110 protein-coding genes, 1 tRNA gene and 2 pseudogenes (2 of these 113 running past the window's edge) are annotated in these 110,633 nt (G+C 64.8%); 41 read left to right on the forward strand and 72 right to left on the reverse strand.

Going from position 1 to position 110,633, the window contains the following annotated elements:
* A protein-coding gene (gene truA / locus FJ424_RS11495) for a tRNA pseudouridine(38-40) synthase TruA (protein WP_140654538.1) crosses the window boundary here: on the forward strand, positions 1 to 786 show its 3' portion. It extends 6 nt beyond the left edge of the window; only the last 786 of its 792 coding nucleotides appear in the window; its start codon lies beyond the left edge, outside the window; the stop codon is at positions 784 to 786.
* On the opposite strand, the gene FJ424_RS11500 is transcribed toward truA, so the two are convergent.
* Both FJ424_RS11500 and dapE read right to left on the reverse strand, forming a co-directional pair.
* Positions 783 to 1,388: a transporter gene (locus FJ424_RS11500; RefSeq protein ID WP_140642079.1), complete on the reverse strand. Its 606-nt coding sequence runs from the start codon at positions 1,386 to 1,388 to the stop codon at positions 783 to 785. The two genes, truA and FJ424_RS11500, sit on opposite strands and share 4 nt — an antisense overlap.
* A gap of 2 nt (positions 1,389 to 1,390) precedes the next feature.
* The gene (dapE, locus tag FJ424_RS11505) at positions 1,391 to 2,590 is read right to left on the reverse strand and encodes a succinyl-diaminopimelate desuccinylase (protein WP_140654536.1); all 1,200 of its coding nucleotides are present in this window, start codon (positions 2,588 to 2,590) and stop codon (positions 1,391 to 1,393) included.
* A 176-nt stretch (positions 2,591 to 2,766) separates the two neighbouring features.
* On the opposite strand from dapE, the gene FJ424_RS11510 reads away from it, so the two are divergent.
* On the forward strand, positions 2,767 to 3,801 hold the full coding sequence (locus FJ424_RS11510; protein ID WP_246677221.1) for a 2-dehydropantoate 2-reductase: 1,035 nt from the start codon (positions 2,767 to 2,769) through the stop codon (positions 3,799 to 3,801).
* Here FJ424_RS11510 and FJ424_RS11515 read toward each other — a convergent pair.
* Genes FJ424_RS11515 through dapD form a run of 3 tightly spaced genes read right to left on the reverse strand, consistent with a single transcriptional unit; the run spans position 3,776 to position 5,735 of the window.
* The gene (locus FJ424_RS11515) at positions 3,776 to 4,477 is read right to left on the reverse strand and encodes a hypothetical protein (RefSeq protein ID WP_140641944.1); all 702 of its coding nucleotides are present in this window, start codon (positions 4,475 to 4,477) and stop codon (positions 3,776 to 3,778) included. The two genes, FJ424_RS11510 and FJ424_RS11515, sit on opposite strands and share 26 nt — an antisense overlap.
* Positions 4,478 to 4,484: 7 nt before the next feature.
* Positions 4,485 to 4,856 (reverse strand): DUF805 domain-containing protein, encoded by a 372-nt coding sequence (locus FJ424_RS11520; protein WP_140641942.1) that lies wholly within the window; start codon positions 4,854 to 4,856, stop codon positions 4,485 to 4,487.
* Between the two features lie 24 nt (positions 4,857 to 4,880).
* Positions 4,881 to 5,735, reverse strand: coding sequence for a 2,3,4,5-tetrahydropyridine-2,6-dicarboxylate N-succinyltransferase (gene dapD, locus FJ424_RS11525; protein WP_140654533.1), 855 nt, complete (start codon positions 5,733 to 5,735; stop codon positions 4,881 to 4,883).
* Positions 5,736 to 5,879: 144 nt separating this feature from the next.
* Between dapD and FJ424_RS11530 the strand changes: the two genes are divergently transcribed.
* A complete protein-coding gene (locus FJ424_RS11530) occupies positions 5,880 to 6,719 on the forward strand; it encodes an LOG family protein (RefSeq protein WP_140641938.1) in 840 nt (279 codons plus the stop codon).
* 35 nt (positions 6,720 to 6,754) lie between these two features.
* On the opposite strand, the gene FJ424_RS11535 is transcribed toward FJ424_RS11530, so the two are convergent.
* Positions 6,755 to 7,378 carry a response regulator transcription factor gene (locus FJ424_RS11535; protein WP_246677222.1) on the reverse strand — a complete coding sequence of 208 codons (624 nt, stop codon included), beginning with the start codon at positions 7,376 to 7,378 and terminating at the stop codon, positions 6,755 to 6,757.
* 297 nt (positions 7,379 to 7,675) lie between these two features.
* Entirely contained in the window at positions 7,676 to 8,407 is a 732-nt protein-coding gene (locus FJ424_RS11540; protein WP_181182060.1) for a sensor histidine kinase, read from the reverse strand.
* A gap of 221 nt (positions 8,408 to 8,628) precedes the next feature.
* Here FJ424_RS11540 and FJ424_RS11545 point away from each other — a divergent pair, with 221 nt between their 5' ends.
* The 3 genes from FJ424_RS11545 (at position 8,629) to FJ424_RS33600 (ending at position 10,140) form a co-directional block, all read left to right on the forward strand.
* Positions 8,629 to 9,045: a hypothetical protein gene (locus tag FJ424_RS11545; protein WP_181182059.1), complete on the forward strand. Its 417-nt coding sequence runs from the start codon at positions 8,629 to 8,631 to the stop codon at positions 9,043 to 9,045.
* A 175-nt stretch (positions 9,046 to 9,220) separates the two neighbouring features.
* Positions 9,221 to 9,673 (forward strand): hypothetical protein, encoded by a 453-nt coding sequence (locus tag FJ424_RS11550; RefSeq protein WP_140654530.1) that lies wholly within the window; start codon positions 9,221 to 9,223, stop codon positions 9,671 to 9,673.
* Positions 9,673 to 10,140: a hypothetical protein gene (locus FJ424_RS33600; protein WP_181182058.1), complete on the forward strand. Its 468-nt coding sequence runs from the start codon at positions 9,673 to 9,675 to the stop codon at positions 10,138 to 10,140. The genes FJ424_RS11550 and FJ424_RS33600 overlap by 1 nt, the downstream gene beginning before the upstream one ends.
* A 335-nt stretch (positions 10,141 to 10,475) precedes the next feature.
* Here FJ424_RS33600 and FJ424_RS11560 read toward each other — a convergent pair whose 3' ends face one another.
* On the reverse strand, positions 10,476 to 11,183 hold the full coding sequence (locus FJ424_RS11560) for a pyrimidine 5'-nucleotidase (protein WP_140641931.1): 708 nt from the start codon (positions 11,181 to 11,183) through the stop codon (positions 10,476 to 10,478).
* A gap of 150 nt (positions 11,184 to 11,333) precedes the next feature.
* Between FJ424_RS11560 and FJ424_RS11565 the strand changes: the two genes are divergently transcribed.
* The 3 genes from FJ424_RS11565 (at position 11,334) to FJ424_RS11570 (ending at position 13,858) form a co-directional block, all read left to right on the forward strand.
* On the forward strand, positions 11,334 to 12,095 hold the full coding sequence (locus FJ424_RS11565) for a GGDEF domain-containing protein (protein WP_140641929.1): 762 nt from the start codon (positions 11,334 to 11,336) through the stop codon (positions 12,093 to 12,095).
* A 168-nt stretch (positions 12,096 to 12,263) separates the two neighbouring features.
* Positions 12,264 to 12,422 carry a hypothetical protein gene (locus FJ424_RS33605; RefSeq protein WP_181182057.1) on the forward strand — a complete coding sequence of 53 codons (159 nt, stop codon included), beginning with the start codon at positions 12,264 to 12,266 and terminating at the stop codon, positions 12,420 to 12,422.
* Positions 12,419 to 13,858, forward strand: coding sequence for a GMC family oxidoreductase (locus tag FJ424_RS11570; protein ID WP_140654529.1), 1,440 nt, complete (start codon positions 12,419 to 12,421; stop codon positions 13,856 to 13,858). The genes FJ424_RS33605 and FJ424_RS11570 overlap by 4 nt, the downstream gene beginning before the upstream one ends.
* A gap of 93 nt (positions 13,859 to 13,951) precedes the next feature.
* Here FJ424_RS11570 and phhA read toward each other — a convergent pair whose 3' ends face one another.
* Positions 13,952 to 14,788 carry a phenylalanine 4-monooxygenase gene (gene phhA / locus FJ424_RS11575; protein ID WP_140654527.1) on the reverse strand — a complete coding sequence of 279 codons (837 nt, stop codon included), beginning with the start codon at positions 14,786 to 14,788 and terminating at the stop codon, positions 13,952 to 13,954.
* A 134-nt stretch (positions 14,789 to 14,922) separates the two neighbouring features.
* Here phhA and FJ424_RS11580 point away from each other — a divergent pair, with 134 nt between their 5' ends.
* On the forward strand, positions 14,923 to 15,399 hold the full coding sequence (locus FJ424_RS11580) for an Lrp/AsnC family transcriptional regulator (RefSeq protein WP_127883232.1): 477 nt from the start codon (positions 14,923 to 14,925) through the stop codon (positions 15,397 to 15,399).
* Positions 15,400 to 15,689: 290 nt separating this feature from the next.
* The gene (gene bchE / locus FJ424_RS11585; RefSeq protein WP_140654526.1) at positions 15,690 to 17,243 is read left to right on the forward strand and encodes a magnesium-protoporphyrin IX monomethyl ester anaerobic oxidative cyclase; all 1,554 of its coding nucleotides are present in this window, start codon (positions 15,690 to 15,692) and stop codon (positions 17,241 to 17,243) included.
* A 43-nt stretch (positions 17,244 to 17,286) separates the two neighbouring features.
* On the opposite strand, the gene argB is transcribed toward bchE, so the two are convergent.
* A complete protein-coding gene (gene argB, locus FJ424_RS11590; protein ID WP_140654524.1) occupies positions 17,287 to 18,180 on the reverse strand; it encodes an acetylglutamate kinase in 894 nt (297 codons plus the stop codon).
* A gap of 451 nt (positions 18,181 to 18,631) precedes the next feature.
* Complete coding sequence (locus FJ424_RS11595; RefSeq protein WP_140654522.1) at positions 18,632 to 20,146, reverse strand: amidase; 1,515 nt, start codon at positions 20,144 to 20,146, stop codon at positions 18,632 to 18,634.
* 143 nt (positions 20,147 to 20,289) lie between these two features.
* On the opposite strand from FJ424_RS11595, the gene FJ424_RS11600 reads away from it, so the two are divergent.
* From FJ424_RS11600 to msrB, 4 genes are all read left to right on the forward strand, one after another.
* Positions 20,290 to 20,829: a sigma-70 family RNA polymerase sigma factor gene (locus FJ424_RS11600; RefSeq protein ID WP_140654520.1), complete on the forward strand. Its 540-nt coding sequence runs from the start codon at positions 20,290 to 20,292 to the stop codon at positions 20,827 to 20,829.
* The gene (locus FJ424_RS11605) at positions 20,826 to 21,548 is read left to right on the forward strand and encodes an anti-sigma factor (RefSeq protein WP_140654518.1); all 723 of its coding nucleotides are present in this window, start codon (positions 20,826 to 20,828) and stop codon (positions 21,546 to 21,548) included. Before FJ424_RS11600 ends, FJ424_RS11605 begins: the two co-directional genes overlap by 4 nt.
* Positions 21,549 to 21,753: 205 nt before the next feature.
* Entirely contained in the window at positions 21,754 to 22,311 is a 558-nt protein-coding gene (locus tag FJ424_RS11610; protein WP_140654516.1) for a fasciclin domain-containing protein, read from the forward strand.
* A gap of 234 nt (positions 22,312 to 22,545) precedes the next feature.
* Positions 22,546 to 23,049, forward strand: a complete 504-nt coding sequence (gene msrB / locus FJ424_RS11615) for a peptide-methionine (R)-S-oxide reductase MsrB (protein ID WP_140654515.1) — start codon at positions 22,546 to 22,548, stop codon at positions 23,047 to 23,049.
* 93 nt (positions 23,050 to 23,142) lie between these two features.
* Here msrB and FJ424_RS11620 read toward each other — a convergent pair whose 3' ends face one another.
* Positions 23,143 to 24,756: a DHA2 family efflux MFS transporter permease subunit gene (locus FJ424_RS11620; protein WP_140654514.1), complete on the reverse strand. Its 1,614-nt coding sequence runs from the start codon at positions 24,754 to 24,756 to the stop codon at positions 23,143 to 23,145.
* Positions 24,757 to 24,875: 119 nt separating this feature from the next.
* Positions 24,876 to 26,069, reverse strand: coding sequence for an HlyD family secretion protein (locus tag FJ424_RS11625; protein WP_140654513.1), 1,194 nt, complete (start codon positions 26,067 to 26,069; stop codon positions 24,876 to 24,878).
* 133 nt (positions 26,070 to 26,202) lie between these two features.
* On the opposite strand from FJ424_RS11625, the gene FJ424_RS11630 reads away from it, so the two are divergent.
* Positions 26,203 to 26,901: a TetR/AcrR family transcriptional regulator gene (locus FJ424_RS11630; RefSeq protein WP_140641901.1), complete on the forward strand. Its 699-nt coding sequence runs from the start codon at positions 26,203 to 26,205 to the stop codon at positions 26,899 to 26,901.
* 218 nt (positions 26,902 to 27,119) lie between these two features.
* The gene (locus FJ424_RS11635; protein WP_140654512.1) at positions 27,120 to 29,594 is read left to right on the forward strand and encodes a DNA translocase FtsK; all 2,475 of its coding nucleotides are present in this window, start codon (positions 27,120 to 27,122) and stop codon (positions 29,592 to 29,594) included.
* 12 nt (positions 29,595 to 29,606) lie between these two features.
* Here FJ424_RS11635 and yihA read toward each other — a convergent pair whose 3' ends face one another.
* The 3 genes from yihA to FJ424_RS11650 form a co-directional block, all read right to left on the reverse strand.
* Complete coding sequence (yihA, locus tag FJ424_RS11640) at positions 29,607 to 30,275, reverse strand: ribosome biogenesis GTP-binding protein YihA/YsxC (RefSeq protein ID WP_140654511.1); 669 nt, start codon at positions 30,273 to 30,275, stop codon at positions 29,607 to 29,609.
* Between the two features lie 14 nt (positions 30,276 to 30,289).
* Positions 30,290 to 30,928, reverse strand: a complete 639-nt coding sequence (locus FJ424_RS11645; protein ID WP_140641895.1) for a CatB-related O-acetyltransferase — start codon at positions 30,926 to 30,928, stop codon at positions 30,290 to 30,292.
* Between the two features lie 85 nt (positions 30,929 to 31,013).
* Positions 31,014 to 31,328 (reverse strand): hypothetical protein, encoded by a 315-nt coding sequence (locus FJ424_RS11650; RefSeq protein WP_140654510.1) that lies wholly within the window; start codon positions 31,326 to 31,328, stop codon positions 31,014 to 31,016.
* Between the two features lie 166 nt (positions 31,329 to 31,494).
* Here FJ424_RS11650 and FJ424_RS11655 point away from each other — a divergent pair, with 166 nt between their 5' ends.
* The 3 genes from FJ424_RS11655 to FJ424_RS11665 are packed head-to-tail and all read left to right on the forward strand — an operon-like array spanning position 31,495 to position 34,782.
* A complete protein-coding gene (locus FJ424_RS11655; protein WP_140654509.1) occupies positions 31,495 to 31,959 on the forward strand; it encodes a MarR family transcriptional regulator in 465 nt (154 codons plus the stop codon).
* Complete coding sequence (locus tag FJ424_RS11660) at positions 31,952 to 33,241, forward strand: HlyD family secretion protein (RefSeq protein ID WP_140654508.1); 1,290 nt, start codon at positions 31,952 to 31,954, stop codon at positions 33,239 to 33,241. Before FJ424_RS11655 ends, FJ424_RS11660 begins: the two co-directional genes overlap by 8 nt.
* Positions 33,238 to 34,782, forward strand: coding sequence for a DHA2 family efflux MFS transporter permease subunit (locus FJ424_RS11665; protein WP_140654507.1), 1,545 nt, complete (start codon positions 33,238 to 33,240; stop codon positions 34,780 to 34,782). The genes FJ424_RS11660 and FJ424_RS11665 overlap by 4 nt, the downstream gene beginning before the upstream one ends.
* Before the next feature lie 548 nt (positions 34,783 to 35,330).
* On the opposite strand, the gene yidC is transcribed toward FJ424_RS11665, so the two are convergent.
* From yidC to rpmH, 3 genes are read right to left on the reverse strand one after another with little or no spacing between them, the layout of a single operon-like run.
* Positions 35,331 to 37,151 (reverse strand): membrane protein insertase YidC, encoded by a 1,821-nt coding sequence (gene yidC, locus FJ424_RS11670; protein WP_140641885.1) that lies wholly within the window; start codon positions 37,149 to 37,151, stop codon positions 35,331 to 35,333.
* A gap of 14 nt (positions 37,152 to 37,165) precedes the next feature.
* Complete coding sequence (rnpA, locus tag FJ424_RS11675) at positions 37,166 to 37,519, reverse strand: ribonuclease P protein component (RefSeq protein WP_140641883.1); 354 nt, start codon at positions 37,517 to 37,519, stop codon at positions 37,166 to 37,168.
* Positions 37,520 to 37,535: 16 nt separating this feature from the next.
* On the reverse strand, positions 37,536 to 37,670 hold the full coding sequence (gene rpmH, locus FJ424_RS11680) for a 50S ribosomal protein L34 (RefSeq protein WP_008833937.1): 135 nt from the start codon (positions 37,668 to 37,670) through the stop codon (positions 37,536 to 37,538).
* A gap of 254 nt (positions 37,671 to 37,924) precedes the next feature.
* On the opposite strand from rpmH, the gene FJ424_RS11685 reads away from it, so the two are divergent.
* Positions 37,925 to 39,415: a HAMP domain-containing sensor histidine kinase gene (locus FJ424_RS11685; protein WP_140654506.1), complete on the forward strand. Its 1,491-nt coding sequence runs from the start codon at positions 37,925 to 37,927 to the stop codon at positions 39,413 to 39,415.
* 188 nt (positions 39,416 to 39,603) lie between these two features.
* Positions 39,604 to 39,680, forward strand: a tRNA-Arg gene (locus tag FJ424_RS11690).
* A gap of 247 nt (positions 39,681 to 39,927) precedes the next feature.
* Here FJ424_RS11690 and FJ424_RS11695 read toward each other — a convergent pair.
* Together FJ424_RS11695 and FJ424_RS11700 are read right to left on the reverse strand one after the other, a co-directional pair.
* The gene (locus FJ424_RS11695) at positions 39,928 to 40,125 is read right to left on the reverse strand and encodes a hypothetical protein (RefSeq protein ID WP_140654505.1); all 198 of its coding nucleotides are present in this window, start codon (positions 40,123 to 40,125) and stop codon (positions 39,928 to 39,930) included.
* 164 nt (positions 40,126 to 40,289) lie between these two features.
* Entirely contained in the window at positions 40,290 to 41,183 is an 894-nt protein-coding gene (locus tag FJ424_RS11700) for a LysR family transcriptional regulator (protein WP_140654504.1), read from the reverse strand.
* Positions 41,184 to 41,337: 154 nt separating this feature from the next.
* On the opposite strand from FJ424_RS11700, the gene FJ424_RS11705 reads away from it, so the two are divergent.
* A complete protein-coding gene (locus tag FJ424_RS11705; RefSeq protein WP_140654503.1) occupies positions 41,338 to 41,982 on the forward strand; it encodes a hydrolase in 645 nt (214 codons plus the stop codon).
* A gap of 486 nt (positions 41,983 to 42,468) precedes the next feature.
* Here the strand turns inward: FJ424_RS11705 and FJ424_RS11710 are convergent, their stop codons facing one another.
* Positions 42,469 to 43,422 (reverse strand): aldo/keto reductase, encoded by a 954-nt coding sequence (locus tag FJ424_RS11710; RefSeq protein WP_140654501.1) that lies wholly within the window; start codon positions 43,420 to 43,422, stop codon positions 42,469 to 42,471.
* A gap of 172 nt (positions 43,423 to 43,594) precedes the next feature.
* On the opposite strand from FJ424_RS11710, the gene FJ424_RS11715 reads away from it, so the two are divergent.
* Positions 43,595 to 44,494: an AraC family transcriptional regulator gene (locus FJ424_RS11715; RefSeq protein WP_140654500.1), complete on the forward strand. Its 900-nt coding sequence runs from the start codon at positions 43,595 to 43,597 to the stop codon at positions 44,492 to 44,494.
* A gap of 137 nt (positions 44,495 to 44,631) precedes the next feature.
* A complete protein-coding gene (locus FJ424_RS11720; RefSeq protein WP_140654498.1) occupies positions 44,632 to 45,162 on the forward strand; it encodes a dihydrofolate reductase family protein in 531 nt (176 codons plus the stop codon).
* A 47-nt stretch (positions 45,163 to 45,209) separates the two neighbouring features.
* Here the strand turns inward: FJ424_RS11720 and FJ424_RS11725 are convergent, their stop codons facing one another.
* The 15 genes and pseudogenes from FJ424_RS11725 to FJ424_RS11795 all read right to left on the reverse strand — a co-directional run bounded on the left by FJ424_RS11725 (position 45,210) and on the right by FJ424_RS11795 (position 61,111).
* The gene (locus tag FJ424_RS11725; protein WP_246677223.1) at positions 45,210 to 46,520 is read right to left on the reverse strand and encodes an MFS transporter; all 1,311 of its coding nucleotides are present in this window, start codon (positions 46,518 to 46,520) and stop codon (positions 45,210 to 45,212) included.
* Between the two features lie 175 nt (positions 46,521 to 46,695).
* Positions 46,696 to 47,232 (reverse strand): NADH-quinone oxidoreductase subunit B family protein, encoded by a 537-nt coding sequence (locus tag FJ424_RS11730; RefSeq protein WP_140654496.1) that lies wholly within the window; start codon positions 47,230 to 47,232, stop codon positions 46,696 to 46,698.
* 21 nt (positions 47,233 to 47,253) lie between these two features.
* Positions 47,254 to 48,795, reverse strand: coding sequence for an NADH-quinone oxidoreductase subunit C (locus FJ424_RS11735; RefSeq protein ID WP_140654494.1), 1,542 nt, complete (start codon positions 48,793 to 48,795; stop codon positions 47,254 to 47,256).
* Between the two features lie 5 nt (positions 48,796 to 48,800).
* Positions 48,801 to 50,252 carry a hydrogenase 4 subunit F gene (locus tag FJ424_RS11740; protein WP_140654493.1) on the reverse strand — a complete coding sequence of 484 codons (1,452 nt, stop codon included), beginning with the start codon at positions 50,250 to 50,252 and terminating at the stop codon, positions 48,801 to 48,803.
* Positions 50,249 to 50,911 (reverse strand): hydrogenase-4 component E, encoded by a 663-nt coding sequence (locus tag FJ424_RS11745; protein WP_112098328.1) that lies wholly within the window; start codon positions 50,909 to 50,911, stop codon positions 50,249 to 50,251. Before FJ424_RS11745 ends, FJ424_RS11740 begins: the two co-directional genes overlap by 4 nt.
* Entirely contained in the window at positions 50,911 to 51,867 is a 957-nt protein-coding gene (locus FJ424_RS11750; protein WP_140654491.1) for an NADH-quinone oxidoreductase subunit H, read from the reverse strand. The genes FJ424_RS11745 and FJ424_RS11750 overlap by 1 nt, the downstream gene beginning before the upstream one ends.
* Positions 51,858 to 53,870 (reverse strand): hydrogenase 4 subunit B, encoded by a 2,013-nt coding sequence (gene hyfB, locus FJ424_RS11755; RefSeq protein ID WP_181182069.1) that lies wholly within the window; start codon positions 53,868 to 53,870, stop codon positions 51,858 to 51,860. The genes FJ424_RS11750 and hyfB overlap by 10 nt, the downstream gene beginning before the upstream one ends.
* Entirely contained in the window at positions 53,870 to 54,175 is a 306-nt protein-coding gene (locus FJ424_RS11760) for a helix-turn-helix transcriptional regulator (protein WP_140654487.1), read from the reverse strand. Before FJ424_RS11760 ends, hyfB begins: the two co-directional genes overlap by 1 nt.
* 182 nt (positions 54,176 to 54,357) lie before the next feature.
* Positions 54,358 to 55,254 carry an RNA polymerase sigma factor gene (locus FJ424_RS11765; RefSeq protein ID WP_140654485.1) on the reverse strand — a complete coding sequence of 299 codons (897 nt, stop codon included), beginning with the start codon at positions 55,252 to 55,254 and terminating at the stop codon, positions 54,358 to 54,360.
* A gap of 41 nt (positions 55,255 to 55,295) precedes the next feature.
* The gene (locus FJ424_RS11770; protein ID WP_246677224.1) at positions 55,296 to 55,616 is read right to left on the reverse strand and encodes a hypothetical protein; all 321 of its coding nucleotides are present in this window, start codon (positions 55,614 to 55,616) and stop codon (positions 55,296 to 55,298) included.
* 96 nt (positions 55,617 to 55,712) lie between these two features.
* Positions 55,713 to 56,678 carry a 2-dehydropantoate 2-reductase N-terminal domain-containing protein gene (locus tag FJ424_RS11775; RefSeq protein WP_140654483.1) on the reverse strand — a complete coding sequence of 322 codons (966 nt, stop codon included), beginning with the start codon at positions 56,676 to 56,678 and terminating at the stop codon, positions 55,713 to 55,715.
* Between the two features lie 101 nt (positions 56,679 to 56,779).
* The gene (locus FJ424_RS11780; RefSeq protein WP_140654481.1) at positions 56,780 to 58,435 is read right to left on the reverse strand and encodes an FAD-binding dehydrogenase; all 1,656 of its coding nucleotides are present in this window, start codon (positions 58,433 to 58,435) and stop codon (positions 56,780 to 56,782) included.
* 72 nt (positions 58,436 to 58,507) lie between these two features.
* Complete coding sequence (locus FJ424_RS11785; protein WP_140641812.1) at positions 58,508 to 59,494, reverse strand: Gfo/Idh/MocA family oxidoreductase; 987 nt, start codon at positions 59,492 to 59,494, stop codon at positions 58,508 to 58,510.
* A gap of 271 nt (positions 59,495 to 59,765) precedes the next feature.
* Positions 59,766 to 60,051 (reverse strand): annotated as a pseudogene (locus FJ424_RS11790) (YceI family protein); the annotation flags it as partial.
* A 169-nt stretch (positions 60,052 to 60,220) separates the two neighbouring features.
* Positions 60,221 to 61,111, reverse strand: a complete 891-nt coding sequence (locus FJ424_RS11795; protein ID WP_140654479.1) for a LysR family transcriptional regulator — start codon at positions 61,109 to 61,111, stop codon at positions 60,221 to 60,223.
* A 96-nt stretch (positions 61,112 to 61,207) separates the two neighbouring features.
* Between FJ424_RS11795 and FJ424_RS11800 the strand changes: the two genes are divergently transcribed.
* A complete protein-coding gene (locus tag FJ424_RS11800) occupies positions 61,208 to 62,203 on the forward strand; it encodes an aldo/keto reductase (protein WP_140654477.1) in 996 nt (331 codons plus the stop codon).
* Positions 62,204 to 62,442: 239 nt separating this feature from the next.
* Here the strand turns inward: FJ424_RS11800 and FJ424_RS11805 are convergent.
* The 8 genes and pseudogenes from FJ424_RS11805 to infC form a co-directional block, all read right to left on the reverse strand.
* Positions 62,443 to 63,044, reverse strand: a pseudogene (locus FJ424_RS11805) (nucleotidyltransferase family protein).
* A 46-nt stretch (positions 63,045 to 63,090) separates the two neighbouring features.
* A complete protein-coding gene (gene pheT / locus FJ424_RS11810) occupies positions 63,091 to 65,499 on the reverse strand; it encodes a phenylalanine--tRNA ligase subunit beta (RefSeq protein WP_140658709.1) in 2,409 nt (802 codons plus the stop codon).
* Positions 65,496 to 65,948: a GFA family protein gene (locus tag FJ424_RS11815; RefSeq protein ID WP_140658710.1), complete on the reverse strand. Its 453-nt coding sequence runs from the start codon at positions 65,946 to 65,948 to the stop codon at positions 65,496 to 65,498. Before FJ424_RS11815 ends, pheT begins: the two co-directional genes overlap by 4 nt.
* Positions 65,945 to 67,042 (reverse strand): phenylalanine--tRNA ligase subunit alpha, encoded by a 1,098-nt coding sequence (pheS, locus tag FJ424_RS11820; RefSeq protein WP_140658711.1) that lies wholly within the window; start codon positions 67,040 to 67,042, stop codon positions 65,945 to 65,947. The genes FJ424_RS11815 and pheS overlap by 4 nt, the downstream gene beginning before the upstream one ends.
* Before the next feature lie 145 nt (positions 67,043 to 67,187).
* Positions 67,188 to 67,589, reverse strand: a complete 402-nt coding sequence (gene rplT, locus FJ424_RS11825; protein ID WP_042637600.1) for a 50S ribosomal protein L20 — start codon at positions 67,587 to 67,589, stop codon at positions 67,188 to 67,190.
* Positions 67,590 to 67,628: 39 nt separating this feature from the next.
* Positions 67,629 to 67,832, reverse strand: coding sequence for a 50S ribosomal protein L35 (gene rpmI, locus FJ424_RS11830; RefSeq protein WP_027166935.1), 204 nt, complete (start codon positions 67,830 to 67,832; stop codon positions 67,629 to 67,631).
* Between the two features lie 195 nt (positions 67,833 to 68,027).
* On the reverse strand, positions 68,028 to 68,675 hold the full coding sequence (locus FJ424_RS11835; protein WP_140641798.1) for an isoprenylcysteine carboxylmethyltransferase family protein: 648 nt from the start codon (positions 68,673 to 68,675) through the stop codon (positions 68,028 to 68,030).
* A 231-nt stretch (positions 68,676 to 68,906) separates the two neighbouring features.
* The gene (infC, locus tag FJ424_RS11840; RefSeq protein WP_095767981.1) at positions 68,907 to 69,443 is read right to left on the reverse strand and encodes a translation initiation factor IF-3; all 537 of its coding nucleotides are present in this window, start codon (positions 69,441 to 69,443) and stop codon (positions 68,907 to 68,909) included.
* A 214-nt stretch (positions 69,444 to 69,657) separates the two neighbouring features.
* On the opposite strand from infC, the gene FJ424_RS11845 reads away from it, so the two are divergent.
* The 4 genes from FJ424_RS11845 (at position 69,658) to FJ424_RS11860 (ending at position 73,048) form a co-directional block, all read left to right on the forward strand.
* Positions 69,658 to 70,431, forward strand: a complete 774-nt coding sequence (locus FJ424_RS11845) for an alpha/beta hydrolase (protein ID WP_140658712.1) — start codon at positions 69,658 to 69,660, stop codon at positions 70,429 to 70,431.
* A complete protein-coding gene (locus FJ424_RS11850; protein WP_140658713.1) occupies positions 70,431 to 71,573 on the forward strand; it encodes a benzoate/H(+) symporter BenE family transporter in 1,143 nt (380 codons plus the stop codon). The genes FJ424_RS11845 and FJ424_RS11850 overlap by 1 nt, the downstream gene beginning before the upstream one ends.
* A gap of 116 nt (positions 71,574 to 71,689) precedes the next feature.
* A complete protein-coding gene (locus tag FJ424_RS11855; RefSeq protein ID WP_140658714.1) occupies positions 71,690 to 72,169 on the forward strand; it encodes a DUF2852 domain-containing protein in 480 nt (159 codons plus the stop codon).
* A gap of 120 nt (positions 72,170 to 72,289) precedes the next feature.
* A complete protein-coding gene (locus FJ424_RS11860; protein ID WP_140641790.1) occupies positions 72,290 to 73,048 on the forward strand; it encodes a M48 family metallopeptidase in 759 nt (252 codons plus the stop codon).
* Positions 73,049 to 73,302: 254 nt separating this feature from the next.
* Here FJ424_RS11860 and FJ424_RS11865 read toward each other — a convergent pair whose 3' ends face one another.
* On the reverse strand, positions 73,303 to 73,518 hold the full coding sequence (locus tag FJ424_RS11865; protein ID WP_140658715.1) for a hypothetical protein: 216 nt from the start codon (positions 73,516 to 73,518) through the stop codon (positions 73,303 to 73,305).
* Between the two features lie 110 nt (positions 73,519 to 73,628).
* On the opposite strand from FJ424_RS11865, the gene FJ424_RS11870 reads away from it, so the two are divergent.
* From FJ424_RS11870 to FJ424_RS11895, 6 genes are all read left to right on the forward strand, one after another.
* Positions 73,629 to 74,288 (forward strand): phosphoribosylanthranilate isomerase, encoded by a 660-nt coding sequence (locus tag FJ424_RS11870; RefSeq protein ID WP_140658716.1) that lies wholly within the window; start codon positions 73,629 to 73,631, stop codon positions 74,286 to 74,288.
* Positions 74,289 to 74,315: 27 nt separating this feature from the next.
* Positions 74,316 to 75,536, forward strand: a complete 1,221-nt coding sequence (trpB, locus tag FJ424_RS11875; RefSeq protein WP_140641786.1) for a tryptophan synthase subunit beta — start codon at positions 74,316 to 74,318, stop codon at positions 75,534 to 75,536.
* A gap of 2 nt (positions 75,537 to 75,538) precedes the next feature.
* Positions 75,539 to 76,378 carry a tryptophan synthase subunit alpha gene (gene trpA / locus FJ424_RS11880; RefSeq protein WP_140658717.1) on the forward strand — a complete coding sequence of 280 codons (840 nt, stop codon included), beginning with the start codon at positions 75,539 to 75,541 and terminating at the stop codon, positions 76,376 to 76,378.
* A 94-nt stretch (positions 76,379 to 76,472) separates the two neighbouring features.
* Positions 76,473 to 77,399, forward strand: a complete 927-nt coding sequence (accD, locus tag FJ424_RS11885; protein ID WP_140658718.1) for an acetyl-CoA carboxylase, carboxyltransferase subunit beta — start codon at positions 76,473 to 76,475, stop codon at positions 77,397 to 77,399.
* A gap of 137 nt (positions 77,400 to 77,536) precedes the next feature.
* Positions 77,537 to 78,862, forward strand: coding sequence for a folylpolyglutamate synthase/dihydrofolate synthase family protein (locus tag FJ424_RS11890; RefSeq protein ID WP_140658719.1), 1,326 nt, complete (start codon positions 77,537 to 77,539; stop codon positions 78,860 to 78,862).
* Between the two features lie 51 nt (positions 78,863 to 78,913).
* Complete coding sequence (locus FJ424_RS11895; protein WP_140641778.1) at positions 78,914 to 79,333, forward strand: VOC family protein; 420 nt, start codon at positions 78,914 to 78,916, stop codon at positions 79,331 to 79,333.
* A 34-nt stretch (positions 79,334 to 79,367) separates the two neighbouring features.
* Here the strand turns inward: FJ424_RS11895 and FJ424_RS11900 are convergent, their stop codons facing one another.
* The 14 genes from FJ424_RS11900 to FJ424_RS11970 all read right to left on the reverse strand — a co-directional run bounded on the left by FJ424_RS11900 (position 79,368) and on the right by FJ424_RS11970 (position 98,445).
* Complete coding sequence (locus FJ424_RS11900; RefSeq protein ID WP_140658720.1) at positions 79,368 to 80,132, reverse strand: sulfite exporter TauE/SafE family protein; 765 nt, start codon at positions 80,130 to 80,132, stop codon at positions 79,368 to 79,370.
* Positions 80,133 to 80,186: 54 nt separating this feature from the next.
* Positions 80,187 to 80,468, reverse strand: a complete 282-nt coding sequence (locus FJ424_RS11905) for a cupin domain-containing protein (protein WP_027166948.1) — start codon at positions 80,466 to 80,468, stop codon at positions 80,187 to 80,189.
* A gap of 132 nt (positions 80,469 to 80,600) precedes the next feature.
* Positions 80,601 to 80,924, reverse strand: coding sequence for a thioredoxin (gene trxA, locus FJ424_RS11910; protein ID WP_140641774.1), 324 nt, complete (start codon positions 80,922 to 80,924; stop codon positions 80,601 to 80,603).
* Between the two features lie 74 nt (positions 80,925 to 80,998).
* Positions 80,999 to 84,511, reverse strand: a complete 3,513-nt coding sequence (addA, locus tag FJ424_RS11915; protein ID WP_140658721.1) for a double-strand break repair helicase AddA — start codon at positions 84,509 to 84,511, stop codon at positions 80,999 to 81,001.
* Positions 84,508 to 87,642, reverse strand: a complete 3,135-nt coding sequence (gene addB / locus FJ424_RS11920) for a double-strand break repair protein AddB (protein WP_140658722.1) — start codon at positions 87,640 to 87,642, stop codon at positions 84,508 to 84,510. Before addB ends, addA begins: the two co-directional genes overlap by 4 nt.
* Before the next feature lie 60 nt (positions 87,643 to 87,702).
* Positions 87,703 to 88,464 (reverse strand): nucleotidyltransferase family protein, encoded by a 762-nt coding sequence (locus FJ424_RS11925; protein WP_140658723.1) that lies wholly within the window; start codon positions 88,462 to 88,464, stop codon positions 87,703 to 87,705.
* Positions 88,461 to 89,972 carry a tRNA (adenosine(37)-N6)-threonylcarbamoyltransferase complex ATPase subunit type 1 TsaE gene (tsaE, locus tag FJ424_RS11930; RefSeq protein ID WP_140658724.1) on the reverse strand — a complete coding sequence of 504 codons (1,512 nt, stop codon included), beginning with the start codon at positions 89,970 to 89,972 and terminating at the stop codon, positions 88,461 to 88,463. Before tsaE ends, FJ424_RS11925 begins: the two co-directional genes overlap by 4 nt.
* A gap of 10 nt (positions 89,973 to 89,982) precedes the next feature.
* Entirely contained in the window at positions 89,983 to 92,562 is a 2,580-nt protein-coding gene (locus FJ424_RS11935; protein ID WP_140658725.1) for a PAS domain-containing sensor histidine kinase, read from the reverse strand.
* A gap of 190 nt (positions 92,563 to 92,752) precedes the next feature.
* Complete coding sequence (ahcY, locus tag FJ424_RS11940) at positions 92,753 to 94,153, reverse strand: adenosylhomocysteinase (protein WP_140641747.1); 1,401 nt, start codon at positions 94,151 to 94,153, stop codon at positions 92,753 to 92,755.
* 323 nt (positions 94,154 to 94,476) lie between these two features.
* Positions 94,477 to 94,773 carry an HPr family phosphocarrier protein gene (locus tag FJ424_RS11945; protein WP_140658726.1) on the reverse strand — a complete coding sequence of 99 codons (297 nt, stop codon included), beginning with the start codon at positions 94,771 to 94,773 and terminating at the stop codon, positions 94,477 to 94,479.
* Positions 94,770 to 95,171 (reverse strand): PTS sugar transporter subunit IIA, encoded by a 402-nt coding sequence (locus FJ424_RS11950; RefSeq protein WP_027166957.1) that lies wholly within the window; start codon positions 95,169 to 95,171, stop codon positions 94,770 to 94,772. The genes FJ424_RS11945 and FJ424_RS11950 overlap by 4 nt, the downstream gene beginning before the upstream one ends.
* 164 nt (positions 95,172 to 95,335) lie before the next feature.
* Positions 95,336 to 95,797: an HPr kinase/phosphorylase gene (locus FJ424_RS11960; RefSeq protein ID WP_140658728.1), complete on the reverse strand. Its 462-nt coding sequence runs from the start codon at positions 95,795 to 95,797 to the stop codon at positions 95,336 to 95,338.
* A gap of 14 nt (positions 95,798 to 95,811) precedes the next feature.
* A complete protein-coding gene (locus FJ424_RS11965) occupies positions 95,812 to 97,596 on the reverse strand; it encodes a sensor histidine kinase (RefSeq protein ID WP_140641738.1) in 1,785 nt (594 codons plus the stop codon).
* A 147-nt stretch (positions 97,597 to 97,743) separates the two neighbouring features.
* Positions 97,744 to 98,445: a response regulator transcription factor gene (locus tag FJ424_RS11970; RefSeq protein ID WP_006201274.1), complete on the reverse strand. Its 702-nt coding sequence runs from the start codon at positions 98,443 to 98,445 to the stop codon at positions 97,744 to 97,746.
* A gap of 341 nt (positions 98,446 to 98,786) precedes the next feature.
* Here FJ424_RS11970 and FJ424_RS11975 point away from each other — a divergent pair, with 341 nt between their 5' ends.
* The 4 genes from FJ424_RS11975 to FJ424_RS11995 all read left to right on the forward strand — a co-directional run bounded on the left by FJ424_RS11975 (position 98,787) and on the right by FJ424_RS11995 (position 102,295).
* The gene (locus FJ424_RS11975) at positions 98,787 to 100,397 is read left to right on the forward strand and encodes a phosphoenolpyruvate carboxykinase (RefSeq protein WP_140658729.1); all 1,611 of its coding nucleotides are present in this window, start codon (positions 98,787 to 98,789) and stop codon (positions 100,395 to 100,397) included.
* 83 nt (positions 100,398 to 100,480) lie between these two features.
* On the forward strand, positions 100,481 to 100,918 hold the full coding sequence (gene arfB, locus FJ424_RS11980; protein ID WP_140641734.1) for an alternative ribosome rescue aminoacyl-tRNA hydrolase ArfB: 438 nt from the start codon (positions 100,481 to 100,483) through the stop codon (positions 100,916 to 100,918).
* 78 nt (positions 100,919 to 100,996) lie between these two features.
* Positions 100,997 to 101,473, forward strand: coding sequence for a peptidoglycan-binding protein LysM (lysM, locus tag FJ424_RS11985; RefSeq protein ID WP_140658730.1), 477 nt, complete (start codon positions 100,997 to 100,999; stop codon positions 101,471 to 101,473).
* A gap of 204 nt (positions 101,474 to 101,677) precedes the next feature.
* Positions 101,678 to 102,295: an alpha-ketoglutarate-dependent dioxygenase AlkB gene (locus FJ424_RS11995; RefSeq protein WP_140658731.1), complete on the forward strand. Its 618-nt coding sequence runs from the start codon at positions 101,678 to 101,680 to the stop codon at positions 102,293 to 102,295.
* Here the strand turns inward: FJ424_RS11995 and FJ424_RS12000 are convergent.
* A complete protein-coding gene (locus FJ424_RS12000; RefSeq protein ID WP_140658732.1) occupies positions 102,258 to 103,670 on the reverse strand; it encodes a hypothetical protein in 1,413 nt (470 codons plus the stop codon). The two genes, FJ424_RS11995 and FJ424_RS12000, sit on opposite strands and share 38 nt — an antisense overlap.
* Here FJ424_RS12000 and FJ424_RS12005 point away from each other — a divergent pair.
* Positions 103,669 to 103,878: a hypothetical protein gene (locus FJ424_RS12005; RefSeq protein WP_140658733.1), complete on the forward strand. Its 210-nt coding sequence runs from the start codon at positions 103,669 to 103,671 to the stop codon at positions 103,876 to 103,878. The genes FJ424_RS12000 and FJ424_RS12005 overlap by 2 nt on opposite strands.
* On the opposite strand, the gene FJ424_RS12010 is transcribed toward FJ424_RS12005, so the two are convergent.
* The 11 genes from FJ424_RS12010 to hisB all read right to left on the reverse strand — a co-directional run.
* Entirely contained in the window at positions 103,859 to 104,257 is a 399-nt protein-coding gene (locus FJ424_RS12010; RefSeq protein ID WP_140641724.1) for a GtrA family protein, read from the reverse strand. The two genes, FJ424_RS12005 and FJ424_RS12010, sit on opposite strands and share 20 nt — an antisense overlap.
* Before the next feature lie 80 nt (positions 104,258 to 104,337).
* Complete coding sequence (locus FJ424_RS12015) at positions 104,338 to 105,372, reverse strand: glycosyltransferase family 2 protein (RefSeq protein WP_246677225.1); 1,035 nt, start codon at positions 105,370 to 105,372, stop codon at positions 104,338 to 104,340.
* A gap of 73 nt (positions 105,373 to 105,445) precedes the next feature.
* Entirely contained in the window at positions 105,446 to 106,405 is a 960-nt protein-coding gene (coaA, locus tag FJ424_RS12020; protein WP_140641722.1) for a type I pantothenate kinase, read from the reverse strand.
* Positions 106,406 to 106,442: 37 nt separating this feature from the next.
* On the reverse strand, positions 106,443 to 106,766 hold the full coding sequence (locus FJ424_RS12025; protein ID WP_140658734.1) for a phosphoribosyl-ATP diphosphatase: 324 nt from the start codon (positions 106,764 to 106,766) through the stop codon (positions 106,443 to 106,445).
* A gap of 9 nt (positions 106,767 to 106,775) precedes the next feature.
* Positions 106,776 to 107,570 (reverse strand): imidazole glycerol phosphate synthase subunit HisF, encoded by a 795-nt coding sequence (gene hisF / locus FJ424_RS12030; RefSeq protein WP_181182164.1) that lies wholly within the window; start codon positions 107,568 to 107,570, stop codon positions 106,776 to 106,778.
* Entirely contained in the window at positions 107,567 to 108,406 is an 840-nt protein-coding gene (locus tag FJ424_RS12035; protein ID WP_140658736.1) for an arginase family protein, read from the reverse strand. Before FJ424_RS12035 ends, hisF begins: the two co-directional genes overlap by 4 nt.
* Positions 108,403 to 109,149 (reverse strand): 1-(5-phosphoribosyl)-5-[(5-phosphoribosylamino)methylideneamino]imidazole-4-carboxamide isomerase, encoded by a 747-nt coding sequence (gene hisA, locus FJ424_RS12040; protein ID WP_140658737.1) that lies wholly within the window; start codon positions 109,147 to 109,149, stop codon positions 108,403 to 108,405. The genes FJ424_RS12035 and hisA overlap by 4 nt, the downstream gene beginning before the upstream one ends.
* A gap of 3 nt (positions 109,150 to 109,152) precedes the next feature.
* The gene (locus FJ424_RS12045) at positions 109,153 to 109,443 is read right to left on the reverse strand and encodes a DUF1330 domain-containing protein (RefSeq protein WP_140641712.1); all 291 of its coding nucleotides are present in this window, start codon (positions 109,441 to 109,443) and stop codon (positions 109,153 to 109,155) included.
* A 2-nt stretch (positions 109,444 to 109,445) separates the two neighbouring features.
* On the reverse strand, positions 109,446 to 110,096 hold the full coding sequence (gene hisH / locus FJ424_RS12050; protein ID WP_140658738.1) for an imidazole glycerol phosphate synthase subunit HisH: 651 nt from the start codon (positions 110,094 to 110,096) through the stop codon (positions 109,446 to 109,448).
* Between the two features lies 1 nt (position 110,097).
* Positions 110,098 to 110,574 carry a DUF2628 domain-containing protein gene (locus tag FJ424_RS12055; RefSeq protein ID WP_140658739.1) on the reverse strand — a complete coding sequence of 159 codons (477 nt, stop codon included), beginning with the start codon at positions 110,572 to 110,574 and terminating at the stop codon, positions 110,098 to 110,100.
* Positions 110,575 to 110,578: 4 nt separating this feature from the next.
* Positions 110,579 to 110,633, reverse strand: the end of a protein-coding gene (hisB, locus tag FJ424_RS12060; protein WP_140658740.1) for an imidazoleglycerol-phosphate dehydratase HisB. It continues 542 nt past the right edge of the window; only the last 55 of its 597 coding nucleotides appear in the window; its start codon lies beyond the right edge, outside the window — the gene reads right to left on this strand; it ends in the stop codon at positions 110,579 to 110,581.

The raw sequence follows: 110,633 nt of genomic DNA on the forward strand, positions 1-110,633 counted from the left end.
CGTTTTCGGCTCGATATCGAATATGACGGCAGCCAGTTCGCCGGCTGGCAGCATCAGGCCGACCAGCCCTCGGTGCAGCAGGCGATCGAGCAGGCGATCGAAAAGTTCTGCGGCGAGGCCGTAAGAATACGTGCCGCCGGCCGCACCGATGCCGGCGTGCACGCCACTGCCCAGGTGGCGCATGTCGACCTGGCCAAAGCGTGGTCGGGCGACAAGGTGCGCGATGCGGTGAACGCCCATCTGCAGGCGGCCGGCGCGCGCGTCGCCGTCCTGAATGCGGCCGTTGTCGCCGACGGTTTCGACGCGCGCTTTTCCGCCACCGGCCGCCACTATCTCTATCGCATCCTCAATCGCCGGGCGCCGGCGGCGCTGGAAAAGGGCAAGATCTGGTGGGTGCCGAAGCGCCTCGACGCCGAGGCCATGCATGAGGCTGCCAAGGTGCTCCTCGGCCGGCATGATTTCACCACCTTCCGCTCCACCCAGTGCCAGGCCGAAAGCCCGGTCCGCACGCTTGACCGCCTCGACGTCAGCCGCGATGGCGACTTCATCGAGGTGCGCAGTTCGGCCCGCTCTTTTCTGCACAACCAGGTTCGCTCGATGGTCGGCTCGCTGAAGCGCGTCGGCGACGGCTCCTGGGGCGCCGCCGATCTCAAGGCGGCGCTCGAAGCATGCGACCGCGCCGCCTGCGGCCAGGTAGCGCCGCCGGACGGGCTGTTTCTCGTCGGGGTGGATTATGCGGCGGCAACCCAAGAGCCAAACGCCGCAGCCGAGGATACGGTGACCTAACCCGTCGTGCCGTCCGGTATGTCGATGCCGAGCAGTGCCTGCAAGCCAAACAGGACGAGCAGCGAGGCAATGAACATGCCGACGAACACGGTGGTGCCTACGGCGGCGCCCCTGCCGATCGATGCATTGGTCATGCGCCATGTCAGCACCATCGAGAGCGCGAACAGGAACAGCGACACGAGGCTGTTCACGTCGCTGGTCGAAGGCAGGAAGAGCCTGAGCAGCGCCGAGGGCAGCATCAGCCAGGCGATGATCGCCGACGTCCAGTTGGAAGCGACGACATAGTGGACGAAGCGGCCGCCGATGCCGGCGCGCGGCGCGACCAGCGCGAGCGCCACCAGCGGCAGCACCCAGGAGCCGATATCGACGGTCGCCAGCCGTATCAGCATGCCGAGGCGTCCGGCGAAGGCGTCCGGATCGCCGATCTCATTGGCGATGCCGACCCAGCCGACGATCAGCGCCGGCGCCGCCACGACAATGGCGAAGAAGGAATTCCAGAAACCGTCGGCAGAAAGGTCGAGCAGGCGCAGGCCGTCGGCCTTGCCGAACATCAGCCGCCAGGCGCCGGCCAGCGAAGCATAGGTTTCGTCCGCCGAAAGCATGGTCACGAAAGGCCTTGTCCGAACCAGTCTTCGATGAAGCGTTCGTAGATTTGCGTCAGCGTCTCGAGGTCGGCAAGCGCGACGCGCTCGTCCACCATATGCATGGTCTTGCCGACCAGGCCGAACTCGACCACCGGGCAATAATCCTTGATGAAGCGCGCGTCCGACGTACCGCCGGAGGTGGAGAGCGCCGGCGTCTTGCCGACCACCGCCTTGACCGAGCTGCCCAGCGTATCGATCAGCTTTTCGTCACGCGTGAGGAAGACATGGCTCGGCCGATCGCGCCAGACAAGCTCGTACTCGACCGGCGCCTTCTTGCCCGGCCGGTATTTCTTGCGCCCGGCGGCCTGGTCGAGCCGGTTGTGGATATCGGCCTGGACGGTCTCCGCATCCCAGGTGTCGTTGAAGCGGATGTTGAAAATGGCCGTCGCCTTGGCCGGGATGACGTTGGTCGCCGGATTGCCGACATCGATCGACGTCACTTCGAGGTTGGTCGGCTGGAAATCCTTGGTTCCGTTGTCGAACACCGGATGGAGCAGCGCGTCGACCAGGCTGATGAGCCCGCGCACCGGGTTGTCGGCAAGCTGCGGATAGGCGGCATGGCCCTGGCGTCCATTGACGGTCACACTGCCCGACAGCGAACCGCGCCGGCCGATCTTGATCATGTCGCCGAGCGCATCCGGATTGGTCGGTTCGCCGACGATCGAGGCGTCCCATTTCTCGCCCTTGGCCGCCGCCCAGTCGAGCAGCTTCGTCGTGCCGTTGATGGCCGGTCCTTCCTCGTCGCCGGTGATCAGCAGCGACACCGAGCCTTTCGGCCCGCCATTCTTCGCGACATGGCGCGCCACCGCGGCAATGAAGCAGGCAATGCCGCCCTTCATGTCGACGGCGCCGCGGCCATACATCTCGCCATTGGCGATTTCGGCGGCGAAGGGCGGATGCGTCCAGGCCGCCTCGTCGCCCACCGGAACCACATCGGTATGGCCGGCAAACATCAGATGCGGGCCGTTGCCCGAGCGCCGCGCATAGAGGTTTTCGATGTCCGGCGTGCCGTCTTCCGAGAAGACCGGTCGCTCGATCGAGAAGCCGAGCGGCTTCAGCATACCCTCCAGCGCGGCAAGCGCCCCGCCTTCGGCGGGCGTCACGGAAGGGCAACGGATCAGGGCGGCAAGATTCGCGGCGGGATCGGTCGGCAATGTCATGGGCAAAGCGATAGTCGAAAGCGTTTGTCGTGTCACGATGGCAGATCATCGCCGGTCATGCCGCCGACAATATGGTTTTCGTGGCGTATAAATGCATGTCGCCCGGAAGGGTGGGCAGCGTTTCCGGGAAAACGACATGCATAATAGCAAGTTGCGGGCCAAGCGAGGACGAATGCGTGGCCAGTGAAACAAGCACCATCGCGATAGCCGGCGCCGGCAGCATCGGCTGCTATGTCGGCGGCTGCCTGGTGCTCGCCGGACGCAAGGTCGTCTTCCTCGGCCGCGGCCGCGTCGTCGAGGCCATGCGCGAAAGCGGGCTGCGCGCCAGCGATCTTGACGGCCGCGACCGCCGCGTCGAAGCGCGAGCGATTTCGGCCACGGACGATCCGGCGGAAGCACTCCCCGATGCGGACGTCATCCTGGTGACGGTGAAGAGCGGCGCAACCGCGGAGATGGCCGGGCTGATCGCCGCCCACGGGCGCCCGGATGCCGTGGTGGTCAGCCTGCAGAACGGCGTCGACAATGCGGACAGGTTGCGCGCCGCGCTCCCTGGACGGCGGGTGCTGACCGGCATGGTCATGTTCAACGTCGTCCAGTCGCCCGACGGCGAGGCGCCGTTGCGTGCGCATCGCGCCAGCCAGGGCGAGGTGATGATCGACGATGGCGTCGATGGCCTTGCCGGTCTGCTCGACGTCGACGGGCTTGCCGTCGAAGCGCGCGCCGACATGAAGGCGGTGCAGTGGAGCAAATTGCTGATGAACCTCAACAATGCCCTGGTGGCGCTCTCCGACCTGCCGCTGGCGAGGCAACTGGCCGACCGAAGCTGGCGAGTCATCCTCGCCGCCGAGATCGACGAGGCGCTCGCCGCGATGAGGGCGGCGGGCATAGCGCCGGCGCGCATCACCGGCCTGCCGCCGGCGCTGCTGCCGAAAGTGCTGCGGTTGCCCGACTGGCTGTTCGGGCTTCTGGCGCGCCGCATGCTGGCGATCGATCCTCGGGCGCGCTCGTCGATGTGGGACGACCTCAAACGCGGCCGCCCGACCGAGATCGACGAATTGCAGGGCGCGGTCATTCGCCTGGCCAGGCGATCGGGCGCCCCGACGCCGGTCAACGAACGCGTCACTGCGCTGGTGCGTCAGGCGGAAGCGGCAAAGCGCGGTCCGCCTGGTCTTAGGCCGGAAATGGTCAGCGGCGGTCCTCGATCAGCGTGATCTTCTGCCAGATCTTGCGCGACAGGTTGGAGGACAGGTTCTCGATGTCGTTGACCGCGTTGACGACGACATCGTCATTGACCGACTGCGCGAACAGCGCCGCGATCTTGCCGGTGATCGACAGCATCTCCGAGCAATAGTCGAGATAGCGCGCCAGGTCGGCGGGGTTGGTGATGCGGGCGGGCGAGTGCGAGGTCGGCTTGAAGTCGGCCGACAGCGTCGCCGGATCCTTGGTCAACTGGTGCATGTCGATGACATGGATCAGCGAGCGCAGCCCGTGCAGCTGCCGGAACACTTTCTTGCGCTTGATCCGCTCCTCGGCGCGGATCAGCGCCAGCAGGCCGAGCACCGCCAGGATCACGGTGTTGATCGTCGCCTCGATGCCCTGCATCGACTGCACGGCATCGTCGGCGCCCGAAATGCGGTCGAGCGGCAGGATGGTACCGACGAACAGGAACATCGCCACGCCGGCGATGAAGGCCGCGACGATGACGCCGCGCAGCCACCAGATCGGCGCTTCCAGCTGCTTGGCGGCCTTGGCGAGGTCCCGCGACAGCGACACCAGTTCGGCGGCGACGGCGCGCAGGCCCCTTTCCGGGAACCGCTCGGCGACACGCTCCTCCAGCCTTTGGGCGGTCTCGATGATCCGCGTCGGATCGAGCGTGCGGTAGCGCATGGCGACCTCAGCTATCGCCCGGCGCGTTGGTGCGCCTGCCGTAGCGGTTCGGTCCGGGATCGCTGCGGAAACAGGCAAGGATGATGAGCAGGATGGGACCGATGATCAGCGAGATCAGCGCAAAATAGGTCGGCTTGCCGAAATCATGGAAGCGCTTCGCCGTCACCGCGAACGTTGCCCAGGCCGAGATGAGCAGCACGCCCCAGCATATCATGGCCCAGTTCTGGCTGGCGCTTGTGTTCAGCTCCACCCGCGCGAACTGGTAGAACGGGAAAAACTGGACAAGCACCAGCAAAATCCCGGCCAGCGCATAGGCGACCGGGCTCAGCCGCCCCGAAAGGCTGAAGAACAGCCAGAGGAATTGCGATCTTTCAGACACTAGCGTCCGCTCCGTGATGGAGGATCAGTCGCGCAGCAATTCGTTGATCGAGGTCTTGGAACGGGTCTTGGCGTCGACGCGCTTGACGATGACGGCGCAGTAGAGACTGGGACCTGGCTCGCCATTGGGCAGCGGCTTGCCCGGCAACGATCCGGCGACCACCACCGAATTCGGCGGCACTTCGCCGTAAAAGATCTCGCCGGTGGCGCGGTCGACGATCTTGGTCGACTGGCCGATGAACACGCCCATGCCGAGCACCGAGCCTTCGCGCACGATGCAGCCTTCGACCACTTCGGAGCGCGCGCCGATGAAGCAATTGTCCTCGATGATGGTCGGGCCGGCCTGCATCGGCTCCAGCACGCCGCCGATGCCGACGCCGCCGGAAAGATGCACGTTCTTGCCGATCTGGGCGCAGGAGCCGACCGAGGCCCAGGTGTCGACCATGGTGCCCGAATCGACATAGGCGCCGACATTGACGAAGGACGGCATCAGCACCGCGCCCGGCGCGACATAGGCCGAGCGGCGCACGACCGAGGACGGCACGGCGCGGAAGCCGGCCTTCTCGAAGTCGACTTCGCTCCAGCCGTCGAACTTGGATGGCACCTTGTCCCACCACACCGCCTGGCCGGGACCGCCCTTGATGATCTCCATCGGGTTCAGCCGGAAGGAGAGCAGCACTGCCTTCTTCAGCCATTGGTTGACGTGCCACTTGCCGTCGTCCCGCCGCTCGGCGACGCGGGCGACGCCGCGGTCGAGCAGGTCGAGCGCCGCCTGGATGGCGTCGCGCGTCTCGCCGCGCGTCGCGGTCGAAATCGTGTCGCGCTCCTCGAAGGCCTTTTCGATGGTCTTTTCGAGGCTCGCCAGATCGGGCTTCGACATGATTTCGCTCCATTACCAAGCTGTTAAGGGGCTGCGCCTTAATCTGTTTAAAAGTCGCGCGGACCCTATGTTAAGGCTCAATGGGGGTCAATCGCGCCTGCGTCACGGGACGGCGCAAGTAAGGGAATTGGACGGGTGGATTCGATGACTCCCATGGAAAAGGCGGGATGGACGCCGCTGCCGCATTCGGACGAGGATCTGGAACGCTCGAAAGGCGTGCCGGATACCCCGCAGACACGCGCCGAGACCTACCGGCTGGCGTGGAACGATCCCGAGTTCATGACGCGTCGCGAATTGCGCGCCGTACGGCTGCAGCTCGAGCTGCTCAAGCCGGAAATGATCCTGGCCGAACGCGGCATTCGCTCGACCGTCATCCTGTTCGGCGGCGCCCGCCTGCCCGAACCGGGTGGCGAGGCTTGGGCGGCGAAGAACGAGACGCAGAAGAAGAACCTCGAGGCGAACAGCAAATATTACGAGGAAGCGCGCAAATTCGCCCGCCTGTGCTCGCAGCAGTCGGCCACCTCCTATTATCGTGAATATGTCGTGGTGACCGGTGGCGGGCCTGGCGTCATGGAGGCCGGCAACCGCGGCGCCGACGATGTCGGCGCGCCGTCGATCGGCTTGAACATCGTTTTGCCGCACGAGCAGGCGCCCAACGCCTATGTCACGCCGGAGCTCTGCTTCAACTTCCACTACTTCGCCATCCGCAAGATGCATTTCGTCATGCGCGCCAAGGCGGTCGCGGTGTTTCCGGGCGGCTTCGGCACGATGGACGAGTTCTTCGAGACGCTGACGCTCATCCAGACGGGACGCATGGAGCGCGTCCCGGTCATCCTGTTCGGCAAGGCGTTCTGGCAAAGGGCGATCGATCTCGATTTCCTCGCCGAGCAGGGCACGATCTCGCCCGGCGATCAGGACATCATCGATTTCGTCGACACGGCCGACGAAGCCTGGGACATCATCCGCCGCTTCTACAAGCTCTGAAAGCGCGGCCCCGGAAGCGCAACCTGCCGGTTCGCCTACACCGGCAGTTCGATCAGCCAGCCATTCGAGTGCGCGAAGCGCACGATGGCGGCGCGGGAGTGAAGTTCGAGCTTGTCGGTTGCCCTGGTGCGATAGGTTTCGATCGTCTTTATGCTGAGGCTGAGCCGCGACGAGATTTCCTTGTTGCTGTAACCGAGCGCCACCAACTGGATGACCGACCGCTCCCGTTCGCTGAGATTGCCCGGATCGCCCTGCGCGGCGCCGCGTGGGCTCAATATGCGCGCCGCAAGCGCCGGATCGACATAGTTGTCGCCGGCCAACACGCATCGGATGGCCTGCAGCAGGTCCGTCGCGGTCGACCGCTTGACCACGAAGCCGCGCCCGCCCGCCGCCAGCACCTGGCGCAGGCAGCCCGGATCCTCATGCGCCGTCAGCGCTATGCAGCTGACCTCGGGAAAGCGTTCGCCAAGCCGTTCGATCAGCGTGACCCCGTTGATGCCCGGAAGCGATATGTCGACCACCGCGACATCGGGCAGCGACTTGCCGATCCCCTCGAGGGCATCGTCGGCATTGCCGGCCAGTCCGACGATCGTCAGGTCGTCCTGGCTGTTGATCATAGCCCCGACCCCCGACAGGATGATCGGGTGGTCATCGACCACAAATATCCGTCTGCAGCACACCTTTAACCTCCATCAGTCGATGAAAGAGCCTCTCGCCTGGAGCGGGCCCTCTTGTTCTTGATGGTCTAGGCAACTGCCCCGCCTGGCGCGGGACGCCCGTCTGTCCTGGCAGGCCTGAACGGCCGCAACGGGTAAGCCATCCCCCGCCTAACCCAATGATGCCGCACTGTAAGCCGCGGCTAATGTCCGGGATGTGCAGCGCTTCACGTAATCCCACCTGACGCCGAAGATGCCGTTTCAGACCCGATCGCATCGTTGCCGGCTCGAAGCTGCCGGTCAGCCGGCGAGGGGCACATCGGCGTAAATGGTGGTCCCCTTGCCCCAGGCGGTCTCAACCGACAATTTGCCGCCGACCAGCGCCAGCCGCTCCCGCATCCCGGCAAGTCCCAAATGGCCCGGACCAGGTTCGGCGCTGCCGTCAAAGCCGCGGCCGTCATCCTCGATCGTCAGGCGCATCCGATCGTCCTGGATGTGCGCCGTGACGCTCACGCGGCTCGGCGCGGCATGCTTGCCGATATTGGTGAGCGCTTCCTGGGCAATGCGGTACAGCGTGAGCGCGATCTCGGCAGGCGGCGGGCTCGACAGGGCTTCAAGGTCCATCTCGCATGCAATGCCGAGTTGACCGCAAAGCATGGTTGTCAGGTCCTCGACCGAAGCCTTGAAGCCGAGGCGATCGAGGTCCGCGGGTCGCAGGCTCCAGGCGGCGTCATGCACCCTGGCGCTCAGCTGGTCGATAAGCATCGCGGCGCGCTCGAGGCGGGCGTCCATCTCCGGCGAGCCGGCGCGAACGATGTGCAATTCGAGCGCGACGCTGGCGAGCATCTGGCCCAGATCGTCATGCAGCTCGCGCGACAGGCGCAGGCGCTGCTCTTCCTGCACGGCAACCAGATGCCGCGCCAGGCCACGGCGCTTTCTCGAGCTATCGTCTTTGCCGGTGTCGATGCCACCCTCCATCGACTTCTTTTCCGTCAACGCCGCGAAGTGCCGGCCCCGCGAGAAGAGGCACAAGGGGTTGATCTCCGCGCAATATACACCCGGCATATGCCTTTATGCCTGTCAGTTTTTTCCCGATTACTTCAACTTTCCCTGACACGGGGATCAGCAGAAAAACCGACGGCACCTGCCGATTAGCCCGAATTCATGGGCGCTATTTCTGCGTGCATCCTTGGAGCGTCCTCTCGGTCATCTTGAACTGGCCGGGAAGCTCAACACAAACCAAGGAGAACGTCATGAAAAAGATCATCCTGGCCGCGGCTGTCCTGTCGGCTCTGACTGGTTCGGCATCCGCATTTTCGGTCGGTAGCGGCAACGGCAACGGCAACGGCAATGTCGGCGTCGGCAACGGCAACGGCAATGGCAACGCCAACACCGGCGCCTTCAACGGCAACTTCAACGGCAACGGCAATTTCGGCGCTGGCAACGGCAACGGAAACGGAAACGCCAACATGGGTGCCTTCAGCGGCAACTATAACGGCAACCTCAATGCCGGCGCCGCCAACGGCAACGGCAACGGCAACGGGAACTTCGGCCTCGGCAACGGCAACGTGAACGGCAACGGCAACTTCGGCCTCGGCAACGGCAATGCCAACGGCAACGGCAACTGGGGCGCCGGTAGCGGCAACGGAAACGGCAACGCCAACCACTAGCGTCGCCAACTTCAGCGTCGCCAAGCTTTAACTTGGAAAGACGCAGACGTCTCTGGGATCGCCGAGCCACGCGCCCGTCCCCCGCGCAAGGCTATCGCGACATGTCGCCGGCGGTCCCAGTCCTTTTCGAAACAGGTGCAATTTCAAAAAGCTAAGCCATGGAAGGAGCTCGCAGATGAAACGCTACGTCATATCGGCGCTATGCCTGGGGTTGTCGAGTGCAACCGCGGCGAAGGCTGACACCGCGACGGGCAGCCAGGCCTTCGGCATGTCGGCTGTCCAGGGGGCGGTCGGCAAATACGGCCAAGCCATCGGTTCGAACGTCAGGAGCATGAACCCACTCGGCAACTTCGGCGGCAATGTCGGCTACAAGAACAGCGGTGCCGGTAATGTCGGCGCCTTCAACAGCGGCACCGGCAATGTCGGCGCCTTCAACGGCAACAGCAACACCTCGCCGACAAGCGGCAACAGCAACATTGGCGCCTTCAACGGCAACTCCAACACCGGCCAATACAACGGCAACAGCAACATCGGTGCCGGCAACGGCAACTTCAACGGCGGCAACTTCAACGGCAACGGCAATGTCGGCGGCTTCAACGGCAACTCCAACGGCCGGGGGAACCGCTGATGACCAGTTTGAGATCAGCCGCGTCCGTTCGGCGTCGCCAGCGCGGCGTGGCGCCGAGGCTGCTTGACGGAAACGGCCTCGCGCTCGGCACGCTGCTTGCCGCTATCCTGGCTGCCGACGCCTCGACCCTGGTCAGGATTGCCGACCTTCCGATCGGCGTCGGCGTGACCAACGCTCTCGGCAACACCGGCAATTTCAACGGCAACGGCAATGCCGGAAGTTTCAGCGGTAATGGCAACAGCGGCAACTTCAACGGCAACGGCAATGCGGGAAGTTTCAGCGGCAACTTCAATGGCGGCAGCTTCAACGGCAACGCCAATTGCGGCAACGGCCACGGCAACGGCTACTCGTCCGACGGCAATGGCAACGGCAGGGGAGCCGGAAGCACGCCGGACTTGTGCCGGTTTTTGAAGGAGCTGAACGGCCGATTGGGGCTGCCGCCCGGCACGATTCCGGATTTCGATTAGGTCCTCGATACAAGATTGCAGGCCCATCGATAGGCCAGATATTCACCGCTCATTCGATGAAATCAGGGCAAACGCTGGGGATTGGCCGAAGCCTCCCAGCCTCGTCATTCTAGGGCGGAGCAGCCGCGAAGCGGCGTCGCGCAGACCCTGGAATCCATTCCGTGACCTGGGCCGTGGAATGCAGCAGAGCAGAATTCTGCACCGCGGCAACGCTCGAAAGCCACGGAATGGATCCTCGGGTCTACGCGCGTCGCTTCGCTCCTTGCTCCGCCCGTGGATGACGATCGCGATGGGCGTTTCGGCAACCTCCCAGGCTTGCCCTATGCAAACATCGTTCAGGCCACGACCTCGACGATCGCGGTCAGGAAGCTGGCGAGATCGTCGGTGACGAAATCGACGTCGTCCTCGTTTGCAGGGTCGCGTTCCCAGATCTCCGAAAAGGTCGGCTCGAAATTGCGCGGCACCACCAGCACGGTCGTCATGCCGAGCGTTTTCGGCACGGCCAGATTGCGCGCCAGATCCTCGAACATCACCGCATTATGTCCGGTCACCGAGTGCAGTTCGGCAAAACGCTCATAGGTCTGGCGCTCCGGCTTGGGATTGAGCCCCGCCGCGACGATGTCGAAGATGGCGTCGAAATGTTCCAGTATGCCGAGCTGGCGCGCGGTGCGCTCGGCATGCCTGCGGTCGCCATTGGTGAAGATGAATTTGCGTCCTGGAAGCTGGCGGATCGCCGCGCCCAGCACCGGATCCGGCACCAGCCGCGAATAGTCGATGTCGTGCACCTTCTCGAGGAAATCGTCGGGATCGATGCCGTGCCGCTTCATCAGCCCGTTCAGCGTCGTGCCGTATTCCAGGTAGAGCTCCTTCTGCAGCTTGCGCGCCTCGTCGCGCGAAAGCGTCAGCAACTCGCCGACATAGGCGGTCATCTTGACGTCGATCTGCGCGAACAGGTTCGAGTGATGCGGATAGAGCGTGTTGTCGAGGTCGAACACCCAGTCCGTGACATGGGCAAAGCGGGCAGGATCGGGTGTCATCGTCATACGCTTCTTATGGCACGCCGGCGCGGAGGTTATCCACAACTTATGCGCGTCACGAAGTGTGAAAATGGCGTCTCACTTCAAATTTTAAAAGTCTCGGAAAGGTCGCCTTCAGCGCTTGCTGGCACAGAGGCTATCCGTTGGGAGCAAGTGATGAGTCGCATATTTTTGAGGGCCGCTGCCGTGGCGTTCGCTTCGGTCGCTGCCTCGCTGTTGTTGACGCTGATTGTGGTTCCGGCAATGGGCTTTCCGATGAGCCGCACCGTCTGGCTGGCGTCGACGGTTTGCCCGCTCGTGCTCGCCTGGGCCGCCAGCGCCAGCAGCTTCTGGCAGAGCGACCGGTTGCAGAACGCCCATCGCGAGCTTGCCCGCGCCCATGCGCAGCTTGCGGCGGCGCACAGGCGCCTGTCGGAAAAGGCAAGCCGCGACGACATGACCGGCATGCTCAACCGCGAAACCTTCTTTGCCGCGCTCGACGGGTCGCGGCGCAAGAGCGATCGCGGCGCGCTGCTCATCATCGACGCCGATCACTTCAAGAGGATCAATGACAGCTACGGTCATCTGACGGGAGACGAAGCGCTGCTTCTGATTGCCGGCGCCATCGAACGCGGCATTCGCAGCGGCGACATGCTCGGCCGCATCGGCGGCGAGGAATTCGCGGCTTTCCTGGTCGGCGCCAGCGAACCGGAAGCCAAGCATATCGCCGAGCGTATCCGCCGCGAGGTCGAGCTGATCCGCTTCCGCCCCGTCGACGAGCGGACCGTGCCGCTCACGGTCTCGATCGGCGGCATAAGCTGCGGCGAGAGCGCTACCGTTTCCGATCTGATGCGCGCCGCCGATCGCAGGCTTTACGAGGCGAAGAACCGCGGTCGCAATCTTTCGATCCTCGACCGCGAACTCCCCGAGGCGGCATGAAGCCGCGGGCGTTAGGAAAACCCTAACCATGTCCATATTCAACCGCGCTGAACTTCCGGGTGTAACCCCGTTTTCACCTAGGTTTGGCACGGAATTGGCCTCCTCTGCGGCGTGTGTGCCGTTCAGGAACGGCATGCGTGGATCGACGCCCCTATCGAGAGACGTGTCATGAGCAGGTTCATAAGAAAAATGTCGCGCCGCGCGATCGTGCAGGCGCTGATCGCGCTGCCCGCGCTGTCGCTGTTCCGCAACCAGCCGGCCGTGGCCGACCCCGATGAAATCATCGAGATCAATGGCTGGATCCTGCGGCGGAGCGATCTCGCATGATCTTCGACAGCTACGAAGCCTACAAGCAGGCCGGCTTCAAACCCAAGGCCTGCATCCTCGGCTCCGGTCCGGCCGGCACGACGATCGCCAGGAAGCTCGGCGCAGCCGGCATCCCGGTCGTCGTCCTGGAGGCGGGTTCGCGCGAATTCAGCGACGAGTCGCAGGATTTCTATCGCGGCAGGACGGTCGGCGATTTCTATTTCGACCTCGACATCACCAGGCTGCGCTTCATGGGCGGCTCATCCAACCACTGGGCCGGCTGGTGCCGCGTGCTCGACAGCCAAGATTTCGAGCCCAAGGCCTGGGCGCCGGACACCGGCTGGCCGATCAGTCGCGCCGACATCGAGCCCTATCTCGGCGAAGTCCACGACATCCTCGAGCTTCCCGACTTCCGCCCCGATGTGCCGGTTTCGGACGACATCCGCTGGGTGCAGTTGATCAAGAGCCCGGCGGTGCGCTTCGGCGAGAAGTTCGCCGACGAACTCGACAAGAGCAAGAACATCGCCGTCGTGCTCAACACCTACGCGACCGAGCTTGCCGGCGACGGCAAGCGCGTCACCGGCGCGAAGCTCTGGTCGAACGGGCAGGACGCCGGCACCTTCGGCGCGGACTATTTCGTCACCTGCACCGGCGGGCTGGAAAACTCGCGGCTGCTGTTATGGTCGAATGAGCGCTCGAATGGCGGCGTGGTGCCGAACGCGACGGCGCTCGGCCGCTACTGGATGGAGCATCCGACCTTCGAGGGCGGCAATGCCATCCTCGCCAGTTACTCGGAGTTCGAGGTCGACGCCTCGAACGAAGCCTTCTTCTCGCCGACCCTTGCCGCGATGGAGCGGCTGCAGATCATGAATTTCGGCATCCGGCTGATCGAGTCGCCTTATCCCAATGTCAAGAAGCTGATCGCCGATCTCGCCTGCACCGCGCCCAACATGGCGGAGTGGATGTCGTCCCAGCTGGACCAAAGGCTGCACTGCGCGGCCCAGCTTTACGTCGCCTGGGAACAGGCGCCGCTTGCCTCCAACCAGATCGAGCTGTCGAAGGTCGATGTCGACCACGCCGGCGTGCCGCGCATCGAATTGCATTGGAAGAAGTCGCCGCTCGAGCGCCGCACGCTGCTCGAAGGCCTGAAGCTTTTCGGCACGACCATGGCGCAGAAGAATCTCGGCCGCGTCCGCATCGACGACTGGATCAGCAATGGCGACGATTACCCGACCAATGAGGAAACGGCCGGCCACCACCACATGGGCGGCACCCGCATGGGCACCGATGTCTTGAAAAGCGTCGTCGACGCCAATTGCAAGGTGCACGGCATGGACAATCTCTATGTCGGCGGCTCCTCGGTGTTCTGCACCTCCGGCCAGTGCAACCCGACGACGACCATCACCGCGCTCGCTTGCCGCCTGGGCGAGCACCTCGGCAAGGTGATCGTCGTCTGATCCACCGAAAAGACCGGCTTGGCCGACGCAAGGCGGCCCAGCCGCCTGTCAGCGGCTGAACCGCCCTGAATGTCGGTTGGGCGAAAACCGACCTCAGACCGTGGCCGGGTCGAGCGCCGGCTGACCCTTGAACCGCGCCACGATGCCGGCGAGGTCGCCATGGGCGAAAGCATCGCGCAGCGCATCGAAGGACGGCAGCACGAAATAGGCGCGCTGGAACTTGTCGATCTCATAGCCGGTGCGCATCACCGTCTCGAGGTCGAACGGCACGTGGTGGGCATCCTTGCTCTCGACCGCGAATTGCAGCTCGGTGAAGGACGACATCAGCCCGGCGCCGAAGGCCTTCAGCGGCTGCCCGGCTTCCTGGATGAGGCCGTATTCGGCGCTGTACCAGTAGAGCCTTGTGATCATCTCGTCGCCGCCCAGCGCAATGACGTCCTCGGCCTTCTCGCCATACATCTGCATGAAATCGGCGAACACCGGCTGGGTCAGGATCGGCACATGGCCGAAGAAATCGTGGAACATGTCCGGCTCGACGATATAGTCGAGCTCTTTTTTCGTCCGCAGCCAGTTGGTCACCGGGAAGCGCCGGTTGGCGAGATGATCGAAGAACGGGCCGGCTGGGATCAGGCCGGGCACGGCGACGATCTCCCAGCCCGTCAGTCTGGTGAGCTTTTCGCTGACCTCGTCGAAATCCGGAATCCTGTCGAGCAGGCCGAGCGCGGCGACACCATCCAGATAGGACCGGTGCGCGAGCCTCTGGGTCAGCTTCGTCTGGCGGTCGCACAGCGTGCGCCACACCGCCTGTTCCTCGGCTGAATAGTCGTAGCCCTGCGCAACGGTGAAATCGCCGCGGCAGACCGAATAGTCGCCGCGAAGGCCCTGCGCCGCGCATTCGGCGGCGTAATCGGCAACGCTGATCGTCATCATATCCTCCTCGAGATCGTGATCCGCGGATCGTGGAGGGAGTCTAGGAGCGAACGCTGAGGTAAATCCGCCTTGTTTGTAGATCGTCAGCTGATTTCGAGGTAAAAGAACTCAGATAGACGTGAGATCGACAAAACATGCCTCAATTCGACGATTTCGAGATAAGGATGCTCGATATCCTGCAACGCGATGGCCGCAAGCCCGTCTCGGAGCTCGCGCAGGAGATCGGGCTATCGACCACGCCCTGCGCGCGCCGCTTCGAGGCGCTGCAGGAAACCGGCATCATCAAGGGTTTTGCCGCCGTGCTCAGCCGCCGCGCCGTCGGGCTCACGGTCGAGGTGTTCATCCAGGTGCGGCTGGTCAGCCACAGCGACGGCTCGCCCGAAAGCTTCATCGCCGCCGTGCAGCGCATGGACGAAGTCTCGTCCTGCTGGACGATGACCGGCGACCACGATTTCCTGCTGCATGTCATGGTGCCGTCGGTGGACGATCTGAATGCCTTCGTCATGCACCGGCTGATGCGCCTGCCCGGCGTGCGCGACGTCCACACGCAACTGGTGCTGCAGAACATCAAGGGCCCGGGCCACGTGCCGCTCAGCCACCTGCGGCGCTGACGCAATTCCAGGAAAAGTGCAACGCTGTTTTCCGTCCGAAATTGCGTCCAAGCAAAAAGCAATTTCAAGAAAAGTGCAACGCGGTTTTCCGTCCGGAATTGCGTCCACGCAAAAAGCAATTCCAGGAAAAGTGTGAGGCGTTTAGGCTCGGCAACTTCGCCGTAGCCCTCCGCCCGGACTTGCTTCAGAACAAAACTTCTCCCGAAAAGCTGCGTGGAAACTGCTGAACCGCGCCAAGGCGACTTCGACATCGGCGACTAGCACAAGCGGACCAACGCAAGAGGTCCGCCATGAACATCGTGCTGATCAATCCGCCGCACACGGCCATCGGCAGCCGCGTGCCCGACGATCATTTGCCGCCGCTCGGGCTGCTGGCGATCGGCGGCCCGCTGATCGATTCCGGCCATCAGGTCCGGCTGGTCGATGCCGAGTTCGGGCCGATGCCGCTTGCCGTGCTGGTCGACGAGGCCTTGCGCGGCGAACCGGATTTCATCCTGATCGGCCATTCCGGCTCGACCTCGGCGCATCCGACCGCCTTGAAGATCGCCGAAATGATCAAGGGCCGCGCACCGGGCGTCATCGTCATCTATGGCGGCGTCTTTCCGACCTATCATTGGCGCGACATCCTGGCGGCGACGGACGTCTTCGATTTCATCGTGCGCGGCGAAGGCGAGGCGACCGCGACGGCGCTGGTCGAGGCGATCGAGATGCGCCAGCCGGTGGCGAGCGTCGCCGGCATCGCCTATCGCGACGACCTCGGCCATCCGGTCGCCACGCAGCCGGCAATGACCATTGCCGATCTCGACGCCTGGCGCGTCGGCTGGGAGCTGATCGATCATCGCCGCTACTCCTATTGGGGCGGCAAGCGGGCCGTGGTCATGCAGTTCTCGCGCGGCTGCCCGCATCTGTGCAACTATTGCGGCCAGCGCGGCTTCTGGACCCGCTGGCGCCACCGCGACCCCGTCAAATTCGCCAGGGAGATCGCCTGGCTCCATCGCGAGCACGGCGTCGAGCTGATCAACCTGGCGGACGAGAACCCGACCTCCTCGAAGAAAGCCTGGCGCGCCTTTCTCGATGCCATGATCGCCGAGAATGTGCCGGTGCTGATCGTCGGCTCGACCCGCGCCGACGACATCGTGCGCGATGCCGATATCCTCGATCTCTACCGCAACGCCGGAATCATCCGCTGGCTGCTCGGCATGGAGAACACCGACGAGGAGACGCTGTCGCTGATCCGCAAGGGTGGCAGCACCAAATCCGACCGCGAGGCGATCCGGCTGCTCAGGCGACACGGCATCCTGTCGATGGCGACCTGGGTCGCCGGCTTCGAGGACGAGACCTTGCGCGATCTCTGGCGCGGCTTCCGCCAGCTCATCGCTTACGATCCGGACCAGATCCAGGCGCTCTATGTCACGCCACATCGCTGGACGCCGTTCTTCCGCATCGCCAGCGACCGAAAGGTGATCCAGAAGGACGTGCGCCTCTGGGACTACAAGCACCAGGTTCTGCACATGACCCGGCTGAAACCCTGGATGCTGTTCTTCGCCGTCAAGCTGATCGAGGTCGCGGTGCAGTCGCGGCCGAAGGCGCTGGCGCGCATCCTCTTCCACCCCGATCCCGAGCAGCGTCATTCGATGCGCTGGTACACGAAGATGGGGCGCCGCGTCTGGTTCCGCGAGGTCTGGGGTTTTCTCGCCCGCGACGGCCGCGTCACGGACGGCCCGACGCTCGCTGAGTTCTGGGGCGCGCCGCAGGACGCCGAGGAGGAATCGATGATCGTTCGGCGTCGAGCGCGAAAGCCGGCCATGCCCGCTCTTGAAGGCGAAAGAAGATTAGCCGGCTGACTATGGTAATTCACCGCTTCACGGAAACGGTTTACTTGCCTTCCTACGGAACGATCAGCGTGCCGGCGCCGTGCTCGGTGAAGAGCTCCAGCAGAACGGAGTGCGGCGTCTTGCCGTTGAGGATAACGACGCCCTCGACGCCGCGCTCGATCGCTTCGATGCAGGTCTCGACTTTCGGGATCATGCCGCCCGACACGGTGCCGTCCTTGATCAGCGCCCTGGCTTCGGCGACCGTCAGCTCGTCGATCAGCTTCTTGTTCTTGTCGAGCACGCCGGGCACGTCGGTGAGGAAGAGCAGGCGCGAGGCGCGGCATGCGCCCGCGATTGCGCCCGCAAACGTGTCGGCATTGATGTTGTAGGTGTGGCCGTCGCGGCCCGGCGCGACCGGCGCCAGCACCGGGATCATTTCAGAGCGCGCCAGAAGATCGAGCAGCGTGCGGTCGACCTCGACCGGCTCGCCGACGAAACCCAGATCGAGCACCCGCTCGATGTTGGAATCCGGATCGATCATTGTCTTGCGCGCCTTTTCGGCGAACACCATGTTGCCGTCCTTGCCGCAGAGCCCGATCGCCCACTCGCCCTCGGCGTTGATCAGCGCCACGATCTCCTTGTTGATCGAGCCGGCCAGCACCATCTCGACGATCTCGACCGTCTTCTGGTCGGTGACACGCAGCCCGCCTTCGAACTTGGATTCGATGCCCATCTTGGAAAGCATCGCGCCGATCTGCGGCCCGCCGCCATGCACGACGATCGGGTTGACGCCGGATTGCTTCAACAGCGCGATATCGCGGGCGAACGCCTTGCCGAGCTCATGGTCGCCCATGGCGTGGCCGCCATACTTCACCACCACGGTCTTGTTCTCGTAGCGTTGCATATAGGGCAGCGCGCGCGAAAGCAGCGCGGCCTGCATTTCGGCGGTGGCGGCGATGTCCGTCATCGATTGGTTCCCGGCTTCTAGGAAAGGACGGCGGCGTCTTAGCGGGAATTGCCGCAGGCCGCAAACGGCTTTGCGCTCACAATGACGAAATCGGCTAGTTCCCCAGCACAGTGATTTTGACGGGCAGGCCGTATTTGTGTTGGTAGGTGGCATGCCTTGGAGATTGGCCGAAACGGCCCAACCTCGTCATCCACGGGCGGAGCAAGGAGCGAAGCGACGCGCGCAGACCCGAGGATCCATTCCGTGACGCATGAGCGCCGCAACGGTGCAGAATTCTGCTCTGCTGCAGTCTACGATCAACGTCACGGCGGAGATTCCAGGGTCTCCGCGACGCCGCTTCGCGGCTGCTCCGCCCTGGAATGACGAGGTCGGAAGGCTTCGGCCAATTCCCAGCGTTTGCGCTGATTCACCGAAATGACGATGACAATCTTACCGTGATAAGTGGCAGTTTTCAAAATCCCTGCGCAGAACCACCAGGCACTTTCAGCGGCGCCCGCCGCTTCAGCCAACCCGAAAGCTTCTCCATCTGCGCCGCGAAGGACAAAAGCGTCTCCTCGTCGCCGGGCCGGCCGGCTGCCTGGATGCCGAGCGGCAGTCCGTCCGCGGTGACATGCACCGGCAGCGCGATCGACGGCTGCCCGCTGACGTTCTGGATCGCCGGCCAGTGGGTGAACCAAAGGCTCTTGTCCATCAGCTGGCCGAACAGCGCCTTGACCTTGAGCAGGCGGGTGAGATGCAATTTGTCGAGCAGGTTCTCGACGAATTCGTCGGCGCCCTTGGGGTCCATCGAACCGCAGGCCAAAGGCGGATGCGCGATGATCGGCATAAGCACGGCGTCGAAGCGTGTGGTCTCTTCGATCAGCCGCCGCGCCGTGGCGTTGAGCCGCTGCACGCCCTCATAGACTTCGCCGGCGGACAGCATTTCGCCGAGACGTGCGAGAACGCGGGTCGCACGCTCGACCTCGCCGGTCACCGGGCGGCCGACGCGCTGCGCCTCGCCCCGGATCGTGCCGGCGACGGCAGAAGCGACCGTCTTGCAGAAATCGGAAATGAAATCGCGGCCGATGAAAGGCAGGTCGATCTCTTCCACGGTGTGGCCGCCTTCGCGCGCCAGCGCCACCGCGGTGTCGAGCGCCTGGAGCGTCTCGGCCGAAATCGGCAGGCCGAGCGGCGACTTGCGGTAGACGGCGAGGCTGAGCTTGCCCGGGTCGCGCGCCGCGGCCACCGCGAAGAAACCCTGCGGGGCGCGCGCCGCGTAGGGCGAGAGCGGATCGGCGCCATGGGTGAGGTCGAGCAGAAGCGCCGTATCGCGCACCGAGCGGCTGACGGCATGGTCGACGACCATGCCGTACCAGCTTTCGCTGACGAGCGGCGTCAGCGGCACGCGCCCGCGCGAGGTCTTCAAGCCGACCAGCCCGCTGCAGGCGGAGGGCACACGGATCGAGCCGCCGCCGTCGGAGGCGTGCGCCGCCGGCACAACGCCCGCAGCGACGAGCGCCGCCGATCCGCCCGATGAGCCGCCGGTCGTGTGGCCGGTGTTCCAGGGATTGCGGGTGATGCCGAAGCGGGCCGACTCCGTCATTAGCCTCAGCCCATGCTCGGGCGAGGTGCTGGTGGCGATCGGGATCAGGCCGGCTGCAAGATAACGCTCGACCATCACCGAGCTGAAATCGGCCGTGAAGGGCGGGATTCGGCTGCCGCCGTGGATCGGCACGCCCTTGAGGCCGATGCCGAGGTCCTTGAGCGCGAACGGCACGCCGGCCAGTGGCAGCGTGCGGTCGATGGTCTTCGCCCGTGCCCGCGCTGCCTCGTAAAGCGGCGTGGCGATGGCGTTGATGTCGGGCCGTGTCGCCTCGGCGCGCGCGATCGCCGCGTCGACCAGTTCGGGCGGCGAGATTTCATTCCTGTGCACGAGGTCGGCGAGACCGGTCGCGTCCCGCTCCCAAAGCACGTGTTCAATCGACATCGCCGCCCCTCTTTTGGCGAAGACTATCTCATGAGCCTGCAAATCGGTATCGGGATTCGACAAGCCAATGGCACGACAAACCTTGGGGTGACCAAGCTCTCGGCGCCCGTTGCAAATAAATCGCAACCTTCTAATTTGCCTGCATGGCGCCGCAGGACATCAGCAAGCTGATCGTCCGGACTTCGATGAAGGACCGGGCAGCGTTCGATCTGCTCTACAAGCAGACCAGCGCGAAACTTTTCGGTGTCTGCCTTCGTGTATTGCGGGACAGGGGAGATGCGGAAGAAGCGCTGCAGGAGGTCTTCGTCAAAATCTGGACGAAGGCGGATCGTTTCGCGGTTTCCGATCTGAGCCCGATTTCCTGGCTGGTGGCCGTTGCGCGCAACCATGCGATTGATCGCATCCGGGCCCGGCGCAGCCCTTCTGCCAATATCGATACGGCCTTCGAAGTCGCCGATCCGACGCCGGGACCTGAGGCCATGGCGGTGGCGGCCGGCGAGGCCGAACGCATCTACCATTGCCTTGACGAGCTGGAACAAGACCGGGCGGCGGCCGTCCGGGGCGCCTATTTGAGCGGCGAAAGCTATGCCGAGCTGGCGGAGCGCTTCAAGGTTCCGCTGAACACGATGCGGACTTGGCTGCGGCGAAGCCTGCTCAAACTTAGAGAATGCCTGGAAAGATGACGCTGGCGGAAGACAACGGACCGGAACGTGGAGGCGACGAGCTGCTCGCCGCCGAATACGTTCTCGGCGTTCTGGCGGCCGACGAACGCCAGATCGCGTCCCGCCGCATCGACGCCGAGACGGCGTTCGCCCGCCTGGTCGATGCCTGGGAAGCCCACTTCACGCCGATGGCTGCCGCCTATGCCGCGGTCGAGCCGCCGGCTTCGATCAAGGCGGCGATCGACCGCCGCCTGTTCGCGTCGTCCGCATCCACGCCCACGGCGCCCAGCGCCGGCCTGTGGGCGAGCCTGGCCTTCTGGCGCGGCCTCGCCGCGGCGGCCATCGCCGCCTTGGCCGTCTATGTCGCCCTGCCTTATGTCAGCCCGCCGGTCCAGCCGCCCGAGACCAGGTTGGTCGCGTCACTCGCCGCCGACAACAGCAACGTCAAATACCTTGCCGTCTATGACGCCGCCCGCCACGAGGTCGGCCTGTCGCTGGTCTCCGGCGATCGCGGCGCCGGCAAGGATTTCGAATTGTGGATGATCGAAGGCAAGAACGCGCCGGTCTCGATGGGCGTCATCCCCGCCGGCCCGACCGCACGCATGGCGGTCACGGCGGCCGTCCAGCAGAAGCTGGCGCAAGGCGCCGTGCTCGCCGTCAGTCTCGAGCCTTCGGGCGGTTCGCCGACCGGTCAGCCGACCGGTCCGGTCGTCGCCGCGGGTGACCTGAAGGGCATCTGATCTCAGGCGACATGGTCTCAAAGACTGATTAAAGTCTATCGCTTGCCTTCGGCAATCGGCGGAAGTTCGCTGTCGCCACAGGCGGTGTTAGAGAAACTAATCGAAAGAAAAAATCTCTCGACGCTCGTGAAACTAATTTTTTTCACATCCGTATCTCCTTTCGTTCCCACTGGCGGGAAGAAAACAACCCGAGGAGACTTATACCATGCGTAAATTCGCCACCCTTTTGCTTGCCTCCACGATCGGCCTTTCCGCGCTCGGCGCCGTTGCCTATGCCGCCAATCCGATGGTCGGCGGTGCGGCCATGTACGCCAAGAAGAACATCATCGAGAACGCCGTCAATTCGAAGGACCACACCACGCTGGTCGCTGCCGTCAAGGCTGCCGGCCTGGTCGATACGCTGCAGACCCCCGGTCCGTTCACCGTCTTCGCGCCGACCAACGAAGCCTTTGCGGCGCTTCCCGCGGGCACCGTCGAAACGCTGCTCAAGCCCGAAAACAAGGACAAGCTGACCAAGATACTCACCTGCCATGTCATCGCCGCCAAGGCGCTGGCCGCCGATGTCGCCAAGATGGCCAAGGCCGATGGCGGCGCGCACCAGGTCAAGACGGTCGGCGGCTGCGAGCTGACGCTGAAGTCGCAAAAGGGCAAGGTCACCGTCACCGACGAGAACGGCAATGTCGCCAACGTCACCATCGCCGATGTCCGCCAGTCGAACGGCGTCATCCACGTCATCGACAAGGTTCTCTTGCCGAAGATGTAACAAAGCGGACCTGGCCGGCGAAGACATGGCTGAGCGCCGGCCGCGACATCCAAGATCCGCGTCGCCGGCAAGGGTGTGCTCCGCGCTGTCCCGAAAGGGGGCGCGGAGCGGCAATTCCAGCAAGGCGCCACGCGGTTTCCGTCTGGAATTGCTCAACATGACGGATAGGGCGTCACCGGCTTTTGATTTCCGGGCGGCGCTCTATCTTGGCAAAATGCGTCAGGAGGAACGGCCATGAACCGTCGCGATTTTCTCTGGAGCGGGGCTGCCGCCACCGCTCTCATCGTCGGATCCGGGGCGATGCTGCGCGCCGGCGGACCGAAACCCGCTCTTGCCGCCGAAACCTTCGAGGTCACAAAGACCGATGCCGAGTGGCACGCCATCCTTTCGGACGAGGCCTTCGACGTGCTGCGCAAAGAGGGCACCGAATATCCCGGCACCAGCCCGCTGCTCAACGAGCATCGCAAGGGCATCTTCGCCTGCGCCGGCTGCGACCTGCCGGTCTATTCGTCGGAGACCAAATTCGATTCCGGCACCGGCTGGCCGAGCTTCTACCAGGAAATCGCCAACTCCATCGGCAAGACCGTGGACAATTCTCTCGGCATGACCCGCACCGAGGTCCACTGCCGCCGCTGCGGCGGCCATCTCGGCCATGTCTTCGACGATGGGCCGCCGCCCACAGGCCTGCGCCATTGCATCAACGGCGTGGCGCTGAGCTTCAAGCCGGCCGCCGCCTGAGCAAATCCAGTCCTGCCGAAAAGAATGACCCCGGAAATCGTCGCCGATTTCCGGGGTCACGCGTTGAGGAAGCCAGGCGGGGGTTCCGGCTCCTCAATGACCTCCACCGCCACCGCCGCCCTGCTGGGCCGGCTTGTTGATGAACAGCACGAAGAATCCGAGCGAGGCGAACAGCACCGTCAGCATCATGAACACGTCCATGAAGGACAAAAGCGCGGCCTGCTGCTGCACCATGCCGGACAGTTTCGAGATCGCGGCACTTGTGGCGTCGAGGCCGGCGGTCTGCTCGAAAGTCTGCGTCATGTTCTGCAGCTTGGCCTGCGCCGCCTGACTGCCCCACTGCACATGCTCGGAGAGCCGCGCATAGTGGAAGGCGTTGCGGTCGATCAGCACCGTGTTGATCACCGCGAGGCCGACGGCGCCGCCGAGGTTGCGGGTCAGGTTGAACAGGCCCGACGCATTCTTCAACCGTTCCGGCGGCAGCGTGCCGAGCGCGATGTTGTTGATCGGCACCATGCACAGCATCATCGAGCAGCCGCGCAGGATCTGCGGGATCAACAGCTCATAGAAATCCCAGTCGGCGGTGAGGTTCGTCATCCACCAGGTGCCGGTGGCGAAGCCGAGGAAGCCGATCATCATCATCAGCCTGAGATCGATCTTGTTCGACAGGATGCCGGCAACGGGCGCGGTGAAGAACATCGCCAGGCCGCTGACGAACAGCGCCTCGCCGATCATCATCGAATCGTAACCGCGGATACGGCCGAGGAACACCGGATAGAGATAGGTGAGCCCGTAAAGGCCGATACCGACGACGAAGGAGAACAGCGAGCCGAAGGCGAAGTTGACGTTGCTGAAGGCCCTGAGGTCGACAATCGGCTCCTCGGCGGTGAAGACGCGCCAGAAGAAGATGATGCCGCCGATGGTCATGATGATGGCGCAGGCAAACACCGCCGGCTCCTGCAGCCAATCATGGTTCGGGCCTTCCTCCAGCACATATTCCATGCAGCCGAGGAAGGCGGCCATGCCGGCGAGGCCCCACCAGTCGAACTTGGAGAACAGTTTCAGGTTGGGCTTGTCGAAATCGATCAGCGCCCAGGCCGCCGTCGCCACCAGGATGCCGGGCACGACATTGATCAGGAACAGCCAGTGCCAGGACATGGCATGGCTGATATAGCCGCCCACCGTCGGGCCGATCGTCGGCGCCAGCGTCGCCACCAGGCCGATCATCGGCGAGACGACGGCGCGCCTGGAGGGCGGGAAGATGGTGAAGGCGGCCGCGAACACGCTGGGGATCATGCCGCCGCCGATAAAACCCTGGATGGCGCGGTAGACGATCATCTGGTCGATATTGGTGGCGGTGGCGGCCAGCGCGCTGGCCGCGGTGAAACCGGCCGCCGCGGTGGTGAACAGCACCCGCGTCGACAGCATGCGGCTGAGGAAGCCCGACAGCGGGATCATCACCACCTCGGCGATCAGGTAGGCGGTCTGCACCCACGGGATCTCGTCGGAGCTGGCGCTCAGGCCCGCCTGGATTTCCGACAGCGAGGCCGAGACGATCTGGATGTCGAGGATCGCCATGAACATGCCGAACACCATCGCCAGGAAGGCGACGACGCGGCGCACAGGCATATGGTCCGCGGGCAGGGCCGGCGCGGCAGCGACCGGACGTTCCGGTGCCGATCCTGCGGTGATGGTTGCGGTTGCCATGTCATGGCCTCCCTAGGCAATTCTCGAGGACAAGCGCGTGGCGGTCCCGAATTGCGTCGAAACGGATAAAGCAGGCTGGGCGGCTCGGCGCTCGGATGGCCACCGAACCGCCCCCCCAATTAGTTGGTCGTCGAGGCCGGCGCGGTGCGGCTGTCGACCGCGACGACGACGCTCAAGCCGGCGCGCAGCTTGCCGGTCTTCAAGACATCGGCCGGCACGTCGATGCGCACGGGCACGCGCTGCACCACCTTGGTGAAGTTGCCGGTGGCGTTTTCCGGCGGCAGCAGCGAGAACACCGCGCCCGAAGCCGGGGCCAGTGAGGACACGGTGCCCTCGAAGGTCTGGCCGTCGATCGCGTCGACGGTGATGCGGACCTTCTCGCCGGGCACCATGCGGCCGAGCTGCGTCTCCTTGAAGTTGCCGACGATGTAGAGCTTGTCCATCGGCACGACGACGGCGAGTTTCTGGCCGGGGCTGACGAGGTCGCCCTGCTCGACCGAGCGGTTGCCGACGACGCCGTCATAGGGCGCCTTCAGCACGGTGAAGGACAGGTCGCGCTGGGCCTTGTCGCGGGTGAGCTGCAGCGAGGCGAGCGTCGAGGCCGATTCCGCGCGCTGCGCTTCCAGAACGCCGACATTGGCCTGCGCCGCGGCGATCTGCGCGTCGGCGCCGACAAGCGCCGCCTTGGCCTGGTCGAGCGCGGTCTGCGCGTCGTCGAGCTGGGCCTGCGTGCCGACATGGGTCTTGAGCAGCTGCGCGGCGCGGTCCTGGGCGCGCGCCGCATTGTCGGCGGCGGCCTGGTCCGCGACCTTCTGCGCCTCGGCCTGCGACAGCGAGGCCTGGGCCGCCTTGGTCTGGGCGTCGATGCGGTCGAGCGTCTTGCTCAATGTGGCGATCTGCGCCTCGGCCTGGGCGACCGCGATCTTGTAGTCGCCATTGTCGATGACGAACAGCGGATCGCCGGCCTTGACCTGCTGGTTCTCGCTCACCAGCACCTTGTCGATGTAACCGGATATTTTCGGCGACACGAACGACATATCGGCCTGGACATAGGCGTCGTCGGTGGCGATCATGAACCGGCCGTCGGTCCAATAGTTGTATCCGTACCAGGACCCGGCGCCGAGGAGGGCAAGGCCGATGATCGGCAGAAGGAAAGAGCGCACCGAACGCTTCTTCTTGGCCGGCGCGTCGGCCGCGGGAGGCGCAACCGGGATGACGGGCTGGACAGGCGCTTCCGGGGCTTCGGTCGAGGGCTGGACCTTGGCGTTGGGAAACGTGCGGACTTCGGCGGTGGCGGGCGCGTTCGAGGACATGGGGATCTCTCTGGAATGTCAGTCAGACTGAACCGTTCGGTTCGAATTCGCCGTTGACATAGCGCGGAAAGAGGACCATATCAAGAGGAAATCGAACCGAGCGGTTCGAAATATTTTCTAGGGAATGACTTCCATGGTCGAAACGACAGCCGATAGCGATCTGCTCGACTTGCGCAAGGGCCGTCCGGCGGCCGGGCAGGATCCTGTAAAACGGGCCCAGATCATCGAGGGCGCCCGCCGCGTCTTCATAGACAAGGGATTCGAGGCCGCCTCGATGAACGACATCACGCGCGAGGCAGGCGTCTCCAAAGGCACGATCTACGTCTATTTCGAGAACAAGGAAGAGCTGTTCGAGGCTCTCATCGAGGAAGAGCGCGGCACCATCTTCAAGAATATGTATGAGGTGCTCGACCACTTCGATGACCTGCGCAAGACGCTGGTGAAGTTTGGCACCGTGCTTTCCGTCAAGATCACCTCGGCCAAGGTCATCCAGGCCCAGCGCACGGTGGTCGGCGCGTCCGACAGGATCCCGGAGCTCGGCGCGCGCTTCTACGAGCGCGGCCCGAAGCGCGGCCACGACAAGGTCATGGCCTTCCTTATTGAAGCCGTCGAACGCGGCCTGCTCAAGATCGACGATGTCGACCTTGCCGCCTATCAGTTCACCGAGCTCTGTCTCGCCGGCCTGTTCCGCCAGTGCATCTTCTCCTACCGCACCAAGGCGCCGAGCCAGGCGGAGATCGAGCACATCGTGACCTCCGGTGTCGACGTCTTCCTCAAGGCCTACGCCACGGAAAAATTCTTCGCCGAGGAAAAGGCGTTGCAATCGGCCTGACTGCCCCGGGCAGGTGGATCCCAAAGCGTGCGAAGCAAGGCTGAAGGGCCTCGCCGCGTCTTTGACGGCGCGGGCAATGACGGCTGAACGCGACGTCGTCGAGATCGTCCGCGGCCTCTCAAAATTTCGATCGGCATCGTCCAGCAGCCACTTTCGGAAGGACCTGTTAACCATCGCTTCCTATGTCTCGGGAGACGTTCAATCGGCGAGTCTCGAGAATGACATCCACGCGCTTTTCCCGTGCCAATCTTTCCGGCGCTTCCGCTTATAACGGCGAAGACGATCACGGCACGAACGGGCGCGGTGGCGGGGCCTCGCAGCCGCAGGCGCAATCGGGGCAGGTGGTCGCGTTGCGCGTTGCGCCGGCAGGCGAAGCGGACGCGTCTCGCGCCGCATCCTCCGAATCGGCCGATGGCGGCGAGTTCAGCCGCCCGGCATGGCAGGACTATTTCTTCCTTGCGCCAAATGTACGGTTCACCCGCACACCGGACACCGATCTCTCCAGGCGCGCCGCCCCGCAGGTGGAAGATGCCGCGCATGACAAGGTATCCGAGCCCGTCCGGCCCGCGCCGCCGGCACCCGCCGCTCCGGTCCGCAAAAGTCCCACCGTCGCAGCCGCTCCCGCCGCAGCGCCGATGCAAACCAGACCGGTCCGCGCGCCTTCCGCGATTGCCCCTGCCGCAATCCCTCCGGCCGCGGCGCCCCCCCAGGCTGCCGCCGCTCCGACGCCAAAACCGCGCCCAAGCGGACTGCGCTGGTCCTATCTTTCCGATCATGCCTTTTTCGAATTCGGCATGCCCTTCCTCGCCGAGCGCCTGGCGCGGGCGCGTTTGAACGAAGCCGGTCAGGCGCCGGCCGTTCCGGCGCAACCGCCGGTCAAGCCGATGCCGGCGCATCGTCCGGCGGCCCAGTCGAGCCAAGCCCATGCCCCCTTCATGAGCGAGGCGACGTCGTTTTACCGGGTCATCGAATGGCGCTCCAACGTGTCGAATGCTGGCTCTGCCTCGATGTCCACGCCGGACTTCGCGGCCGTCCAGCCGACGCCTGTCGAGCCCGTGCCGGTTTCCGCCCCGTCGAGTGCAAGGACGGCTAGGCGGACGCCTTCGCTGCCCATGGCCGGCGAGGTTGTGCCGCTATCCGCGATGGCCGGTTACGAGCTTCCCTCCGAGGACCTTCTGCAGATGCCGCCGGAAGGCCAGGGCTTCTACATGTCGCAGGAGCGCATGGAGCAGAACGCCGACCTGCTCGAAAGCGTGCTGGAGGATTTCGGCGTCAAGGGCGAGATCATCCATGTCCGCCCCGGCCCGGTCGTCACGCTCTACGAGTTCGAGCCGGCGCCGGGCGTGAAATCCAGCCGCGTCATCGGGCTGGCCGACGATATTGCCCGCTCCATGTCGGCCATCTCGGCCCGTGTCGCCGTGGTGCCGGGCCGCAATGTCATCGGCGTCGAGCTGCCCAACGAAACGCGCGAGACGGTCTATTTCCGCGAGCTGGTCGGATCGGCCGGTTTCCGCAACACATCCTGCAAGCTGGCGCTCGGACTCGGCAAGACGATCGGCGGCGAACCGGTCATCGCCGAACTCGCCAAGATGCCGCATCTGCTGGTGGCCGGCACCACCGGCTCCGGCAAGTCGGTCGCCATCAACACCATGATCCTGTCGCTGCTCTACAGGCTGACGCCGCAGGAATGCCGCCTCATCATGGTCGACCCCAAGATGCTGGAACTCTCTGTCTATGACGGCATCCCGCATCTCCTGACGCCGGTCGTCACCGATCCCAAGAAGGCGGTTACAGCGCTCAAATGGGCGGTGCGCGAGATGGAGGACCGCTACCGCAAGATGGCGCGCCTCGGCGTGCGCAACATCGACGGCTACAACCAGCGCGCGGCAGGCGCCCGCGACAAGGGCGAGGTCGTGACCATGCAGGTACAGGCAGGCTTCGAGAAAGGCACCGGCGTGCCGCTGTTCGAGGAGCGCGCGATCGACCTCGCGCCCATGCCCTACATCGTCATCATCGTCGACGAGATGGCCGACCTGATGATGGTCGCCGGCAAGGAGATCGAAGGCGCCATCCAGCGGCTGGCGCAAATGGCGCGCGCCGCCGGCATCCATCTGATCATGGCCACGCAGCGCCCGTCCGTCGACGTCATCACCGGCACGATCAAGGCCAATTTCCCGACCCGCATCTCCTTCCAGGTGACGTCGAAGATCGACAGCCGCACGATCCTCGGCGAGCAGGGCGCCGAGCAGCTGCTCGGCCAGGGCGACATGCTGCACATGGCCGGCGGCGGCCGCATTTCGCGCGTGCACGGTCCCTTCGTGTCCGACCTGGAGGTCGAGCAGGTCGTGGCGCATCTGAAAGCGCAGGGACGTCCCGAATATCTCGACACCGTCACCGCCGACGAGGAGGAAACCGAGGAAGCCGCCGACGCTGGCCTGGTCTTCGACAAAAGCGCGATCGCGGAGGAGGATGGCGACGCGCTTTATGAGGAAGCGGTCAAGGTGGTCAAGCGCGACAAGAAATGCTCGACCTCCTACATCCAGCGCCGCCTCGGCGTCGGCTACAACCGCGCCGCCTCGCTGGTCGAACGCATGGAGAAGGAAGGGCTGGTCGGCGCCCCCAACCATGTCGGCAAGCGCGAAATCCTCACCGGCCGGCGCGACCGCGAGCCTGAACGCGACGAGATGGATTGAGGTCCAACGAAATCAGCCGCCGTTCGCCACCAGGGCGATGGCGGTGCGCAGCTCGTCCAGCCCGGCGGCTTTTTCCGACGAGGTGGCCAGCACCACCGGGAACGCCGCCGGCCGCTTCTTGATCTTGGCCAGCGTCTCCTCGATCAGCCTCGGCACGCCGGCGGCCTTGATCTTGTCGGTCTTGGTCAGCACCACCTGGTAGGACACGGCCGCCTTGTCGAGCAGGGTCAGCACTTCCTCGTCCTTGGCCTTGATGCCGTGGCGCGCGTCGATCAGCACATAGACGCGCTTCAGCGTCACGCGGCCCTGCAGATACTCGTAGATGAGTTTCGTCCACTCATCGACCTTGTCCTTCGGCGCGCTGGCGTAGCCGTAGCCCGGCATGTCGACCAGCGCCATCGGCGGCAGGTCGGCGCCTTCGCCGGAAAAGCCGTCGGGCACGAAATAGTTGAGCTCCTGCGTGCGCCCCGGCGTGTTCGATGTCCGCGCCAGGCCCTTGTGCCCGACCAGCGCGTTGATCAGCGACGACTTGCCTACATTGGAGCGTCCGGCGAAAGCGATCTCCGGCGGTCCTTCCGGCGGCAGGAATTTCATCGACGGCACGCCGCGGATGAAGATCCAACCACGGGTGAACAGCTCCGGGCTTATCGCCGTTTCGTTCGTGCTCTTGTCGTTTGTCATTTTCTCGGGCGCATTCAAACCGCTGCCTCCAGCCTGGAAATATCGGCGCCGCGGATGGCATCGAGGTTGCGGCTGATCTTGTCGACCGGCCAGTCCCACCATGCTGCCGTTAAAAGCCGCCGCACCGTGAATTCATCGAAGCGCATCTTCACCACCTTGGCCGCATTGCCGGCGACGATCGCATAAGGCGGCACGTCGTGCGTGACAACCGATTTCGCGGCAACGATGGCGCCGTGGCCGATCTTGACGCCCGGCATGACCACCGCATCCATGCCGATCCACACGTCATTGCCGATGACGGTGTCGCCGCGGATCTCGTTCGACCATGTCCGCGGGTCGAAACCCTCCTCCCAGCCATGGCCGAAGATGTTAAACGGATAGGTCGAGAAGCCGGACATGGCGTGGTTGGCTCCGTTCATGATGAAGCGCGCGCCCTCGGCGATGGCGCAGAACTTGCCGATCACCAGCCGGTCGCCGATGAAGTCGTAGTGATGCAGCACGCATTTCTCGGCGAATTTGTCGGGACCATCGGGGTCGTCGTAATAGGTGAAGTCGCCGATCTCGATATTCGGCGCGCTCACCAGCCCCTTCAGGAAGCCGACGCGCGGATGCATCGCAATCGGATGCTTGATGTTGGGGTTGGGTCCGGTCATCGCGGTCCCTCCATGGTCGCAGGCATGTCACGGCGCGGTTCGCGCGAGATCAAACTAACGTGATCCGTTCCACAGCGCCAACCGTTCAATGGTTGCCGCGGCAGATCACGATCGGGTTGGAAAGGGCGCTGTCGAAACCGCTGCCCTGATAGACCTGGACATTCGAGGCTCCGGGCGGCAGCGAGAAGCTGCCTTCGACGATTTTCTGCTCGCCGGCCGTCGTGTGCAGCGCCCAGCTGAAGGTGCAGAATTGCGGCGGCGCCTTGGGTTGCACGTGGCTGCAATTGAGCTGCGCGCCACCCAGCATCGCCGCTCCGCCGCAGCTCACCGCGTCCTTCGCGGCGGCTGGAAAAGCATATCCCGCCAGCAGCGCCAGCATGATGATCTTGAGCCGGTTCATCGTCTTGTCCTTGCCGCAAACCAGGCCGGCCCGGCCGGGTTTTGGCCTATGCGATATTTTTACCAAGCGCCTTAGTCGGTCTTGCGCTCCGCGTCCAGCAGGATTATGTGCATGATGATAATAAGCATGCTCACGAAAGTTTGTCCGCAGCCTCCGAAGTCCTCCCATGTCCACCTCGCCAAATATCAGCTTTGTGCTGCACGATGTCGCGCGCCTGCTCAGGAAGCGGTTCGAGCAGCGGTCGCGCGCCTTTGGCCTGACCCGCGCGCAGTGGCAGGTGCTGGCTTATCTTTCGCTGCGTGAGGGCATCCACCAGAACAAGCTGGCCGACCTCATCGAGATCATGCCGATCACGCTCGCAAGGCTGCTCGACAAGATGCAGGCGCGCGGCTTCATCGAGCGTCGGCCCAATCCGGCCGACCGCCGGGCGTGGCTTCTCTATCTGACCCCGAAGGCCCATCCGCTCATCGAAGTGATGCGCAGCAATGGCCAGAAGACGCGCGAGGAGGCCTTCACCGGCCTGTCCGCGGAAGCGCAGCGGCAACTGCTGCAAACCCTTTGCCTGATCAAATCCAATCTGCTCGAGGCCTGCGCCCAGCCGGCCCTCGACCGGGAGAAAGTCCATGTCTGAAGGAACCTCACCCAGAAAGCCTACCGACGAGGAAAATGTCGGCGAAAGAGTAAGCGACCAGGTCATCAGCCTGGACAGCCAGCGCGAACAGAGGCGCGCCAACCCGCCTGTCGTCGAAGACGACGAGCTGGAAGCGCCCGTGGCGCCGGAGCCGGTAGCCGAGGCCCCCTCGGCACAGCCGAAGCCGGCAGCCGTCACGGTGGCTCCGCCCGCTCCCGTAAAGCCGCGCCGCAGCCTGACGCGGCCCATCCTGTTTGCGCTGCTGCCCGTCGCGCTGGTGGCCGGCGGCTACTACTACGTCATCGGCGGCCAGATCATGACCACCGACAACGCCTATATCCAGGCGCAATCGCTCGGCGTCTCGACCGATGTCTCCGGCACCGTGCAGGAGATCGACGTGCACGACAACCAGGCGGTGAAGAAGGGCGATGTGCTGTTCCGGCTGCGGCCTGCTTCCTTCGAAACCGCGCTGGCGGGCGCCAAGGCGCAGCTCGGCACCGTGCGCAACCAGGTGCTGACGTTGCAGGCGAGCTACCAGCAGTCGCTCGCTTCGATCGACCAGGCGCAAGCGGACATTCCCTATTACGAGTCCGCCTTCCAGCGTCAGCAGGACCTGCTCAAGACCTCGACCGCCTCCAAGGCGACCTTCGACAGCGCCCAGCACGACCTCGTTGCGGCCCGCCAGAAGGTGACTGTCGCCAAGGCGCAGGCGCAGGCGATGCTTGCCCAGCTCGGCGGCGATGCCGGCCAGCCGGTCGAGCAGAACCCGTTCTACCTGCAGGCCCAGTCGGCCGTGGACGACGCGCAGCGCAACCTGAACGATTCCGTCGTCAAGGCGCCGTTCGATGGCATAGTCACCAATGTCGACGCGCTGCAGGTCGGCAAGTACCTGCCGGCCTCGCAGCCGGCCTTCAGCCTGGTGTCGTCGACCGATATCTGGATCGCGGCCGAGCCCAAGGAAACCGAGCTCACCTATGTGCGTCCCGGCCAGACGGCGACGATCAGCATCGACGGCTATCCGGGCGAGGTCTGGCACGGCACCGTCGGCTCGATCAGCCCTGCTTCCTCGTCCAGCTTCTCGCTGCTGCCGGCGCAGAACACCAGCGGCAACTGGGTCAAGGTCGTGCAGCGCATCCCGATGCGGGTGACGATCGCCGATCCGGACGGCAAGCCGCCGCTGCGCGGCGGCATGAGCGCCGTCGTCAGCATCGACACCGGCCACGCCCGCGGCCTGCCTGACTTCATCACCAACCTCTTCAAGCAATCCGGACCAAAGTCATGACGACGGCTTCCGCGACAGGCGCGCCCGTGGTCGCCAATCGCGGCGCGATCACCGCTTGTGTGATCCTTGCGGTCATCATGCAGGCGCTGGACACCACCATCGCCAACGTGGCGCTGCCCTATATCCAGGGCAGCGTCTCGGCGAGCGCCGACCAGATCAACTGGGTGCTCACCTCCTATATCGTCGCCGCCGCCGTGATGACGCCGCCGTCCGGCTATCTCGCCAACCGCTTCGGCCGCAAGCGCATCCTTTTGGTGGCGATCACCGGCTTCGTGGTGGCCTCAGTGCTGTGCGGTTTTGCCCAGTCGCTGCCGCAGATCGTCGGCTTCCGCCTGCTGCAGGGCCTGTTCGGCGCGGCGCTCGTGCCGCTGTCGCAGTCGATCCTGCTCGACATCTACAGCGTCGAGGAGCGCGGCTCGGCCATGGCGCTGTTCGGCGTCTCGGTCATGGTCGGCCCGGTGCTTGGCCCGGTCATCGGCGGCTGGCTGACCGAGAACGTCTCCTGGCGCTGGGTCTTCTACATCAACGTGCCGATCGGCGCACTGGCTTTTATCGGCGTCTCGATGTTCGTCCAGGAAACCAAGCTCGACTTGAAGGCCAGGCTCGACTGGCTGGGTTTCGGCATGCTCTCGATCGCCATCGCCTCGCTGCAGATGTTCCTCGACCGCGGCGAGCAGCTCAACTGGTTCTCCTCGGCCGAGATCATCGTCGAAGCCCTGGTCTGCGCCTCGGCCTTCTACATCTTCATCGTCCATACTTTCACCGCGCGCGACACCTTCGTGAACCCGCGGCTGTTCCTCGACCGCAACTTCGCCGTCGGCATGGTGTTCATCTTCATCATCGGCATCACCTATCTCGCCTCGCTGGCGCTGATGACGCCTTACCTGCAGACGCTGATGGGCTATCCGGTGGTGACGGCCGGCATCGTCATGGGGCCGCGCGGCCTCGGCACCATGGCCTGCATGTTCATCGTCGGCAGGCTGGTCGGCAAGGTCGACACACGCTGGCTGCTGTTCATCGGCCTCGCCATCACCGCCTGGGCGATGTACGACATGACCGGATGGACGCCGGACGTCTCGCAATGGACGATCATCAGCACCGGCTTCATCCAGGGCGCCGGCTTGGGCTTCCTGTTCGTGCCGCTCACCACCATCACCTTCGCCACGCTGGCGCCGGAGCGGCGCTCTGAGGGCACCGGCCTCTACAATCTGTCGCGCAACATCGGCTCCAGCGTCGGTATCTCGGTCGTCACGGCGCTGTTGACGCAGAACCAGCAGATCAACCACGCCAACATCGCCACCTATGTGACGCCGTACAACCCAGCCTTCAGCGATCCGGCGGTCTCGCAAGCGCTGAGCCCCTACACCGCTGCCGGCCGCGCCGCGCTCGACGGCCTGGTGACGCTGCAGGCGACGATCATCAGCTATGTCGACGACTTCAAGCTGATGATGATCCTGTCTTTGGCCGCCATCCCGCTGGTGCTTCTGCTGCGCAAGCCGGGCACGCCGGCCAAGGTCGACCACAGCGCGGTCATGGAGTGAGGCGTCCGCCCAGCTCGGCCATCCGACCCCGCGACGTCGTCATACTCGGGCTTGACCCGAGGATCCATTCCGTGACCTTTGCCGCAGAGTGTGACGGTGCAGAATTCTGTAACCGTTGCAACGCCTTAGCGTAACGGCATGGATTCCAGGGTCTGCGCGCGTCGCTTCGCTCCTTGCTCCGCCCTGGAATGACGACCGGGAAGAGGGCCACGGCCAATCGCGAAGGTTGGCGCGGGCGCTACTGATGCCGACGTTGGAGATTGGCCGAAACCCCGTGACGTCGTCATCCTCGGGCTTGACCCGAGGATCCATTTCCGTGACCTTTGCCGCAGAGTGTGACGGTGCAGAATTCTGTAACCGTTGCAATGCCTTAGCGTAACGGCATGGATTCCAGGGTCTGCGCGCGTCGCTTCGCTCCTTGCTCCGCCCCATACATGACGACGGAGAAGAGGGACACGGCCAATCGTGAAGGTTGGAGCTGTCCCGTCGGCATCTCCAACAAAACCCCGGCCAAGGCCGGGGTTTTGATCTGTAACCCGTGGCGCCTTCTATTCCGCTGGCGATGGTTTCTTGCGGAACAGCGCCGCCAGATTGTCCCACAATTCGATCTTGGCGCCCTGGCGCTTCATGATCACGCCCTGCTGCAGAATCGACAGCGTGTTGTTCCAGGCCCAGTAGATGACGAGGCCGGCCGGGAACGAGCCCATCATGAAGGTGAAGATCACCGGCATCCAGGTGAAGATCGCCGCCTGCGTCGGATCCGGCGGCGCCGGGTTCATGCGCATCTGCAGGAACATGGTGATGCCCATGACCACCGCCCAGGCGCCCATATGCGGCAGGAAGGCGGGCGCCGCGAAGGGCAGCAGGCCGAACAGGTTGAAGATCGACGTCGGATCGGGCGCCGCAAGGTCGTGGATCCAGCCGAAGAATGGCGCGTGCCGCATCTCGATGGTGATGTAGAGCACCTTGTAGAGCGAGAAGAAGACCGGGATCTGCAGCGCCACCGGCCAGCAGCCGGCGAGCGGATTGATCTTCTCGGTCTTGTAGAGCTCCATCATCGCCTGCTGCTGCTTCATCTTGTCGTCCGCGTATTTCTCGCGGATTTCGACCATCTTCGGCTGCACCTTCTTCATGTTGGCCATCGAGGCGTAGGATTTGTTCGCCAGCGGGAAGAAGATGGCCTTGACGACGACAGTGGTGGCGAGGATCGCCAGCCCGAAATTGCCGAAGAATTTGTAGAGCGTGTCGATCAGCCAGAACATCGGCTTGGTGATGAAGTAGAACCAGCCCCAGTCGATCAACAAGTTGAACTGGCGAATATGACGGTCAGCCTCATAAGCATTGATCTTGGCGACTTCCTTGGCGCCGGCGAAAATCTCCGTCTCGACAGTTGCGGACTGGCCGGCACCGACATTGATCGCATCGGTGAGGAAGTCGGATTGATAGCGGTGGCGCCCGTCCTCGAAGTAGCCATAGCGCGGCTGGAAGGGCTGCTTTTCGGTGGGCACCAGGGTGACGGCCCAGTATTTGTCGGTGATGCCGAGCCAGCCGTCTGTCGACTTGCCCGGCTTGACTTCCTTGTCCTTTTCGATGGCCGCGTATTTGTATTCCGTCAGCCCTTCGGTGCCGGTGACGCCGATCAGGCCTTCATGCAGCACATAGGTGCTGGCGACGGCCGGCTTGTCGTAGCGCGTGACGCGGCCGTAGTTGAACAGGCTGACGGCTGCGCTTCCCGAATTCTGCACCGTGTCGGAAACGGTGAACATGTAGTTGTCGTCGACCGAGATGGTGCGCTTGAAGGTCAGGCCCTTGTCGTTGGTGTAGGTGAGCGTCACCGGCGTCGACGGGGTCAGCGTCGGATTGCCTTCGACGCTCCACACCGTGTCCGAGCTAGGCACCGCGCCTGTCTTGTCGGTGCCGACGAAACCGATCTCGGCGAAATAACCGGTGGGCAGCGCCTGCGGGTTGAGAAGCTGGATCTCGGGCGAGTTCTTGTCGACCGTCTCGGTGTAGTGCTTGAGCTTCAGGTCGTCGAGGCGCGCGCCTGTCAGGTTGATCGAACCCTCGAGGCTGGGCGTGTCGATCTTGACGCGCTTGGTCGCGGCAACAGCCTGGTCGCGGCTGGCCGCCGTCACCGTATCGCCGCCGGGCGCGTTGGGGATCGCGCCAGCGGTGGGAGCCGGCGTTCCGGCCGCGCCGGAGTTGGCGCCGCCGCCCGCTTCCTTCTTCTGCGCCTCGACGCGCTGTTGCTCGACGCGGGTCTGCTCGCGCTGCTGCTCCATGCGCGGGTTCATGTAGAACACCTGCCAGAGGGTCAGGATCAGCACCGACAGCGCGATGGTGATGAAGAAATTGCGGTTGTTTTCCATCGAAAGCCTTTGGCCTATCGTGTTCCGCGCAGCCGGCGGGAAAGCTCGGCCTTCAACTGGCCGAACGGGATGGCAAGCACGTCTTCACGCCCGACGATGACATAATCACTGCCGGGCGCCATGTCATCGGCGGCATGGACGCGCACGGCTTCCCTCAGTCGCCGCCGGACGCGATTGCGCACCACGGCGTTGCCGACCTTCTTGGTGACGGTGTAGCCGACGCGCGGCGCAAGGTCATCGCCGCGGTCGAGAACTTCAACGAGAAAAAGCCGCCCGCGGCGTTTCTCGCCGCCGCGCACAGCCAGGAATTCCGCGCGTTTCAGAAGCCGCCCGGGGGTTTTCCCCTTTGGCTTGCCGGTTGCGGGCAACGATCTCGTCTTTCGTTCAGGCGCTGAGCCGCTTGCGGCCGCGATTGCGGCGGGCGGCAACGACGCCACGGCCACCCTTGGTGGCCATGCGGGCACGGAAACCATGCCGGCGCTTACGGACGAGCTTGGACGGTTGGTAGGTACGCTTCATTTGTTTTAATACCGCGGGGTGCGGCCCTTCTTGATTCTGTCACTCTGTAACAGGAGCTTTGCCGGGCCGGCTTAGGCGCGATCGAAACCGCGCCGGGACGAATGGCCCGAGCGTGAGCGGGCTTATAGGAAGAAGGTTTTGGGAAGTCAATCCGGGGTGCCTCCGAGGCTTTTTTGCTGGACCAAGGTTGAAATTGGCAAAAAAGCCGCAAATCGCATAATCTTGGCCGATCAAGCCTTTGTGAATGCGCGTCAATGACGAGTGAAACTCTGCCCACGAACGAGAAGGCAAGGCCGGCGGCGAATTCGACGCGCCGGGTGCCGCTGTCGCGCGGCCTGTCGACCAAGCTCCTCTTCCTCACCATCGCCTTCGTGCTTTTGGCTGAAATCCTGATCTTCCTGCCCTGGATCGCCAGCTACCGGGTCAATTGGCTGAAGGAGCGGTTGAGCACCGCCGCCGCCGTGTCGATCGTGCTCTTGCAGGGCGAGCCCAACGCGCTGTCGCATAACGCCCAGAACGACGTGCTGATGGCGATTGGCGCCAAGGCAATCGCCGTGCGCGACGGCGGCGTCTCGCGGCTGCTCGTCGTTTCCGACATGCCGCCCCAGGTCGACGAGCATATCGACATCGCCGATGTCGGCCTGGTCAACGGCATGACCGGCGCGCTCGACACGCTGTTCTTCGGCGGCAAGCGCATGCTGCGGGTCTTCGGCCCGGTCGGCGACAGCGACAAGGAATTCGAGCTGATCATGCCGGATTACAGGCTGCGCGACGCCATGCTTCGATATTCGCGCAACGTCGCCGTCGTCTCGCTGCTGATTTCGCTGTTCACCGCCATGCTGGTCTATGCGGCGATCGACCTGATCATGATCGGGCCGATCCGCACCATGACGCGCTCGATCCTGGCCTTCTCCGAGGCGCCCGACGATCCCGGCCGCGTCATCCGCCCCGCCGACCGCGCCGACGAGATCGGCGTGGCCGAGCGCGAGCTGTCGCAGATGCAGGACCGGCTGCAGAAGATGCTGTCGGAGCAGAAGCATCTCGCCGACCTCGGCCTGGCCGTCTCCAAGATCAACCACGACATGCGCAACATCCTGGCGTCCGCGCAGCTGATGTCGGACCGGCTGCGCCAGGTGAAGGACCCGACCGTGCAGGCCTTCGCGCCGAAGCTTCTGCGCGCCCTCGACCGCGCCGTCTCCTATTCCGAAGGCGTGCTTCACTACGGCCGCACCCAGGAGCCGGCGCCGTCGCGCCGGCGGCTCAGGCTGCGCCAGCTGGTCGACGACGTGCACGGCCTGCTCGACATCGAGGAGGGCATCGAGTTCATCAACGGCGTCGAGCTCGCCTTCGAGGTCGACGCCGATTCCGACCATCTCTTCCGCGTGCTCACCAATCTCTGCCGCAACTCCATTCAGGCGATGGCCGCCGACACCGAAAGCGCGGTGGTGCGCCGGCTGGCGGTCGCCGCCGAGCGCCACGGCAGCGTCAGCCGCATCACCGTCACCGACACCGGCCCCGGCCTGCCGCCCAAGGCGCGCGAGAACCTGTTCGCCGCCTTCCGCGGCTCGGCCCGCAGCGGCGGTACCGGCCTCGGCCTGGCGATCGCGCACGAGCTGACCCGCGCCCATGGCGGCACCGTCGAGCTCGTCGAATCGATCGGCGGCCGCACCGTCTTCGCCGTCACCATCCCCGACCAGCCTGTCCGGCTCGACCAGGCGCGCAACGGCCTGCGCCGCCCGGCTTGAGGTTGCCGCCTCCGGCTGAGCCGCCTGTCGGCAGCGGCGCGCCTCGATCAAAGCCGGCAAAACCGCCTGCGACAAAACTTTTGCCGGATCGGCTTGCTTTTCGCGAATTCAGTCGTTAGGGAACACTCCACATCGCGGCCGGCCGTCTCGACCGGAACGCGGGGCCTGTGTCATGCACGGCCTGTTGCGCGCCCGTAGCTCAGCTGGATAGAGCACCAGACTACGAATCTGGGGGTCAGGAGTTCGAATCTCTTCGGGCGCGCCAAATACCGCCAACTGCCCTCCATGCCGCCGAACTACGCCGGCGCGAAGAGCGGCAGACAGCCCAAGTACAAATATGAGTAGAAATGGCGACGTTAGGCGGTGAAGAAGTTCGAATCGCTTACGCTCGGATGAGCAATTTGGCCAAAGGCGGAGCTCACGCATTCGGCGTTGGATGATCGCTATGCGCCGCAAGACGGACGTCTTCAGGTCGTCTTCGACCGCCCGAGCCGTGTCCGGCGATCACCTTATCAGCGCCGGTCAGTCCGGAAGAGGAATATGCTCATCCCGGTCATCGACCGGCAGATCGAAGCGCCCCTTGCCCCAATTCTGCGCGCGCCAACCGGCTTGCCGCTTCGGCGCTGGCAGGGCGCGACGATGAGGGTCTCGATGGCGTCGATGCCCACCTCATCGGGGCAGCCGGGCTCGATGGCTGGGTTCCAACTCATGTGCGTCATCCTCCTGCGCTGCCAGAATGTCTAAACTGGCGCGCGACCGGCTGCCAGACTAGCAAACACCTAGATAAGTCAAGCTGTGTCGCAGCAGGTGGAACATTCGGGCCTATATCGCCGAAGGAATGCCGACGTCGAATGCAGATCCTTGAATAAGCTTCTTAGCCGTCGAGGCCCCAAAGCCTCGGGTTCCGTTTGAAATACTCAGTCAGCATTTCGGTGAGCACCCGCACTTTCCGCGCGGGATGCTGACCCGGCGGGCGTACGACATACGCGGCCCCCGGAGGTACCGGATAGCGTGTCATGATCGGAACCAATGCACCGGAGACCACATATTCATATGTGATGCAATCGGGGAGCCAGGCGATGCCGAGGCCTGCCGCCGCAGCAGCGGCAAGTGCCGTGGCGCTGTCGGCTTTGAACTTGCCCTGCGGCTGGACCGTAACAATCTTGCTGCCATCCATGAACTGCCAGGCTTCCGTTCCCTGCATGAGGGCCTGATGGGTGACGAGTTCGTCCAGAGTCTCCGGTGACCCATGCGCTTTGATGTAATCCGGGCTTGCGACAAGTTTTCCATGGATCGGCCCGACGCGCTGCGCGATCAGGTTGGAGTCCTGAAGGTAGGCGCCCCGGATCGCGCAATCGAAACCCTCTGCGATGAGATCGACGAAGCGATCGCTGTAGGAGGTCTGGATGTGAAGCCGCGGATGCTGGCGCGCCATTTCCGCAAGCACGGGAGCGAAGTGCGTCGGGCCGAAAGTAAGCGGCATGGCAACCCTCAGGCGGCCGCGAAGGTCGCCGGATGGCAGGATGGTTTCCCTTGCGGTATCGATCTCGGCGCTGGCTCTGGCCGCGTGGTCTCTGAACGTGATCCCCGCTTCCGTAAGCGCGGCCCCGCGGGTCGTTCGTGCAAGAAGCTGGACGCCGAGTTCTGCCTCGATCCGGAAAAGCCGCCGGCTCACGATTGACTTGGAGACGCCGAGCCGGCGTGCGGCGGCCGATACGCCCCCTGCATCGGCCACGGCGACGAATGTCTGGAGATCTTCGATGTTCATTCGTCGTTCCTTATTTCGCGACACAGCTTACCTGAGTACGGCACTACCTCATCACCCAAAGGAACAGCAAATTGCGTCCCGGCAACGTCGCCGGCTGGCGCATGTCGCCCGTGAACCCCATCGCCGTCCATAGCGGCAGAGAAAGGATGTCTTGATGACCCCTCGTAACGGCCTCGATTCGCTTCTTCGTCCCGAAGATTCGGTCCTCGTTCTGATCGACCACCAGCCTTATCAACTCGCAAACCTGAACAGCCACGATCCGCACATGGTGGTCAACAACACGACCGCGCTGGCGAAGCTGGCAAAAGCCTTCAATGTTCCGACCATTCTCACCAGCGTGATCGCGGCGCGCGGCGGACGTCTCTTCAAGCAGATCACCGACGTATTTCCGGGCCAGGAAGTCATCGATCGCACCTGGGTGAACACTTGGCAGGACGAGAATGTGGTGAACGTCGTCAAGGCGACCGGCCGCAAGCAGCTGATCATCGCCGGTCTGTGGACCGAGGTCTGCGTCGCAATGCCTGTGATCCAAGCCGCCGGCGAAGGCTGGGACGTGACCGTGATCACCGACGCGTCGGGCGGGATTTCGAAGGAGTCTCACGAAGTTGCCGTCCAGCGAATGATCGCGGCCGGCGCGAACGTGATGACCGTGATGGCGCTCGCTGGCGAATGGCAACGCGATTGGGCGCGGACCGAGCATGTCGAGGAGCTGACCGAGATTCTCATCCAGCACTTCGGCGGCAGCGGCATCGCGTATCTTTGGGAGCAGCAGCTTCTCAACACGCCAGTAGCTGGCTGATCCCGGCCGGGATGGCGAGCATTTCGGTGAGGGTCGGAATCGATCCGTTTGCCGGCCCTCGCCATTCTCACCTCACGGGAAAGCCTTTTGATGTCAGCGATAAATCCATGTGCGCGGATGCTGGCCCCGTCTGACCCGGCAGCGGTGAAGCCTTTCGCCGATCCCGAAAGCGTCATCTGGCGCGACTAGGCGCGGCCGCCCATGGCGCCAAAGGCAGAGGCTGGAAAGGTTCGGTGTGCGGTGAGCTACGCGATCCAGGACACGCCCGACATGGTGCAGCAACGCTAAGAGCGGTTCCTACCGCAAGACAAGGCAACCATCGCAGCGCAGGTGATCCGGAACTTTGCGGAATGGCGCAACGCGTTCTGGAGCACTTGCACAATCAGGTGGAGGCAACCGGCAACCTGCTCGGTCACAGGCGATCATCACGCGGAGGTAAATGATCGCCTGCCGTGTCGCTCGGAGCGGCGGTCCGACGGCCTAGACTTACATCTCTTGTTCCCAGAAGCCGCGGGTGTTCACGTTAGCGGCGTCGGCAAGAGCTTCCAACTCCGCGATGTCGTCGCTGGTGAGCGTGATGCTGCTGGCTCGGGCCAGACCGTCGACATGATGGGGCTTGGTGACGCCGACGATCGGCGTCGTGCCCTTGGCTATCGCCCACGCTGTCGCGACATCGGGCGCTGCTGCACCCTGGCTCAGGCCGATCGAGGCGAGCTTGTCCGTCAGAGCCTTCAGCTGAGCCAGCATGCCGTTGTAAATCGCTGCTCGGCTGCTGCCTTCCGGCAGCGGATTCTCCGGGCTGTACCGGCCGGTCAAGGCGCCCTGTTCGAGCACCATATAGGCGAAGAACGGGATGCCTTGGTTGCGGCAGTAGTCCAAGATGCCAGCTTGCTCAGAGCTGCGGTAGAGGAGGCTATAGTGGTTCTGGACGGCTTCGACCCGGAACCCGGCTTCGCGCAGGATCTGGTCGGCGAGCTTGATCTCGCTCAGGTTGTGATTCGAGACGCCGACATGTTTGACCTTCCCGCTCTTCAGCAACGGAATGAGGTGCGGAGTCCACCGCGGCACATCGGCTGGATTGTGAATCCAGTAGAGGTCTATGTAGTCGGTGCCGAGGTTGGCCAGACTCTGCTCCAGCATGTCCGCCACCGGATCGTCGCTGGTTCCCGCGATCCGCGGGTTGAACTTCGTGGAGAGCTGGTAGCCGCTGCGGGCGTAGCGCTTCAGGACCTCCCCGAGTACGGTTTCGGAACGGCCCATGCCGTACACCAGGGCGGTGTCCCACAGGGTGAACCCGGCCGCGTGCGCCTTGTCGGCGGCCTCTTCCAGGCCAGCTTGAGTCAGGTGGCTGCCGAAGTAGCCGTTGCCAGTCTCGCCGCTGTCGCCCCAGGCCCACGTGCCCAGTGCGACCGTGGGGGTCTTCAGATCATCGGTTCTCATGTTTGCTCCATACTTGTCCCGCAGCCAGGTTTGCTGTGAACCAGGCGCCGCTGACACTGTGATGCGGGGCGACGTCGAACCGTTAGCCTGATGCGCCGGGATTGCTGCCCAATCCTCCAGAAGCTGCGGGTTCGCATTGCCGCCCTTCCGCGCGCGTGCGATGGTCCGATTCATGGAAACGCTGACCGAAATCGCGGCCGTGATTGCCCGGCACGTCGCGAAGGATGGCTTCCACGCCACCCCCGTCGAACGTGTGACGCTTGTTCGATCCTCCACGGTGACGATGCCGATGCCGAATGTTTACCGGCCGCAACTGTGCCTCGTCGCGCAGGGGCACAAGGAGGTCACCCTGGGCGACCGCGTGTTCAGATACGCACCGGGGCGCTATGGAGTCGTGACCTACGACCTGCCAGCCATAGGCCGTGTGGTCGAGGCGACGCCCGACAAGCCCTATCTTTGCCTGTATCTCGATTTCGATCCGGTCATGCTGGGGGACTTGGCGTTGCGCGTGCCACTGCCGCCGGGAGCGCCATCCCCGCCCATAGGCAAGACGGTGTCCGACGCCGGCGCCGGTCTGCTCGACGCGGCGCTGCGCCTGCTGCGCCTGCTCGACGATCCGGCAGCGCTGCCCGTGCTCGGGCCGCTTGCCGAGCAGGAAATTCTCTATCGCCTGCTCGCCGGCCCGGACGGCGCCAGGATGCGGCACATCACCTCCGGCCAAGGTCGGGTGGCCCAGGTCGGCCGCGCCATCGCCTGGATCGGGAAGAACTTCCGGGAACGGTTCAGCATCGAGCGGCTTGCCGCGGAAGTAGGCATGAGTCCGTCGAGCCTGCACGAGCATTTTCGCGCCGTGACGGCGATGACGCCGCTGCAATTCCAGAAGCAGCTCAGGCTGCAGGACGCGCGCAGCCTGATGCTGGTCCAGGACATCGACGCCACGACTGCCGCCTTCCGCGTAGGTTACGAAAGCGCGTCGCAGTTCAGTCGCGAATATCGCCGCCACTTTGGAGAACCGCCGGCGCGCGACATAGCCCGCTTGCGCGCCTCGCCGGGCTTGGCAGTGGTGGCTTGAGTTCAGCCTGCCCGGCACCGGTTTCAAATTGGCGTTCATGCGCGCCAAAAACCAATTGCAAAATAAAATCAGTCGACCTAACCTAGACCGATTGCACAACGCAATCAGATCGCGCGAATCCATGTGAGGAGCAGGCAATGGCCAAGCTCGTGTTCGGAATGAACCAGTCGCTGGACGGCTATGTCGATCATACGGCGTTCGGGCCAAGCCCCACGCTCTTCCGCCACTTCATCGCGGAGGCCGAGCGGCAGTCGGGCAGCGTCTACGGTCGCCGCATGTACGAGATCATGCGCTATTGGGACGACGAGCATCCCGAGTGGGACGCCGAGCGGCTTGCCTACGCGGCGGCGTGGCGGCGCCAGCCGAAATGGGTCGTCTCGCGCTCATTGCAGTCTGTAGGTCCCAACGCCACGCTCGTCGAAGATGATCTTGAGGGCGCAATGCGGAAGCTGAAGGCCGAGCGCGACGGCGAGATCGAAGTCGCCGGCCCGGACTTGGCGCGAAGCCTCGCCGAACTGGGCTTGATCGACGAATATCGGATCTACCTGCACCCGGTCGTGCTTGGTCACGGCAAGCCCTATTTCGCCGGACCCCGACCACCGCTCCGCCTGATGGCGCATGATCGGATCGGCGAAGATGTGATCAGGTTGACCTACGCTCCGGCCTGATCTCGCGACGTCCGGCGCGCCACCGCCTGTCGAAAATTCGTAAGGTCTCAGCTCGCGCGCGGCGCCGTTCGGGCCTGCACGAGCAGCCAGCGTTCAAACCCCCACAAAAGCATCGGACAGGCCATAAGTGCCGCCGAGCCGAGGCCGAGGGCTGCGCCTGCGTGGCCAGTCCAAAGCGCCAGCCTGCCGCCGAGCCAGGGCGCGATCAGCATCGTGGCGTAGTAGACCGTGTAGAAGAGTCCCATTCCCAGCGCTCGCGTCGCCGGCGCCAGCACCCGCGCCGGCAGGCTCATGATTGATCCGGCTGGGAGCCCGCAGACGAGGCCGAGCGCAACCAATGTGGGCGGCACCGGCGAGCCCCGCCACAACAGCACAATCAGCGCAGCGAAAGCCAGGCAGCTTGCGGCAAGCAGCGTATTGCGGCTTCCCGCGCGGTCCGCGAGGTAGCCTCCAAGGGGAACGGATAGGGCCGCGAGCCACAGCACGATGCTGACGGCCGAGCCGGCGGCGGCCGTCGACCAGCCGCGCTCGACCAGCATCGACGGCGCGAAACTGAAGATCATGGCGAAGCCGACATTGTAGAAGGCCCATATCAAGCCTGCCAGCAGCACGGCCCAGACGGCCGGCAGCCCAAGTCGCGCGTCTTGCGCTGAAACCGGAGCGGCGGACTGGCTTGGCGGCCGGTAGAAAAGCCCCACCAGCGCCAGGGTTGCGCCGATAAGCGCCATGACCGCGATCTGCGCGCCCGTAATTCCGAATTCAGCCTGGATCAGCGGCAGCGCGACGAGCGTGAGGGCAATGCCCAGCGGCCATGAGTTGATGAAGATCGCCATCGCCGTGGCGATCTGCCGGCCCGCGAACCAGTCGACCATCATCTTGGTCATGAGCACGTTCAACAGCACGCCGCCTATGCCCGCGATCAGCCGGCCGGCGATTTGCACGCTCCATGAAGTCGAGATGCAAAGCAGCGCCTCGCCCGCCAGCATCATGACCAATCCGGCAAGCACGGTCGCCTTGTCGCCAAAGCGACGTCCGATCGCACCGCCCGGCAGCGCCAGCGCGATGCCCGGCGCGAAATAGAGGCCTATGAGCACGCCTATATCGGCGAGATTGGCGTTCAGTGTCTTCCCCAGCTCCGGCGCGATGGCCGCGATGCTCTGGAATTGCACCGCCATTGCGGCGCGAGCGGCAAAGAGGACTGCAAGGATCGTCCAGCGGCCACGCATGACGATCAGGTCCGGTGCGGAGGGCATGCCTGCCGGCGCATCGGTTGGCTCGTGCAAAAAGACCTGCTTTCGCCCGGCCTGCGCCGCCCGGCGCTCCGGCACTGCGTGCAGGCCAACGCCAACCTTGGCCATACGGCCGAACTGCCCCCTCCCATCTTTTGCCCCACCAAATCTGCGGGCGGCCGCTACGGCCGGCCTGCTGCCTGCCCAATCGAGCTTCTCGAATTTTGCGGCCCGGACCTCTCTTCGAAATCCTAGCACGGCTCGGCTTGCACTGAAAATGCGATTGCCGGGCTCGTCGTCTCCGTCAGCTGCGGGCGCCCGCCTTGCCGTTCGCGCCGTCGAGCAGCGCGATCAATCCCTTGAGGATCTCGATCGGCGCCGGCGGGCAGCCTGGAATGTGCAGGTCGACCGGCACCACGTCCGACACGCCTCCGACGACCGCGTAGCTGCCGGCGAAGCAGCCGCCGTCCCTGGCGCAGTCGCCGAGCGCGACCACCCATTTCGGATTGGGGGTCGCGTCAAAAGTCCGCTTCAGCGCCTCGCGCATGTTTTTCGTGACGGGCCCGGTGACCAGAAGCACGTCGGCGTGGCGCGGCGAGGCGACGAAGCGGAAGCCGAAGCGCTCGATGTCGTAGAAAGCGTTGTTGAGCGCGTGCATTTCGAGCTCGCAGCCATTGCAGGAGCCGGCGTCCACGGCGCGGATCGACAGGCTCCGGCCGAGCCGCTTGCGGGCTGTGCCGTCGAGGGCGCGCGCCAGCTCGTCGACGGCCGTGTCGCTCGCTTGCGGCGGGCGCTCGGTTAAGGGCGGGCGGATCAGGCTTTCGAAGAGCAGTTTTCGCATGGCGGTGTGCCTTGGCCCTGCTTAGAGGTCGTGGCCGGAATAGGAGCAGTTGAACGATTTGTTGCAGAGCGGGAAGTCGGCGACGATGTTGTCTTCGATCGCCGCTTCCAGCAGCGGCCATTGGAACCATGAAGGGTCGCGCAGGTGGCAGCGCTCGATCGTGCCGTTCTCGCCGATGCGCAGCCAGGCCAGTATGTCGCCGCGGAAACCCTCGACCAGCGCCATGCCCTCACGCGGTCCATCCGCAATATCGCCCGCTGCGGCGATATCGGCGCGGATCGGGCCGGCGGGCAGCCGCCCGAGGATCTGTTCGACCAGCGACAGGCTCTGCTCGACCTCGCGCACGCGGATCCAGACGCGCGCGTTGACGTCGCCCTCCCGCAGCACCGGCACATCGAAGGCGAGTTCGTCATAGGGCGCGTAACCCGGGGCGCGGCGCGCGTCGAAATCGCGGCCCGAGGCCCGCCCGACATAGCCGCCGGCGGCATATTGCCGGGCAAGCTCGACCGTGAGCCGGCCGGTCGCCACCGTGCGGTCCTGCAGCGATGCCGTGTTGTCGTAAAGTTCGACCAGATGCGGGAAGTGCTTCCTGATCTCCGCGACCAGCGACCGGATGGCGCTCGTCCCCGCCTCGTCCAGATCGCTCGCCGTGCCGCCGGGCACGATACAGTCGCGCATCAGGCGATGGCCGAAGGCGGCGTCGGCGGCGCGCAGCACGCGCTCGCGCAGCACGCCGCAATGCGCGTGCATGATCGCGAAGGCGGCGTCGTTGCAGATGGCGCCGATGTCGCCGAGATGATTGGCAAGGCGCTCCAGTTCGGCCATCAGCGCCCGCAGCCAGATTGCACGCGCGGGAACCTCGAGCCCGAGCGCGGCTTCGACAGCGCGGGCAAAGGCCAGCGAATAAGCGACCGTGCTGTCGCCCGACGTCCTGCCCGCGAGTTTTGCGGCCCGGTCGATCGGCGCGCCTGCCATCAGGCCTTCGATGCCCTTGTGCACATAGCCCAGCCGCTCTTCCAGCCGCACTACCGTTTCGCCGCCGGCCGTGAAGCGGAAATGCCCCGGCTCGATGATGCCGGCATGCACCGGCCCGACCGCGATTTGGTGGAGGCTTTCACCCTCGGCCGCGAGGAACCGGTAGGAGGCGGCGGTCGCCGGTCCGCCGGGCCGCACGGCCAGCGGATGCGAGACGTCCCATTGGCCATGGTCGAGCCAGCGGCGGGTGTCGGCCAGGCCCTGCGGCGCCAGCCCGAACAGGTCCGCGGCGGCGCGTTCCAGCCGCAAGGCGGGCGCGTGGTGCTGGCCGATCGACGGGTAGCGGCCGCCGCGGCAATCCAGGCTGATGACGCCGATGCTCTGCGCTTCGTCGAGAAGCGCCATATGCACCTTGTCCGGCTCCCCCCACAGGCCGAGCAGGCTCCAGCGACCATTGGCGAGTTGCTCGACCGCGAGGTTCCAGACCTTCGCGGTCACCACGGCGCGCGGCCAGGGAACGTGATGCTCGATCCGACGACGACCGGCTTCGATGACATCGGCGAGCACGGGCGTGTTTTTCCTCACCATGCGCATCACCCCAGAATCCCGGCGACGTGCTGGAACCACGCCACCAGCGGCGCCGGCAGATAGATGCCGGCGGCAAACACCAAGGCGAGGTGCGAGTACATCGGCACGTAGGACGCCTCGACCGGCGCCACGCCGCCGCGCGGCTCGCCGAAGGCAAGCCCCGTCAGCCGCAACAGCAGCGCGCCGAAGGCGATCAGCAGTCCGAATGCCAGCGGGATCGTCAGCCACGGATGCCTAGCGAAAGTCGAGCTGACGACCAGGAACTCGCTCATGAAGATGCCGAACGGCGGCAGGCCGGCGATCGCAACGACGCCGATGACGAGCGCCCAGCCGAGGCCGGGATGGCTTTCGGTCAGGCCCCTGATCTCGGAGATCTTCTGCGTCCCCTTGACCTGCGCGATATGGCCGACGGCGAAGAAGATCGCCGATTTGGTCAGGCTGTGGATGACCATGTGCAGCAGGCCGGCGAAGTTGGCGAGCGGGCCGCCCATGCCGAAGGCGAAGACGATGATGCCCATGTGCTCGATCGAGGAATAGGCGAACAGGCGTTTGATGTCGCGGCGGCGGTAGAGCATGAAGGCCGCGAAGATCAGCGAGGTCAGCCCCATCGTGACCATCAGCGGCCCGGGGCCGATCGCCTGCGGGCTTGCCGCGAGCAAAAGCTTGAAGCGCAGCACGGCGTAGAGCGCGACGTTGAGCAGCAGGCCCGACAGCACCGCCGAGATCGGCGTCGGGCCCTCGGCATGCGCGTCGGGCAGCCAGGCATGCAGTGGCGCTAGGCCGACCTTGGTGCCGTAGCCGAGCAGCAGGAAGATGAAGGCGACGCTGAGCAGAGCGGGGTCGAAATGCGCCGCCTTCTCGATCAGCACCGACCAGACCATGGCGTTGGTGCCTTCGCCGACGACCGGCTGCGCGGCCATATAGACGAGGATGGTGCCGAACAGCGCCAGCGCGATGCCGACGCTGCCGAGGATGAAGTATTTCCAGGCCGCCTCCAGCGCCTCATGCGTGCGGTAGATGCCGACCATCAGCACGGTGGTCAGCGTGGCGAGCTCCACCGCGACCCACATCAGGCCGATATTGTTCGACACGAAGGCCAGGTTCATGCCGAACATCATGATCTGGTACATCGCGTGGTAGAATCTGAGGTTCGGCGCGGTCAGCCGTCCGGTCTCCAGCTCATGCGCGATATAGGACGCGCTGAACACGCTGGTGGTGAAGCCGACGAATGTGTTGAGCACGATGAAGACGATGTTGAGATCGTCGACGATGAGATATTGCCCCGGTGCCGGCCGCTCGGTGACGAACAGCGACAGCGCCGCGAGCAAGGTGAGCAGGCTCGCTATCACGTTCACGATCGCCGTCATGCGGTAGTTCGGCAATGCCGCCAGAATGGCCGCGGCGGCGGCCGGAATGAAAAGGATCGCGGCCACGGCGTCGAAGGAGAACCCGCTCACCGGCGTTCTCCCCGGTAGTCGTCGAGCGCGCCGACATCGACCGAATCGAACCGTTCGCGGATGCGGAACAGGAAGACGCCGATGACGATGAAGGCGATCAGGATCGAGAAGGCGACGCTGATCTCGACCACCAGCGGCATGCCCTTGGCGCCGGTGGCGGCCAGCACCAGGCCGTTCTCCAGCGACATGAAGCCGACGACCTGGCTGACGGCGTTGCGCCTTGTCACCATCACCAGCAGCCCCAGCAGGATGATCGACAGCGCGAAGGCGAGGTCCTCGCGCGCGAGCGGGTCGGCCTCGGGCGTCACCCGCAGCATCAGCACCATGGAAAGCGTCACCAGCCCGATGCCGGCGAGCATGGTCGGGCCGATGCCGACGGCGGTCTCGATGTCGCGGTGGATGCCGAGCCGCTGGATGATGCGATGCAGCCCGACGGGAATGACGATTGCCTTGAAGACCAAAGCGATGCCGGCGGTGATGTAGAGATGGTGCGCGTCCTGGATATAGGCCTGCCACGCCACCGAGAGCGCCAGCACCACCGCATGCAGCGCAAAGACGTTGATCAGCGCGAACAGCCGGTCCTGGTAGAGCATCATGAAGGAGATCAGCACCAGGCTGCCGGCGAGCAGATGGGCGATGTCGAAGGTGAGACCGTTCATCACAGGCTCCGCGAAACGAACAGCAGGAGCGTGCCGAGCAGCGCCAGCATCAGCGCTGCACCCAGGAAGTCCGGCACCCGGAAGACACGCATCTTGGCGACCGCCGTCTCGAACACGGCGAGCAGGATGGCAAGCACGGCGAGCTTGGCGAGATAAGCGGCGGCGCCGATGGCCAGCGATTGCGGCCCCGTTCCGGCGCTCGCCAGCCCCCAGGGCAGGAAGACGCAGGAGATCAGCGACATGTAGAGCAGCAGCTTGAGGAAGGTGGCGAGCTCGATCATCGCCAGATGGCGGCCGGAATATTCCAGGATCATCGCCTCATGCACCATGGTGAGCTCCAGATGCGTGGCGGGATTGTCGACCGGTATGCGCGCGTTCTCGGCGATCGCCACCATCACGAGCGCGATCAGCGACATGCCGAGCGACACCCGCAGCCCGACCTCGGGCGAACCCATGAAGGCGGCGACAGTCGAAAGCTGCGTGGCGCCGGCCACCAGTGCCAGGCTGAAGACGATGAGCAGCATCGCGGGTTCGGCCAGCGACGCGATCATGACCTCGCGGCTGGCGCCGATGCCGCCGAAGCTGGTGCCGACGTCCATCCCCGCCAACGCCAGGAAGAAGCGCGCGCTGCCGAGCAGCGCCACGATGACGATGAGATCGGCCGCCCAGCTGAACTGGAGGCCGGAGGCGAAGGTCGGAACGAGCGCCGCCGCGACCCATGTGGCGGCGAAAATCAGGTAGGGCGTCACGCGAAACAGCCAGGACGCGTTGTCCGCCAGCACGACCTCCTTGCGCATCAGCCTGACGAGATCGCGATAGGGCTGGATCACCGAGGGTCCCTGCCGCCGCACAAGCCTCGCCTTCACCTTGCGCACGAAGCCGATCAGAAGCGGCGCCAGCAACAGCACCGAAAACATCTGCGCGCCCTGCACGGCAAGCTCCAGGATCACGGCCATAGCGCCAGCACCAGGAGCAGGATGACGAGGTAGAGGAAGACCAGCGTCAGATAGCGGCGGATGGTCAGGAACTGCAGGTGATTCAGCCGCTCGGTGGCGAAATCGATCGCGCCGGCGATCGGCTGGTAGAAGATCTCCCAGGCCAAATCATGCATATCCACCTTGAGGTGCGCCGGTTCGAGGGAACCCGGCGCCGGCATGTCCACCATCTCGCGGGCGCGGAACGCGAAGCTGCCGAAGACGCGGCGGATGGGCTGCGCGAAGCTGACGGCGGTGTATTGCGCGGCCGGCGCCGGGTCGGCGAAGCCGCACCCCCATGCAATGCCCCTGCGCAGCGCATGCGAGGCGAAGCGGTGGATGAAGAAGGCCGCGAGCGACGCCGAAATGGCGATGAAGGCGAAGACCAGCAGGCCGTTATAGGAGCTGCGGCTCTCGGCGATCGGCACGATCGACAGCCAGGGCTCGGCCATCTGCACCGGCATGCGGTCGCCGATGAGCGAAAGCGTCACCGGCGACAGGCCGTCGATGACCAAGCCGGGCAGGATGCCGGCGAGCAGGCAGAAGGCGGCAAGCACGGCCATCGCCGCCAGCGACCAGCGGTCGACCTCATGCGCGCGTTCCACCGCCGCCGATCGCGCCCGGCCAAGGAAGGTGATGCCGAATGCCTTGACGAAGCAGGCCGCGGCCAGCGCCGCCGCCAGCGCCAGCATGCCGCCGACCGCGGGCACGATGACCTTCAGCCCCCATTGCGGCAGTTCGGGGCTGTCCAATATGGCCTGGAAGACCAGCCATTCGGAGGCGAAGCCGTTGAAGGGTGGCAGCGCCGAGATCGAGACGCAGCCGACGAGAAAGACGAAGCTGGTGACTGGCAGGCGATGAATGAGGCCGCCGAGCTTTTCCATGTCGCGTTCGCCGGTTGCCGTCAGCACCGCGCCGGCGCCGAAGAACAGCAGGCTCTTGAAGAAGGAATGGTTGAGCACATGGAAGAGCGCCGCGGTGAGGGCCAGCGCTGCGGCCGAGGGCATGGCGTTCGCCTTGAAGGCAAGCGCAAGGCCGAGGCTGGCAAAGATGACGCCGATATTCTCGATGGTCGAATAGGCGAGCAGCCGCTTCAGGTCCTTTTCCATCAGCGCGTGAAGGATGCCGAGCACTGCCGTCACGCCGCCGATGAGGAGCACGGCGACGCCCGACCACCATGCCGGCGCGCCAAGCAGGTCGAACACCACGCGGATGAAGCCGTAGATGGCGACCTTGGTCATGACGCCGCTCATCAGCGCCGAGACGTGGCTGGGTGCCGCCGGATGGGCAAGCGGCAGCCAGGCATGCAGCGGCGCCAGGCCGGCCTTGGAGCCGGCGCCGAGCAGCATGAGAACGAGCACCGCGCCTGCGGCGAACGGGCCCGGATGCGCCGTCCGCATCGCGTCGAACGCATAGGTTCCCGCCGGTCCCGCCAGCAGGCCGAAGGCAAGCAGCAGCGTCATGGTGCCGAAGCTCGCCATCACCAGGTATATGGTGCCGGCGCGTCGGTTGGCCTCGTCGCGGTGATGCGCCATGACCAGCGCCCAGGAGGCGAGCGACATGAACTCCCAGGACAAGAGGAAGCTGAAGGCGTCGTTGGCCAGCACCACGAGGTTCATGCCGGCGAGGAACGCCGGATAGAACGGCAGCACGCGATGCGGCGCGGATTCGTGCCGGCCGTAGCCAAGGGCATAAAGGCTGGTGACGGCGCCGCCCAGATTGACGACGATGAGGAAGAACGCCGACAGGCCGTCGAGGCGGAACCGGGCGCCGGTCCAGGGCAGGCCGAGCGGCAAGGTGGCGGACGCCTCGCCGGAATTGCTGGCGAGATGGATGGCAACGATCACGATCAGGGCGGCTGAAATGGCAAACGCGGCGCCGTAGACCAGACGCGTCGCAAAGGTGTGCCGGCTGACGGCCGCGGCAAGGATGGCTGTTCCCAGAAGCGCGGCAGGACCGCACAGCACAAGAGCCACGGTCGAGATCACGGCAGGCTCTCGCCAGGCTCGACATCGCCGGCATCGGATGCCCTGGCCGGATCGAACCCGCTCTTCAGCCGCACGCCGCGACCGCCGCCTTGGCTGACCGCGCCTTCGCCGATCAGTTCGATGCCGGCCACCTCGAGCGCGGCGATCAGCTTCATCAGCGAATCGACATTGCCCCGGATGATCGAGCCGCTGGCTTCCATGCGCTGGATCGTCGGCACCGACAGGCCGGACAATTCGGCAAGCCGGCGTTGATCGATGCCGAGCAACGATCTTGCGGCGCGCAACTGCGGTGCGGTTATCACCGACGACTCTCTCGTTCAGTTCTGAGATATGAGGTGTCGGTGCTGCAGCCTACATTAAAATGTTCTATCGTCAAGGATTGATGTATGAAACATATATGTTGATGCCACCGCAACCGCAGGTCGGCTATGGGCATTTGCCAGCGGAAGATCGATTGCGAAGTAGCAAACGCGGTCCGGAGCCGTCATGCCCGCTCGCCAGAGGCGAGGAGAATATCGGCCTCCGCGACGCAATAAGGGGCGTGGCGGAAATCGCGGATGCGGACGACTTCATCGCCGCGCCAGTCGATCAGCACGAAGCCGCGCACCGTATCGCCGGCTCGCGGGTTGCGGATCAGGATCGCCGGCCGGGCCTCGACGAAGCCGAGTGACAACGCCCAGTCGCTCATGCGGTCGTAATTGCCGAAATAGGTCGAGGCTTCCTTCTTGCCGTTGAGGCGGGCGCGGTTGACGACGTCGACCTGGATGTCCTCAGCGATCAGCATCCTCACCCCATCGAAATCGCGCGCGTTGAACAGGTCGACATAGCGGCGCAGCCGACGCTCCTCCTCCGGGTCGAGCTTCGGCATGGTCATGTCGTCCGGCAACGCCGCCATCGCCTTCAACTCCGCCCGGCCGCGATGCAGCGCCGCCTTGACGGCGGCAAGCGTCGCGCCCGTCACCTCGCAGGTCTCATGCAGGCTGAGGCCGAGCACGTCGACCAGGATCACGGCGCTGCGCTGCGCCGGCGTCAGCTGCATGAAGCGGCCCAGGCTCATGGCAGTCGCGAGCCGCGTCTCGGCGCTGGCGGAGAGGTCCGCTATTGCGGTCATGTCGGCCTCGCTCATTCGCGAACGCTCCCGCTGGCGGCGGCGCAGATGATCCTGCGCCGCATTATGGGCGATGCGGAACAGCCATTGCTCGGGACGCTCGACGCGCGCGCCGCCATCATGGGCGGCAAGCGCCTTCACCGTCGCCTCCTGCACGATGTCCTCACCCTCGATCGCCGAGCCGGCCATGCGCGCCGCATAGCGGTGCAGTTTCGGCCGCAGGCCGACGAGCATGGCTTCAAGTTCCGCGCGGCCGAACCCTGCTGAGCTCATCGTCCTCTTTCTCGCCTCGCCGATCACAAGCCGTGCCCGGGTCAGGCGGGCACGGCTTCATCGGCTTTGGCCAGCATACGATAGTTGCCGACGATCTTCGCCGGCGACCTCGCCAGCGGCGTCGAACGCCGCCCGGCATGATCGGCGCCGAACGCCTTGAACGCGTCCAGTTCGGTCAGCGCCGAACTGTCCTTGTCGTAACCGACGAGGTGGACGAACTCGCCATTCTCCAGTTCGAGCACCAGATAGCGCACCGATTGCGGCTGCGTTTCATCCAGCGCCTCGAACACCTTTGCCACCAGCGCCCGGTTCTCGGCGGCGCTGGCGTCCTTCACGCCGTAGCGGATGAGATTGTAGGTCATGGTCGTCTCCTGTTTGCGGATCTGCGTGAGGAAGACGTTCCATGGGCCCGAAAGGATTCCCGGGCGGGTTGCTATCTTTCGATTCGTTTCCTGCGATCAGCCGCTTCCGCCGATCATGGAGACGATCGTGTCGTCGCCGGCCGATTGCGGTCGCATCCGGCCGCTGGCCAGCTCGATCGACAGTTTGCATAAGGCCGAGTTGACGGGTGTCGCCATGCCGTTGAGCCGCCCGAGAAGGACGATCTCGCCATTGAGGAAGTCCGTTTCGAGGGACCCGGTCCCGCGCACGATGCTTTGCAGCGTCGACGACCCGACGCGCACGCGGCCCGGGACCGTGCCGATTGTCAATTCTTCACGGGCCATGGCGTCGGTCTTGTCCCAGTCGATTCCAGCCGCGCTCAGCACGGCCTCGGCTTCGGCTCGCGCCTTCGCATACCATTTCCGCTGCAGTTCGGTATCCCCGAGCGCGGCGTCGATGATGTTTCGAAGGTTGGCCAGCAGCTTGCGATATTTGCTGCTCATCACATTGTCCCTGGGGTCGACGATGAAACCGGACGCGCTCAGAACCCCGCACAGTTTCTCGACTGTGCCGTCTATTCCGGAAGGATAGCGGCCGATATCGAAGGCGCCGATCCTGGGCGCGAAATAGGCCGCTACCTGGCCAGGCGTGTCGTAGTCGGCCGGCAGCATCACCGTCGCGCCATAGACATTGGCGAAGAAACGCAACGTCAGCGGCTCGTTGGCAACGCCGTTCTGGAAACAGAATACGGGTTGCGCCGTTACGCCGGCGGCGTTGAGCCGCTGCAGTGCGCCGAGTGTGTCGGGGGTCTTCATCGTCAGGAGCACGACATCGTCCGGCCTGAAGGAAATCTCCGTCGGGTCGGCATGGACGGGAAAGCGCGCGATCCTGGTGCCTTGCGGGGTGGAAAGCGACAGCCCCGCAGCGCGGATGGCATCGAGCTGCCTGCCGCGGGCGATGCCGATGACCGCATGGTCGGAAAAGCTGAGCTGGGCCGCGATGGCGCCGCCGACCGCGCCGATGCCATAGACGATGATGCGCATGCTGTTCCCGCTGTGATTGGAGTTGGGACTTCGGTCGACAACGATTGACCGAAAAAGCCTACAGCTTTGTCGCTGAACCGGCGATCACCCGCGCGCCGCGTTCACGCAATCGTGGCTGCCGCCGCCCGCCCCGCGCTGCGCCCCGAAAAAATGCAGCCGCCGAGGAAGGTGCCTTCCAGCGCCGCATAGCCGTGCACGCCGCCGCCACCGAAGCCGGCCACTTCGCCCACCGCATAGAGACCCGGCACCGGCTCGCCGGCGGCGTCGAGAACGCGGCTGTCGAGATCGGTCTGCAAGCCGCCCAGCGTCTTGCGGGTCAGGATGTTGAGGCGCACCGCGATCAGCGGGCCGTTCGCCGGATCGAGCATCTTGTGCGGCCTGGCGGTGCGGATCAGCTTGTCGCCGAGATAGGCGCGGGCGCCGCGCAGCGCGGTTATCTGCGCGTCCTTGGAGAATGGATTGTCGAGTTGCATGTCGCGGGCGCGGATCTCGCGCTCGACCTGGACGACCTCCAGCAGCGGCGCGCCGCCGGCCAGCGCGTTCATGCGCGCCACCAGCTTTGCAAGGTCAGCCTCGACGATGAAGTCCTCGCCCTTTTCCATGAAGGCTTTCACCGGCCCGGGAATGCCGCTTGTTGCGCGCCCCAGCACCTGCCGCCAGCTTTTCCCCGTGAGGTCGGGGTTCTGCTCGGAGCCCGACAGCGCGAACTCCTTCTGGATGATTTTTTTGGTCAGGATGAACCAGGAATAGTCGAAGCCGGTGCCCATGATGTGGCTAAGCGTGCCGAGCGTATCGAAGCCCGGGTAGAGCGGCACCGGCAGGCGCTTGCCGCGCGCGTCGAGCCAGAGCGAGGAGGGGCCGGGCAGGATGCGGATCGCATGCTCGGTCCAGATCGGCGCCCAGTTCCTGATGCCCTCGACATAGTGCCACATGCGGTCGCGGTTGATGATCGAGCCGCCGGCAGCCTCGGTGATCGCCAGCATGCGCCCGTCGACATGGTCGGGCACGCCGGTGATCATGCGCTTTGGCGGCGCGCCGAGGCGCGCAGGCCAGTTCCTGCGCACCAGCTCGTGGTTGCCGCCGATGCCGCCGGAAGCCACGATCACCGCTTGTGCATGGAACTCGAAGTCCCCGGTCACGGCGCGCGAGCTTTTGTGGCCGCGCTCGACGCTGCTCTGCTCCAGCACGTCGCCGCGGACGCCGATGACGGTGTCGCCGGTGCGGACGATCTCGTTGACCCGGTGGCGGAACCTGAACTCCACCAGCCCGCGCTTCTGCGCCTCGCGCACGCGCAGGACGAAAGGTTCGAGCACGCCGGGCCCGGTGCCCCAGGTAATGTGGAAGCGCGGCACCGAATTGCCGTGGCCGGTCGCACTGCCGCCGCCGCGCTCGGCCCAGCCGACCACGGGGAAGAATTTCAGGCCGCGCTCGATCAGCCATGAGCGCTTCTCGCCGGCGGCGAAGCCGACATAGGCCTCGGCCCATTTGCGCGGCCAGAAATCCTCCGGCCTGTCGAAGGCGGCCGTGCCCATCCAGTCCTCGAGCGCGAGGTCGTGCGAATCGCGGATGCGCATGCGCCGCTGCTCCGGCGAATCGACCAGGAACAACCCGCCGAACGACCAGAAGGCCTGGCCGCCCAGCGACTGTTCCGGCTCCTGGTCGACGATGATGATCTTCTTGCCGGCGTCAGCCAGCTCGGCCGCGGCGACGAGGCCCGCCAGCCCCGCGCCGACAATGATCACGTCCGCGTCAGCCATTTTTCCTCCGTGGCCGGCAAAGCAATTCCAGGAAAGGCGGTTTTCCGTCCGGAATTGCGTCAAACAAAAGAGCTAGACGTTCTCCCAGCCGTCCTTTTCTCCGGCGCGGAAAATAGCGTCGATGACTTTCTGGTTGAGCACGGATTCCTCCAGCGTGAAGACGCGGTCCTTGCCACCCTGCGCGGCACGCACGAAAGCCTCGCATTCCAGCCGGTACTGCTGAGTGCCCGGGAAGCGGAACACCTGCGCTTCGGTGTGGTTCTGGTTGTGCAGCTCGATGCGGTGATGCTCGTAGAGCCCGGCATTGAACGGGCCAAAAACCTCGATGAAGCCCTTCTCGCCGTGGAACACCATAACCTGGCGGGCCGCCATCTGCGTCGACAGATAGAAGGACAGCTCGAAGTCGCCGAAATCGGCACGGATCGAGGAATAGATGTCGGTTCCGAAGGTCTTGTCGCGCTCGATCGTCGCCTGCACGCGGATCGGCTCCTTGCCGGTCGAAAAGCGCGTCGACACCGTCGGATAGACGCCGATGTCGGGCAGCGCGCCGCCGCCGAGATCGAGCTGGTTGCGCATGTTCTTGGGGTCGACATTGTAATAGGAAAACGCGCCCTGCACATGCCGCAGCCGGCCGATGGCGCCGCCGGCGATGAGGTCGCGCACCTTGATCCATTGCGGATGGTAGACGACCATGAAGGCCTCGCAGACCAGCACTTTCTTTTCGTCGCGCAGCTTGATCAGCGGCGGGATGTCCTTGGCGTCGAGCGCCAGAGGCTTCTCGACCAGCACATGCTTGCCCGCTTCGATCGCCTTCGCCGTCCATTCGACATGCTGCGATGTCGGCAGCGGGATATAGACGCCGTCGACGTCCTTGGAGGCGAGCAGCTCCTCATACGAGCCGAAGGCATGGCGGGCGCCGAAACGCTCGCCCAACGCCTTGGCCTTCGACAGGTCGCGGCTGGCGATCGCCGACAGGACGCCGTTCTCCGAATCCACGATTGCCGGCAAAAGCTGCTCGCGGCCGATCTTTGCCGTCGACAGAACACCCCATCGGAACATCACGCTTCTCCATGTCGGTTTACAGGTAACGAGGTTTGCCCGAAATCGACGGAAAAGCCAATCGCAGACGCGGGCCACAAAACGCCTTCGTCATCCTCGGGCTTGACCCGAGGATCCATTCCGTAACCCTTGACGTAAAGTGCGGCGGCGCAGAATTCTGTAACCGTTGCAACGCTTTAGCGTCACGGAATGGATCCTAGGGTCTGCGCCCGTCGCTTCGCTCCTTGCTTCGCCCTAGGATGACGAACTCGAGGACGCGGGGCTTGGAACTACCCCTTCTCCCCATCAGCGTCATGTCGAAGTCGACGATGTTGGAATAGAGCGGCGTGCCGACATCCATCCCGTAGCGACCTGAGCACCTTGCCGGTGACGTGGAACTTGATCGTCCCACCCTTCAATCCGCCGAGCTCGGCCGCGAATTTTTCCGAAAACGTCTTGCCGCGCGCCGTCAGCCGGCCGGTGACAAGCGCCGTCGTGTCGCCGGTGCGGATGACGCTGGTCGAGCGGAACTGGATCTCCGGATTGTTGGCCGCGTCGAACACTGCGTCGGAGCGCAAGCTTCCGCCGGTGGTTTCGCTAATCTCAGAAGTCGCAGGAACGGCGCCGGCCTGGCGACCAGCCCCTTCTCCCCGTTCAACGGGGAGAAGATGCCGGCAGGCAGATGAGGGGCGGTGCCGACGGTTGAAAATTTGCTTATCAACCTTGAAGCGTGATCTTGCCGCGCTCCTACCCGCTCACCTTGAAGAAATCCACGAACGCCCTCAGCGCCGGCCGCATCTGCCTGCGGCTCGGATAGTAGACGAAAAAGCCCTCGAAGGTCGGGCACCAATCCTCCAGCACGCGGATCAGCCGGCCGTCGGCGAGCGGCGCTCGCACATAGGGTTCGAAGACGAAGGCAAGCCCGGCGCCGTCGACCGCCGCCTGGGCGATCAGGTGATCTTCGTCCAGGATCAGCGGCCCCTGGGCCGCGATCTCGATTTCCTCGCCGTCCTTCTCGAATTCCCAGCGGTAGAGGATGCCGCTGGAGAAACGGAAGCGGATGCAGCGGTGGTCAGCCAGCTCGCTCGGATGGCGCGGCTTCGGCATCACCGCGAAATAGGATGGCGCTGCGACCACCGCGCCGCGGATATTCGGCCCGATACGCACCGCGATCATGTCGCGCTGCAGGCTTTCGCCGAGCCGCACGCCAGCATCGAAACCGCCTTCGACCACATCGGTGAAGCGATCCTCGATGACGATCTCCAGCACGATGTCGGGATAGGCGGCGGCGAAGTCGGCAAGCCGTGGCGTCAGCACCAGATGCGCGGCGGTGCGCGGTACGGTCAGCCGCAGATTGCCAGCCGGCCGGTCGCGCGCCTCGACCGCCGTTTCCAGCGCCAGATCGATCTCCGACAGCGCCGGCCTTAGCCGTTCGAGCAATTGCGCGCCTTCCTCGGTCGGCGCGACGCTGCGCGTGCTGCGGGCCAGCAACCGCACGCCGAGCCGTGCTTCCAGGCTCGATACGGCATGACTGACCGCCGACGGCGCGATGCCGAGCTCGCGCGCCGCGCGGCGGAAGCTGGCGCATTGGGCGACGGTGGCGAGCACGGCGAGCTGGGAGAGGTTGGTCCGGTTCATTGTTCTATTTTATAGAGCAAGCCGTGCGAAAGAGAACCGATTATCGAACGGATCGCAAGACGTTATCTCCCTCCCACCGCAACAAGGAGATGCGTGATGAAAACCCGCAAGCTAGGAACTGAACTCGAAGTCTTCCCCGTCGGCCTCGGCTGCATGGGCATGAGCTTCGGCTATGGCGGCCAGCCGGAGACGGAAGCCATCGCCACGCTGCGCCGCGCCGTCGAGATCGGCGTCACCTTCTTCGACACCGCCGAAGTCTATGGTCCGTTCGAGAACGAGATCCTGCTTGGCAAGGCGCTGAAGCCGGTGCGCGATCATGTGACGATTGCCACCAAATTCGGCTTCAAGATTTCCGAGCACGGCTCGGGCATGGACCGCATGATCGGCGTCGACAGTCGCCCCGAGCACGTCAAGGCAGTGGCCGAAGCCTCGCTCAAGCGGCTCAATACCGACGTGCTCGACCTCTACTATCAGCACCGCGTCGACCCCAACGTGCCGATCGAGGACACGGTCGGCGCCATGACCGAGCTGGTGCGCGAAGGCAAGGTGCGGGCGCTCGGTCTGTCGGAAGTGAGCGGCGCGACGCTGCGCCGGGCGCATGCCGTGCATCCGATCGCTGCGGTGCAAAGCGAATATTCGCTGTGGAGCCGCGATCCCGAGGACGAGATATTTGCCGTCTGCCGCGAGCTCGGCATCGGTTTTGTCCCCTACAGCCCACTCGGCCGCGGCCTGCTCACCGGCACGCTCGACAAACCGGACGCGCTCGGCGCCGCTGACTGGCGCCGCACCCTGCCGCGCTTCCAGGCCGAAGCGATGGCAGCCAACAATGCGGTCATCGCCGTGCTGGAAAAGCTGGCGGCTGAAAAGGGCGTCACACCGGCGCAGCTGGCGCTGGCCTGGGTGCTGCACCAGGGCGATTTCATCGTGCCGATCCCCGGCGCAAGGAAGATACGCCATCTGGAGCAGAACACGGCGGCGGCCGGCATCGAGCTGAGCGCGGCGGAAGTAGCGGCAATCGGCGATGCGCTGTCGCCCGACAAGGTGGTCGGCAAGCGCTACACGGAGGAATTGCTGGCGCTGGTGAATGGGTGAAGGTGGCAAGGGCGCTTCGGCGCCCTTTTTGTTGACAGCTCGGCGCGAGGCCCCCCTCTCTGTCCTGCCGGACATCTCCCCCTCGAGGGGGGAGACTGGCAGTTCAGACGTCTCGCTTCTCCTTGCAATGTTGGCGATTGGCGAAAACCGGCGCGACATCCGATCTCCCTCCTTGAGGGGGAGATGTCCGGCAGGACAGAGAGGGGGGCCTCGCGCCGACCTATCTTATCTCTGTGCCCCTACCACGGCACCACACTGATCTCCGGCCAGTACTCCCGCGCCCTTTTCCCCTTGGCTTCATGCGTCCGCTGATTGTCCAGCACCCTGTTCGGCATAATCCGAAACGAAAAATGTCGTCGAGCCCGAACGGCGCCACCAGCTCCAACGCTCCGTCCCGTCCGAACCGCACCCCGACCGCATGCGTCTTCGAGGCAAAATAGCTCACCGACTCGCTCGCGCTCGCATAGCGCGGGCACTCCTGCCCGAATTTTTGCGGATACCACAGATGCACCCGCGCCTGGTTGCGCACCTCGACCGGCAGCGACAGTCCCGCGAAATGCTTCGCCGCCCGGCGGATCACCGCATCCTCTGCCTCGTAGGACAAATCGGCGTCGTCGAAATAGAACAAGTCGACATCCTTGATGCCGTATCCAGGCGGCTTGCCGGTCAGATGGTTCCAGACGCTGTTGTAGAGCGCGCCGGAAACCACCAGCCAATCCGGCAGCGCAAGCTCACGAACCCGCGGCAGCGTCTCGCTGAGCACTGGATCGGCCGCGACGATGGCGAGGAAGGCCGCGCGCTGTTCTTCGAAGGAAAGGCCGGAATAGCGGAGATGGTCCATCGCCCTTTGGAGGGCGATTCGCCATCGCTCCGCAATTCTGAATTCTTTAGGTCCGCAGCACGCCGCCCGTCTGCTTGTTGACGTTCTCGACGATGCGCTTTGCCAGCGCCTCGAAATCCTCGTCGGTCAGCGTCTTTTCGACCGGCTGGATCGACACTTCGATGGCGATCGACTTCTTGGCCGCCCCCAGCGAGGCGCCTTCGAACACATCGAACACCGAAACGCCGGTGACCAGCTTCTTGTCGGCGGCTAAAGCCGCACGCACCAGCGTGCCGGCCTCGACCGTCCGGTCGACGACGAAGGCGAAATCGCGCTTCACAGCCTGGAAGGGCGAGAGCTCCAGCTTCGGCTTGGTGCGCGTCGGCTTGGCCTTCGGCTCCGGCACGGCGTCGACGAAAACCTCGAAGCCGCAGAGCGGACCGGACACGTCCAGCCCGTCCAGCGTTTTCGGATGGAACTCGCCGAAGGTGCCGAGCACGGTCTTGGGGCCGAGCTTGATCGTACCCGAGCGCCCGGGATGGTACCAGGCGGGACCGCCCGGCTCGATCTGCAGCCGGTCGACCGGCGCGCCGCAGGCTTCGAGCGCGGCGATCGCGTCCGCCTTGGCGTCGAACACCCCGACCGGCCCGGCATTGCCGGCCCAGCTGCGCCCCGAACCGTCGAGCTTGGCGGTGCCGCGCCTGACACCGGCGGCGACGCGCCGCTGCTGTTCGGGCGCATCGCCTTCATAGGTGCCGGAGACTTCGAACAGCGCCACGTCGCCGATGCCGCGGTCGGCATTGCGCTGCGCGGCCGCGATCAGCCCCGGCAGCAGCGACGGCCGCATGTCGGACATGTCGGCGGCGATCGGGTTGGCGAGCTTGAGCCCTGTCTGGCCGCCGCCGAACAGCTCGGCGTGTTTTGCCGGAATGAACGACCAGGTGACGGCCTCCATCATGCCGCGCACCGCCAGCGCGCGCTTGGCCGAACGGGTGCGCACCTGCAGCGTGGTCAGGATCCTGCCGTTGACCGCGTCATGCGAGGTCAGCGGCTGGGCCAAGATGTTGTCGACGCCATGGATGCGCATCACCTCCTCGACCAGGTCGGCCTTGCCGTCGACATCCGGCCGCCAGGACGGCACCTCCACTTTGACGACGTCGCTCAGTCCTTTCGGCTCGAAGCCGAGCCGGGTCAGGATGCCGAGGGCTTCCTCTCTCGGCACCTCGATGCCGGTCAGCCGTTTCACTTCCGACAGCGGGAACGAGACGATCTTCGGCTTGTGGCCGGCATAGCCGGCAACCTCGATTTCAGAAGGCGTGCCGCCGCAGAAATCGAGCACCAGCTTGATCGCCAGCTCCACGCCCGGCACCATGAATTCCGGGTCGACGCCGCGCTCGAAGCGGTAGCGCGCATCGCTGATGATGCCGAGCGCGCGGCCGGTGCGGGCCGTGGTGATCGGATCCCAGAGCGCCGATTCGATCAGCACGTCGGTGGTGTTCTCGTCGCAGCCCGAATGCTCGCCGCCCATGATGCCGGCGATCGATTCCACGCCATTGTCGTCGGCGATCACGCACATTTCCGGCGTCAGCGTGTATTCGCGCCCGTCCAGTGCCAGCACCGTCTCGCCGTCCTTGGCGCGCCGCACCACGAGGTTGCCGGCGACCTTCGCGGCGTCGAACACATGCAGCGGCCGGCCGCGGTCGAAGGTGACGTAGTTGGTGATGTCGACCAGAGCGCTGATCGGGCGAAGCCCGATGGCGATCAGCCGCTGCTGCAGCCATTTCGGCGACGGGCCGTTCTTGACGCCCTTCACCAGCGTCAGCGCGAAGCCGGGGCAGAGCTCAGGCGCCTCGATCGTGACCTTGACCGGGCACAGGCCATCGCCGGCATGCGGCATGATCCCGCCACCGGTGAGCCGGCCAAGCCCGCTCGCCGCGAGGTCGCGCGCGATGCCGTAGACGCTGGTGGCGTCCGGCCGGTTCGGCGTCAGGTTGATCTCGATCACCGGATCGTCGAGATGCGCGTAGGCGGCGAAGCTGGTGCCGACCGGCGCATCCTGCGGCAAATCGATAATGCCGTTATGCTCGTCGGAGATTTCCAGCTCGCGCTCCGAGCACATCATGCCGTGGCTTTCGACGCCGCGGATCTTGCCGACAGAGAGCATCACGTCGATGCCGGGAACATAGGTGCCGGGCGCCGCGAAAGCGCCGATCAGGCCTGCGCGGGCGTTGGGCGCGCCGCACACCACCTGCACCGGCGGCTTGCCGTCGCCGGTGTCGACGGTCAGCACGCGCAGCCGGTCGGCGTCGGGATGCTGCACCGCAGTCAGCACCTTGGCGATGACGAAGGGCTTCAGGCCGGCCTTGTCGTCGACATGCTCGACTTCGAGGCCGATCGCGGTCAGCCGCTCGACGATCTCGCTGAGCGAAGCGTCGGTCTCGAGATGGTCCTTGAGCCAGGAGAGGGTGAATTTCATGGTTCTGTTCCGTTTGGTCCTTGCCCGTCCGACCCTTGTTGGTTGGGGCGGGGCACGCTGGTCTTCAGATGTCTGGGCAGATCGTCCGGCATGTGCAGGAAGGGCAGCTGCTCACGCACATAGGCATGCAGCGTCGGCTTGAAATAAGCCGGCATGTCCATGGCGCCGAGCATGAAATAGATCTGGTTGTCGAGCCGCTGGTCGATATAGGCGATCGGGGAGCCGCAAATGCCGCAGAACGAGCGCTCCACCGGACCGTTGCGGTAGCTTTTCAGCGATTTGCCGTTGAGCGCGACCTTGTCGGCCATGAAGCCGACAAAGGCCGACACCGGCGCGCCCGTGGCGCGCCGGCAATCGCCGCAATGGCAATAGCTGATGTGGTGCGGTTCGGCCGAAGCCTCGAACCGCACGGCGCCGCAGCGGCAACCCCCGCTGTGGGGTGCAGTCATGTCGACAGCCCCCCGAACAGCGTCGGCAGGTCGAGCGGCCTGAAGCCGTAATGCGAAAGCCAGCGCACGTCGGCGTCGAAGAAGGCGCGCAGGTCCGGCATGCCGTATTTCAGCATGGCAATGCGGTCGATGCCCATGCCCCAGGCGAAGCCCTGATACTCGTCGGGATCGAGCCCGCCGGCGCGCAGCACGTTGGGGTGGACCATGCCGCAGCCCAGGATCTCCATCCAGTCGGAGCCTTCCCCGAAGCGCACTTCGCCCGGACGCGAACGGTCGCACTGGATGTCGACCTCGAGGCTAGGCTCGGTGAACGGGAAGAAGGACGGGCGGAAGCGCATCTTGACCGACGGCACCTCGAAGAAGGCCTTGCAGAACTCCTCCAGCACCCACTTCATGTTGGCAATATTGGCCGACTTGTCGACCACCAGCCCCTCGACCTGATGGAACATCGGCGAGTGGGTGGCGTCGGAATCCTGCCGGTAGGTCTTGCCGGGGATGACGATGCGGATCGGCGGCTTCTGCCGCTCCATGGTGCGGATCTGCACGGGCGAGGTGTGCGTGCGCAACAGCTTGCGCTCGCCCTTCTCGTCCGGCTGGAAGAAGAAGGTGTCGTGCATTTCGCGCGCCGGATGCCCCTCGGGGAAATTCAGCGCGGTGAAATTGTAGTAGTCGGTCTCGATATCGGGGCCTTCGGCGATGGCGAAGCCGAGATCGCCGAAGATCGCCGCGATCTCGTCGATCACCTGGCTGATCGGATGGATGCGGCCGCGCTCGGCCGGCGACTGGCGCACCGGCAGCGTCACGTCGACCTTCTCGGCAGCGAGCCGGGCCGCGATCGCCACATCCTTCAGTTCCGCCTTGCGCGCGGCGAGCGCTTCGGTGACGCGGTTCTTCAGGCCGTTGATCGCCGGCCCCTTCACCTGGCGCTCCTCGGCGCTCATTGCGCCCAGCGTCTTCAGCATTTCGGAGACGGAACCCTTCTTGCCCAGCGCAGAGACGCGCACCGCCTCGATCGCGGCCTCATCCGCCGCCGCCGCGATTTCGGCGAGCAACGAGCCTTCCAGGGCTTCAAGATTTCCAGCGGTGGCGTTCACGGCGAAGCTCTCTCGGTCGGGCGACTGTCACCATTTCGGTTTCGTCGTCGCCATTTTGGTTACATCAGGCATAAGAAAAACCCGCGCCAGCCGTGCCAGCGCGGGTTCCCCAAATCAGTACTAAAAATGCTTGGGAAGCGCTGGCTTAGGCGACAGCGCTCTCAAAAGCATTCGGCGTGGTGTTCTTCAGATATTCGAGCGCGACCTTGGCCTTCGCGACCAGCGCGGCGAAAGCCTGCGGCTCGTGGATGGCCATGTCCGAAAGAACCTTGCGGTCGATCTCGATGCCGGCCTTGTTGAGGCCGTCGATGAAGCGGCCATAGGTCAGGCCGTGCTCGTGCGTCGCGGCGTTGATGCGCTGGATCCACAGCGCGCGGAACGAGCGCTTGCGGTTCTTGCGGTCGCGGTAGGCGTACTGCAGCGACTTCTCCACCGCCTGCTTGGCGATGCGGATGGTGTTCTTGCGGCGGCCGTAGAAACCCTTGGCGGCTTTCAGGACCTTCTTGTGCTTGGCGTGGGCGGTGACGCCTCTCTTTACGCGTGCCATGTCATGATCTCCTTAAAACGCTGTTCCGGAACCGAGTGCTCAGAGGCCGTTCGGCAGAAAATTCTTGATGACCTTCTTGCCGTCCGGTTCAGCCAGAACCATCGTGCCGCGGGCATCGCGAATGAACTTGTTGGAACGCTTGATCATGCCGTGGCGCTTGCCGGCGGCAGCCGACAGCACCTTGCCGGTGGCAGTAATCTTGAACCGCTTCTTGGCGGCCGATTTGGTCTTCATCTTGGGCATTTTGCTACTCCGTATTGGTGGCGCACCATCGCGCTTCTTTTTCGCTTCGGGCCGACCAAAGCCCGAAAAGCAAATGAAACCGCCACGGCATGCCCTGCCGGGCGGTTTTCTTGGAACGGCGGTCCTATAGATCAAAGACGGCCTGTACGCAACACCTCAAGCCATGCGACGCGCTGTCCTGGCTGCGCGCCGTTTCTACGGCAGCGTGAACCACACCGGCAGCATCCCCGACTGCTGCATGCCGTCGATCAGCTCGAAGGCCGGCAGCGCCACCAGGAACACCAGCCCGTCGAGCAGCGTGTTCAAGAGCAGGCGGGGCTTGAAGCTGCCGGTATCGCCTTCCTGGTAGAGCGAAAGGTTCGGGAAGAAGCGCGGCACCCTGGCGAGATAGGCCTGGTAGGGCGCGCCGAGCACTTCCTTGAGATACCGCTCCTCGCGCAGGATGACGATGTGGAAGGCGCCGGCGCAGAGCAGCGAAAACAGGACGATGCCGCTGAACGAGCCGATCTGCGCGCCGACGCCGGCGGCAGCGACGGTCGAAAACAGATAGAGCGGGTTGCGGGTGATCGAATAAGGCCCGCCGGTGACCACTTCGGCCGATTTGCGCCCGCCGATATAGAGCGTCGACCACAAGCGCCCGACGATGCCGAGGAAGATCAGAAGCACGCCGAACATCTCGATCGACTCGTGCATCGAGGTCTCGGGCGGAAAGCTCGATTGGCCGAACAGCAATGCGCAGAACAGCACCACGATCAGCACCGCCAGCACGATCCGGCGCATGTGCTGATAGCCGCCCAACCCTTCATTCTGGTTGTCGGCCGGGACCTTCACTTCATCGACCATGACCCCATCCGATCGCATTTTGCTCGCGATCGGGAAACCCGATCGTCGATTTGTTCGCGATCGCGAAGCGATCGTCGAGGTAGCCGGCGATCGGATGGAAAACAGGCGCCCCGCCGATCGCCGGGACGCCGTGCCCGGCAATTCGGGCGGATTTTAGAGCGGGATACGAAGAGCCCGGCAACTCTCGAAACCGTGATAGACGCGACGCTTTGACGGCCGCGCCTTTCCCGGTCAGCGCGGCGCCAGCACCATCATCATCTGGCGGCCTTCGAGCTTCGGCTCCGCCTCGACCTTGGCGATCGTCGCAACTTCCTCGCGCACCTTGTTCAGAAGCTGCATGCCAAGTTCCATATGCGCCATCTCGCGGCCGCGGAAGCGCAGCGTCAGCTTGACCTTGTCGCCTTCCTCGAAGAAGCGCCGCACGGCCTTCATCTTGGTCTCGTAGTCATGGCTGTCGATGTTCGGGCGCATCTTGATCTCCTTGATCTCGATGACCTTCTGGTTCTTGCGCGCTTCGGCCGCCTTCTTCTGGTTGGCGTATTTCAGCTTGCCGAGATCGAGGATCTTGACGACCGGCGGTACCGCGTTGGGCGATATCTCGACCAGATCGAGCCCGGCCTCTTCGGCCAGCAGCAATGCGTCGTTGATGGAAACATCGCCTCGGTTCTGGCCGTCGGCATCGATAAGCTGGACCCGGGGCACCCGGATGTCTCGGTTGGAGCGCGGCCCGTCCTTGGTGGGTGCCGCTGCTTTGAAAGGTCTGCGAATGGTCGTGGTCTCCTCGGCCGTTTCGTTCTGGGTTCTTTAGACAAAAAATAGGTGGACGCGCCTATGTGGTGAGCGCGGGGCGTGAGTCAATAGCATAGCCCCGCCGGAAAATCACCTGCCGCCTGGCAATTGTCTGCACCAAGCAAAGAAATGCCGCGAGCACTTTTCGTTGAACCACCGCCTGTGCCAAAAGACCGGCCGAGAGGACAAGCTCATGGCCGCCAGCGCTCCGGTTTTCATCGATGTGGACGGATCGGACATCGCCGTCAGGCAGGCGCCTGGCGCTGCGCCCGGCGTGGTCTGGCTGGGCGGCTACAAGTCCGACATGCTGGGCACGAAGGCGGAGACGCTTGCCGCCTGGGCCACGAGCGAAGGCCGTGCCTGTCTGCGCCACGACTATTCCGGCCATGGCGAATCGGGCGGCGCGTTCGCCGACGGCACGATCTCCAAATGGCTGGCCGAGAGCCTTGCCGTCTTTCGCCGGTTCAGCCAGGGCAAGCAGATACTGGTCGGCTCGTCGATGGGGGCGTGGATCGCGCTGCGCATGGCGCAGGAGCTGCGCAAGGCGGGCGACACGAGGGTTGCCGGCCTCGTTCTGCTCGCCCCGGCGCCTGATTTCACCATCGAGCTGATCGAGCCGGTGCTGACCGACGCGCAGCGCCGCGATCTCGAGGAAAAAGGCTTCTTCGCCGAGCCGTCCGACTATTCGGACGAGCCTTATATCTACACGCGCGCGCTGATCGAGGATGGCCGCGCCAACCGGGTGATGACGGGGCCGATCGACACCCATTGCCCGGTGCACATCCTGCAGGGCCTGGCCGATCCCGACGTGCCTTCTGGCCATGCGCTGAAGCTGGCCGCGATGCTGCCCGCCGACGACGTGACGCTGTCGCTGATCCCGGACGGCGACCATCGCCTGTCCCGCCCCGAGGATCTCGATATGCTCAAGCGAGCTGTAGGCGACATGGTCAAGCGGACCGCGGGATAATGCGCATTTCCATCCCGATATCCGCCTTCGTCGCGGCGATCGTCGGCTTCGGCGGCACGCTGGCCCTCGTCATCGCCGCCGCCAAGGCGGTCGGCGCCACGCAGATCGAGACCGCAAGCGGCGTGACGGCGATCTGCCTGGCCATGGTCGTGGAATGTCTGTGGCTATCCTGGCGCACCAAGATGCCGGTCATCACCGCCTGGTCGACGCCCGGCCTGGCGCTGATCGCGGCCTCCAGCGGTTTTACCATTCCGCAGGCCGTCGGCGCCTTCATCGTCACCGGCATCCTTTTGGTCGCCACCGGCCTGTTCGGACCGCTGACCCGGTTGATCGCGAAGATCCCGGCCTCGGTCGCGTCCGGCATGCTGGCCGGCATCCTGGTCAGCTTCGCCGTCAATGCGGTGAAGGCCATTCCAGCCGACCCCTGGCTGATCCTGCCCTTGATCGCCGCCTTCTTCGTCATCCGCCTGTTCAACCCGGCCTTATCGGTGCTGGTGGTGCTGATCGGCGGCGGCCTCGCCGCTTTCCTCACCGGCCGCGTCGGCAGCCTGCCGGCGCCGGAACTGTCGACATTGACGTTCATTGCGCCGCAATTCACCGCCTCGGCGATCATCGGCCTTGCCCTGCCGCTCTATCTGGTCACCATGGCATCCCAGAACCTTTCCGGTCTCGCCGTGCTGCGCGCCGCGGGCTATCATCCGGAGCCCGGTCCGCTGATCGGCGTCACCGGTCTGTTTTCGCTGCTCTCGGCGCCGTTCGGCGCCGCGACCACCAATCTTGCGGCGATCTCGGCCGCCATCTGCACCGGTCCCGATGTCCATCCCGACCCGGCCGAGCGCTGGAAGACCGGGCCGTTCTACGCGCTCGCCTATCTCATCTTCGCGATCTTCGGCGCCTCGCTCGTGGCGATCTTCGCCGTTCTGCCGCAAAGCCTGATCGTGCTGGTCGCGGGGCTCGCCTTGACGGCGCCCTTGGCCAACGCGCTGTCGATCGCGCTGAAGGACGAGGCCGAACGCATGCCGGCCACCGTCACCTTCGCCGTGACGGCTTCGGGGCTCACGCTCTTCGGCGTCGGCGCCGCATTTTGGGGGCTGGTCGCCGGAATGGCAGTGCTTTTCCTCGAGAAGCTCAAAAAGCGATAATCATTTCAGGTGCTTCGCCGGTTTTGGCCGGGTTTGCCTTGAATAGCCGATTTCGCCTTCCCATTTCGATTCCACGCAGCCGGTTTGGCTGTCTCCAATGGAAGGATTGGGAGAAAATGAACACAAGTGCATTGATCCGTCCGGCCTGGACGCCGGCCACCATCGCGCTGATGGTCATCGGCTTCATGGTGTTCTGGCCGCTCGGCTTCGCCATGCTCGCCTACATCATCTGGGGCGATCGGTTGGAAGGCTTCAAGCGCGACGTCAACCGCGCCACGGACGGCATCTTCGCCGGCTGCCGCCGCGGTTCCGACAAGGCGGCCCGCTGGGGCCACGGCTCGGCCCGCACCGGCAACGTCGCCTTCGACGACTGGCGCGAGAAGGAACTCGAGCGCCTCGCCGAGGAGCGCCGCAAGCTCGACGAGATGCTGACCGAGTTCGATGACTACGTCCGCGAACTCCGCCGCGCCAAGGACCAGGACGAGTTCGACCGCTTCATGGCGAACCGCAACAAGTCGACCGCGCCGACCCCCACCGGCTCGACCGACAAGACCGCTCCCAAGCGCGGCAAGGGCACGACCCTGCTCGACGACTAAGATCCGGCGACAGGTCTTAGGCTGATAAAACGGCGTCGCGCGAGCGGCGCCGTTTCTTTTTTGTTCTCCATGTGCCTTCCCTCCACTGGCCGTTTTTTTCGAATCGCGTATCGTCCAGCCATGACCCTCGGCTTCTTTCGCAATCTGACCAAGCCAAAGCCCACGCCCGTCGTGGAGCGCGAACATTGCGTCGCCGGCCGCACGCTGCCGCTGAAAATCGTCGAAAGCGCCAGGGCCCGGCGGCTCACGCTGCGCATCGATTCGGGCGGCCAGGGCCTGCGCGTTACCGTGCCGCCGGGCCTGCGCCGGGGCGAGGTGGAGAAATTCCTCGACCGCCACCAGGACTGGCTGGAACAGCGGCTGGCCAAGGTGCCGACGAGGCCGCAGGTGCGCCCGGGCATCAGGATCCCGATCCGCGGCGTGCCGCACCGTATCGTGCATGAGTCTTCGAGGCGCGGCACCGTCACCGTCGCGCGCGACGAGCGCGGCCCGCTCCTGATCGTCCATGGCGAGCGCATCCACCTGCCGCGCCGCATCGCCGATTACCTCAAGCGCGAGGCCAAGAAGGAGATCGAGAAGCTGGTGGTGAAGCACACCGAGGCGATCGGCAAGCGCGCCAAGGCAATAAGGTATAAGGATACCTCCAGCCGCTGGGGGTCATGCACCTCGGAGGGCAATCTCTCCTTCTCGTGGCGCATCATGATGGCGCCGCCGGCGGTGATAAACTACCTGGTGGCGCATGAGGTGGCGCATCTGAAAGAGATGAACCACGGCCCGAAATTCTGGAAACTGTGCGAGAAGCTCTGCCCCGACACCGACCGCTGCAAGGATTGGCTGAAGCGGAATGGTGGGGCGTTGCAGGCGATTGTTTTTGAGTAGCTACTCTGATGTTGCGCGCGGATGCGCGCGCAACATCTAGACGCCGAGTTCCTTCGCGCCCCCCTCTGTCCTGCCGGGCATCTCCCCCACAAGGAGGGAGATCAGCAGCTCGGGCGCCTCGCTCTTTCTGTAATGTTGGTGATTGGCGAAAGCCGGCGTGAAATCCAATCTCCCCCCTCGTGGGAGAGATGTCCGGCAGGACAGACGGGGGCGCTGTCCCGCCGACGCTTGCCGGGTTCACGGCATAAGCAGTTTCAATCGTCATTCGCCGCGTTCAGCTCTTCCGGCCGCAGTCCTTCCTCGGTATGCGGCCACGGCAAAAAATCCCGGTCAAACGTATCGCTGCTGAAATACTCCAGCGCCCGGTGCGCCTCGGCGCCGTTATAGGCGGCCTTGTCCATCAGATGCGCGATCACCTCGCGCGCCTGCGCGATCTTCTGCTTGAGTTCGGCGACGGTCCGGTCGGCCATGCTTATCGTTCTCCCGCCTGTGGTTCCTATATCAACGTAGTGTTTTCCGCAGAACCGGCAACAGCATGCTTTTTCTCGACTCTTTGGCCGTTTCGTGCCAATCCCGCGCCATGACGCTCGACATCAAGATCTGCGGATTGAAGACCGACGCCGCGATGACCGCCGCGCTTGCCGGCGGCGCCAGCCATGTCGGCTTTATTTTCTTCGCCAAAAGCCCGCGCTATGTCGAGCCCGCCGAGGCCGGGCGCCTGCGCGAAGCGGCGCGCGGCAAGGCCAAGGCGGTCGCCGTCACCGTCGATGCCGACGATGCCTTCCTCGACGAGATCGTCGCCAAGATGCAGCCGGACATGCTGCAACTGCACGGCTCGGAAACGCCCGGGCGCGTAGCGGGGCTCAAGGCCCGCTATGGCCTGCCGGTCATGAAGGTGTTTTCCGTCAGCGAGGCAGCCGACCTCGAGCGGATAAAGCCGTTCGTCGGGATTGCCGATCGTCTCATGTTCGACGCCAAGCCGCCGAAGGGATCGCAGCTTCCGGGCGGCAACGGCGTCGCCTTCGACTGGCGCGTCCTTGCCGGCCTTGACGCCGGGCTCGATTACATGCTTTCCGGTGGGCTAAACGCCGCCAATGTCGGCGATGCCCTGAGACAGGCCAATCCGCCCGGAATAGACGTTTCGTCCGGTGTGGAAAGTGCTCCGGGCGTCAAGGATCCGGCGCTGATCGAGCAGTTTTTCCGGGCCGTCAGGGCCGCGCGCGACGACCGCGCCGCCTGAAGCACAATTCACACTAGGAGATCGGCGATGAACAAGCCGGCAATGCCCAATTCCTTCCGCACCGGGCCCGATGAGCAGGGCATGTTCGGCATTTTCGGCGGTCGTTTCGTCGCCGAAACGCTGATGCCGCTGATCCTCGATCTGGAAAGGAACTGGAACGAGGTCAAGAACGATCCAGAGTTCAAGGCCGAATTGCAGAACCTGTCGACCCATTATGCCGGGCGGCCATCAAAGCTCTATTTCGCCGAAGGGCTGACGAAGCATCTCGGCGGCGCCAAGGTCTATTTCAAACGCGAGGATTTGAATCACACCGGCTCGCACAAGATCAACAACTGCCTCGGTCAGATCCTGCTCGCCAAGCGCATGGGTAAGAAACGCATCATCGCCGAGACGGGTGCGGGCCAGCACGGCGTGGCTTCGGCAACCGTCGCCGCGCGCTTCGGCTATCCGTGCGTCGTCTACATGGGCGCCACCGACGTCGCCCGCCAGAGCCCCAACGTCTTCCGCATGAAGCTGCTTGGCGCCGAGGTGCGGCCGGTGACCGCCGGCCATGGCACGCTGAAGGATGCCATGAACGAGGCGCTGCGCGACTGGGTCACCAATGTCGAGGACACCTATTATCTGATCGGCACCGCCGCCGGCCCGCATCCCTATCCGGAGCTGGTGCGCGACTTCCAGTCGGTGATCGGCACGGAAGCCCGCGCCCAGATGCTGGAGCAGGAAGGCCGGCTGCCCGATGTCATCATCGCCGCCGTCGGCGGCGGCTCCAACGCCATCGGCCTGTTCCATCCCTTCCTCGACGACAAGGATGTGCGCATCATCGGCATCGAAGCCGGCGGGCGCGGTCTCGACGGCATCGAGCACTGCGCCTCGATGAATGCCGGCAAGCCAGGCGTGCTGCACGGCAACCGCACCTATCTGTTGCAGAACTCGGACGGCCAGATCCTCGACGGCCACTCGATCTCGGCCGGCCTCGACTATCCGGGCGTCGGCCCCGAGCATTCCTGGCTGCGCGATTCCGGCCGCGTCCAGTATGAGCCGATCCTCGACGACGAGGCGCTGGAAGCCTTCCAACTCACCACCCGCGTCGAAGGCATCATCCCGGCGCTGGAATCGGCGCATGCCATCGCCCACGCGATGAAGATCGTGCCCAAGATGGACAAGGACCAGATCGTCATCGTCAATTTGTCCGGCCGCGGCGACAAGGACGTGCACACGGTGGCGAACATGCTGGGCATGGAGATCTGACAATGACCACCCGCATCGACCGCCGCATGGCCAAGCTCAAAGCCGAAGGCCGCCCGGCTTTGGTCACCTATTTCATGGGCGGCGACCCGGACTACGATACTGCCTTGGCCATCATGAAGGCGCTGCCGGGTGCCGGCAGCGACGTCATCGAACTCGGCATGCCCTTCTCCGATCCGATGGCCGATGGCCCGGCGATCCAGGCGGCGGGTCTTCGAGCGCTGAAGGGCGGCCAGACGCTGGCCAAGACGCTGAAGCTGGCGTCCGAATTCCGCGCCGGCGACGACGAGACGCCGATCGTGCTGATGGGCTACTACAATCCGATCTACATCTATGGCGTCGACCGTTTCCTCACGGATGCCAAGGCGAGCGGCATCGACGGCCTGATCGTCGTCGACCTGCCGCCGGAGATGGATGATGAGCTTTGCATTCCGGCGCTGAAAGCCGGCGTCAACTTCATCCGCCTGGCGACGCCGACCACCGACGACAAGCGCCTGCCCAAGGTTTTGGAAAACACCTCCGGCTTCGTCTATTACGTCTCGATGACCGGCATCACCGGCTCCGCGCTCGCCGACACCGCCAAGGTCTCGGCCGCTGTCACCCGCATCAAGGGCCACACGGCGCTGCCGGTCTGCGTCGGCTTCGGCGTCAAGACCGCCGAGCAGGCGCGTGTCATAGGCGCCTCGGCCGATGGTGTCGTCGTCGGTACGGCGATCGTCAACGCGATAGCCAATGTGCTTGGACCGAAGGGCGAGAAGACCGCCGATCCGGCCGAGGCCGTCGCCACTTTGGTCAGCGGTCTTGCCCAGGGCGTCCGCTCGGCCCGCCTTGCCGCCGCCGAATAGCCTGACTATTTGTTGCCGAGCAATTCCGGCCGGAAAACCGCCACAGACTTTTCCTGGAATTGCTTGAAGTCCTTTCCAGGACAGGAGCCGAAGCATGAACTGGATCACCAATTACGTCCGCCCGAAGATCAATTCGATGCTCGGCCGGCGCACCGACATGCCGGAAAACCTCTGGATCAAGGATCCCGAGACCGGCGAGATGGTCTTCCACAAGGATCTCGAATCCAACCAGTTCGTCATCCCGGCTTCGGGCCACCACATGAAGATCTCGGCCAAGGAGCGGCTGAAATACTTCTTCGACGACGGCAAATATGAGGTGCTGGAAAACCCCAAGGTCGTCCTCGATCCGCTGAAGTTCCGCGACGAGAAGCGCTACACCGATCGCCTGAAGGAGGCGAAGGCCAAGACCAGCCTCGAGGACGCGATCCTCAACGGCGCCGGCACCATCGACGGCCTGCCGGTCATCGTCACTGTGCAGGATTTCGCCTTCATGGGCGGCTCGCTGGGCATGGCCGCCGGCGAAGCCATCGTGCATGCCTTCGAGGTCGCGCTGCAGCGCAAGCGGCCGCTGATCCTGTTCGCCGCCTCCGGCGGCGCCCGCATGCAGGAAGGCATCCTGTCGCTCATGCAATTGCCGCGCACCACGGTCGGCGTCGACCGGCTGAAGGAAGCCGGCCTGCCCTATGTCGTGGTGCTGACCAACCCGACCACCGGCGGCGTCACCGCCTCCTACGCCATGCTGGGCGACGTCCAGATCGCCGAGCCCGGCGCGCTGATCGGCTTTGCCGGCCCGCGCGTCATCGAGCAGACCATCCGCGAAAAGCTGCCCGATGGCTTCCAGCGCGCCGAATATCTGATGGAGCACGGCATGGTCGACATGGTCGTCTCGCGCCTCGAGATGCGCCGGACCATTTCCCAGCTCTTGAAGATGCTGCTCAAGATGCCGGAGGCCGAGAAGCCGCTGGCGCCGGAAATCCTGCCGCCGGCGGTAGTCAATGCCGAGGCGCGGCCGCAAGCCTGACGCGATATCGGCCTGACGCGACATCGCTCGCCGCGAACCGCGATTTGCGCCGCCCGTTGCGTGCTGTAGCCTCTGATTTGCGCATGGCCGTTCTGAAACCGATTCCCGGTTTCGGGACCGTGCGCTAGGATTCCATCATGACAACGCTTTCCGCCGAACGCGAAATCGAACATCTGATGACGCTGCATCCGAAAGGCTTCGACCTTTCGCTGGACCGTGTCACGCGGCTTCTCGAGCGCCTCGGCAATCCGCAGGACCGGCTGCCGCCGGTCATCCACATCGCCGGCACCAACGGCAAGGGCTCCTGCGCCGCCTTCTCGCGCGCGCTGCTGGAGGCGGCCGGCCATCTCGTTCACGTCCACACCTCGCCGCATCTGGTGAACTGGCACGAACGCTACCGGCTGGCGGACGAAGGCGGCGGCAAGCTCGTCGATGACGATATCTTCGCCGAGGCCATCGCGCGTGTCGCCGAGGCCAATGGCGGCCAGAAGATCACCGTCTTCGAGATCCTCACCGCCGTCACCTTCATCCTGTTTTCGGAGCACCCGGCGGAGGCGGCGATCATCGAGGTCGGCCTCGGCGGCCGCTTCGACGCCACCAATGTCATCAAGCGGCCGGCGGTTTCGGTGATCATGCCGATCTCGATGGACCACGAGGCCTATCTCGGCGACCGCGTCGAGCTGATCGCCGCCGAAAAGGCCGGCATCATGAAGCACGGCTGCCCGGTGGTGATCGGCGCCCAGGAAAGCGACACCGCGCTTCAGGTGCTGATCGAGACGGCCGAGCGGCTGGATTGCCCGACCGTGGTCTATGGCCAGGATTTCCTCGCTTTCGAGGAGAACGGCCGCATGGTCTATCAGGACGGGGACGGGCTGATGGACCTGCCCTCGCCGCGCCTGCCGGGGCGCCATCAATACGCCAACGCCGCCGCGGCGATCGCCGCCGTCAAGGCGGCCGGCTTCGAGATCGGCCACCGCGCCGCCGAGCGGGCGATGACCCATGTCGCCTGGCCGGCGCGCATGCAGAAGCTGACGCAGGGCAAGCTCGTCGACCTGGCGCCGAAGGGCGCCGAGATCTGGCTGGACGGCGGCCACAATCCAGGCGCCGGCATCGTCATCGCCGAGGCGCTGGCCGAGCAGGAGGAAAAGAACCCGAGGCCGCTGGTCCTGATCTCCGGCATGATCAACACCAAGGACCAGGCCGGCTATTTCAGCGCCTTCAAGGGGCTGGCCCGCCATGTCTATACCGTGCCGGTGAACAACAGCGACGCCGGCGTGCCGAATGATGAGCTGGCCCTGCGTGCCGCAGAGGCCGGGCTGTCGGCCGAGCCGGTCAGCTCCGTCGCCAGCGCGCTGATGCTGTTGCGCGACAGTTGGGACGGCCCGGCGCCGCGCATCCTGATCGGCGGCTCGCTCTATTTCGCCGGCGCCGTGCTGGCCGAGAACGGCACGCCGCCGACCTGAAGCGATCGGCATGGCGTATTGGATTTCGGCGGGGGTCGAAAGGAACCGGCCATGATCAAGGTGAAGCAGCTTGCCCATGTCTGCATCTTCGCGCATGACTTGGAGGAGACGCGCCGCTTCTATCGTGACGTGCTCGGCATGGACACGCGGTTCAATTTCCTGCGTGACGGCAAGATCTTCGGCTTCTACCTCGATTGCAGTGGCCGCAGCCACGTCGAGGTGTTCGAGAAAAGTGAAGCCAGCTACAGCGACGCAAACCAGATCAACCACTTCTGCCTTGAGGTGGAAGACATCGATGCGGCGATCGTTCACATCCGGTCGAAAGGCGTTGCGGTGACGCCAAAGAAGCTTGCCTGCGACGACACGTTCCAGGCCTGGATCGCCGATCCCAACGGCGTGAAGATCGAGCTGTTCGAATACACCGCCAAGAGCGCGCAATTCGCCGGCGGCGACCGCATCGCCGACTGGTGATGGAGCTATGCGTCGCCGGCGTGAGCAATTGAACTTAGACGGCAAGATGCATCGCGGCGGGCAGCGCCAGCGAGAGCCCTGACAGGAAAAGCAGAACAAAGACGATCTTTCGCATCATCCCTTGCGACAATGACGGTGGCCAGCGGCGCGCGGCATAGGTCATCAGCATTACGGCCGGTATGGCGAGGACGAGCGCGACTGGCGACATGGTCGGGAGGTTGCCGCTTGCCATCACCAGGATAAGCCGGACCACCTGCGCGGCGCCGAAGGCGGTGACGAGCGTTTCACGGACACGTATGTGCGCCATTGGCTGGCGAAAGAGATGATAAACGAGCGGTGGGCCGCCGGTCGCAAACAGCCCACTCATCAGGCCCGAAACGACACCGAAGCCGACGAAACTCGCATCCGACGACCGTTTTGCCAAGCCGGCGGGCCTGATGGCCAGTTGCAGGCTGGACACCATGATGACCAGGCCGAGTCCGATTTTCAGCAGGTCGGCCCGCGTGTCCGCCAGCCATTCCAACAGGGCATACCCCAAGAGCAGCGAAGGCAGGCTTGCTACCAGGATAAGCCGCAGCTCCTGGCGCGCAATCTCGCGCCAGCCGCCCTGGATCAGCATTTGCGTGGCGTTGACCAGGGTCAGCATGCCGACCATTGCGGCTGCGTCGGGCAGCGGCAGCAAGCCGACAAGCGTAATCGCGCCCATCATCACCAGGCCGAAGGCGAAGCCTGTCAGGGTCTGGACATATGCGGCCACCGCCGCAAAACCGGCAAAGGCGAGGAGAGATGCTACAGTCACGACATCCCGCACGGGGCCGAAATGGAACCGTGCAAGCCGGCAACCACGGCCGGCCTACTTCAGCTCGATCTCGATGAAAGCATACTCGCCGTCATTGGCGTTGATGACGTCGTGCTCGACGCCTTCCCGGCGGAAATAGGGCGCGCCTTGCTTCATCTCGGCAAAGGACTCGCCGTCCTTGGTCACCAGCTTCACCTTGCCGTCCATCAGCGGCACGACGACATAGTCGTGGCCATGGCGGTGCCAGCCGGTGTTGGCGCCGGGCGCGAAGCGGTACTCGGTGACGATGACGCGCTCGTTGTCGACGTGCACTGTGGCCTTGGCTGTTCCGGTCATGGCGCTCTCCTTTTTTCTGAAGCAGAGAGTATGACGTGCCTGCGTGCGAGGGCCAGAGCGCGTCGAGCCATGACGCCAAAGAAAAAGCCCGGCGCGATTGGCCGGGCTTGTTCTTGAACTTTTCGGATTGGCTCAGGCGAGGCTGCCGTTGATCCAGTGCGACAGCGCGGTCTTCGGCGCGGCGCCCACCTTCATGTCGGCCACTTCGCCACCCTTGAAGATCATCAGCGTCGGGATCGAGCGCACGCCGTACTGCGCGGCTAGCTCGGGGTTCTCGTCGATGTTGAGCTTGGCGACCTTGATCTTCGCGCCGAGCTCCTTGGCGATGTCTTCCAGCGCCGGGGCGATCATCTTGCAGGGGCCGCACCATTCCGCCCAGAAATCCACCACAACCGGCTCCTTGGCGTTGAGCACATCGGCCTGGAAATTGCCCTTGTCGACCTTGACGGTGGCCATGCTGAAATCCTTTCGAAAACTCGGGTTGCACCAAATGTGGTGGTTGTGGCGGCGATGTTCAAGCAGTTCTTGTGTCACGCTGCCGTGAGTCGGGCAAGGGCGTCGTCCATGGCCGCCGCCGGCAGCTCGATCAGCCGCGGCGCCTCGGTGAACAGCAGCGCGGCCGTCACCTCGCGCCCCGGATAGAGCGGCTGGAGCAGCGCCCGATAGAGCGCAAGCTGCAGCACATAGGCGGGTTGCACTTCGGCCAGACTCGTGGGCGCCGGGCGATTGGTCTTGTAGTCGACGATCGACACCTTTTCCGGTGTGACAGCCAGTCGATCGATCTTGCCGGAGATCGAGCGCAGCTTGCCTTTCACCTCCAGGCTGCCCATCACCGCGACTTCCGCGCGCGAGGATTGCGAGAACAACGCCGCGAAATGATTGTCGGACAGGATCGACAGCACCGCGTCCAGCGCCCGGTCGCGCTCGCTTTCCGGCCAATCGACACCGGCGCGTGCCAAATAGCGCTCCGCCGCGCCCGGCCTTTCATCTGAGGCGATCCCGGGCAGCATCTGCAGCAATTTGTGCAGGGCCAGGCCGCGCATCACCGCAAAGCCGGGCTCGGCGGCGGCATCGAGCACCGGCGAGCGTGTGTCGGGCGCGGCATCTTTCGCCTCGTCGATCAGCGCCGAGGCGCCGGAAGGCGAAAGCGGCCGCGGCAGCTCCTCATAGGGCGGCAGCGGCCGGAACAGGCCGTCCGGCAATGGCGCGGTATGCTCGAACAACCCCGCTTTGTCGACGCCGGTCAGCGCCACCGGCGGCAATTTGGTCATGTGGAAGCGGTGCACGGCCACATCGATCGTTGCCGGATGCCGGCGCTCCTCGCTTTCCGGCGCACCAAGCAACGCGCGGCTGACGATCGAATGCCACGTGCCGGGGCTGGGCTGACGCTTGCCGTGATAGCCGCAGACGATCAGCCGGTCCTCGGCGCGCGTCATGCCGACATAGAGCAGCCGCCGGTACTCGTCGTCCGCCAGTTCGCGCGCCCGGATCGAAGCAGCCTTTGAGACGCCATTGGCGACATCGCTGGCCGAGCGCCACAGATAGCCCTTGCCCTTCCATTGCGCGCCCGAGCCCTCGAACGGCATCAGCCGCGGCAAATGCTGGTCGCTGAACGGCGCCGAGCCGCCGTCGACCAGGAAGACCACCGGCGCCTCCAGGCCCTTGGCGGCGTGCACGGTCATGACGCGGACCTCGTCGCGCGTCTGGTCCATCTCGCGCTTGATCTCGGGACCGGCATTTTCCAGCGTCGACAGGAAGGACTCCAGCCCCGGCAGGCCAGTGCGTTCCTCGGCCAGGCAGAAACTCAGGAATTCGTCCAGGATGTCGCCGGCTTCGGGCCCCAGCCGCGCCGTCATCTTGCGGCGCAGGCCGTCACGTGCCAGCACCGCGGCATAGAATTCGAACACCGGCTTGAACGCCACTTCGCTCGCCCAGGCGTCGAGCCGGCTAACGACAGCGGTGAGCGCGACATCTTCCGCCGCATGGTGCCGCAGCGAAGCGATCAGCGACTGGCCTTTCGGCCTCGAGCCAGCGAATGCCAGCAACGTCTCCTCGGAGACCTCGAAGATCGGACTGCGCAGCACCGCGGCCAAGGAAAGATCGTCTTCCGGCTGGATTAGGAAATGTCCGAGCGCGATCAGGTCCTGAACGGCTATATGGCCGGGCAGGCTCAGCCGATCGGCGCCGGCAACCGGGATTTGCCGGTTCTTCAGGCTGCGCGACAGCGCATGGACGAAGCGGTCGCGCTTGCGCACCAGGACGAGGATGTCGCCGGCGGTCAGTTTCCTGCCCTTGCCTTCGATCACCTCGCCGTTGCGCAGCCAGGTCTGGATGGTCGCGGCCACATGCTCGGCCACGCGCACGGCCGGCGCGCTGGCATGGTTGACCGGCAAGGTCCAGTCGTCCGGCTCTTCGACCATCTCGGCGCCGATCGAAGGCCACACCTCGACATAACCCGGCGCGTCATTGCGGATCGCCTTATGGCTCAGCGGATCGGGGTCGTGGCTGATGCCGCGCCTGACACCCGGCTCGGCGAAGACCCGGTCGACGGCGGCCAGCACGTCGTCGCTCGAACGGAACGACCAGGTGAGTTTGAGATTGGCGAAGGCGGCTACCGCATCGCGCACGCGGCCGGCGAACAACAGCCGGCTTTCGGCGAAGGAATCGGGTGCTGCGCCCTGGAAGGAGTAGATCGACTGCTTCTCGTCGCCGACGGCAAAGACAGTTCGGCGCACCGCTTCGCGCTGGCCAAGCCCGGCAAAGAACTCTTCCGTCAGTTTCTTCACCACTTCCCACTGGTCGGGGCTGGTGTCCTGCGCCTCGTCGAGCAGGATGTGGTCGATGCCCTGGTCGAGCTTGAATTGCACCCATGGTCCGGCATCGGGCCGCGACAGCAGGCTCACGGTGCGTGTGATCAGATCGTTGAAGTCGAGAAAACCCCGCCCGCGCTTCAACTGCTCATAGCGCGCGATCAGCCAGCCGGCGACGGTGAGCGCCGCCGCTGTCCCTTCTAGCATGCGGAACAGCGCCAGCCGGTCGGTTACCTCGAGGATCGCCTTGGCCGCGGCCAGATAGCGATCGGCCAAGTCCGGCAGCCGGTCGACCAGCGCCTTCTTGAAGATTTTGGGAGGATCGTAAGGGTCGCCGTCCGCACGCAGGAATGCTTTGGCGAGCAGGCGCATCCGCCGGATCGGATCGGCCTCGGTAAAGGCGCTCTGCGCATAAGGCAGCACATTGTTCAACACCTGCTTGGCGTCGGCGGTTTCGGCGGCCTGCGCGAATTCGGCGAACTGGCCGGGGGCGAAGCCAGGCAGCGGCCACAGCGAAGCGGCGATGCCCTCGGCCGTCTGTCCGGGCCTGAAACCGAATTCGGCGAACAACGGCCGGAAATCCCGATCCCTGCCGAACTTGGCGACGAAATCGCGCAGGTCGTCGCGCTTGCCGACGATTTCGCCAAGCAACGTATCGAGCCCAAACTCGCCGCCGCGTTCCAGCACGGTGGCGAAGGCCTCCGCCAGGCCTTCGACGCCGGCGCCCGCCCCCGAAATCATGTCGCGGCGGGCGTCGCCAAACAGTGAGGCCTCCATCTGCGGATCGAGCATCTCGAAATGCGCCGGGATATTGGCTTCGAGCGGGAACTGGTGCAGCACCGATTCGCAGAAGGCGTGGATGGTCTGGATCTTCAGCCCGCCCGGCGTCTCGAGCGCCTCGGCGAACAATCGGCGCGCGCGTCGCATCGTGTCGCGGTCGGCGCCTCGGCCGTCCAGCGCCGCGATCCTGACCGCCAGCTCCGCATCGGGCAGCGCCGTCCATTCCGACAGGGTCGAGAACACGCGGTTCGACATGTTGGCGGCGGCGGCCCGCGTATAGGTGAGGCACAGGATCTTCGATGGGTCGGTGCCGTTGAGCAGGAGCCGGATGACGCGCTGCGCCAGCACATGCGTCTTGCCCGAGCCGGCATTTGCCGACACCCAGGCGGAATAGGCCGGATCTGAGGCGCGCGCCTGGCTGGCTGCGGTATCGGAGGGGATCGGATATTTCATCCGTCCGCCTCGTCTTCGCTGGCGCCGCCGGCCGACCATTCGAGCACGCGCGCCAGATGGTCGTAGTCGCCGTCGGCTTCGCCCTCGCGGAATGGCAGGGCGCGCGACAGATAGCCGGCGGTCGGGTCGGCATAATGGAAAAGCAGCCTCTCCAGCCGCGCCCAGGCTTCCTCGGAAAGGTCGTTGGCGGTGCGGGGCTTGCGGTTGTATTCGAGGATCGATTCCTCGAACACCTCGCCATTCGGTTTCAGCCGCACGAAGGCGAGTTGCGAGGGCTCGCGAATGCCGAGTTCCTTGAAGGCGCCGCGTCTCAGCAGCGCGCCCTCCAACGCAAGCTGCGGCGACAGCAGCGTGTGCGCCTGCGCTTTCGAGGGTGAGGAGCCGGTCTTGTAGTCGAGGATGTCGGCCATGCCGCCGGCAAGCAGGTCGACGCGGTCGGCATAGCCGGAAAGCGTCGCGCCGGTGCGGCCGACCACTGTCTTCTGCGCGCGTTCCTCGGCATAGCGCCTCGCCACCGCATCGGCGCGGCCATGCTCCCATTCGATGATGTTTTCGGCGAGCTTTTCGAAGCGCGGCCACCAGATCGCCTCGATATCCGCCGGAAGCTTTGCCTCGGCAAAGCAGACACGACCCGCTGCGATGAGGCTTTGTAGCGCGTTTGGTGCCCGGGGGTCTTCGACGCGGCGCGAAAACAAATGCAGGATTTCGTGGAACAATGTGCCGCGTTCGGCGGCGCCCGGATCGCGGATAAGCGGCTCCAGCGGCATCAGGCCGAGGATGCGCCGTGCGTAGACCGCGTAGGGGTCGCGGCGCAGCGTCTCGATCTCGGTGACCGAGAAATGCTGCGGGCGCATGCTGAGCGGCGGCTTCGGCTGCGGGCGGGGGGCAAAATCCTTCTTCTCGCCGGCATCGAGCGCGCGCGCCCAGGCAAGCAGCGCGTCGCCGCGCCCGCGAAGTGCTGCCGCCGGCTCCTTGCCGATGAAGGTCAGGATGCGCTGCAGCCAGCGCGACGGCACCGCCGGCGCGTCGCCCGAACGTGCCGAACGCGTCAGCATCACTTCGCTCGCGCCCATCGCCATCTGGAAATCATGCGCGGCAAGGCCAATGCGCCGTTCCGGCGGTTCGAGGTCGATGCCGGTCTTCATCAGCCGCGACATGAAGCGGTCGCTCTCGGGTTTGCGCGGCCAGACACCTTCATTGAGTCCGCCGATGACCAGCGTGTCGACGTTCTGCAATCGGGCTTCCAGCGCGCCCCAGATGGCGATGTTGCGGTCGGTGCCTTGCGCCGGCTTCACCGTCTCCGGCGCGATCAGCGCTTCCATCACGTCGGGCCATTCCGAAGCGGCGAAGGTGAAGGGCGAGGACGCCGCCACCAGTCCGCGCAACAGCTCGGCGAGTTTTTCGCCGGCGTCGCCGGCATAGAGTTCCGCCAGACCGCCATCGGCCGCGCGGCCGAGATACTCCAGCGCGACAACGCTCGCGCGCGTCAGCGTCGCGATGTCGGCGTCCTTCTCGTCGCGGATCGCGGTGAGCGGCAGCAGCGCCTTGGTAAGTCGGCTAAGCATGCCGTGCGCCTGCTCGATGCCGCGTACGGTCAGGCGCGAAAACCAGAAAGGCTGCCTGGTGTCGCCGCTCAGCTCCGCGAGTCGTGTCTCGAAAAGCGCGCCGAGCGAGGCGACATCGGGGCGGCCCGTGCCGCCGCGCAGCGCCACCAACTCGACGAGTTCGGCCGCCTTGCGCACGCTCCGGCGTTCGAGACCGAGCCCAAGCAGCGGATGCTTGAGCAATGACAGGAGGCTTACCGGATCGCCGGGCCGGAAGGCGGCGCTCAGCGCGAGCCTGAGCAGGCTGGCGGCCGGTGTGTTGATGAGCGGCGCGCCGCCGGAATCGTCGGCGACGACGCCGAAACGCAAAAGCTCGGCCGAAACCCGCCGCGCCAGCGCGCGGTCACCGGTGACGAGCGCCGCGCGCTTGCGCGGGACCTCCACGGCGCGCTTCAGCGCGATGGCGATTGCCGCCGCCTCGTCGCGTTCGTTCGCCGCTTCCACCAGCGTCACGCCGGCCAGCGCATGTTCGATGTCGAGTGCCGTGAAGCGCGGCCGTGTCTCGGTCCAGTATTCGGTGGTTTCGGCCGGCCGCAGCGCCTCGCCTACCAGGGCCGCGCGCAACGCGAGCGGCGATGGCGCCGCAACAAGGTCCTCGACGTCGCGGCGCGCAATGCCGATGCCGCCGATCAGCTTGGCGAGGCCGTATTGCGGGTGGCCGAGCGTTGCCGGGCGCGCGCCAGGCGCCGTGATCGCCGCGAAGGATGCGTCGTCGAGCTCGCGGTCGAGCCCGGGCAGCACGACGGCGCCGTTGGGCAGGCCGGCGATCACGCCAAGCAGTTCCGCCGTGGCGGGGATGGAGCCGGTCGAACCGGCGGCAATCACCGGTCCGGCCGGCGGAGTGCGCTTCAGCCGGGCCGCCTCCAGCCGGATCAGCGCGCTGCGATGCGCGGCTGGATTGGAGCGGTCGCGTTCCTTGAGCAACTCCGGCCAGTTCTCGGTGACGATGCCGAGGAAATCGAGCGTCACCTGCCACCATCCGGCGAGGTTGCCGGTAACCAGCGTCGCGAGCTTTGCCCAATCCGTGCCTTCGGTCTCGATCTCGTCCATCAGCCTGGCAAGGTCGCGCGCCAGCCAGATGGCGTCGGCGGCCGAGGTCGGCACGACGAATTCCTCGTTGAACCGAGCCCTGACATGCGCCGGCAGGCTTTCCTTCCAGGCGCGCACCAGCGGTGCCAGCAACAACAGCCGCTCCTGCGCGGCGATCGGCGGTGCGAGCTCGATGGCCGGCGCCGCTTCGGCGTCGAAGGCGGCCTCGTCCTCGTCGAACTCGCCGAGCGGCCGCACCGTCGGCAGGATGGCCGAGCGTCTGCCCCCTCCCGATTCAGCAAGCATGTCGACGAAGGCGCCGCGCAGCGCACGCGCCGCACGGCGCGTCGGCACATAGATGGTGGCGTCGGCGAGCGCCAGCGGATCGCCGTCGAAGCGGAAGCCGGGGATCAGGCGTCCATCGAGCAACGCTCCAGCCAGCGTCGGCAGGAACGGCGCTCCGGACGGGATGGAAAGGACGCGGCGCGCGCCGCTCATACCGCATTAGATCGCCGTGCGCCCGTTTGGGCGCACAAAGGACGATCTAACCCTTTGACTCTACGCATCGTGCTTTCCGAAAATCGGAGCCGATTTTCGGGCCGATGTGGATGCGAGCGCGCCGGCCACGGCTGCCTCGGCGGCTGGAATGGCGTCCGGGGTGCCGACGGTGATCCAGCTTCCGTTCATCTTCATGCCGAACAGGCGGCCGGCGGCGATCGCCTTGTCGAAATAGATGTTGAGCGAATGCGAGCCTGTGGGAGCATCCTTGAAGATACGCGGATGGATGATCGCAGCACCGGCATAGATCAGGCCCGTCGGATCACCCTTCGAGCGCCTGAGCGCGCCGTCATGCGCGATCAGGAAATCGGTGCCGACGCAGTGCCCGGTCGCTGAGTCGAGATCGGTAAGCATCAGCAGAATATCCATTCTGGCGGCGTCCCATGCAAGGGCAAGGCGCTCGAGGCTGGGTTGGCCGCTGTCGATCCAGAACGTATCGGCGTTGATGATATAGAAGGGCTCGCTGCCCAAAAGCGGCAGCGCCTTGACGATGCCGCCCGCCGATTCCAGCAGCGCCTCGCGCTCGTCGGAGATGACGATCTTCGGTGCGCGCCTATGGGCCACATGGGCGACGATCTGCTCGGGCAGGTAGTGGACATTGACGACGGCCTTGGCGACGCCGGCGGCTTCCAGGCTGTCCAGCCCCCAGTCGAGCAAGGTCTTGCCGGCGATCTTCACCAGCGGCTTCGGCATCGAATCGGTAATCGGCCGCATGCGCTTGCCGAGCCCGGCCGCCAGCACCATCGCCGTCGTCGGCTTCATGGGACCCGTTCCTCGAGCAGGCCATGGGCCATGTAGAAATCCTTCAGGCCAGCCAGCGCCGGATGCGCCAGCGCCCGCCTCAGATAGTCGCGGATGCGCGGCAGGTGCTTCAGATAGTAAGGCTTGCCGTCGCGCTTTTCGAGCCGCACGAAGATGCCGAGGATCTTCGAATTGCGCTGCGCGGCCATGATCGCATAGGCCTCGGCGAAGCCGGCCTCGTCGAAAGCGCCGGCGGTGCGGCGCGCCGCGACATAGGCCGCGACCGTCCGCCGCTCGATCTCGGGCGGGACGGTGACGCGCGCATCCATGGCCAAGGAGGCGACGTCATAGGCCGCCGGCCCGATCAGCGCGTCCTGCACATCGACGATGCCGAGCCGGTCGAGGCCGGAACGCTCCGCGCGCCAGATGATGTTGGGCGAATGGAAATCGCGCAGCATCAGCGTGTATTCGCTGCCTGCCAGGCGATCGAGAAGCGCGTTCCATACCTTGTGGTAGCCTGCCCGCAACTCGTCGTTTGCCGGTTCGCCGGTGATCCATGGCACATACCAGTCGACCAAAAGGTCGGCCTCGATCAGCATGGCTTCCCGGTCGAAAGGCGGCACGTCGTGGAATGCGCCCGGCGCCGCTTCCATGCGTGTGGGCCAGGTCTTGCCGTGCATCATGGCCAGCAACTCGGCCGCCGCCTCGTAGTGTTGAGCGATGGGCTGGCCGTCGTGACCGAGGAAACCTTCCGAGCCGAGATGCTCGATGAGCAGAAAACCCTGGTCGAGATCCTGGGCATGGATCGCCGGCACGCTGACGCCGGCGGCATAGAGCGCCCGGTCGATGGCGACGAAGGCGGTGACGGACTGGGCCGTATGGGCGATCACCGCATAGGGCTTGCCGTCGCGCACGGGCGGCCCGAGCACGAGGCGCGGCGAGTTCATCAGCACGCGCGGCGCTTTGCCGGGCAGCGAGACGATCTCATAGGAGCGGGCGGAGGCGTCGCCGACGAAATGGCGGCGGCTGGCTTCGCCCCATCCGGCCGAGGCCAGGAAATCGCGTATCGCCAGCGATCGCGCCACGCGATCATAGACCGGCCCGTTTCCGGACAGCCTTGCCACGCGGCCCTCGCCATGTTCGGCAAGATCGACCCACAGCGCGCCTGCCGGCAACCGGTCTCCGGCCCGTTCCGGCCATTCGATCAGCGCCGCGCCCTGCGTCAGCGCGTCGTCGAGCCCGAGCTCGTCGAGCTCGTCCGGTGAGGAGAGACGGTAGAGGTCGAAATGATGCACCGGAACGCGCGTCTCGTAGCTCTGCACCAGCGTGAAGGTCGGGCTCGGCACTTCGAGGCTGGTATCGTCGGCAAGCGCCCGGATCAGCGCGCGGGCCAGCGTCGACTTGCCGGCGCCGAGATCGCCTTTCAGCGCGATCGCGTCGCCGGCGCGCAATGCCATGGCGAAGTCCTCGCCAAGCCTTGCCGTTGCCGCCTCGTCGGCGAGAAAACGCTCCAGCGCCATCCCTGTCATATAGGCCGCGCTACTCGGCCGCGTCGCGGATGCCCGCCGGCGTATCCGGGATTCCGGAAGGCTTGTCCGGGAAGGTGCAGATGACAGTCGTGCCCCTGTCCTGGCCGGTCTCGATGCGCACGGTCCCGCCATGCAGTTCGACGAAGCTCTTGACGATCGAGAGTCCAAGCCCGGCGCCGCGCCGGCGTCCGCCATTGGCGCGTGGCTCGAAGCGGCGGAAGACCGATTCCAGCACGTCCGGCGGCATGCCCGGGCCGTCATCATGCACCGAGAACTCGACGCTGTCGGCCAAGCGGCGGCAGGTCAGCCGGATCGTGCTTGCCTCCGGCGCGTAGTTCGCCGCGTTGCTGAGCAGGTTGTAGAGGATCTGGCGAATGCGGGTCTCGTCGCCATGGAAGCTCGCCGGCGCCTCCGCCGCGTCGATCTCGAGCTTGATCCGGTGCTCGTCCAGCCGGTCGGCGACCAGTTCGGCGGCGGCGGCGATCGTCCGGTCGATGTTCATTTCGGAGATGTCGAGCTGCATGATGCCGGCATCGACGGTGGCCAGGTCGAGGATATCGTTGACGATGGTGAGCAGCACCGAGGACGACGAGCCGACATGCTCGACATATTCGCGCTGTTTCGGCGTCAGCGGCCCGGTCGCGGGCAGCGACAGAAGCTCGGTGAAGCCGATGATGTTGGTCAGCGGCGAGCGCAGCTCATAGGACACGTGCTGCACGAATTCGTTCTTCAGCTGGTCCGATTTCTCCAGCGCCTCGTTCCTGTCCTTCAGCGCCCGTTCGACATTGACGGTGTCGGTGACGTCGACGAAGGTGATCATCACCTGGCCGTTGGGCAGGTGGATCACCGCGTAGCTCAGCACCGTGCCGTTGACCAGCTCGATCTGGCCGCGGCGGTCGCGGCGCTCGTCGTCGAAGCCGGTGACCGCGGCGACGAAGCCGCCCCACGGGCTGTTCGCGGCGCGCTGGTCGCAAAAGTCGCGGATCGCCGAGACATGGACTTTCGGCTTGACCGCTTCCACAGTCAGCCCCCACAGCGCGACGAAGGCCGGATTGGACAGGCGCAGCCGGCCGTCCGGACCGAACACGACCACCCCTTCGGCGAGGTTGTCCAGCGTCTCGCCCTGCACCCGCACGGCGGTCTGGTAACGGCTTTCGAGATCCATCTTCTCGGTCAGGTTCTCGAACACCCAGGTGACGCCGCCCTTCGGCTGCGGGTTCGCCACGACGCGGATCGTCTTGCCGTCCGGCAGATGCCACCAATGCTCCTGCGATTCGACGGCGCGATAGGCGCTGAGCAGGTTTTCCTTCCAGCGCCGCCATTCGGGCTGCTCGGCGATCCTGCCTTCGCTGCGCAGCCTGTCGAGCAGCAACGTGTTGGAGGGAGCGCTGAGCAGGAAGCCCGAGTCGAGACCCCACAGCTTCTGGAAGGCCTGGTTGAAGAAGCGCAGCTTTTCCTCGGTGTCGAAGATCGCTACCGCTGTGTTCAACTGGTCGAGCGTGTCGGCATGGCTGCGCACGGTCCGCTCATATTCGGCGCGGATCGTCTCGGCGGCACTGGTGTCGCAGGCAAGTCCCGCCGAACCGTCGGCTCCGGCGAAATCGGTGACCGCGAACATGCGGCGGTCGCCCTCGATCACGGTGGAGAGCGTCTGCTCGAAGACCGGGCGCGACTTGTGCTGCTCGGCGATCTGCTCGCGCGCCTGGCCGCCGAGGAATTCCTTCGCGTCGCGCACGGCCGCGGCCGTGCTTTCCGCCTCCACCGCCTCGGCATAGGCGCGGTTGACCCATTGCAATCGCCCGTCCGCGCCGCGCAGCCACGCCGGCATCTTCAACGCGTCGAGCAGGCCGACCATGGTGTCGTAGTCGGCGCTGAGCCGCTGGTTCTCGATCTTCAGCCTGGCCTGGTTGCGCAGCGTCTCCGACAGCGAGACGAAGCGCACCAGCACATGCGCAGCGCTCTTGCGGCCATGCACCTCCAGCGGCACGCCGGCCTGCGTTTCGATGACGAGATCGAAGGCTCTAGCCTGTTCGCGCAGCGCCGCAACCGCGTGCTCCAGCGCCGCCGCCGAGCGCGGCATCAGCCAGCGGCCGAAGGCCAGGAAAGCGGATCTGTCGTCGGGCGCGCCGCTTTCCAGCGGCAGGCTGCCGATGAGCTCGGGCTTCTTGTTGTCCGTGGTCCACACCACCAGGCGCTGGTCGCGCAGGTTGAGCAGCGCCTCGGAGCGCTGCAGCGCCGCGTTGACGTCCGCGATGCGGGCCCTGAGCTGTAGATTCTGCGAGGCGGTGCGTGCGCGCTCGCGGATCAGGAAGATGGCCGAGACGAGTGCGGCGCCCATGACGCCGACGAACATGGCGAGTTGCATGACCTCGACGGTGCTGACCGGCGCCGCGGCCTTTCCCGGGATGCCTGTCTCGGCGTGGGCGGCAAAGGCGAGCAGCGGGCCTGCAAGCGCCGAGGTGGCAAGCAGCGACGCCAGCCGCAAGCCGGCACGAAAACCGCCGCCGCTCACGGCGGGGCCAGCCTCGTTCGAATCCTCATGGCCGCCGGAAACGGCCTTTCCCGCGCGTGGCGGGTAATCCCCCGGCATGTCTTGGTCCTCTTCGCCGCTTGAATGCAAGACCGCCCTGAATGCGTCCCCGGCCCAACATGTCCCCGAGCCGCGAATCACAACAATAACGCTTGCCGGAATCGACGTGAAGAATCATTGGCGCAAAAAATAAAGCCGGATGGAAAGTCAACCACCCGGCTTCAATATATGGTAGATAATTTCGTTTTGGTTAATAGCGGTAGTGTTCGGGCTTGTACGGGCCCTGCGGCGTCACGCCGATATAGGCGGCCTGTTCGCCGGACAGCTCGGTCAGCTTGGCGCCGAGCTTGTCGAGATGCAGCCGCGCGACCTTCTCGTCGAGGTGCTTGGGCAGCACATAGACCTGGTTCTCGTACTGGCCGTGCTTGCTGAAAAGCTCGATCTGCGCCAGCACCTGGTTGGTGAACGAGGCCGACATGACGAAGCTCGGATGACCAGTGGCGTTGCCGAGGTTGAGCAGGCGTCCCTCGGACAGAAGGATCATCCGCTTGCCGTCCGGGAAGGTGATCAGGTCGACCTGCGGCTTGACGTTGGTCCATTTCAGGTTGCGCAGCGACGCCACCTGGATCTCGTTGTCGAAGTGGCCGATATTGCCGACGATCACCATGTCCTTCATCGACCGCATATGGTCGAGCGTGACGACGTCCTTGTTGCCGGTGGTGGTGATGACGATGTCGGCGTTGGGGGCCGCGTCTTCCAGCGTCACCACCTCATAGCCGTCCATCGCCGCCTGCAGCGCGCAGATCGGGTCGACCTCGGTGACTTTGACGCGGGCGCCGGCGCCGCGCAGCGAGGCCGACGAGCCCTTGCCGACGTCGCCATAGCCGCAGACCACCGCGACCTTGCCGGCCATCATCGTGTCGGTGCCGCGGCGGATGCCGTCGACCAGCGATTCCTTGCAGCCGTATTTGTTGTCGAATTTCGACTTGGTGACGGAATCGTTGACGTTGATAGCCGGGAAGGGCAGCAGGCCCTTCTTCTGCAGCTGGTAGAGGCGGTTGACGCCGGTGGTGGTCTCCTCGGTGACACCGCGGATCGCTTCCCGCTGCTTGGTGAAGAAACCGGGCGAGGCCTTCAGGCGCTTCTTGATCTGCGCGACGAAGTATTCCTCCTCCTCGCTCTGCGGATTGGACAGCACATCCTCGCCGGCCTCGGCGCGCGCGCCGACCAGAATATACATGGTGGCGTCGCCGCCATCGTCGAGGATCATGTTGGAGAGGCCGCCATCGGCCCACTGGAAGATCCTGTCGGTGTAATCCCAGTAGTCCTCGAGCGACTCGCCCTTGACCGCGAACACCGGGATGCCGGCCTCGGCGATCGCCGCGGCCGCATGGTCCTGGGTCGAGAAGATGTTGCAGGAGGCCCAGCGGATGTCGGCGCCCAGCGCCTTCAGCGTCTCGATCAGCACCGCCGTCTGGATGGTCATGTGCAGCGAGCCGGTGATGCGCGCGCCCTTCAGCGGCTTCTTGGCGCCGAACTCCTCGCGGCAGGCCATCAGGCCCGGCATTTCGGTTTCGGCGATCTCGATCTCCTTGCGGCCCCAGCCGGCAAGCGAGATGTCGGCGACCACATAGTCCTTGCTACCCGTCATGGCAGTGCTCCGGTGTGATTTTTTCTCAAAGACGCGCCGGCGCCGGGAGGCGCGTGGAAGGGCGCGGTTGCCGGCTTGACTAGCAGATCGGCCGTCGCCCGACAATGGGATATAAAGAAATCTTTATGCGCGCATGTCTCTGCGGGGCGGTGCATGTCGCCCAAAAGTGCGCAGCGGTTTTGGGATCACGACATGCACAAGCAGAAATCATGTCGCCCAAAAGTGTGCGGCGGTTTTGGGATCACGACATGCACCAAAGCGGTGCATGTCGCCCAAAAGTGTGCGGCGGTTTTGCGATCACGACATGCACCAAAGCAAAAATTTCAGATTTCCTCGCCGAAACGCGAGGCGACCAGCTGCTCCAGCGCATCCATGGCCGGCACGGCTTCCGGGCCGCTGGCGATGACGCGGATCGAATAACCCGGGCTTGCCGCCAGCATCATCAGGCCCATGATCGAGGTGCCGCCGACCTTCACGCCGTCCTTCTCGACATGGATGGTGGCATCAAAGCCGCTGGCGACCTGGACGAACTTGGCCGAAGCGCGCGCGTGCAGGCCGCGCTGATTGATGATCGGGAACTCCCGCACCACCTCATCCGTACGCGGCGCCGGTGCGTTCATTTGCTGCTCAGGAGCTGGCTGGCGACGTTGATGTATTTGCGGCCCGCCGCCTGCGCCTCGTCGAGCGCGGCGGCCATGTTGTCGCCCTTGCGGATCGAGGAGAGCTTGATCAGCATCGGCAGGTTCATGCCGGCGATCACCTCGGTGCGGCCCGATTCCATCACCGAGATGGCGAGGTTGGAGGGCGTGCCGCCGAACATGTCGGTGAGCACGATGACGCCGGCGCCGGTGTCGACGCGCGCCACGGCGTCGACGATGTCGGCCCGGCGCTGCTCCATGTCGTCATCGGCGCCGATCGCCACGGTTTCGAAATTGTCCTGCGGCCCGACGACATGCTCTACGGCATGCCGGAACTCGGTAGCGAGTTGACCGTGCGTCACGAGCACGAGTCCGATCATTCTCTGGTGGCTCCCGTCATCGCCTCTTCACAGGCGTATCTTATGTTCGCCAGCCATTCCAGGCGGCGGGAGCGCTATCTTGTCGACGCACGGCCGGTTGACAAGCCCAAAATTGCGGCAGCTCGGGCCATTTTGACGCATCGCAGCAAAAAACCCGGGGCGGATCATGAAAAAGGCTGGATCGACAGCCGCGCCATCAGCAGGGGCAGCGCGGCGGTGACGTTTTGCCGGGCGACGTCGACGCGGGGCAGCCGGCATCCGTCGATCGTTTCCGCGGCTTCGTCCTGCAGGCGCGGCACGTCGGCCGCCTCGACCAGCCGCACCATGAGGTCGATCACGGCGGCCGGTTCGAAGGCCAGCGGCCGCGGACCGATGCCGTGCACCTCGGCGAGACCGGCGATGCTCGCCGGCGCGCGGCACACCAGCCGGCCGCCATGGGCCACCGCAAACAACTGGTCGTCGCCCACCAGCCGGGCAAAAAGCCCCCGCGCGCGGCAATGATCGATTAGCGCCAGCGCCAGCGTCGTCTTGCCGGCGCCCGACGGCCCGGTGATCAGCACGCCGCGCTCGCCGACCAGTATGGCCGTCCCATGGATGTTGCGGGGCTTTGCGGCGGCGTCTGGCATGTTCGGCTCGGCGGTCAGCCTTCCGCCGGCAGCGTCACCACGAAACGCGCGCCCTTGATCTCGCCGGGCTTGGTGCCGGGGATGTTTTCGGCCGTCAGCGTGCCACCATGCGCCTCGACGATCTGGCGGCTGATCGACAGCCCGAGGCCGGAATTCTGGCCGAATGCCTCGCCGGCCGGCCGGTCGGTGTAGAAGCGCTCGAAGATGCGGTCGATCTTTTCGGCCCGGATGCCCGGGCCGTTGTCGTCGACGGTGATGATGTTGAACTTGCCCGCGCGCGCCAACGAGATCGCTATGTGGCCATGCTCGTCGGGCACGAAGGAGCGCGCGTTCTCGATCAGGTTGGTGATGACCTGGCCGATCCTGAGGTCGTGGCCGACAACGAAATAGCCTTTGGCGCCGGCCGGCAGCTTGGCGACCTTGAGCTCGATCTCGACGGCCTTCTTGTTGCGCGTCGCCTCGCGCGAGACCGCGATGAGATCGGTGGTGAATTTCTTCAGGTCGACGGTCGCGGCATCCTCGCGCGCCAGCTCGGCATCGAGCCGCGAAGCGTCCGAGATGTCGGTGATCAGCCGGTCGAGCCGCCTCACATCGTGCTGGATGATTTCCATCAGCCGGCCACGCGAGTTCTCGTTCTTCGCCAGGGGCAGCGTCTCGACCGCGCTGCGCAGCGAAGTCAGCGGGTTCTTCAATTCATGCGAGACATCCGCCGCAAAACTTTCGATCGCCTCGATTCTCGCGTACAGCGCATTCGTCATGTCGCGCACGGCAATGGACAAATTGCCGATCTCGTCCTGGCGATCGGAAAAATCGGGGATTTCCTCGCGGTTCTTGACGCCGCGCCGCACCCTGACGGCGGCCGCGGAAAGCCGGCGCAGCGGATTGGCGATGGTGGAGGCGAGCAGCATCGACAGGATCGCGGTGACGAGCGCCGCCACCCCGAACACGCGCAGGATCGCCTTGCGCTCGGCCGCGACGATCTTGTCGATGTCGCCGCCTTCGGTGGACAGCATCAGCACGCCGAGCACGGCGCGGAAGCGCTGGATCGGCACCGCGACGGAGACGATCTGTTCGCCCTGCTCGCTCACCCGCACGATGGTCGAGGGGCTGCCGGTCAGCGCCTTGACCACTTCGGGGAAGGCCGCGCCATTGCCGCCGGGTTGCTCGTGGTAGACCGGCAGGTCCTTGTTGCGGAAGAAGTCGAAGATGAATTTCTCGACTTGCTCCACGACGCCGGGCTGTTCGTCGTCGACGGGCGGCAGGTCGTAGCGCAGGATCTGGCCGCGCGAATAAAGATGCCGCGAATCGAGCAGCAGGTTGGCGTCGCGGTCATAGATGCGGGCGCGGGTGCGCGTCGGCGAGATCAAGCGTCGCAGCACCGGCGCCACGCGCTCGGGATTGATCGGGAAATCGAGGTTGTCGAGCTGGTCCGACCCCGGCCCCAGGCTTTCGCCCGCCTGCAGCTCAAGCAGCTTTTCCGGGTCGATGCTGATCGAATCGGTCTCGACGGTCGCCGAGGCCGCGATCGCGCCGGCGATGATCTCGCCCTGCGTCATCAGGCTTTCGACGCGCGCGTCGATCAGCCCGTCGCGGAAGGTGTTCAGGTAAAGGATGCCGGTGACCAGCACGGCGAGGCCGGCCAGGTTGAGGAACAGGATGCGCCGGGTCAGGCTGGAGAAGATGTGATGGCCGAGAAACCGGCGCATCGGCACCGTGAATTTCGACACGAAGGCGGGCACGATCCGCGACGGGCGCCTTGCCGCGCCCGCCCGTCTGCCTCGCTCTGCTTCCACTGCCATCGACTAGCAGGCCCTGCTTAGTTAGTGGGTAGTGAGTGGGCAGTAGGCAGTAGGAGCAATGATTGGCTGACCGCGGCTATGCACGAATGGCCGCTCGCATCATTCAAAACTGACTACGGACTATTCCCTACTGCCTACTGCCTATTCTCATGCTTCGCGGAACCGGTATCCGACTCCGTAAAGGGTTTCGATCATCTCGAAGTCGTCGTCGACGGCCTTGAACTTCTTGCGCAGCCGCTTGATGTGGCTGTCGATGGTGCGGTCGTCGACATAGACCTGCTCATCATAGGCCGAATCCATCAGCGCATCACGGCTTTTTACCACGCCGGGGCGCTGCGCCAGCGAATGCAGGATGAGGAACTCGGTCACCGTCAGCGTCACCGGCTCGCCCTTCCAGGTGCAGGTGTGCCGCTCCTGGTCCATCACCAGCTGGCCGCGTTCGAGCGAGCGGGCCTGCTGGCTCGGCGCCTTGGCCGCCGCCTCGCGGGCGCTGGTCCGGCGCAGCACGGCGCGCACGCGCTCGACAAGGAGGCGCTGCGAGAAGGGTTTGCGGATGAAGTCGTCGGCGCCCATCTTGAGGCCGAACAATTCGTCGATCTCGTCATCCTTCGACGTCAGGAAGATGACCGGCAGGTCCGACTTCTGGCGCATGCGGCGCAACAGCTCCATGCCGTCCATGCGCGGCATCTTGATGTCGAGGATGGCGAGGTTCGGCGGCCGCGCCGCCAGGCCTTCCAGCGCCGAGGCGCCGTCGGTGTAGGTTTCCACCCGATAGCCCTCGGATTCGAGCGCGATCGACACCGAGGTCAGAATGTTGCGGTCGTCGTCGACAAGCGCGATTGTTGCCATTTCAAGCGGCTCCCTCATGAGCTGTCCCTTCTGTCGTCGAGAAGGGGCTTTTGCAGGACAAATTGGGTACAAAATGTGGCACGGGCCTTGTCCGAAGTCACGAGCGGCCTGCCGTCACACGACATCGCACCCTAATTGGGATTGGACGAACCAAGCCTGCCAATCCTTTGGGCAACCTCTGCGATTTTTTGCACATATAAACGATTTAAACAACTTTCAAATTTTTTAAATCGATTAATGATTTGATATCATTCGGCTTTTCTGGTTTTGAACCTGACGGCCCCAGCGCGGGCTCCGGGAAGTCACCCGTCAGATGCGGCCAAATCCAGAGAGGAAATTTGATGTCGGAAGCCGGCAAACGCAACCCCGATTGCGCCATCGACGCGATCGGCCTGAAGACAACGGGCATGGTACGCTATAATTTTGACGCGGCGGAACTCTACGAGGAAGCGATCCGGCGCGGCGAGGCGAGGTTGACCGCGCAGGGCGCGCTGGTCGCCGAGACCGGCCAGCACACCGGGCGTTCGCCGAAGGACAAATTCGTCGTGCGCGACGAGGCGACCGGCGGCCAAGTCTGGTGGGACAACAACAAGCCGATCTCGCCCGCCCAGTTCGAGGCGCTGCTTGCGGATTTCAAGGCTCACGCAACCGGCAAGGACCTCTACGTGCAGGACCTCGTCGGCGGCGCCGACGCCGATCTCAAGCTGCCGACCCGGGTCATCACCGAATTCGCTTGGCATTCGCTGTTCATCCGCAATCTTTTGATCCGCCCTGAAGCCGCGGAGCTCGAGCGTTTCGTGCCGCGGATGACGATCATCGACCTGCCCTCCTTCCGCGCCGATCCGGCACGTCACGGCACCCGCACCGAGACGGTGATCGCGGTCGATCTCACCCGCAAGATCGTGCTGATCGGCGGCACCTCCTATGCCGGCGAGATGAAGAAGTCGGTGTTCACGATGCTGAACTACCTGCTGCCGGCAAAGGGCGTCATGCCGATGCACTGCTCCGCCAATGAAGGTCCGGACGGCGACACGGCCGTCTTCTTCGGCCTGTCCGGCACCGGCAAGACGACCCTTTCCGCGGATCCGTCGCGCACGCTGATCGGCGACGACGAGCATGGCTGGGGTCCGCAGGGCATCTTCAATTTCGAGGGCGGCTGCTACGCCAAGACGATCAGGCTGTCGGCAGAGGCCGAGCCGGAGATATTCGCCACCACGCAGCGCTTCGGCACGGTGCTGGAGAACGTGGTGCTCGACGCCGGCCGCGTTCCGGATTTCAACGATGGCAGCCTGACCGAGAACACGCGCTGCGCCTATCCGCTGGACTTTATCCCCAATGCCTCGAAGACCGGCCGCGCCGGTCATCCGAAGAACATCATCATGCTGACCGCCGACGCCTTCGGCGTCATGCCGCCGATCGCCAGGCTGACGCCGGCGCAGGCGATGTACCACTTCCTGTCGGGCTATACCGCCAAGGTTGCGGGCACGGAAAAGGGCGTCACCGAGCCGGAAGCGACGTTCTCGACCTGCTTCGGCGCGCCGTTCATGCCGCGCCACCCGTCCGAATACGGCAATCTGCTGCGCGAGCTGATCGCCAGCCACGGCGTCGACTGCTGGCTGGTCAACACCGGCTGGACCGGCGGCGCCTATGGCACTGGCCGCCGCATGCCGATCAAGGTGACGCGCGCCTTGCTGGGCGCCGCGCTCGACGGTTCGCTAAACGCGGCCGAGTTCCGCACCGACGCCAATTTCGGCTTCGAGGTGCCGGTGGCGGTCCCGGGTGTCGACGGCGCCATTCTCGACCCGCGCTCGACCTGGGCGGACAAGGCCGGTTACGACCGCCAGGCCGCAAAGCTGGTCAACATGTTCGCGACCAATTTCGAGAAGTTCGAACGCCATGTCGACGCCACCATCCTCGGCGCCGCGCCGCGCTTGCAGGAAGCGGCTGAATAGCGGCCGCTTCTCATATCTTTCCTCCAGGGCCCGGCTCGCGCCGGGCCTTTTCTTTTTGCCGTCATCGCGTCATGAGTGCGTGCATGGCAAGCGACGACGACATCATCATCTCCGGCGAAGCGGTCATTCGCGCGGGCGACCTGCATGAGGACTTCATCCGCTCGTCCGGTCCGGGCGGCCAGAACGTCAACAAGGTGGCCACCGCCGTGCAACTGCGCTTCGACGCGGCGAACGCTTCCGGCCTGTCCGAGCGGGTGCGCGAGCGCGCCATCAAGCTTGCCGGCCAGCGCGCCACCAAGGACGGCGTCATCGTCATCGAGGCCGGCCGTTTCCGCACCCAGGAGCAGAACCGGGCCGATGCGCGGGCGCGGCTGACGGCGTTGATCGCCAAGGCGGCCGAGCCTCCACCGCCGCCGCGTAAGAAGACCAGGCCGTCCAAAGGCGCCGTGGAGCGCCGCCTCAAGAGCAAGGCGGGCCGATCGACGGTGAAAAAGCTGCGCGGCCGTGTCGAGAACGATTAAGCACGGTTGAATCGGCTGCTTCCAATTCTGGGTTGCAGGTGGCAAGCTCCGATTGCTGCAACAGCGAGGAGACCAGCCATGGGTATTTTCGATTTCGTCAAAGGCGTCGGCAAGAAGCTCGGCATCGGCGGCGACGACGAGGCATCGCCAAATGCGGATACGTTGAAGAAGGAGCTCGATTCCCACAAGCTGGGCACGGACGGCGTCGAGGTCGCCGTCCAGGGCGACACGGCGGTTTTGAAGGGCACGGTCAAGGATCAGTCGGTCTTCGAAAAGGCGGTGATCGCCGTCGGCAACACGCTCGGCGTCTCCAAGGTGCAGGCGGACGAGTTGAAGGTCGCGCCCGAGGCCGGCAAGGCGGCGCCGGCCAAGGAACCGACGCTCTATACCGTCCAGAAGGGCGATAATCTCTGGAAGATCGCCGAGAAATATTACGGCAAGGGAAAGGGCGCGAAGAACAACGTCATCTTCGAGGCCAACAAGCCGATGCTGACGCATCCCGACAAGATCTATCCCGGCCAGGTGCTGCGCATACCGGATATCGACCAGGCCTGAGGGGCATATCGCCGAGATTGAACGAACGGCGGCTTTCGGGTCGCCGTTTTCTTTTGCCGGTGGCATGCTGGAGCCGGATGATTTCAGGTCTGTTCGACCTGAAATCATCCGGCTCTAAATCAAAGAGATAGAGCATGATGTCGTCCGAAAGCCGCTTCACGCTTTTCGGCATCACGCTCCAGGGCGGATAAAACGGATCGACCCATGCTCGTACTTCCCAAAGGCGTCCGCCATATGCCGGGCTACATCGCCCGGCCGGCCCAGGAAGCGCTGGTCGAGGAGATCAGGCGCGTCGTGCAGGCAGCACCCCTCTACGTGCCGGCCATGCCGCGCACCGGCAAGGAGATGAGCGTGCGCATGACCAATTGCGGCGCGCTTGGCTGGGTCACCGACAAGGAGCGCGGCTATCGCTACCAGCCCACGCATCCGGTGACGGGCGAGCCCTGGCCGCCGATCCCGGAAGCCTTGCTGCAACTGTGGCGCGAGGTCTCGGCCTACCCGCATCCGCCCGAGGCATGCCTGGTCAACGTCTATTCGGCGGACGCAAGAATGGGCCTGCATCAGGATCGCGACGAGCAGGATTTCGCCGCGCCCGTAGTGTCGGTCTCGCTGGGCGACGACTGCCTGTTCCGGGTCGGCCAGGACAGGCGCGAAGGCGGCACGAAGTCGTTCAGGCTGAAGAGCGGCGACGTCGTCGTGCTGGGCGGCGAGGGACGCCTCGCCTTCCATGGCGTCGACCGCATCTATCCCGCGACCTCGGCCCTCTTGAAGAATGGCGGCCGCATCAATCTGACACTTCGGCGGGTGACGGTGCCGGGCTGACGCGAGTATCGCGAAGCAGCACCCGCACGGTCTCGTCCTCGGCGATTGGCCGGTAGTCTTGCATCAGACGGACATAGTCCTGGTGGCGCGACAGCTCTTCGGCCAAGGCTTGGTTGTTTTTCTGAATGATGAGTATCGTCGGTCGTTTCGTCTCGAGCTCGGCAAGCTTGCCGTCGATGTAGCGGTCGGCCATCTCACGATAGTGAGAGGCCGCCTCTTTGTTGCCGTCCCGGGTCGCGATCGCCGAAAGGTAAAGCGCCGTATCACTCAGCCAGTCGCTGCAATAGCGTGAGATCCATGTTCCGCCGAGCATGCGGGTAAGCGGATGGCCCGCCGCGATGTCTGAGCCGACCAGCGCGACGGTCGGTTGATGAACCGCGGCCTTGACCTTGGCGACGAATTCACCGCCCGGCTTTTGTGTTTTCATGAACGGAATGGCCGCGGCGACGACGATGGCGGCCAACAACAGCTTTTGCCCCGGTTCCATCGTTCTGCCCGCCGACGAACGTGGCGCCGGATCGATTTGCGCGGTTCTCATCAGCAGCGCCGCCAGCAGCAGGCTAAACGCCGGGAATGCGTGATAGGGCCAACCCTTGGCCTGGTAGATCAACGGCGCCGTTGCCGCCAGCGAAGCGAGCGTGAACACGCTGACCAATGGTGACGGGGTTAAGCCCGGCCGAAGAAAATGCAGCATCAGGAGCGCGATAAGATAGACCGGGGCATAGTCGATCAGCAACGCCTGCATGTTCCCCATCCGCATGTAGGTGTCGGCCAGTACCGGATAGATGACGCTGAGGAATTCCGGATAGCAAAGCATCACGGCCACGGCATAGGCGACGCAGATCAGGCCGATCACCCAATATTCGACCGCCAGCAATGGCAAAATCGACCGGCGCCGCCAGGCCACGTACAGCGCCGGGACGAACACCACCAGCGCGTAGTAAGGCTTCACCAACAACAGGACGCTGCCGCCAAGCCCGGCAAGCACCGCCACCAGCAGGCTTGGTCGTGTCTCGCTCGCCGGCGCCGCGCGCCAGGCCATCAGCACCAGCAAAGGCAGGAACAACGCAACGCCCAGATGCTCCCGCTCGCTGAAGGCATTGCCGGGAAAGATGACCAGCAGCGCCAGGAACAGCGGCAGCATGGACAACAGCGCGCTGTTCTCCGCAAAGCCGGCCTGTCTGGCGATCAGCGCGGCAAAGCCGAGACCAATCAGGCAGACCGCATAGGCGTAGACATGGATCACCACTTCCGGCGACAGGCCGAGAGCCTGCGCCAGGGCCACGGCCGGCAGGAACAACCAGGGCGTGAACGGCGGATTGACCTCGAACAGATCGACATAGAGCCGGGAGCCGGAAAGCACCCGTTCGGCCATGGTGATTGCCCAGCTGGTGTCGGGTATGACGCCCCATCGCATTTGCCAGGGCACCGCCGCCGCCAAGACGAGCAGGCAGAGGACCAAGGTCCGTGTCACCACGCCGGCGCTGGACACGCCGGCCGGCGAGCGGTCCAGGATCGGGGTCATGGCCGATCTCTCGGCAAGCGAAGCGCGGGTTTCCATGTTCATCGGACCACCGCCGTGAAGACGAATTGGCGCAGGATAATGAAGTTCAGGACCGGAACCAGCGTGCAGGCCATTGCCACCGGCACCAATGCCGGCAGCCCGACGACGTCGGCGAGCACTACGGTCAGCCCGACCGTGAGCAGGAAGCCGATCGCCGTGGCGCAGGCAAAGCGGATGATCTCGAAGCCCACCGCGCCGTCAGACATGAACGTCACGAAGCGGTGCCCGCAGTAGGAGAACACCGCGCCGGTGCCGTAGCCGGCGATCGAGGCGACCGCCGCCGGCATGCCGAAGCCATCCCGGTCCGATAGCGCCAGCGTCACTCCCGCATAGATCAGGGTCGATACGCCGCCGATCGCGGCAAACCGCAGGATTCGCGCCGACTCCGAACGACCCATGGCCCATGATCGTAATCGCTGGCCGGGCGAGGGAGCTCCTGCAGCCACGATCTTCTGCTGATTGAGCGCCTGCAGCAAAGTCAGCCGAGCCGCCGTTCGCGCTCTGCAGGCGCGTACCTCGGCGCTTCGGCATTTCTCATCGCGGCGATCGCTTCCTCAAAACCGGTTAATCGATCGACCACATAGAGCGGTCTCCGCTTCACCTCGGCATGGATACCGCCGACATAGAGGCCGATGATGCCGGTCATGAAGAGATTGATGCCGGACAGGAAGGAGATGATCACCACCGTCGATGTCCAACCATGGACGACGTCGTTGGTGAAGAGCCAGGAAGCCAGGGCGTAAAGGCCGAGCACGGCCGCAAAGCCGGAAATGGCGAGGCCCGACCACAGCGCCAGCCGCAAGGGCTTGTCGGAAAAGCTGATGACGCCATGGACCGCCAGCCGCACCATTTTCCAGAACGGATATTTGGTTTCGCCGGCCGCGCGCTCGGGCCGTTCGAACGACACCGCCGTTTGCTTGAAACCCATCCAGCCGAACATGCCGCGCACGAAGCGGTCGCGCTCGGGCATCTGCTTGAAGGTTTCCAGGGCCTTTCGTCCCACGAGCCGGAAATCGCCGACGTCGCGGGGGATGGTCACGGAGGTCATCTGCTCGAGAGCGCGGTAGAAGAGGCTGGCGCTCGCACGCTTGAAGAACGTTTCCCCCTCGCGTTTGGTGCGGCGGGCATAGACGATCTCATAGCCTTCCTTCCATTTGGCGACGAGGTCGAGCACCACTTCGGGCGGATCCTGCAAGTCCGCATCCATGACGATCACGGCGTCGCCGGCTGCGGCGTCCATGCCGGCGGTGATCGCGATCTGGTGGCCGAAATTGCGCGACAGTTCGATCAGCCGGAAACGTGGGTCCGAGGCCGTCATGCCGCGCAGGAAGATGACGCTTGTATCCCGGCTGCCATCGTCGACGAAGATCGCCTCGGCGCTGGCGTCGAGCTTGTCGAGCAAGGCCGTGATCCGTCGCACGAGCAGCGGCAGCACCGCCTCCTCGTTGAAGATCGGAATGACCAGTGAATAGACCGGGGCCTCGCGGCCGGCGGCATTGCCCGCATTGATCACCGGTTGCCTCCCGACACCGCTGGAGTTTGGCTCGCAAAACTAGTCGGGATTGCCTAAGGCGCCGTTAAGCGGGTCACAATTTCCTTAACGCCACTTCCTCGATCAGGTGGTTGGCGCCCTTGCGCAGGATGAGATCGGCCCGCGCCCTGGTCGGCAGGATGTTCTCGCGCAGGTTCTTCAGGTTGATGTTGGCCCAGAGCCCTTCGGCGATGGCCCGCGCGGCATCCTCGGAGAGCTGCGAATAGCGGTGGAAGAAGGAGTCCGGATTGCGAAAGGCGGTTTCACGCAGCCGCATGAAGCGCTGGATGTACCATTGATGGATCAGCTTCTCGTCGGCATCGATATAGATGGCGAAGTCGAAGAAGTCGGACAGGAATGGCACGATCTTGCCGTCCTTCGGCAGCTTGCCCGGCTGCAGGACGTTGATGCCTTCGAAGATCAGTATGTCCGGACGGTCGATGGTGACGAACTCGCCGGGGATCACGTCGTAGGTCAGGTGCGAATAGACCGGCGCGATGACGCTGTTTTGCGCCGACTTGATGCCGGACAGGAACCTGAGCAGCGCGCCGACGTCGTAGCTCTCGGGGAACCCCTTGCGCTCCATGAGGTTCTCGCGGCGCAGGATCTCGTTGGGCAACAGGAAGCCGTCGGTGGTGATGAGGTCCACCTTCGGGCTCGACGGCCAGCGCGCCAGAAGCTGCTTCAGCACGCGCGCCGTGGTCGACTTGCCGACCGCGACCGAGCCGGCGATGCCGATGATGAAAGGGGTCTTGACGACATCCTGCGCCTTGAAGAAGGCCTGGCGCTGCCTGAACAAAAGCTGGCTCGCCTCGACATGCGCCGAAAGCAGGCGGGACAACGAAAGGTAGATGCGCTTGACCTCTTCCAGGTCGACCGGGTCGTTGAGCGAGCGCAGCCGGTCGATCTCTTCTCCGGTCAGCGTCAGCGGCGTGTCGGCGCGGAACTGCGACCATTGCTCGGCGGAGAAGAATCGATAGGGGGAATACTTCTCAGTCGGAGCCAGTTGGTCCATCAGGTTTCCTGCCCTCCTCGCCGTCAGCCCCGGGCCATCAACCGCGGGGACGGGACGCCTTTTCGGCGATGCCCGAGCGGCCGGTTCGGCTCTCGAGCTCCTTCAGCACGTCGTCAAGCGGAATGCCCGCTATGCCAAGGACGACCAGCCAATGATATATAAGATCGGCACTTTCCGAAACGAGGGCCTGCCTGTCGCCGCGGATGGCGGCGATCACGGTCTCGACCGCTTCCTCGCCGAGCTTCTGCGCCGCCTTGTCCATGCCTTTGGCGAACAGCTTCGCCGTCCATGAGTCAGCGTCGCCGGAATGGGCGCGCTGATGGATGATCGTTTCCAGCTCGGCGAGCGAAAATTGAGCCATAGCAGTGGTTTAAGTCCGATACGCCGACGAGTCCAGCCGCATCGGCAGGCCGGCTCTGGCCATGTGCGCCTTGGCCTCGGCGATCGTGAAGGTGCCGAAGTGGAAGATCGAGGCGGCAAGCACCGCGCCGGCATGGCCGTCGCGGATGCCTTCGACCAGGTGATCGAGCGTTCCGACGCCGCCGGAAGCGATCACCGGCGCGCGCACCGCGTCTGCAATTGCGCGGGTGAGCGCAATGTCGTAGCCGGCCTTGGTGCCGTCGCGGTCCATCGAGGTCAAAAGGATCTCACCGGCGCCGCGCTCGGCCATCGTCTTGGCGAATTCGACCGCGTCGATGCCGGTCTTCTCGCGTCCGCCATGAGTGAAAATCTCCCAGCGATCGGCTTCGCCGGCCGCCGACACTTTCTTGGCGTCGATCGCCACGACGATGCACTGGTTGCCGAACTTGTCGGCGGCTTCCGCGACGAAATCCGGGTTCTTCACCGCCGCGGTGTTGATCGATACCTTGTCGGCGCCGGCCAGAAGCAGCTTGCGGATGTCGGCCACCTGGCGCACGCCGCCGCCGACGGTGAGCGGCATGAAGCACTGCTCGGCCGTCCTGGCGACCACGTCGAAGATCGTCTCGCGATTGTCGGACGATGCGGTGATGTCGAGGAAGCAGAGCTCGTCGGCACCAGCCGCATCATAAGCCTTGGCGGCTTCGACCGGGTCGCCGGCATCGATCAGGTCGACGAAATTGACGCCCTTGACCACGCGGCCGTTCTTGACGTCGAGGCAGGGGATGACGCGGGCCTTGAGCATCACTTGCCTTCCAGGGTCGAGAGCAGGTCGACCACCAGTTCGCCGACCAGCGGCGGCACGTCGCCCTTGGGGTCGAAGGCCGGATCGTAGGCGGAAATGGTCAGCCCGGCGATGGCGAGCGGACCGGCGAGACCGCACATCGCGGTGCGGACCTGTTCGGGCGCCGGACCGCCGGGCGTGGTGTAGCGGTTGGCCTGCAGCTTCTCGGGATCGTGCACGTCGAGGTCGACATGCATGTGCACCTGGTTTGCGCCATCGGCCTTCAGCCTTTGCGCAGCAGCCTTCCAGTCCGGGCACTCGGTCCGGATGACGGGCAGCGTTTTCAGCAGCTCCTTCTCGGCCTCGTCGAGGTCGCGCGCATTGACCAAAACACAACGCGACGGATCGACCGGCTTGAAGCCGGGGATCTGGTTGGCCATCGGCCGCCAGCACAGGCCGAGTGCGACAGCCAGCGCCATGCCGTCGAGGAAGCCGGTGGTGGAGGTCTCAGGCGTGTTGAGGTCGCCATGCTGGTCGGCCCAGATAATGGCATCGGCGCCGGCACCGGCCACGGCGCCCGCGACGGTCAGGCAGTTGCCCGCCAGCACGATCGGAAACCGCTTCTTGTCCATCGCGATGCGGACCTGGCCCGAAACGGCATTGCAGACGGCGAATCCGGTGCTGATCTCGCGCTCTTCTTCGTCCTCGACCACCTTGCCGATGTCATGCACCTCGACGTCGTGGCCAGCGAGCTTCAGCGCCTCGGCCAGCCCGCCCGAGATCAGCGCGTCCGGGCCCTGGCCGCAGCCGCCGTGGAAATGGCCGCTGTCATAGGATGCCAGGATGATGGAAATGTTCACGCTCTTGCCTCCGCCCGCTCGCCGCGCAGGATCGCCAGCGCTTCGGCCGGGTCGATACGTCCGTCATATAGGGCGCGGCCGGAGATCGCGCCTTCGAGTTTGTGCGCGTCGGGCATGGTCATGCGCACGATGTCGGCGATCGAGGCGAGGCCGCCGGACGCGATCACCGGAATGGACACCGCCTCGGCGAGGTCGATGGTCGAATCCCAGTTGATGCCGGTCAGCACACCGTCCCGATCGATGTCGGTGTAGATGATGGCGGCCACACCTGCGCCCTCGAACTTCTTCGCCAGCTCGATGACGCCGAGCTCGGAGGCCTCGGCCCAGCCCTCGACGGCGACCTTGCCGCCCTTGGCGTCGATGCCGACCGCTATTCTTCCGGGAAAGGCCTTGCAGGCTTGCTTGACCAGTTCGGGTTCGCGCACCGCCACCGTGCCGAGGATAACGCGCGTCAGGCCGCGGTCCAGCCAGTCTTCGATCTGCGGCAAGGTGCGGATGCCGCCGCCGAGCTGCACCGGATTCTTCGTCGCCTTCAGGATGGCGCCGACCGCCGCTGAGTTGACGCTCTGGCCCTTGAAGGCGCCGTTGAGGTCGACGACATGCAGCCACTCGAAGCCCTGGTCCTCGAAGGCCTTGGCTTGCGCGGCGGGATCGTCATTGTAGATGGTGGCGGTGGCCATGTCGCCGTGCTTCAGGCGCACGCATTTGCCGTCCTTGAGGTCGATCGCCGGAAACAGGATCATGGGTCAGGCGCCCTCGACGATGACGAAATGGCCGGTCGAGGCGGCGAGCCGGAACTTCGAGGCATGCTGGTATTCAGGCGAGTGATAGCATTCGATCGCCTTGTCGTAGGTGTCGAACTCGACCAGCACGTGACGGTTGCCGGTCGCTCCTTCCGGACTCTCGTAGCGGCCGGCCCGGACCGGGAACTTCGCGCCGTATTTCGCGAAGGCGACGGCATTCGCTTCGATATACTGCTTGTAGACGTCCGGATCGCGGACATCGATCATCGCCATCCAATAGCCCTTCTTGCTCATTTTCAGGGCCTCCACTTCAAGAAGTTGGTGATCAAGGCCAGGCCGAGCGCCTGGCTCTTTTCAGGATGAAACTGCGTGCCGGCGATATTGTCGCGCGCAACCGCTGCCGTCACCGCGCCGCCATAGTCCGCTGTCGCCACGATCTCGGCCGGATTCTTCGCTTCCAGATGATAGGAATGGACGAAATAGGCGTGCAATCCCTTCGCGCCGGTCTCGATGCCGGAAAACAGCGGATGCGGGCGGGTAAGCTCGATCGTGTTCCAGCCGATCTGCGGGATTTTCAGCGCCGGATCGGACGGCGTGATCTCCTTGACGTCGCCGGCGACCCAGCCGAGGCCCTTGGTGACGGTCTTTTCGAGGCCGCGTTCCGACATCAGCTGCATGCCGACGCAGATGCCGAGGAAAGGCCGCCCCTTGGCGATTGCCGCTTCCTCCACCGCCTCCCACATGCCCGCCACCGCGTGCAGGCCGGCGGCGCAGTCGGCATAGGCGCCGACACCCGGCAGCACGATGCGGTCGGCGGAACGCACCCGCTCGGCGTCGGCCGTCAACTCGATGGCCGCGGCAAGGCCAGCCTCGTGCGCGGCGCGCTCGAAGGCCTTGGTGGCCGAGCGCAGATTGCCCGAGCCGTAGTCGATGATGGCTACCCGCATGTCAGGGCCTTCCGGGCGTATGGGTCAGTCCCAGCGCCATGCCTGTCTGTGGCGGACGGGCCAGCGACGCATCCGGCACGATGCGCGGCATTGGCGCCTCCTCCTCGACATCGCCGGCGGTTTCCAGCGCATGGCGCGTCTCGGCATCGCCGAGATTGCCGGCCTCGACCACGCCCCATTCCCGCCAGCCGCGCCGGCGAAGTGCCGCGATGCGCAGGCCCCGGCCTTCGAACCCGACATAGAGCGAGACCAGCAGCGACAGCAGCGATCCGGCCGCTTCGAGCCCGAGCCTCTCGCCGAGCACCGACAGGAGCGCCATGACGATGAAGGTCAGGGCCGCCTCGATCCACAGCCGGTGCCAGGCGAGCCAGAGCGGCGCGGCCAGGAAGCCCAGCCAGGTGAAACTGTCGCGCACGAAGATCGCGTCCTCGGCTTTGTTGCCGCCAGCCGGCGGCTGCATCACCACATAGATCGCCATAGGGCTATCCTTTCAGGGATCCCTTGGTGGAAGGCACCGTGTCAGGCTGGCGCGGATCG

Source organism: Mesorhizobium sp. B3-1-8 (assembly GCF_006439495.1).
Classification (GTDB): domain Bacteria; phylum Pseudomonadota; class Alphaproteobacteria; order Rhizobiales; family Rhizobiaceae; genus Mesorhizobium.

What these genes read in the sequence shown, in the direction of transcription:
- FJ424_RS11560 (WP_140641931.1), bottom strand. Translation starts at nt 11,183, where the DNA reads ATGACGATGACACCCGATCCTGCCCGCTTTGCCCATGTCACGGACTGG.
- FJ424_RS11750 (WP_140654491.1), bottom strand. Translation starts at nt 51,867, where the DNA reads ATGGCCGTGATCCTGGAGCTTGCCGTGCAGGGCGCGCAGATGTTTTCG.
- FJ424_RS11835 (WP_140641798.1), bottom strand. Translation starts at nt 68,675, where the DNA reads ATGGTCGATGAAGTGAAGGTCCCGGCCGACAACCAGAATGAAGGGTTG.
- FJ424_RS11700 (WP_140654504.1), bottom strand. Translation starts at nt 41,183, where the DNA reads ATGAACATCGAAGATCTCCAGACATTCGTCGCCGTGGCCGATGCAGGG.
- FJ424_RS11605 (WP_140654518.1), top strand. Translation starts at nt 20,826, where the DNA reads ATGACGCTGGCGGAAGACAACGGACCGGAACGTGGAGGCGACGAGCTG.
- FJ424_RS11890 (WP_140658719.1), top strand. Translation starts at nt 77,537, where the DNA reads ATGACAACGCTTTCCGCCGAACGCGAAATCGAACATCTGATGACGCTG.
- FJ424_RS11965 (WP_140641738.1), bottom strand. Translation starts at nt 97,596, where the DNA reads ATGGCAGTGGAAGCAGAGCGAGGCAGACGGGCGGGCGCGGCAAGGCGC.
- FJ424_RS11570 (WP_140654529.1), top strand. Translation starts at nt 12,419, where the DNA reads ATGATCTTCGACAGCTACGAAGCCTACAAGCAGGCCGGCTTCAAACCC.
- FJ424_RS11545 (WP_181182059.1), top strand. Translation starts at nt 8,629, where the DNA reads ATGAAAAAGATCATCCTGGCCGCGGCTGTCCTGTCGGCTCTGACTGGT.
- FJ424_RS12045 (WP_140641712.1), bottom strand. Translation starts at nt 109,443, where the DNA reads ATGAGCAAGAAGGGCTATTGGATGGCGATGATCGATGTCCGCGATCCG.
- FJ424_RS11625 (WP_140654513.1), bottom strand. Translation starts at nt 26,069, where the DNA reads ATGTCCTCGAACGCGCCCGCCACCGCCGAAGTCCGCACGTTTCCCAAC.
- FJ424_RS11655 (WP_140654509.1), top strand. Translation starts at nt 31,495, where the DNA reads ATGTCCACCTCGCCAAATATCAGCTTTGTGCTGCACGATGTCGCGCGC.
- coaA (WP_140641722.1), bottom strand. Translation starts at nt 106,405, where the DNA reads ATGGACCAACTGGCTCCGACTGAGAAGTATTCCCCCTATCGATTCTTC.
- FJ424_RS11565 (WP_140641929.1), top strand. Translation starts at nt 11,334, where the DNA reads ATGAGTCGCATATTTTTGAGGGCCGCTGCCGTGGCGTTCGCTTCGGTC.
- FJ424_RS11735 (WP_140654494.1), bottom strand. Translation starts at nt 48,795, where the DNA reads ATGGTGAGGAAAAACACGCCCGTGCTCGCCGATGTCATCGAAGCCGGT.
- FJ424_RS11905 (WP_027166948.1), bottom strand. Translation starts at nt 80,468, where the DNA reads ATGACCGGAACAGCCAAGGCCACAGTGCACGTCGACAACGAGCGCGTC.
- tsaE (WP_140658724.1), bottom strand. Translation starts at nt 89,972, where the DNA reads ATGACAGGGATGGCGCTGGAGCGTTTTCTCGCCGACGAGGCGGCAACG.
- FJ424_RS11995 (WP_140658731.1), top strand. Translation starts at nt 101,678, where the DNA reads ATGCTCGTACTTCCCAAAGGCGTCCGCCATATGCCGGGCTACATCGCC.
- trxA (WP_140641774.1), bottom strand. Translation starts at nt 80,924, where the DNA reads ATGGCCACCGTCAAGGTCGACAAGGGCAATTTCCAGGCCGATGTGCTC.
- FJ424_RS11765 (WP_140654485.1), bottom strand. Translation starts at nt 55,254, where the DNA reads ATGAGCTCAGCAGGGTTCGGCCGCGCGGAACTTGAAGCCATGCTCGTC.
- FJ424_RS11815 (WP_140658710.1), bottom strand. Translation starts at nt 65,948, where the DNA reads ATGACTGCACCCCACAGCGGGGGTTGCCGCTGCGGCGCCGTGCGGTTC.
- yihA (WP_140654511.1), bottom strand. Translation starts at nt 30,275, where the DNA reads ATGACAAACGACAAGAGCACGAACGAAACGGCGATAAGCCCGGAGCTG.
- addB (WP_140658722.1), bottom strand. Translation starts at nt 87,642, where the DNA reads ATGAGCGGCGCGCGCCGCGTCCTTTCCATCCCGTCCGGAGCGCCGTTC.
- FJ424_RS11725 (WP_246677223.1), bottom strand. Translation starts at nt 46,520, where the DNA reads ATGGCCAAGGTTGGCGTTGGCCTGCACGCAGTGCCGGAGCGCCGGGCG.
- FJ424_RS11530 (WP_140641938.1), top strand. Translation starts at nt 5,880, where the DNA reads ATGACTCCCATGGAAAAGGCGGGATGGACGCCGCTGCCGCATTCGGAC.
- trpB (WP_140641786.1), top strand. Translation starts at nt 74,316, where the DNA reads ATGAACAAGCCGGCAATGCCCAATTCCTTCCGCACCGGGCCCGATGAG.
- FJ424_RS33605 (WP_181182057.1), top strand. Translation starts at nt 12,264, where the DNA reads ATGAGCAGGTTCATAAGAAAAATGTCGCGCCGCGCGATCGTGCAGGCG.
- phhA (WP_140654527.1), bottom strand. Translation starts at nt 14,788, where the DNA reads ATGATGACGATCAGCGTTGCCGATTACGCCGCCGAATGCGCGGCGCAG.
- FJ424_RS12025 (WP_140658734.1), bottom strand. Translation starts at nt 106,766, where the DNA reads ATGGCTCAATTTTCGCTCGCCGAGCTGGAAACGATCATCCATCAGCGC.
- FJ424_RS11660 (WP_140654508.1), top strand. Translation starts at nt 31,952, where the DNA reads ATGTCTGAAGGAACCTCACCCAGAAAGCCTACCGACGAGGAAAATGTC.
- FJ424_RS11855 (WP_140658714.1), top strand. Translation starts at nt 71,690, where the DNA reads ATGAACACAAGTGCATTGATCCGTCCGGCCTGGACGCCGGCCACCATC.
- FJ424_RS11580 (WP_127883232.1), top strand. Translation starts at nt 14,923, where the DNA reads ATGCCTCAATTCGACGATTTCGAGATAAGGATGCTCGATATCCTGCAA.
- trpA (WP_140658717.1), top strand. Translation starts at nt 75,539, where the DNA reads ATGACCACCCGCATCGACCGCCGCATGGCCAAGCTCAAAGCCGAAGGC.
- FJ424_RS11845 (WP_140658712.1), top strand. Translation starts at nt 69,658, where the DNA reads ATGGCCGCCAGCGCTCCGGTTTTCATCGATGTGGACGGATCGGACATC.
- FJ424_RS11645 (WP_140641895.1), bottom strand. Translation starts at nt 30,928, where the DNA reads ATGACCGGACCCAACCCCAACATCAAGCATCCGATTGCGATGCATCCG.
- FJ424_RS11720 (WP_140654498.1), top strand. Translation starts at nt 44,632, where the DNA reads ATGGCCAAGCTCGTGTTCGGAATGAACCAGTCGCTGGACGGCTATGTC.
- FJ424_RS11975 (WP_140658729.1), top strand. Translation starts at nt 98,787, where the DNA reads ATGTCGGAAGCCGGCAAACGCAACCCCGATTGCGCCATCGACGCGATC.
- lysM (WP_140658730.1), top strand. Translation starts at nt 100,997, where the DNA reads ATGGGTATTTTCGATTTCGTCAAAGGCGTCGGCAAGAAGCTCGGCATC.
- rplT (WP_042637600.1), bottom strand. Translation starts at nt 67,589, where the DNA reads ATGGCACGCGTAAAGAGAGGCGTCACCGCCCACGCCAAGCACAAGAAG.
- FJ424_RS11795 (WP_140654479.1), bottom strand. Translation starts at nt 61,111, where the DNA reads ATGAACCGGACCAACCTCTCCCAGCTCGCCGTGCTCGCCACCGTCGCC.
- rpmH (WP_008833937.1), bottom strand. Translation starts at nt 37,670, where the DNA reads ATGAAGCGTACCTACCAACCGTCCAAGCTCGTCCGTAAGCGCCGGCAT.
- ahcY (WP_140641747.1), bottom strand. Translation starts at nt 94,153, where the DNA reads ATGACGGGTAGCAAGGACTATGTGGTCGCCGACATCTCGCTTGCCGGC.
- accD (WP_140658718.1), top strand. Translation starts at nt 76,473, where the DNA reads ATGAACTGGATCACCAATTACGTCCGCCCGAAGATCAATTCGATGCTC.
- dapD (WP_140654533.1), bottom strand. Translation starts at nt 5,735, where the DNA reads ATGTCGAAGCCCGATCTGGCGAGCCTCGAAAAGACCATCGAAAAGGCC.
- addA (WP_140658721.1), bottom strand. Translation starts at nt 84,511, where the DNA reads ATGAAATATCCGATCCCCTCCGATACCGCAGCCAGCCAGGCGCGCGCC.
- FJ424_RS11500 (WP_140642079.1), bottom strand. Translation starts at nt 1,388, where the DNA reads ATGCTTTCGGCGGACGAAACCTATGCTTCGCTGGCCGGCGCCTGGCGG.
- FJ424_RS11515 (WP_140641944.1), bottom strand. Translation starts at nt 4,477, where the DNA reads ATGCGCTACCGCACGCTCGATCCGACGCGGATCATCGAGACCGCCCAA.
- FJ424_RS11620 (WP_140654514.1), bottom strand. Translation starts at nt 24,756, where the DNA reads ATGGCAACCGCAACCATCACCGCAGGATCGGCACCGGAACGTCCGGTC.
- bchE (WP_140654526.1), top strand. Translation starts at nt 15,690, where the DNA reads ATGAACATCGTGCTGATCAATCCGCCGCACACGGCCATCGGCAGCCGC.
- hisH (WP_140658738.1), bottom strand. Translation starts at nt 110,096, where the DNA reads ATGCGGGTAGCCATCATCGACTACGGCTCGGGCAATCTGCGCTCGGCC.
- FJ424_RS11925 (WP_140658723.1), bottom strand. Translation starts at nt 88,464, where the DNA reads ATGAAGCCGACGACGGCGATGGTGCTGGCGGCCGGGCTCGGCAAGCGC.
- FJ424_RS11945 (WP_140658726.1), bottom strand. Translation starts at nt 94,773, where the DNA reads ATGAACGCACCGGCGCCGCGTACGGATGAGGTGGTGCGGGAGTTCCCG.
- FJ424_RS33600 (WP_181182058.1), top strand. Translation starts at nt 9,673, where the DNA reads ATGACCAGTTTGAGATCAGCCGCGTCCGTTCGGCGTCGCCAGCGCGGC.
- FJ424_RS11785 (WP_140641812.1), bottom strand. Translation starts at nt 59,494, where the DNA reads ATGTTCCGATGGGGTGTTCTGTCGACGGCAAAGATCGGCCGCGAGCAG.
- FJ424_RS11960 (WP_140658728.1), bottom strand. Translation starts at nt 95,797, where the DNA reads ATGCCAGACGCCGCCGCAAAGCCCCGCAACATCCATGGGACGGCCATA.
- FJ424_RS11950 (WP_027166957.1), bottom strand. Translation starts at nt 95,171, where the DNA reads ATGATCGGACTCGTGCTCGTGACGCACGGTCAACTCGCTACCGAGTTC.
- FJ424_RS11550 (WP_140654530.1), top strand. Translation starts at nt 9,221, where the DNA reads ATGAAACGCTACGTCATATCGGCGCTATGCCTGGGGTTGTCGAGTGCA.
- FJ424_RS11865 (WP_140658715.1), bottom strand. Translation starts at nt 73,518, where the DNA reads ATGGCCGACCGGACCGTCGCCGAACTCAAGCAGAAGATCGCGCAGGCG.
- FJ424_RS11935 (WP_140658725.1), bottom strand. Translation starts at nt 92,562, where the DNA reads ATGCCGGGGGATTACCCGCCACGCGCGGGAAAGGCCGTTTCCGGCGGC.
- argB (WP_140654524.1), bottom strand. Translation starts at nt 18,180, where the DNA reads ATGACGGACATCGCCGCCACCGCCGAAATGCAGGCCGCGCTGCTTTCG.
- FJ424_RS11870 (WP_140658716.1), top strand. Translation starts at nt 73,629, where the DNA reads ATGACGCTCGACATCAAGATCTGCGGATTGAAGACCGACGCCGCGATG.
- arfB (WP_140641734.1), top strand. Translation starts at nt 100,481, where the DNA reads ATGGCAAGCGACGACGACATCATCATCTCCGGCGAAGCGGTCATTCGC.
- FJ424_RS11800 (WP_140654477.1), top strand. Translation starts at nt 61,208, where the DNA reads ATGAAAACCCGCAAGCTAGGAACTGAACTCGAAGTCTTCCCCGTCGGC.
- FJ424_RS11695 (WP_140654505.1), bottom strand. Translation starts at nt 40,125, where the DNA reads ATGAGTTGGAACCCAGCCATCGAGCCCGGCTGCCCCGATGAGGTGGGC.
- dapE (WP_140654536.1), bottom strand. Translation starts at nt 2,590, where the DNA reads ATGACATTGCCGACCGATCCCGCCGCGAATCTTGCCGCCCTGATCCGT.
- FJ424_RS11715 (WP_140654500.1), top strand. Translation starts at nt 43,595, where the DNA reads ATGGAAACGCTGACCGAAATCGCGGCCGTGATTGCCCGGCACGTCGCG.
- FJ424_RS11595 (WP_140654522.1), bottom strand. Translation starts at nt 20,146, where the DNA reads ATGTCGATTGAACACGTGCTTTGGGAGCGGGACGCGACCGGTCTCGCC.
- FJ424_RS11970 (WP_006201274.1), bottom strand. Translation starts at nt 98,445, where the DNA reads ATGGCAACAATCGCGCTTGTCGACGACGACCGCAACATTCTGACCTCG.
- FJ424_RS11770 (WP_246677224.1), bottom strand. Translation starts at nt 55,616, where the DNA reads ATGACCTACAATCTCATCCGCTACGGCGTGAAGGACGCCAGCGCCGCC.
- FJ424_RS11600 (WP_140654520.1), top strand. Translation starts at nt 20,290, where the DNA reads ATGGCGCCGCAGGACATCAGCAAGCTGATCGTCCGGACTTCGATGAAG.
- FJ424_RS11630 (WP_140641901.1), top strand. Translation starts at nt 26,203, where the DNA reads ATGGTCGAAACGACAGCCGATAGCGATCTGCTCGACTTGCGCAAGGGC.
- FJ424_RS11860 (WP_140641790.1), top strand. Translation starts at nt 72,290, where the DNA reads ATGACCCTCGGCTTCTTTCGCAATCTGACCAAGCCAAAGCCCACGCCC.
- FJ424_RS12055 (WP_140658739.1), bottom strand. Translation starts at nt 110,574, where the DNA reads ATGGCGATCTATGTGGTGATGCAGCCGCCGGCTGGCGGCAACAAAGCC.
- FJ424_RS11850 (WP_140658713.1), top strand. Translation starts at nt 70,431, where the DNA reads ATGCGCATTTCCATCCCGATATCCGCCTTCGTCGCGGCGATCGTCGGC.
- FJ424_RS11710 (WP_140654501.1), bottom strand. Translation starts at nt 43,422, where the DNA reads ATGAGAACCGATGATCTGAAGACCCCCACGGTCGCACTGGGCACGTGG.
- yidC (WP_140641885.1), bottom strand. Translation starts at nt 37,151, where the DNA reads ATGGAAAACAACCGCAATTTCTTCATCACCATCGCGCTGTCGGTGCTG.
- FJ424_RS11745 (WP_112098328.1), bottom strand. Translation starts at nt 50,911, where the DNA reads ATGAACGGTCTCACCTTCGACATCGCCCATCTGCTCGCCGGCAGCCTG.
- rpmI (WP_027166935.1), bottom strand. Translation starts at nt 67,832, where the DNA reads ATGCCCAAGATGAAGACCAAATCGGCCGCCAAGAAGCGGTTCAAGATT.
- FJ424_RS11665 (WP_140654507.1), top strand. Translation starts at nt 33,238, where the DNA reads ATGACGACGGCTTCCGCGACAGGCGCGCCCGTGGTCGCCAATCGCGGC.
- FJ424_RS11635 (WP_140654512.1), top strand. Translation starts at nt 27,120, where the DNA reads ATGACATCCACGCGCTTTTCCCGTGCCAATCTTTCCGGCGCTTCCGCT.
- FJ424_RS11650 (WP_140654510.1), bottom strand. Translation starts at nt 31,328, where the DNA reads ATGAACCGGCTCAAGATCATCATGCTGGCGCTGCTGGCGGGATATGCT.
- FJ424_RS11775 (WP_140654483.1), bottom strand. Translation starts at nt 56,678, where the DNA reads ATGCGCATCATCGTCTATGGCATCGGCGCGGTCGGCGGCGCCATCGCG.
- FJ424_RS11780 (WP_140654481.1), bottom strand. Translation starts at nt 58,435, where the DNA reads ATGGCTGACGCGGACGTGATCATTGTCGGCGCGGGGCTGGCGGGCCTC.
- hisA (WP_140658737.1), bottom strand. Translation starts at nt 109,149, where the DNA reads ATGATCCTGTTTCCGGCGATCGACCTCAAGGACGGCAAATGCGTGCGC.
- FJ424_RS11895 (WP_140641778.1), top strand. Translation starts at nt 78,914, where the DNA reads ATGATCAAGGTGAAGCAGCTTGCCCATGTCTGCATCTTCGCGCATGAC.
- FJ424_RS11730 (WP_140654496.1), bottom strand. Translation starts at nt 47,232, where the DNA reads ATGCGAAAACTGCTCTTCGAAAGCCTGATCCGCCCGCCCTTAACCGAG.
- FJ424_RS12000 (WP_140658732.1), bottom strand. Translation starts at nt 103,670, where the DNA reads ATGGCCGAACGGGTGCTTTCCGGCTCCCGGCTCTATGTCGATCTGTTC.
- msrB (WP_140654515.1), top strand. Translation starts at nt 22,546, where the DNA reads ATGAACCGTCGCGATTTTCTCTGGAGCGGGGCTGCCGCCACCGCTCTC.
- pheT (WP_140658709.1), bottom strand. Translation starts at nt 65,499, where the DNA reads ATGAAATTCACCCTCTCCTGGCTCAAGGACCATCTCGAGACCGACGCT.
- FJ424_RS11705 (WP_140654503.1), top strand. Translation starts at nt 41,338, where the DNA reads ATGACCCCTCGTAACGGCCTCGATTCGCTTCTTCGTCCCGAAGATTCG.
- FJ424_RS12010 (WP_140641724.1), bottom strand. Translation starts at nt 104,257, where the DNA reads ATGGGTCGTTCGGAGTCGGCGCGAATCCTGCGGTTTGCCGCGATCGGC.
- FJ424_RS12005 (WP_140658733.1), top strand. Translation starts at nt 103,669, where the DNA reads ATGGTGATTGCCCAGCTGGTGTCGGGTATGACGCCCCATCGCATTTGC.
- FJ424_RS11610 (WP_140654516.1), top strand. Translation starts at nt 21,754, where the DNA reads ATGCGTAAATTCGCCACCCTTTTGCTTGCCTCCACGATCGGCCTTTCC.
- FJ424_RS11685 (WP_140654506.1), top strand. Translation starts at nt 37,925, where the DNA reads ATGACGAGTGAAACTCTGCCCACGAACGAGAAGGCAAGGCCGGCGGCG.